This window comes from Actinophytocola sp. NPDC049390, assembly GCF_044466355.1.
Lineage (GTDB): Bacteria > Actinomycetota > Actinomycetes > Mycobacteriales > Pseudonocardiaceae > Actinophytocola.
The window spans coordinates 446,189-557,397 of the sequence record NZ_JBITMQ010000001.1; the positions used below are offsets into that span (position 1 = coordinate 446,189).

Below are 111,209 nucleotides of genomic sequence, written 5' to 3' on the forward strand. Positions count from 1 at the left end.
CCGGTGAGGAGCTGCCCGGTGAGGAGCTGCCCGGTGAGGAGCTGCCCGGTGAGGAGCTGCCCGGTGAGGAGCTGCCCGGTGAGGAGCTGCCCGGTGAGGAGCTGCCCGGTGCAGACCCACCGGGCGAGGAGCTGCCCGGCGAGGAACCGCCCGGGGAGGAACCGCCTGGCGAGCTGGAGCCCGGGCTGGAGAAGCTACTCGCGGAACTCGGCGCGGGCCCACCCGGTCGAGGGGCGCCACCCCCTGGCGACTGGGACGGCGAACCACCCGGCTGACCACCCGGTGCGCTGTACCCGCTCGGCGTGTTCTGCGACCCGCCGTCACCCGGCCCGCCCGTCGGAAGCCGCGGCGGCGCGCCGGTGCCCGGCGAGTTGGACGTCGACGGCCCGTCCGGTGACGGCGAGAACCCACTGGCCGACGTCGTGCTGTCCGGGGTCGGCGTGGACGGGGTCGGCGTGGACGGCCCGTCCGGCGTGTTGGCACCGGGCGACGAAGGCGACGGCGAGGAAGGCGACGGCGTCGGCGGCCCGTCCGGCGAGCCGGGAGTGCCCGGCGAGTTGGGCGAACCCGGAGTGCCCGGGACGTTCGGGCTGCCCGGCGTGCCCACGTCCGGGGTGTCGAAGTGGGTCTTGGCGCCGCCGATCCCACCGCCGACACCACCGGACACACCGGCCCGCAGCAGGTCGCCCGCGGTGATGTCCTGGCCGGTGATCGCGGCCGTGGCGACCGTCGACGCCACGCCCTCGACGCCGCCGCGGACGGCGCCCTCGGCGATGTTGCCGCCGAGGCCGGTGGCCCGGGTGGGGACGAAGTCGAGCCCGCCGCCGATGGCGCCGGAGATCGCGCCCGACAGGGCGGCGTTGCCGGTCTTGCTCCAGTCCCAGCTGGTGCGGTCGCCCTTGGCCATCTGCAGGCCCTGGATGGCGACGTCGATGCCGACCTCGATCAGGACCTCCTTGAGGATGGCCATGATCAGCTGGCGGAAGATCATCTGAACGGTGATGCGGGTGGCGGCCTGCGCGATCGGGATGCCCGCGGTGGACGCGCCGAACGTGCCGAAGGCCGCCGCGATCATGGCGGCGATCTCGATCGCGAGCAGGATCAGCGCGGCGATGATCGAGTACTTGGCGTACTCCACCTCGAGCGCGCAGTTGTCGCACGAGTCGCCGAGGCCCTCGCAGGCCTCCTGCAGCTGGGTGAGGTAGGCCTCCGAGCCCTCGACGAACTGGTTCCAGTACTGCTCGAACGCGTCCGCCGCCTTGCCGTCCATCCCGGCCATGGCCTGGTCGGCCGCGGTCTTCGCCTGGGCGATGACCTCGCCGATGTCGACGCCCCCGGCGCGCCAGGCGTCACCCAGCGCGCGGAGCTTGTCCTCGTCGCCCTCCGGCCAGCTCTCGCCGACGACGATCGGGAACAGCCAGGTGATCTCTGGTGGGATGGTGATCGACAACTGCTCAGCCTTCCATCGCCCGGTAGCCGTCGCGGCTCTTGTCGTCGACGTTCTCGTACGAGTTCGCCGACTCCACGAGCGCGGTCTTGATCGCGTGCAGCGCCTCGGCCAGCGAGCCGATCGCGTCGCGGACGCTCTGGGAGTTGGGCACGTAGTCCTTGGCGAACGTCTGCCCGGACTCGTCGTTGCCCCAGCACTCGCCCTGCGCGTCGAGCGCGCTGCCGAGCGTCGTGCCCGCCTGGGTCAGCGCGTCGCCGGAGCTGCCGAAGCCGTCGGCTCCCCGCCGGAGCCGGTCGGTCTGGACGTTGAATCCGTCAGGCATGGGCGCCTAGTCCCTCCCGTAGATGCTGCTGCCGCTGTCGTCGTCGTCCTCGTCGTGGCGTGACCTCGGCCGCGACGGGCGGTCGTCCTCCGCCGCGGTCGCGTCCTCGGGGGCCGGCGGGCGCAGCAGGTCGCCGAACGACGGCGCGCCCTCGAAGAGGTTCGACAGGTCCGGGGTGTCCTCCGTGAGCGGCGCGAGCGCGCCTTCGACCTGCTCGCGCGCGGTACGAGCCGCGGCCTGCGCGGTCTGCACCACTGCCTTGGCGAGGCTCTCCGGCGTGTGCCGGTCGAACGCGGCCCAGGAGAACTCGATGTTGGTGAGCACACCGGCCGGGTTCACCTCGGCGCGGACGAGGCCGTCCTCGGAGGTGGCCTTGCCGGTGACCGCGTTCGCCCTGGCCTGCGCGTCCGCCAGGTCGGCTGTGCGGCGCCGCAGGTCGCTCATCAGCGCGGCGACGTTCTCGCGCATGGCGGCGTTGCGCGCCTCCAGCTGCGCCCTGCGGTCGTCTCGTTCGGACATCGTTCTGCTTCCCCCTCGCGGGACTGTCACGGGCTCCGACGCACGGACGCGTGGTTCGGATTCATCGGATTCCGACTTTTTTCCACGACGACGTGTGCGACGCCGCTACAGCTTCACACACACCACCGACAGCGGTGGGCACAACCCGCAAGATCGACAATGATCGCGGCCGGCGACCCGATCCGCCGCGGCGAGCCCGGCGCCCGGAGGGCACCTCGCCGCGGGTCGGTGATCTCGTCTCGACCCGATGCGGCCCGAGGTCCGTATCGGTGCCCCGGCAGGTTCGGGCCGGACGACCCGCCGGACGCGGTCGCTCTGTCTCATTCAGACAGTCGTGTGCCCGCGCGCTCCCCGGTCGCCGACTGAGCGGCAGTTTTCCTGTCACGTCTTCCCGGGCGTCGGCCCCGTCCGTACCGTCGCGAACTGGCGAATTCGCCGGTATTCGAGGAGAAGGGAAAGTCGTTGAGAAGAGCGATGGTCGCGCTGCTCGGCGTGGCGCTGGTGTTGGGCGGCACTCTCCTGGTCACCCCGTTGGCGCAGGCCGCGACGGCACGGAACGGCGTCTGCGAGGACGGCGAGTTCTGCCTCTACTACAACAGCAATCAGCAGGGTTCGGTCAGCGACTTCAACGGGTCGGTCCGGGACTACGGCACGGGCGCCGACTGCTACCACTTCCTCGGTGACGGCGCGGGGAGGGGCCAGTGCGTGCGGAACAACGCGGCCTCGGTGTGGAACCGGCGGGACGCGGTGGTCACCGAGTTCGCCAAGGGTGGCTGGACCGGCCCGATCGACTCGTACACGCACGGGGTCAAGGGCAATCTGTCCTCGACGTACAACAACAACGTCGGGCACATGCTCGGCCTGGTGACCAACGACTGGCTCGAGACCGGCCTCTACCACACCGACGCCGGCCGCATCACCTCCTATTTCGACGGTTACGTGAACACGTCCGGCAGGCACGAGGGGATCGACTTCGCGCGCGGCTTCGGCGTCCCGGTGTACTCGTTGACCCAGGGCTTCGTGATCAGGAAGACCGAGGGCAGCAACGGCAGCGGCGGCCTGTCCCAGTTGGCGATCTACAACCGGGATCACGACTTCACCATCATCTACCTGCATCTCAACCCGTCGAACGGGCTCGCGGTCGGTGAGTTCGTCAGCCGCGGCCAGCAGGTCGGCACCGAGGAGTACCGCGGCGCCACCGCCACGCACACGCATGTCGAGTACCGCCCTGGCAGGCACGAGAGCGCGTCGGACAGCACCGGCGACCCCGTTCTCGACAACCCGAGCCCGTCGTTGTTCTGGCGGAACCACGGCTACAACATCTGCTGCGGTTGAGGTCGGGTGAACAGTAGTCTCGGCAACCGCCGCGCGTAGACGTCGTCAGGCCCGCTCCGCTCGCCCCGGCGGAGCGGGCCTGCGTGGTGGATCTGGCTTTCCGTGGGGCCGGTCGACAGATGGGGACCCGTGATCTGGGGTGACGACTCAACAGAGCCGGTGACGAGCGCGGTGGTGGTCGCCGGGATCGGGGTCGAGCATGTCTGGCTGAGCTACGACTATCTCGATCGCGGTGACGTCGACGGCTACGGGTCGCTGCTGGCGCCGGACGCCGTCCTGGTGCGGCCCGACGGCCGTGACGTGCGTGGCCGGGCGGCCATCGAGGGGTGGCTCGCGGCACGTGCGTCCGGCACGTCGGGCACGAACACCGTGACCTCGGTGTTCGCCGCCGCGGGCAACGTGATCGCCATCGGGCACTACGCGGGCATCGACGCCGAAGGCCACCCGCGTGACGTGGACTTCACCGACATCTTCACGATCGCGCCCAGCGGCCTGCTGCGGTCGATGAAACGGTACTTCTTCGTCCACCTTTCTGGTTGACCCCGCCCCGCCAACGCGGACGCCTTATCACGGGGTTATCGCGGGCACCCGCTGTGCGTGATGTCTCCGCGATAACGCCGTCCGCATGCTTGTCAGGCATGCAGGTGCAGCGGGTTCAGTCCCGTTTCAGCGAGTTGATGCGGAGTCACCGGCGCGATCTTGGCGCGACCCAGCGGCAGCTGGCCGCCCGGTCCACGGTCAGTGTCCGGGCGATCAGGGACCTCGAGCGGGGCCGGGTCAGTCGGCCACGTCGGGACACCGTCCGGCTCATCGCCGCCGGGCTCGGTTTGTCCGGCCAGGCGCGTACCGAGTTCGAACGGGCGGCGGCAGGCGAGTAACCCAAACACCGCGAGTCGCGCTCTCACACACACCGAGTTGTACGTTTCGTGCACTCGAGGACCTACACGAAAGACACAACTCGGTATGTCTGGGAGCGCGACTCGCGGTGGTTGTTTGTTAGGTCGCTGTGAGGAACTGGGTGGGGCGCAGTGCGTGGGCGACGATTCGGGTGTCGCCGATCCAACCGTAGAAGCCCTGGCCGTACTTCTCCGCGAACTGGGTGCCGCCGATCGCGAACGGCTTGCCGAGCGTCGAGATGCCGGTCGACGTCTCGGACGCGTTCCGCGCGATCCGGGAACCGTCGACGTACATGGTCGTGTGCCTGCCGTCGTTGACCACGGCGACGTGCATCCACCGGCCGACCGGCACGGCGTGGCTCCACGACGTCGGGTCGGCGTCCCCGGGCACCGGGTACACGACGAACTGCAGGAACCGCTCGCCGGACAGGTTCAGGCTGCACGTCGGCTCGTCGTCGGACCAGCCGCTGTGCTTGCCGGCGTCACCGGCGCGGCCCTCCCAGCTGAGGATGCCCATCCACGCGTGGTCGCCGGCGAACGGCGACGGCAGCTTGATGAACGTCTCGATCGTGTAGCCGGACTCGAACGTCATGGCGTTCAGCGGCGCGCCCGGCCCGGTGCGGAGCACGGCGCCGCGGTCGGGCTGCTTCCCGCCGTCGAAGCGCAGGCTCGCGTGCGCGGGCGCTGACGTGTGGTGCTCGGGCGACCACGTCAGTGCCTCCGCCGCGCTCGCGTGCAGCAGCTGCGCGGTGAGGTCGTTGCCGTTGCCGCTCAGGTCGGGGGCGACCGTGCCGGGCGCGACCGGTGCGCCGTCGGTGCCCGCCCCCGCGAGCCCGGTGCGGTCGAAGCGCCAGTACGCGACCGTGCCGCGCGGCATCACCGCACGCGGCGGCCGTGGCGCGGGCCGCGCGGGCGGCGCGAACCCGGCGAACCGGGCGTCGAAGTCGATCGGGACGCTGAACCGGTCGACGTCGCCGGTCAGCTCGACGGTTTCCTCCTCCAGCAACGTCGGGTCGTCGGTGACCCGCCCGCGCAGCCACGGGGAGAACGTCTCGACGTCGATCACGTCGCGGACGAGGTCGAAGTGGTAGAGCCGCACCATCCCGGCGCCGCCGTAGTAGCGGTCCTGGTAGTTGGTGATGTGCAGGTGCACGGGGTTGCCGTGGTCGTTGGTCATGGTGGTGCGGCCCGGCGGCCAGTAGTGCCCGCCGAGCGCGAGGAAGATCTGGTCGTTGCGCCGGATGAGCCGGTCCCAGAGGCGGCGGCCGTTGTCGGAGAGGTGCGCGACGCCCTCGTCGTCGGCCCACACCAGGTCGTGGGTGGTGAGGATCGCGGGCAGCGTGGGGTGCGTGTCGATGATCCGCTGCGCCCACGTGATGCCCGCGTCGGAGGCTCGCCAGTCGAGTGCGAGCACGAGCCACTGACGGCCACCGGCCTTGAGGACGTGGAAGCTGTGGTAGCCGTCGGGGGAGGCGCCGCCGAAGGTCCTGTCGTGGCGGAAACGGTGGGGGCCGAAGGTGCGCAGGTATGGCGTGTCGCCGCGCTGGTCGTCGCCGGAGACGTCGTGGTTGCCGGCGAGGACGCTGTAGGGGAGCTTGCCGTCGACGGTCCGGAAGACGCGGTCGGCGAGGCGCATCTCGGTTTCCGTGCCGTGCTCGGTGACGTCGCCCAGCTGGGTCATGAAGGCGATGTTGCCCTCCTTGCTCGACCGGACCAGCCAGTCGAGCGCCGCGCGGACGGGTTCGGGGTCGGACCCGCCTTCGTCGAGGAGGTACTGCGTGTCCGGGAGGACGGCCAGCGCGAAGCGCGGCGCGTCCGGGTCCGGGCGGTGGCCGGGGGTGGCGGCGGCTGCCGTGCCTCCGGTTGCCGCGACGCCCGCGGCTACTACCGGAGCGCTGGCGGCCGCCCAGAGGAGGCTGCGGCGTGAGACGTCGTTCGATCTTGGCGCGGTGTTCACGCCGGACAGCTTCTGCGGAGGTTCTGGCTGCCGGGTGACGTGCGGTCGAACGGCGGGAAACGGTTTGGCGTTGTGGACAACCGGGTCGCGGCGGAGCCGACGTGTCGGTGGCCGGCGCCCGGTGGCCAACGAGTCCGTCAGCGCATTGCTTGTGGTGTCAGGCTTTCGCGCGCGTCTGACGACGGTTGGCCTTCTGGACCGCGGTCACGAGTCCCCGCTTCGACACCGTCGAGCGGCCGCGGATGTCCAGCCGGCACGGTGAATCCTCTCCGGTCGCGGTTTGTCCCGCGAACCCCTGGGTAGCCGCAGCGAATCCGATCGAGGGGATCGAGTGTCATGTCCTGGATCAACGTCGCGTTCACGCGCCTGCTCGTGGGGGAGATCGTCCACCTGGTCCTGAAGGTGTTCGTCCCCGGCATGCGCGTGGACCACCTGCTCGTCGTCATCAGCGTCTTCGTCGTCACCACCGCCTTCGGCGTCGTGCCGAGTTCCAAGGCGACTAGCGGTGAGCCCCGCTGAGAACGCGGGTCACGTCCGCGTCCGTCAGCTGGCGGAAGTCCGCGTAGGCCTGCCCCACCGCGTAGAAGTACGGCGGCACGTGCAGGCACACGATCTCGTCCGCGTACTCGGCCAGGTCCCGTTCCGCCTGCGCGGAACACGTCGGCGCGGCCAGTACCACGCGGCGCGGCCGCTGTTCTCGCAACCACATCAGCGCCGCGCGAGCGGTCACGCCCGTCGCCAGGCCGTCGTCGACCAGGATCACCTCGCGGTCGGTCGCGGCCGGGGCAGGCTTCCCGCCCCGGTAGCGGTCTCTGCGGCGGGCGATCTCGGCGCGCTCGTCGCGGATCGTGGCCGCCAGTTCGTCGTCCGTGACGCCGAGATCCGCGAGGGTGCCGCGGTCCAGCACCGGTGGGCCGTCCTCGGCCAGCGCGCCGACGCCGAACTCCGGCTGCCCGGGCGCACCGATCTTGCGTGCGACGACGATGTCCAGATCACCGCCCGTGGCCGCGGCGATCTCCGCGGCGACCGGTACACCGCCACGGGGTAACGCCAGCACCAGTGGCCGGTCCGTGCGGACGTGACCGGCAAGCCTGCCCGCCAGTTCCCTGCCCGCGTGTTCCCGGTCGATGAACCTCGTGGTCATCACCGTCGACCTGCCGGATGTCGGGCGCATGGCTGTCGGATAACCACCCGCGCCCACCCATAACCACCGCGGCGCCCCGAATCTCACCCGATGGCGTGATCACAGGCACAGAAGTATCCAGCCCGCGGCGGATGTCGCGGCGGGTTCGTCGACCGCTGGACCGTTTCAGACGGTCCGGTTCACTGCCTCAGCGGCCCTCGCGTGCCTGGTCGTCGTTCTTCTCGGGCTGGGCCGCCGCGTTGTCACGCTGCGGCGGCTTGCCCAGTTCGTTGACCAGTTCGTCGAAAATCGGCGTGGTCATCACGCTCTGCTCGGACATGGATCCTCCCCGGTTCCCCTGACAAGCGCGGCGCTCCCACACGCCCCGCTCGAACTGGACACTACTGCGCCCCGCTCCCGAGGTGTCAAGTGGACTGCACACCGCGTGTCCGCGCGAGGACTGGGTGACGTGGCGCGACCGTGATGAGTTGCTTTCGACTACTGGCGCACCGCCGCGTGCACCTGGACAGTCCACTTCGGACCAACCGGCTCTGAACAGGGCAAACGGCAGGGTCAGCGGGCGAACAGCACGGCGCCCGGCAGGCGCCCGGTCGGGTCGAGGCTGATGCCGGCTTCCACCGTGAAGCCCGCCTGGTGCAGCCATGCCGCGACACGGGCCTGGGGACGGCGATGGATGTACACGTCCATCGGGTGACCGCCGTAGCCGTTCGTCTTGTGGGTGGTGCCGTTGCCCTCGTGGAAGCCGAGCATCACCACGCCGCCCGGCCGGACGACGCGCCGGAAATGTGCCAGCGCGACGGGCACCTCGTCGTCTGGGACGTGGATGAGTGACCACCACGCGAGCAGGCCCGCGACCGACGCGTCGGCGAGCGGGAGGTCGGTCATCGAGCCCACCTCGAACCGGATGCCGGGGTGGTCGTGGCGGGCCACCTCGATCATGCCGGGGGACAGGTCGATGCCGAACGCGTCCAGCCCCAGTTCGTGCAGGAACGCCGTCACGTGGCCCGGACCGCAGCCCACGTCCGCCACCGGGCCGTCGCCCGCCCCGCGCACCAGGTCGGCGAACAACGTCATCATGCCGCGCAGGTACGGCCTGTCGGTCAGGCTGTCGCGCATCTGCGCGGCGTATCCCTTCGCCACCGCGTCGTAGGACGTTCTGGTGTTCGTCAGCCAGTGCATGCCGTCAGTGAAGCAGTGCGGCCGTGGCGCCGTACGCGAGGAACGCGGCACCGAGCCCGGCGACGAGCGTCACGACCACGTTCGCCGCGGCGTGGACGTACGCCCGCTGCTCCGCCAGCCGCAGCGTCTCGTAGCTGAACGTGCTGTACGTGGTCAGCGCGCCGCAGAACCCGACCCCCACCAGCGCGAGCACGCCGTGCGGGACCGCGGCGCCCGCCCCGGCGAGCACCCCGAGCACGAGGCTGCCCACCACGTTCACGGTCAGCGTGCCCCACGGGAACAGGCTGTCGTGGCGGGACTGGACGAGCCGGTCGGTGAGATACCGCAGCGGCGCCCCGACCGCGGCGCCAAGGAACACGAGCACGGCGGTCATCGGCGCACCACCTCGACCTCGTCGACGACGGCCATGCCCTCGGTGACGAGGTCGTCGAGCCGCGGCAGGAAGCCACGGATCCGCTCCTCCGCGTCGACGATGAGCACGACCACCGGCAGGCTCTCCGTGAGGCTGAGGATCCGGTCCGTGTGGAGCACGGACGACGCGCCGTAGCCCTCGCACCCGCGCATGACCGTCGCACCCGCCAGTCCCGCGTCGTGGGCCCGCAGCACGATCTCGTGGTAGACGGGCTTGTGGTGCCAGGTGTCGTCCGCACCCACGAGGACCGTCAGCCGCAGCGCGCGCATCACGCCCCCTTGCCGCGAAGGGCCAGGCGCGTGAGCCACACGGCGCCGAGCACCGCGAGCATCGCGCAGACGAGCGTCCCCGCCAGGTAGGCGAAGGCGACGCCGACGGTTCCCGGTCGCAGGAGGCCGTGGATCTCGACCGCGTACGTGGAGAACGTCGTGAACCCGCCGAGGAACCCGACACCGAGGAACGGCCGCACCAGCCGGTGCGCAACCCAGACCTCGGTGACGAGGACCATGAGCACACCGATGAGGAAGCAGCCGACGACGTTGGCGCCGAACGTGGCCCACGGGAACTGCCGCGGCCCGGCGGGCAGCGCGGTGGCGAGGCCGTAGCGGGCGAGCGCGCCGAGGCCGCCGCCGAGCGCGATCACGCCGAGCACCGGCAGGTGCCCGCGGACCCGCTCACGGCGCCGCGCGGGAGCGCGCAGGTCGACGTGCGGGTCGGTCGGCTCGGTTCTGGTCATGCTCGGTTCGGGACGGTACCTGTTCACGGCGCCACGTAGCGGACGACGTCCACCTCGTCGAGCAGCACGAGGCCGTCCACTTCCAGTTCGTCCAGTTGCGGCAGGAATGCCCGGATCTTCTCCTCCGCGTCGACGATCACGACCACCATCGACCGGTCCTCGCTGCGCCGGAACAGGTGCGTGGTGTGGATCCGCGAGTTGGCGCCGTACCCCTCGATGCCCTGCACGACGGTGGCGCCGGCCAGGCCCGCCTTGTGCGCCCGCCGCACCACCTCGGCGTACACGGGCCGGTGCTGCCACTGGTCGCTCAGGCCGACGATGACGGTCAGCCGCAGCGCGCGCCCGGACAACTTCATGCCCCGAGTACACGCCGCGGCCGGGGTCCGGTCAACCGGAGTGGGACGCGAAGTCCGCGACCGCGGCGCAGAACTCGTCGCACTCCCGGTCGGTGACCGGCAGGCTCAGCGCGATCATGCCGCGGCGCGCCAGGTGGAAACCGCGGGCCAGCATCTCCAGGTGGAACAGCTCCCGGTACTCCGGTGCGGGCCGCAGGTCGCGCGGCGTCGTGATCTCGCCGGTGCCGAAGTGGACGGTGAGCATGCTGCCCATGCCGGTCCACGTCATCGGGGTGCCCTCGGCGATCGCGTTCAGCCTGGCACGCAGGCGTTCCCCGCGCTCGAACAGCTCGCGGGCGGCCGGGGGCGGGAACAGCTCGGTGAGCCCCGCGTACCCGGCGGCCATGCTGAGCACGTTGTTGTTGAACGTCCCCGCGTGCGCCACGTACCCGGGGCGCCGCGGGTCGTACATCGCCATCATGTCCGCGCGGCCGCCGAACGCGCCGAACGTCATGCCACCGCCCGTGTACTTGCCGAGCGTGGTCAGGTCCGGGGTGACGCCGAGCAGCTCCTGCAACCCGCCACCCGACATGCGCGACGTCATGACCTCGTCGAAGACCAGCAGCGCACCGGTCTCGTCTGCCCGGCGGCGCAGGTACGCGAGGAACGCCGGGTCGGCGGGGAGGCAGCCGCCGCTGCCCAGCATCGGCTCGACCAGGATCGCGGCCAGGTCGTCGGCGTGCCGGTCGAGCACCGCCGCCGTGTCGGCGAGGTCGTTGTACTCGGCGACGACGAACCGGTGCGGCACGTTGAGGGGGAAGTCCTTGTCGCCGAAGGACAACACGGAACCGTGGTAGGCGCCGGTGAACACGAGGACCGTGTCGCGGCCCGTGAACGTGGTCGCGGTGGCGAGCGCCAGCAGGTTGGCCTCCGTGCCGGAGTTGGTGAACCGCACCAGCTCCAGGCTCGGGAACCGCTCGCACAACACGGCTGCGAACAGCGCCTCGTCCCTGCCGTGCGCGCCGTAGTTCCACCCCCGGTCGAGCGCGGCCTCGACGACCTTGCGGATCACCGGGTTGTCGTGCCCGTACAGGCCCGCCGTGTAGTCGCCGAGCAGGTCGACGTAGGTGTGCCCGTCCAGGTCGGTCAGGCGGCAGCCCTCGGCGTGTGCCATGGTCAGCGGGAACGGCGGGTAGAACAGGGTGGTCCGCGTGTTGCCGCCCGGCAGGTGCGCGGCCGCCTGCTCGTGCGCGGCCCGGCTCGCCGGGTTGTCCGCGACGAACCGGGCCCGCGCCTTCGCCAGCGCCTCGTCGAGCGCGACCATCTCAGGCGGCCTCGGGCAGGGCCGGGAAGAACCGGTCGCGGATCCTGGCGATCGTGCGGAAGTCCTCACTGGACACGTCGTCCATGGAGATCTCGGTGTCCAGTTCGGACTCGATCAGGTACAGCAGCTCCACGAAGTGCATCGAGTTGAGCACGCCGGTGAGCACCAGGTCCTCGTGCTCGCCGACGGGCCCGGCGTCGGGGCACTTGGCGTGCAGGAAGTCGGTGATGAACTGTGGCACGTTCACGGTCACTCCTTGACGGGTTTGATCCGGACGGTGACGGGTGCGTCGCAATCGTGGCGCGCCACCCTCGCACCGACCTCGAACCCGGTCGGCACGAGCCGGTTCGTGCGCAGCGCGACCGCCGGGTCGGTCAGCAGCGGGTTCGCGCCCGGCACGCCCGCGGCGAACCCGGCGAAGATCAGGTCGACGACCTTGGTCTCGCCGTCGTCGTCGGTCACCTCGACCCACGCGTGCACCAGGTCGAGCATGCCGACGACCCACCCGATCCTGGTCCTCGCCGCGTACCCCGCCTCGCGGCAGCGGCGCGCCAGCCACCGGCTCGCGGACTCACACGTCGCCACCCGGTGCGTGGTGACCAGCGACTCGTCCTCCCGCAACGCGTCCGGCAGCTTCACCCACCGCACACCCAGCGCGGCGAACTCCTCGACGAGCCCGCGCAGCACCGGTGACCGCAGCGGCACCGCCCTGCCCTCGGTGCGGATGGTCGCCGACACGGTGGTCCCCGCGACCACGTCCGCCTCGGGTGCCGGGATGACGGCACCGCCGTACCGGTCGGGCCTCGGCAGCGCCAGCACCACGTCCGCGCACCTACACGCCGCCGTGAGGGTGAACGACAGCGTGCGCGGGGCGAGCAGCGACTCGGCCGTCCCGCGCATCCACCGCAGCGAGAACGCGAACGCCTGCTCCGGCACCGTCCGGCCGGTGCCGGAGTGCAGTGCGAGGTTGAACAGGTCGCGGCCGTCGAACCGGTCGTCCCGCACGGTCAGGCCACGCCGCACCAGCGTGTCGAGCGTCCGGTCGTCGCAGCCGAGCAGCTGCGTCGCCGCGGCCCGGTCTGTGTCGGGCACGTGGTGCTCCGGCGGGACGAGGAACACCCCGTCCAGCGACAGCGCGCTGGTCACGACGCCACCTTCACCGGGCAGTCCCGCCACATCGTGCGAACCACCGCGCCGGTGCGCAGCACGTACTCGTCGCGCAGCTCCCAGCCCAGCATCTCGTTGATCCGCACCTGCTCCTCGCCCGCGGACGTCTCGAGGTACCCGGGCAGGCCGAGCGCGTCCGCCCGTGCCTGGCCCGCGCGCAGCAGCGCGTACCCGACGCCGGGCGCGTCGTCCCGCCTGCCCAGCACCGCGTACCAGACGTGCGGCTCCTCGGGCTTCAGCCGTTCCAGGTCGTTCGAGACCCGCACGAGGCGTGTCACGGCGACCGGCCCGGCGAACACGCACGCGAACGACCGCAGCAGCCAGCCCCACCACGGGGTGGGCCGTTCACCGTGGGTGTAGGAGATCATCACCCCGTCGAGCCGCTCGCCGCGGACCGCGACGAGCGTGAAGCCCTTCTCCCACCGGCAGATCACCAGCTCGGCCAGGTACAGCAGCGTCAGCCCGGCCTGCTTGCGCCACCGCGCCACGTCACCCGCCGCCGCCCAGATCGTGCCGTCCCGGTAGGCGTGCGCCAGCAGCCGCGCCGCCCGCCACGTCTCACGTCCTCGCAGTTCCCGCGTCTCCAGCCGCATGGCGCACCTCTTCTCAGGCTGTGTTTCAGGCGGCGGCCTTGTAGACCGACTGCATCTTGTGCGAGAACCACTCGCCGACCGTCACCCGTTCCAGCTCGGACTCCGCGCTCGCCTCGGCCAGCGGCCGCATCGGCTCGATCGTGGCGTCGTGGTTGGGCAGGTAGAAGAACGGGATCGAGATCCGCGACCGCACCGCCGCGTCCGGCGGCGTGACCACACGGTGCACGGTCGACGCCCAGCGGCCCCCCGTCCAGAACGCCATCAGGTCACCGATGTTGACCACGAAGCTGCCGGGGATCGACGGCACGTCCAGCCACTCGTCGCCGCGCCGCACCTGCAGGCCGCCCAGCTCGTCCTCGATGTACAGGACGGTCAGGCTGCCCCAGTCGGTGTGCTTCTCCCGCCGCAGCGCCTCGGGGTCGGGCCCCGCGTAGTAGTAGTTCGCGAGGATCAGCGACACGTGGTTGTCGAACTTGTCGTCGAAGAACCGTTCCGGCAGGCCCAGTGCCAGCGCGAACAGCCGCATGACGTCCGCCGACAGGTCGGTCATCGCCGCGATGTAGTCGTACCAGGTCGCCCTGAAGTCCTCGTCCGGCCAGATGTTCGCGGCCTTCCACGTCGCGGGGTGCGGCCCGAGCGCGGCCCGCTCCTCGTCGGAGCGGTCCCCGGTCACGTGCGCGGCGAACGCCTCGTACGGGCCGCCGACCCGACGCAGCCCGGACACGCCGGACCCCTGGTTGAGGCTGCGGTCCTTCTCCTCCTCGGGGCTGGTGAAGAAGCCCTTCGTGGTCGCGTACATGCGGTTGACCAGCTCGGGCGCCAGCCCGTGGCCGACGATGGTGAAGAACCCCGACGTCTCGCACGCCCTGCCGATGGTGGCGGCGATGGCCGCCCTGCCCTCCTCGGTGTCCCGGGTGGACAGATCGATGACCGGCACGAACTCGTCGATCTCTCGTGTGCTCATCTCGCGCCCCGTCCGTGGTGTCTCAGGCAGCGGCCCGCGGTGCGGCCACCTGGTCCTCGGTCGCGCGGACCGGCAGGTCCTTCGCGATCTTGCGGATGTTCCTGGCGTTCGCCTCGAGCACGTCGATGGCCGGGATGCCCGCGTTCAGCGGCACCGCCGGGGCCTGCACGGCCTTGTCGATGTCGGTCAGCAGCGTCGGCAGGCAGCGGGGGAACAGCGAGCGCACGAAGCTCGCGCGCTGCCACTCGCGGCGCGTGCTGGAGATCGGGTTGCGCCACTTGACCTCGCCGACGCGGAACCGGTTGGCCCGCACGAGCCCACGACGGAACTCCTTGTACGGCACCAGGTCCAGCCCGAACCGCTCGGCGAGCAGCTCGTTCGTCACCGGCGTCACCGGGTAGCTGATCGGCCGCGGCGCGGGCGACAGCGCGTTGTTCAGCACGGCCCGCGCGAGCACGTCACCGGCCACCATCGGGTTGGTGCCGCCGAACTGGTAGGTCCTGCCCTGCTGCACCATGTGCCAGACCATGTTCCAGAACGAGTACTCCATGCCCGGGTCCTTGAACCGGGTCCCCGGCCCGCCGAGCGCGAACGGCGCCTGGTACACGTTGATCGGCACGCCCGCGCGGTTCATCGTCAGCGACAGGTGCTTCACGACGTACTTCATCTTGCTGTAGCCGCAGAAGAAGAAGCTGGGCCGGTAGAAGTCGCGCAGCTTCGTGTAGACCTCGCTGCCGACCGAGCCGATCACGTGCAGCGTCTTGTACCTGCGGGTGAGGCAGAACTCGGCGAGCGTGATCGTCGGCAGGACCTTCTCGCGGCGGTACCGCGCGTACGGGTACTCGTGGGTCGTGCCGCCCGCGGCGTCGATCACGACGTCCACCTGGGACAGCAACTCCTCGTACGTGGCCTCGTCCTGGCCGAACGACGGGTCGAGGTAGCTGCCCTCCAGCACCACCAGCTTGTCCGACTCGGGCAGGGCCATCTTGTACTTGCGTGCCTGCCGCGCGATGCGGGCCACGCCCGAGTTCGTCCCCTTCGGACGGACGAGTGCGTACACCTTCTCGACCCGCTCGTCGTCGAGCAGGTCGTGCAGGAAGTGAATGCCGACGAACCCGTTGCCGCCCAGCAGGAGCACGGTCTTGCGCTCGTCGTCGGCACGACGGGGCAGCGCACGGGAGACGATGGCCGGGTCGGCCGAGTAGCGGAGGGACAACAGTCGGGGCCGTCCGGTGAGTAACGCGAGCCGGTCGCTGTTGTGCCGCAGGGTGATTCGCATGAGGTACCGCCTGTTTCGTGAGGGTGGTCGGTGGGTGCCGCTATGCCACGCGGCGGTCGAGGTGCTGCCAGAACCGTTCCCGCAGCTCGCGCCGCAGGATCTTGCCGCTGGGGTTGCGTGGCAACGAGTCGGTCAGCTCGAAGCCGGACGGGATCTTGAAGTCGGCGATGCGGCCGCGGAGGAACGCGACGAGCTGGCGGGTGGTCACGGTCTCGCCCTGCTTCGGCACCACGAAGCAGTGCACGACCTCGCCCCAGTGCTCGTGCGGCACACCGACCGCGGCGGCCTCCAGCACGGCGGGGTGCGCGGACACGGCGTTCTCGATCTCCGCGGGGTAGACGTTCTCGCCCGCGACGATGATGGTGTCCTTGATGCGGTCGCGGATGAACAGGAACCCGTCGTCGTCGAGGCGGCCCGCGTCGCCGGTGTGCAGCCAGCCGTCGGCCAGCGTCGCGGCGGTCGCGTCCGGCAGGCCCCAGTACCCGAGCATCGCGGCCGGGGTGCGCAGCCACACCTCGCCGACCTGCCCGGCGGGCACCGGATCGCCGTCGGCGTCGACGATCCTGACGTCCACACCCGGGTAGGGCCGCCCGGCCGCCTGCATGCGCGGCCCGCCGGGCACGTGCTCGGACGGCGGCAGGCACACGGCCGTGTTCCCGCTCTCGGTCAGGCCGTAGATCTGGGCGAAGTCGCAGTCGAACGTCTCGATGCACCGTTCGAGCAGCGCTTCGGAGATGGGTGAGCCGCCGTAGACGATCTTGCGCAGCGACGCGAAGTCCGTGCGGCGCGGCCGGGGCGGGGCGAGCATCATCTGCATCTGCGCGGGCACCATGCACGCGGTGGTGACGCCGAGCTCCCGGATCCGCCGCACGGCCTGGTGCCCGGCGAACACCGGCACCGACACCATCGTGACACCCGCGCTGAACCCCTGGATCGACCACCACAGGCCGCCGATGTGGAAGCCGGGGATGCCGATGAGGCTCACGTCGCCGGCCCGCCAGTCGATCCAGTCCAGCCCGGCCGACACCAGCGCGTCCTTCACGGCGAAGAAGCTGCGGTGCGCCAGCACCACGCCCTTCGGGTTGCCGGTCGTGCCGCTCGTGTAGACCTGCGCGATCGGCGCCTCCTCACCGAACGCGGGGGCGAGATCGGTGTCGTCGGTGCCGCGCCAGTCCGCGAGCGCGGGGATCGGCACGATGCGCCGCAGCCGGGGCAGGTCGGCCTTGAGCTTCGCGGTGACGTCCAGAAAGTCGTCGTCGGCGAACAGGAGGGTGGCGCCGGAGTCGAGGAGGATGTGGTGGATCTCGGCGGGGGTGAGCCGCCAGTTGATCGGCACCAGCACCGCGCCCGCCTTCGCGGCGGCGACGAGGATGTCGTAGTACTGCTCGGACTCCTTGCCGAGGTACGCGATCCGGTCCCCGGCCTCCACACCGGACCGGTGCATGGCGTTGGCGGTCCTGGTGCTGGAGCGGTGCAGGCCGCCGTAGGTGACCATGCGGTCCTCGCAGATCACGGCGACGTGGCCGGGCCGCTCCCGCGCGCGGTAGGCGATCACGTCGTGCACCGTGCGCAGGTGCGGCACGTGCGTGCCGGTCACGCGGCCACCTCCCGCACGTAGTCCAGGATCGCCGCCTCGGACACCAGGTCCGGGATGACGTTCGGGTCGACCTCGACGCCGAACTCCTGCTCGAGCGCCAGCGCGAGCTGCACCTGGCACAGCGAGCTCCAGCCCGGCACCGTCTCGGGCGACAGCCGGGCAGGCAGCTCACCAGGCGACATCGACAACACCGACGCGATCACGTCGCGTACACGCCCCTCTAACATGTGCATTCCATTCACTGGCGCGAATTCGAACAACACCGTTGTCCGTGGAGTAAACATGGCCGAAACCACTGCCCGGTAACTGCGCCGGGCGCGGTTGCGCCGCGCTCGCACCGAGGTTGGAACGCCTTGTGACGCACCGAAAACCGACCGTATAACTCGGATATGGCGACGCTCGAGTCGACGCAGGTCATCGCACTTCCGCCCGGCTCACGGATGCCGGCGCCGCTCCAGACCGCGTTGTTCATGACGGTCCGGCCGCATCTGCTGCGCCGTTTCCGGCGTCGTCACGGGGACGTGTTCACGCTGCGGCTGCTCGGCGGGAAGACGGTGGTCACCGTGTGCCGTCCCGAGCACATCCGCGAGGTGTTCGCCGGCACGCCCGCGGTCTTCCACGCCGGTGAGGGCAACGAGATCCTCCGGCCGGTGATGGGCCCGCACTCGGTGATGATCACCGACGAGGACGAGCACCTGCGGGTCCGCAAGCTGCTGATGCCCGCGTTCAACGGCGCCGCGTTGCGCGGCTACGGCGCCATGATGACCGAACTGGCCGTCCGCAACGTCGACTCCTGGCCGCTCGGGCGTCCGTTCGGCGTGCACGAGGCCATGAACGACGTGACGCTGGAGATCATCCTGCGGGTGGTGTTCGGCATGTCCGACGGGCCTCGGCTCACGGCGTTGCGGCCGCGGATCCGGACGTTGACGAACATCGGGCCGATCACGGCGCTCGGGTGGAGCTACCCGGCGCTCGCGACCCTGCCGCCGTGGCGGAGCGGCGCCGGCAACCTGCGCGAGGTGGACCGGCTGCTGTACGCGGAGATCGCCGAGCGGCGGGCCGCTCCGGACGTGGCGTCCCGGGGTGACGTGCTGTCCCGGCTGCTGAGCGTGCCGGGCACGGACCTGACCGACGCGGAGCTGCGCGACCAGATGATCACGCTGCTGCTGGCCGGTCACGAGACGACGGCCACCGCCCTCGCCTGGTCGTTCCACGACCTGTCCCGCGACCCGGACGTGCTGCGCAGGGCCCAGGCCGCGGCGGACGCCGACGACGGGGACTACCTCGAGGCGGTCGCGAAGGAGGCGCTGCGGCGCCACCCGATCATCCAGAACGTGCCACGTGTCCTCACCGAACCGACGCACATCGCGGGCTACCGGCTCCCGGCGGGCACGATCGTCGCGGCCAACACCACACTCGCCCACGAGGACCCGGCCTTCCACGACGCACCGGGGGAGTTCCGGCCGGAACGCTTCCTGGGCAAGCCGTTGCCGTTGGGCACGTGGATCCCGTTCGGCGGCGGCGTCCGGCGCTGTCTCGGAGCCGGGTTCTCCCTGAAGGAGATGGCGGCCACGCTGCGCGCGGCCCTGAGCCGCTACGACATCCGCCCGGCCCGCGAGGCCCCGGAGTTCGCCAAGCCACGCAACATCACGCTGATCCCGAGCCGCGGCGCCCGCATCGTCGCCACCCCTCGCTGACGCGCCTCTCGTGGCCGAGCTTGATCATCGGTGGATTCGTGACGTTCGGTGTCCCGACAGCGTCTTTCAGGGCATGGGCCGGTGGTCGGGTTGCCAGCCTGCCGGTGGGTCCTCGCCGGTCCGGCCGTCCACGGCCTCCCGGATCAGGTCCGCGTGGCCGGTGTGCCGCCCGTACTCCTCGATCAGGTCGCACACCAGCCGCCGCAGGCTGGCGTGGTTGCCGTCGTCGTCGTGGGTGTGCACCTGCTGGTCCAGCCCACCGGCGGCCAGGGCGGTGGCGAGCTTCGCGCGGGACCGTTCGACCGCCTCGTCCCAGTACGCGTACAGCTGCTCCGGTGAGTCCTCGGCCGCCGACGTGAACGGCCAGTCCTGGTCCTGCCACTCCTCCCACGGTGCCCACGGGCCCGCGTGCGGCCCACCCGACATCTTCCAGGTGAACATGTAGTCCTCGACCACGGCCAGGTGCTTCAGCAACCCGCCGAGGGTGAGGCTGGAGGCGCCGACGCGCGCGGCGAGACCGGCCGCGTCCAGGCCATCGGCCTTCCAGCGGAACGTCGCGCGCAGGCGGTCCAGCGCGCCGAGCAGGTGCTCGGCCTCGGTGCCGGCGAGCGGCGGCTCCCACGGTGTGTCGTTCATGGCGGACACAGTAGGCCTTCGAGGTGCGACGACGCCGACCGAGGACGGGACGGACCGCCCGCGCCCGAGGGCGCGGGCGGCAGGGTCACGTGACCGTGCACGGGTTCCCGTTGAGGGTGAACGACGTCGGCTCGCCGGTGTTGCCGGTGTGCGTGGCCTGCAGGCCGATGCCCACCGACGCCGACGGGGCGATCGTCGAGTTGTAGCTCATCGGCCGCGCCGTGACCTGGCCGCTCGCCGGGCTGAACGTCGCGTTCCAGCCGGACGTGATGGTCTGCCCGCCAGGCAGCGTGAACGCCAGCGACCAGTTGTCGACCGGCGCGGTGCCGGTGTTCGTGACGGTGATCGCCGCGGTCAGGCCGGTGTTCCACGCGTTCACCGCGTAGTCCACGCGGCACGGCCCGGGCGGCGGTGGCGGTTCGGTGCTGCCACCGGTGATGCCGAAGAACGCGAGCGCCATCGCGGCCATCCCGTTCATCGGCAGGTTGTGCCCGGCGCCCTGCAGGCTGATCGCCTCGACCGGCGCCGTCGTGCCCGTGCCGCCGTACCGGGTGCGGGTCCAGCCTGCCTGCGGGCTGTCGGTGTACGCCGGGGTCTGGCTCACGCCGAGCACGTTGGTCCACTGTTTGACCTGTTCGCCGAAGTTCGGGTAGCGCAGTGTCGAGTCCTCGGTGCCGTGCCAGATCTGCATGCGTGGCCGCGTGCCGGCGTAGCCGGGGTGGGCGCCGCGGACCAGGTCGCCCCACTGCTGCGCGGTCCTGGTGATCCGGCCGTTGGCGCACTCGCTGTTCCACGTGTTCGGCGGTGTGGTGGCGAAGCACCCGAACGGCACACCCATGAACGCCGCGCCCGCACTGAACACGTCGGGGTAGTCGCCGAGCAGGACGTTCGTCATCATCGCCCCGGACGACGCGCCGGTCACGAAGACGCGCGCCGGGTCGCTGCCGTACCGCTGCTGGACGTGGGTCACCATCGACACGATGCCGACCGGGTCGCTGCCGCCGCCTCTGCGCAGCGCTTCCTGGCTCCACACGTCGAAGCACTGACCGCTGCGGGTCGCCGACGGGTAGATCACGATGAACTTGTGCTGGTCCGCGAGCCGCGCGAACTCGGTGCCACTGTGAAAAGCGGGACCGGAGCCGGTGCAGTAGTGGACCGCGACCACGACGGCGGGCCGGGTGCCGATGTCGTCGGGCACGTAGAGGTGCATCCGCAGGTTGCTCGGGTTGGTGCCGAAGTTCGTGACTTCGACCAGGCTCGCCGCCGACGCGTGCGCCGGTGCGCCCAGCAGCGCCACCGCCAGCAGCAGGGCGACTCCGAGCCTGCTCAGGATCCTTCTCACGGGAACTCCTCGGAGAACGAAAGGATTGTCTCAATTTCCGGAAATTTTCGGAGATTGTGTGCCCGTGTTCGGAAGGTACACCATTTTTGCCGCGTCGTGCTGTTGCGAAATTTTCGCTTCCGCGAGCGCGCGCCGAATTCCGTAGTTCGCGGTCGCCGTGGCGAGCGCGAATGCCCAGAGCGGCCACAGGAAGCCGGGCAGCGCGACGAGCGGCCACTCGGTGATCACGGACAGGTCGTCGTCGCCCAGTGCCATGAAGAGGTCCTTCGACGCGGTCGCCACCATCACCGCCACCAGCAGCCCCGGCACGACGGCCAGCCGGATCGGCACCCGCCTGCCTCGCAGCCACGGCAGCCAGCGCGGGAACACCTCACCCCACGGCCGGACGAGGCCGCACGTCAGCCACGCGCCGAGGCTCGCCGACACCGCGAGCCCGAGGCCCGCCCAGAGAATCGCGGAACCGAACGGGAACATGTCGAAGCCGGGGACGCACAGGAACATCAGCACGCGGGTGAGTGCGTACACGAGCGGTGCCTCGATGGCGATCCGCGTCCACCGCCGGGTCCTGGCCGTCGCGCGCTCGAGATCGTCGGCCACGGTCACCCGCCGGGCGAGGAGCGCGCCGAACGCGGCCACCGTAGCGAGCAGCAGCACCTGGACCAGCAGGCCGGCCGACAAAAGGAGCGACAGCTTCGCCTCGCCCAGCCCGAGGAGCGAGCCGACGAGCACCGCGGGCAGGTAGCCGACCGCCATCAGGGTCGACGCGTCCATGAGGCAGAGCAGGGCGACGATCGCGGTCGCCGCCGCCCACGCGGGGACACGCCGCGGCCACAGCGCGGCGGCCAGCGCGACGAGCGCGCAGCCGAGGAAGATCCCGTTCGCGGAGCCGTCCGGGTAGGCGGCCAGCGCGGAGCTGAACGGGCGTCCGGGGTGGTCGAGCGGGTTGCCCGCGCCGGTCGCGAGCCACGTGACGCCGAGCGCGGCGGTGGTGAGGGTCGCGGCGACCGCCGCGGTCCGTACGAGGTCCATAGCCGTGACTGTTCCGGCCGCGGCGGGCCGCGCACTTCCCTCCGGAGTAGCGGTCTGCTCCACCTCCGGAGTGATTCCTGGCAGTCGCCCCGCCACCTCGGAAATATCAGCGCGAAATGCATTCCGCCGGCATTTGTCGCCGTTCGTGAAGTTCCGCGGACATGTCTACTTGGTCACATCACATTCTCTTCCCAAGACTGGACAGGAGCTCCAAGCTCTGCTCACCGGGGCGCCCCCCGACGGAGAGGAATGCCCATGATGACGAAGCCTCCCACCGCCATCCCCTTCGAGTCGATCGACCCGGTGCTCACCCCGCAGGGACACCGGATCCGGCCGTTGGTCGACGGTCGTGAGAACGGCAACGCACCAGGTATCGAGGTGTGCGCCGGTGGTCTCGACGTACCGGGCGGGTTCATCGCGAACCCACACCGGCACGTGGAGACGGACGTGATCGTGCTCGTCTACGAATGCGGTGACGAGGGCGCGCTGACGTTGTTCGGCGAGAACCTGGAGTTCGAGGCACTGCAACACCGCGGTGACGTGCTCCCCATCCAGAGGGGCTGGCCGCACACGGTGGTGAACCTCAGCCTCACCACTCCCATCCGTGCCTACGAGTTCCGTTCGAACCGCACGGTCGTGGTCGACAACCCCCTGCTCCCGGACCTGCGTGCCATCGCGGAGGACCGGGGCCGGGAGTTCCTCACGGCCACCCACGGCCGCGACGTCATCGAACGCCACGGCGTCGGGCGGTGCGCGCCGGTGCCCGTGGGAGCCAGGTGACACGGTTCTCGACCCGGATGCCCTGAAAGGCGCCCCGCAGCGTCTTTCAGGGCTCCGACCGAGCCAGCCTCCTGTCGACCCACCGTTCGACCGGGGCCGCCACCACGGCGGCCGCGAGCACCAGGTGCACCGCCAGGAACACGATCGCGACCGGCACGCTCGGCGGCCCGCCCGTGAACACGATGATGTGCGACGCCCAGTCCAAGGTGGACGGAGCGCCTTCGGCGCCCCAGTCGTTCAGCACCCAGAACCCGAGGTCGTTCAACCCCGAGATCACGACCAGCACCGCGGCGACGCCGACCTTGACCACGGTCGCCGTGCGCGCGCCGCCGAGCCGGTACGCGAGCAGTCCGAACAGGACGATGTAGGTGACCACGAACAGCTGGAACTGGTACACCACCGCGAACTCGCCCTCGGCGCGGTACTCCAGGATCCGCAGGATCAGCGCGGTGTCCAGGTATCCCATGTAGGCGAGCACGCCGACGACCACCAGCGCGGGCCCGAACCGCCCGCGCGGGAACACCGCGACCGCGGCCACCGCGAACAGGAACGGGCTCAGCTTGAACAGCCACTCCGCCAGGTTGTCGAGCGTCTGGTCCGGCGGCAGCACCACCATGATCAGCCCGGCGAGCACGGCCGCCGGCACCGCGGCCGCGAGCCACAGCCAGCGGCGTGCCGAGTAGAGCGCGGCCGTCACTTCTCCACCCAGAACGGGCCGAGCGCGAGACCGTCGACGTCGGTCTTGCGGAAGCACGCGATCGCGTCCTCCGGCGTGCACACGATCGGCTCGTTGTTGTCGTTGAACGACGTGTTCAGCACCATCGGCACGCCGGTGAGCTTCTCGAAGTGCGAGATCATGTCCCAGTAGAGGGGGTTGTCGTCGCGGCTCACGGTCTGCACCCGTGCCGTGCCGTCCACGTGGGTGATCGCGGGCACCACGTCGCGCTTGTCCTCGAGCACGTCGAACACCAGCAGCATCACCGCCGACGGGTAGCCGCTCGCGAAGTACTCGCCCGCCTTCTCCGCCAGGCACGACGGGGCGAACGGCCGGAACGCCTCACGGTGCTTGACCTTCTCGTTCATCCGCGTCTTCGACTCGGGGTCGCGCGGGTCGGCGAGCAGCGTCCGGTTGCCGAGCGCACGCGGCCCGCACTCCATGCGGCCCTGGAACCACCCGACGATGAGCCCGTCGGCGACGCGGGTCGCGGTCCACGCCGCGATGTCGTCCACCCGCCGGTACTCCACGCCCGCGTCCCTGAGCGCCTGCTCCATCCGCTCCTCGGTGAATTCCGGGCCGGTGTAGATGAAGCCCTCGGTCGGCCGCGGCCTGCCGTACTTGCCGACCGTCACCGCGAGCGCGGCACCCAGCGACGAGCCGTCGTCGGCGGCCGCGGGCTGGGCGAAGAAGTCCTCGAACGGCGTCTCCATGAAGATCCGCCCGTTCATCACCGAGTTGAGCGCCACGCCACCGGCGACGCACAGCTTGGTGAGCCCGGTCTTCTCGTGCAGCCACCGCGCGAGGTGCAGGCCGACCTCCTCGAGCCGGACCTGCAGCGCGTACGCGATGTCCATGTAGTGCTGGGAGATCGGGTTGTCCGCGGTGACGCGGGTCCGCTCGCGCGGCGGGCCGAACAGGTCGATGAACGTGTTCGACATCAGGTGGCGGCCGGACGTGTGGTGGCGGAACCAGTCGAGGTTCAGCTCGTACCGGCCGTCGGGGAGCAGGTGCACGAGGTCCTTGAACCGCTCGACGTAGGTGTCCCTGCCGAACGGGGCGAGGCCCATCACCTTGCCCTCGTCCATGGTGGGGTAGAAGCCGAGGTAGTTGGTGACGCCCGCGTACATGGCGCCCAGCGAGTGCGGGAACTTGAACCGCCGCAGGCCGGTGATCTTCTCGCCCTTGCCGACGGCGAGGTACGTGCTGGTGCCGTCGCTGCCGATGCCGTCGAGCGTCAGGATCGCCGCCTCGTCCCACGGCGAGATGTAGAACGTGCTCGCGGCGTGCGCGCGGTGGTGGTCGATCAAGTGGACCTTGTACTTGGTCGGCCCGGTGAAGCCCAGCGCCTCCCGCACGTCGCGGCCCAGCGTGTAGCCGCGCTTGACGTGCCCGAGCACCGCGCCGCCGACGTGGAAGTTGTCGACGCCCTTGCCGCCGTGGCGGAACGTCTCGACCAGTCCGGACGCCTTCGCGCCCTGGTCACCCTCGTTGCGGAACACCTCGAGCGTGGCCGGGAAGTAGCGGGCGAACACCTTCGCCGCGTGCCACGGCTCGCGCCACCGCTGCCAGAAGTACGCCACGTGGTCCACGTCGGACAGCGTGATGCCGCCCTGCTCCAGGCAGAACCGGATGGCGTCGGTGGGGAAGCCGCCGTCGTGCTTGACCCTGCTGAACCGCTCCTGCTCGGCGAAGGCGACGATCTCGCCGTCGCGCACCAGCGCCGCGGCGGCGTCGTGGTGGCGGCTGATACCGAGTACGTACATGGTGGCTCCGCTGTTCTTCTCGTGTTACGGGTGGAGTTCGGGGTGCCTGCGCAGCAGCAGCCCGCGCAGGGCGCTCGCCTTGACGGCGGCGGCGATGACGAGCGCGGCGAGGCCGCCCGCCGCGCCGAGCCACGGCACGACGGCGAGCGCGATCAGCGCGGTGGCGGCCAGCCCGACCCCGGCCGCGACCGACGTGATCGTGAGCACGCTGCTGTTCGTGTTCTCCAGCAGGAAGTTCGCGTACATGACCAGCGAGGACACCGCGACCTCGACGGCGAGGATCGCGCCGAGCACCAGGTAGGACTCGGTGGTCAGCAGGTCCCGGCCGGACGGGAACGCGACGAGCACGGCCATGACCGCCGCGAACGCGAGCCCGCCGCGTTCGGCGGCGCGCAGCAGCCGGAACGTGCGGGCCCGTCCCGCCGCGCCGCCCGCGCCGCGCAGCCGTGCCGACGTGGCCGGCTGGTACAGCTTCAGCTGGTACAGCACCAGCGCGCCCGCCATGCTCGCCACCAGCACCGCGAGGTAGAGCGGGCCGCTGTCGGTGGTGCGGCCCGTGACCGCCAGCACCAGGTACACAGTGGACAGCGCGGCGACGTCGAGCAGCTCGGACAGGCCGAGCAGCCAGGTGCTGCGGCCGAGCGCGGGCAGCAGCTTTCTGCCGCTCCCGGTGCCGAGCACCCAGTCGCGGGGCAGCGCGTACAGGGAGTGGGCGATGACCGCGAGCAGACCGCCCAGCAGCAGCGTGAGGTGCGCGGTCGGCGACCAGCCCACGAACCACGTGACCAGCGTGCCCGCGACCACCACGCCGGTCATCGCGCCGAACGCGGCCGCGTCCCGCATGGGCCGGTCGCGCAGGCGGTGCAGGCCGGACATGGTCATCAGCAGCCCCGTCGCCGTCCACCAGACCGCGGTGCCGAGGTACAGCGTGACCGTCCCCTGTGGACCCATCAGCAGCGCGACCGTGAACGCCGCGAGGAGCGCCAGCACCGGCGCCGTCGCGAGCCACACCACCAGCCGCGCCACGTCCGCCGTGAGGAAACGCATGCGTGGCAGTGCTTTCAGCGCCGCCTTCTCCGCAGCGGTCGGCACGAACAGCAGCCACGCGCACAGCCCCAGCGCGTTCGCGAACACACCGAACGTCTCGGCGCCCCACACCACGGCGAGCGCCACCGCCATCACCTGGCTCGCCAGCCGGAACACCCCGCGGCCCGCCGCGAGGCGCACCATCACCGACAGGCGGGGCGGTGCCGTGGACGCGACGGTCATGGTGCGGCCAACTCCAGCCGCAGCGTCCGGTCCACGAACGCGGCGGCCGTGCGCAGCTGCCCCGCGGTCGCCGCGGACAGCAGGACGTAGCCGACCTTGTGCGCGGCCTGCGTGAACGGCTGCACGTGGTCGCCGGGCTGCGCGAACAGCCGCAGGTCGACGACCTCGGGCAACGCCGTGACCTCGGAGAGCCCGTGGATCGCCGCCAGGCGGCCGGGCCGGTCGGCCGCGACGACCCGCAGCATCACCGGTCGCGGTGTCCTCGGTGCCAGCTCGACCGGTTCGCCGACGGCGAGCGCGATCGTCGCCGAGAGCAGGTCGACGCCGCACATGGTCTCGATCAGCTCGGCGAGCCCGTTGCCGCCGGTCCTGGCGCCCATCTCGATGAAGTACAGCTGCCCGTCCGGCGCGAGCACCACGTCCAGGTTCAGCGGCCCGCTCACGTAGCCCAGCTCGGCGCACAGCTTGTCGAGCATGGTGACGAGCCTGCGGTCGGTCTCCGGCGGCAGGTCCGCGGGCAGCTGCTGGGCGGCGGTGATGAAGTAGGGCGGCGCGGTCAACGTCCGCGCGCTCACCGCGTGGAAGGCCACCCGGCCCGAGGACACGACCGCCTCGACGGTCAGGTGCTCGCCGGTCACGTGCTCCTCGACGACCACCCGCCCCGACGGCGAGTGCTCGATCGCGGCCCGGATCGCGGCCGTCAGCCCACCCGGTTCGCCGCACGGCACGACCCCGCGACTGCCCGTGCTGTCGACGGGTTTCACCAGCGTGGGGAACCGCAGCCGCAGCGCGGCCTCCCGCAGGTCGGCCCCGACGGACCCGGCGACCGCGCCGTAGGCGGGGAAGCCGAGCCGCTCGCACACCTCCCGGAACACGGACTTGTCCGCCGACGCGAGCACGGCCTGCTCGGAGATCGGGTCGGGCAGGCCCCAGTGCCGGGCGAGCCAGCGCTGCGACGGCAACGCGATGTCGCTCGCGGGTGCGAGGACACCGACGATGTCGCGCCGGTCCGCCAGCGCGGCCGCGACCTGTTCGGGCGCGCGGGTGCTGATGTGCAGGTACTCGTCGGCGAACGGGACGCCGGGGGCGCCGGACCGCATGTCCACGCAGATCGTGCGGTAGCCGAGCTTCGCGGCCCGCTGGTAGGTCGGTACCGCGCCGTCGGCCGCGCCGAGTACCACCAGTGACGTCACGTCCGGACCTCCTCGACTGCGCGTTCGGTCAGCAACCGGTCCGCCTCGTCGACCGGCATGGTCGACTCCCGCACGTAGAACAGCGCGGGTCTCGCCTGCCCGGCGCCGACGGCGACGAGGTAGCGGACCGCCACGGCGAGCACGGTGAGCACCGCGAACAGCGCGCCGAGCACGGCGGTCGCGAACACGTCCGTCCACAACAGACCCGCGGCGGCGCCGACCGCGCCTGCCCCGGCGACCACGGCGGCGAACAGCGCCAGCAGCGACGCGGCGCTCGCCATCCGGTTGGAGAACCCGACGAACAACCCCACCGCGTGACCGACGAGCCAGCGGAGGTTCAGCTTGGACCCGCCGCGTTCCCGTGCCCGGTGCGCGACCGGCACCGTGGCGTACCGGTTGGTCAGCCGGGGCACGGTCGCGAGGAAGTACGGCGTGCCGAGGCGCAGGTCCACGATCGCACGGGCCAGTTCGGTCCGGACGAGCCGGAACGTCGTGGCGCCCGGCGGGATCTCGATGCCGAGGACACGCCGCGCCACGAAGTGGTAGAACCGCGCGCCGACCCGTCTGACCAGCGGGTCGTGCCTGGTCTCCCGGACGCCGAACACCGCGTCCTGACCGCTTTCCGCGGCGGCGACCAGCTTGTGGGCCTCGGTGACCGGGAACTGCACGTCCGCGTCGATGTGCAGGATCCACGGCTTGCTCGCGTACCGGTAGCCGGCCGAGAACGCAGCCTCGAAGCCGAAGTTGCGGGTGAACGACAGGTACTGCACGCGCGAGTCGGTCCGCGCGAGCGCGCGGATCCTCGCCAGCGTGTCGTCGGAGCTGCCGTCGTCGACGAAGAGCACCTCGAGGTCGACGTCGCCGAGCTCGGTGACGATCTCGGAGTACGCGTGCTCGACGTTGTCGGCCTCGTTGAAACAGGGCACCACCGCGGTCATGCCCGCGCTGACCGGACCGGACATGCGTGCCGCCCTAGTTGGCCGTGTGGACGAGCTGCTCGCTTTCCGGGACCGACCAGTGGATGCCCTCGTGCTCGATGAACCAGTCCACCGTGCGCGCCATCCCCTCGCGGAGGGACACCAGCGTGGCCGGGTCGATACCCACCCCGCGCAGGGTTTCCGGGTCGGCCGTGACGATCGCGCCCACCTGCTCGCCCGGCCGCATCGGCAGGTCCTCGATGGGCACGGGGGAGTAGCCGCGTTCGACGCACAGCTCGATGATCAGCTCGGCCACCGACCGGATGCTCGTCGACTCGACCGGGCCGACCTCGACCGGCTCGTCGAGCACGTCGCCGCGGGCCGCGGTCTCCAGCGCGGACACGAGCGCGCGGGCGACGTCGCCGACCCAGACCATGTCGGAGATCTGCACGCCGCCGCCGTAGAGTTCCACCGGCTGGCCGGCGAGCGCGCGGCAGATGACAGCGGGCGTGATCTTGCGTACCTTACCGGAGCCGAAGGGCGCGGCGGCCAGCTGTCTGGGGCCGTACGCGTTCACCACGCGAACATTGTTGACGCGCGTTCCCCGATCGGCGTTGAACATCCGCACAAAACGTTCCACGGCCGACTTGGAGATCGAATAGCTGTTGTTCATCCAGTGATTGCCCACGGCGATGTTCACGCCGGGAAGATCGTATTGGGCGACCGCTTCGAGAAAGTTCAGGCCACCGCTCAGATTCGTTTCCGCGGCGGGCCGGGGATTGCGGATCGTCTCCTGGGTGCCGAGCACCGCCGCGAGGTGGATGATGCCGTCGCAGTGCGCGGCGAGCTCCACCATGGCTGTCGCGTCGCGGATGTCACCAAGCATCACCGCATGCTCCTGACCTGCGGCTTTCGCATGGTGGTCGAAGACGAGCGGCTCGTGCCCCCTGCTGACGAGCTCCTCGCACACGTAACGGCCGATGAAACCGTTACCCCCCGTGACGCCTACCTTCATCGATGGATCTCCGATCCCGTCCCGCTGTGGATGTGCCGAGGGTGATGGCACGCGGCACAGTTCCTAGCAGGCGAAACGGAGCAAAGGGACCAAGCGTTAGGTAATTCGTCCGTTCAGATCAGCGGGAGGTGTTCGGGGTTAGGGCGTTCGGCCGTAGAGTCGCCCGGCAGCGACATTCAGGTGGCACACTCCCGGGTCGTGAACGTCGATCCGTGGTGGCGCATCGCTTACCGGCAAAAGGTTGCGTCGGTGTTTCGGTCCGTGCCGCTCTACCGCGAGCGGTGGGCGCTGTCCGGCCGGACGGATCCCGTCGTGGTGCCCGGACGGCCCGGAATCCACAGTGGAGCGATCAAGAAGGAGGACGTGCTACGCCGCTTGGTCGACCTGGTTCCTCTGGCCGGAGGAACGGAGTCGGTCGATCCGCAGCGCGGTCTCGGTGCCGCGTTGTCGGTCCGCTTCCCGTTGCGTCGTGGCGCGTTCGTGACAGTTCTGGACAAAACGGACGTGTTGCCGCCGAGTGACCTGCCACGCGGAGTCACCGGCTGCGTGCTCGACCTGCCGTCCGGTCCGGCCGAGAGCGCCTGGCTGGCGCTGACCGCGGCGTTGCGCCGTGGCGTGCCGGTGATCGCCGTCGGCGTCGACAAGCGACTGGCGGAACTCGCCGCGGAACTACCGGAGGAACTCGCGGTGCGCCTCGACGCGGTGCCGGTACGGACAATGCGCGAACTCGACGCGGGCCCGTACGGACTGCTCCACGATCCTTTGCTGGGTTATCTCGGTTCGTTGCGTCAGTGTGGACGGTGGCATCTGGACTGGCGGCGGGTGTACGCGCGGGAGACGGACGCCGGTATCGCGATGACCGTGTTGTCGCAGCGGTCGCCTGCCCTGGTCGACATCCTGGTGGGCCCCGGCTCGCTCGATCGCTGCCCGCGCCACGGCACGCCGGTGGTGCTGCCGTGACGGTCACCGTCCACGACCCGCGGCACGACCCGGCGCCGTCCGGCTGGTCCGACTTCGTCGCGCGCCACCACCTCTACCCGCCGTGGGAATACGACCTGCTCGGCGTCGAGGCGTGGCTGTCCCGCAACCCGCCACTGCTCGCCGTCGCGCGGTCGGGTGACGAGATCGTCGGCGCGCTGGCGGCCATGGTGTGCGTACCGGGCAGGGGGAGCGAGTACGCGCCCACACGCATCCGCGGGGTGGCCCCGAAGATCGCGCAGGTCTACCAACCATGGCTCGGCGGAGAGGGTTTCTTCGTGCCCTCCGGTGACGCGGATGTGCTCCGTGCGCTGGAGAGGGGACTGCGGAAGCGGCTCGGTCCCGTGCTCGCCGGGCTGATCTACCGGAACGTCCCGGCGGCGCTCGCCCCGCTGATGTCCGGCCGGGGTCGCGTCACGCGGACGGTGACGCCCGCGGCGTCGATGCTCGAGAACCGGTTCGGGGACGAGGAGGCGTGGCTCGCGAGCCTGTCCCGCAACCGCCGCAAGAACGTCCGGCGCGTGGACCGGCTGGTGGCCGCGGACACGTCGCTGGTCGTCCGCTTCGGACCGGCGCGGTCCGATGTGGACGGCGCCGTGCTCGCCGGGCTGCTGCGCACGCACCGCGCGAAGTTCGGCAGGCAGCCGCTCGACCCGCGCACCCCGGTGGCGGGGGAGTACCTGGCGCGGATGGTGCGACGACCGGACGTCCACACGCTCACCTACGCCGATGTGGACGGTCAGGTGCAGGCGTTCAGCACCTACCTCGACCACCCGGTGACCCCGATCCTGCAGTTCTGGGCGAGCAGGGAGGACCGGGGGCACCTCTACTTCGACTGCCACGCCCGCGCCATCCGGCACGCGATCGCCACCGGCCGCGAGCAGTTGTTCGCCGGTCGGGCGAAGGCGGCGGAGAAGGAGTCGCTGGGTTTCGCCGCCCGCCCGATGTGCGTCGTGGGCGTCCCGGGGCCGTTGGTGGGTCGTTGAGCGGAGCTTGCGCAGCGAAGGAGAAGGCGTGACCTGGGAGTTGTTCGATCCGCGCTTCGACCCGGAACCCTCGTACTGGCGAGAGCTGCGGTCGCGGGCCGCGCTGCGTGCGGACTGGGCGTGGGACGTGATGGCGGCCCAGGCGTGGACGTCACGGACCCCGGTCTACGTCTCGGTGCTCCGCGACGGGGCGTCCCCCTCGGGGGTGGTGTTCGCGAACTGGGCGGGTCTGCCGGTGCGCCGCAACAGGTTCGTCGGCACCCGCCGAGCGCGCTTCGTCGGTGGCCTGCACGTCCGCAACCCGGGCACCGGCTCCGTCCCCGGCTGGTGGTCCGACGGCCTGCCCACCGCGGAGTTCCTCCGCGACTACGTCTCCGCCACGCGCCGCGAGCTGGGAATCGGCTGCGGCGGGGCGCTGCTGCGCCAGCTCGCGGCCGACGAGCTGACGGCCATCGGCCGCTGCGTGTCCCGTCCGACCGAAGACCTCGCGGTGCTGCGCACGTCCGCGTGGCCGTCGGTGACGGAGTGGCTGCGGGGGATGAAGCGCAAGCGCAGGCACAACATGCGCCAGATCGCCCGCGCGGTCGCCGAGTCCCCGAAGCTGGCCGCCGACGTGGTCCCCGGTGCGGATCTGGACCCGCGGGAGGTCGCCAGGGTGCTGCGTCACAACGAGAAGAAGTACGCGGGCAGGCTGGCCCCGCTCCCGCAGTCCACCGGCTACCTCGCCGCGCTGCTGCGCCAGCCGGACGTCGTCGTCGGTACGTACCGCGCGGCGGACACCGGCGAACTGGAGGCGTTCGTCTCGGTGCTCGACCACCCGCGCTGGCCGGTGACCCGGCACTGGTCGGCACGCCCGGCCACCGACCCGGACCGCCCGAACCTGTACCTGGACCACTACCGGCTCATGGTCGAGTTCGCCCAGCGGACCGGCAAGGAAGGCGTGATCGTCGGCCGGGGGAAGCCGGAGCTGAAGCGCTCGCTCTGCGCGGAGCTGGTGCCGCAGTTCGCCGCCGCGATTCGTTAGGGCGGGGTGACCTGCCATGATGCGGATGTGGATCAGCGAAGTCTGCGTACCGTGGCGGCCACCCGCTACGTGACGCCGTTCCGGGAGGGCGGGTCGCTCCCCGGGCTCGTCGAGGCGGACGACCTCGGCATGTACGTGCTCAAGTTCCGCGGCGCCGGTCAGGGGCTCAAGGCGCTGACCGCGGAGATCGTCGTCGGCGAGCTGGCGCGCAGGCTCGGGTTCCTGGTGCCCGAGCTGGTGCTGGTGGACCTCGACCCGGAGCTGTCCCGCGCGGAGCCGGACGAGGAGATCCAGGACCTGCTCCGTGCGAGCCCGGGCCAGAACCTGGGGGTCGACTACCTGCCCGGCTCCTTCGACTTCAACCCACGCGTCCGCGATCCGGGCAGCGACCTCGCGGCACGGCTGCTGTGGCTGGACACGCTGGTCCTCAATGTCGACCGCAGCTGGCGCAACCCCAACATGTTGTTGTGGCACCGCCAGATCTGGCTGATCGACCACGGCGCGTCGCTGATCTTCCACCACCGCTGGCTGCCCGGCTGGCAGCCGGCGTCGACGTACCGCTACGACGCCGCCGACCACGTGATGATGCCGGTGGCGGGCTCGATCGCCGAGGCCGACGCCGAGCTGCGCCCACAGGTCACGCGCGAGTTGGTGCGCGAGGTGCTGGCGCTGGTACCGGACGAGTGGCTGGACCCGGAGCTCGGCTCGCCGTCGGACGTCCGCGACGCCTATGCGGCATACTTCGCGGCGCGCCTCGCCGACGCACCCAACTGGGTCGCCGCACTGGAGGAGACCCGTGCCGCACGTGTTTGAGTACGTCCTCGTACGCGCCGTGCCCCGCCCGGACCGCGGCGAGTTCATGAACGTCGGCGCGATCGTGTACTGCGCGCCGCTCCGTTTCCTGCGCTGCGGGGTCGCGGTCGACCGCGATCGCCTGCGTGCCCTGGACCCGGCCCTCGACCTGGAGACCCTGGACGCCGCCCTCCTGTCCATGTGCCAGGCCTGCGAGGGCACCGGGCCGATGGCGGGCAGCAGCGTCGGTCAACGTTTCCGCTGGCTGGCCGCACCCCGCAGCACGATCCTGCAGACGTCGCCCGCCCACACCGGCCTGACGGAGGACCCGGCCGCGGAACTGGACCGGCTGCTGGCCACGCAGGTGCACGTGCACCGGAACGCCTGATCGATCGCGCGGGCCCCAAGTGGTCAGAATCGGAAGTCCTTCGAGACCCCGAAGGACTTCCGATTCTGACCACTAAGCTCGCGTGGGTGGCGAAGTACTTCGACGTGCATCCGGACAACCCGCAGCGGCGATCGGTGGGGCAGATCGTCGACCTCGTTCGGTCCGGTGGGCTGATCGCGTACCCGACCGACTCCTGCTACGCACTGGGCTGCCAGTTCGGCAACAAGGAAGGGCTGGAGCGGATCCGGGCGATCCGCCAGCTCGACGACCGGCACCACTTCACGCTCGTGTGCCACGACTTCGCGCAGCTGGGGCAGTTCGTCTACCTCAGCAACACGGTGTTCCGCGCGGTCAAGGCGTCCACGCCCGGGCCGTACACGTTCATCCTGCCCGCGACGAAGGAAGTGCCGCGACGGCTGATGCACGCCAAGAAGAAGACGGTCGGCGTGCGGATCCCGGACCACGTGGCCGCCCAGGCCATCCTCGCCGAGCTGGGGGAGCCGCTGCTCTCCAGCACGCTGCTGATGCCCGGCGAGGAGGAGCCCATGACCCAGGGCTGGGAGATCAAGGAGGCGCTCGACCACGTCGTCGACGCCGTGATCGACTCGGGCGACTGCGGCACCGAGCCGACCACGGTGATCGACTACTCCGACGACGAGGCCGAGGTCATCCGCGAAGGCGCGGGCGACCTGGCGCGGTTCGGCCTGGCGTGACGGGGGCTCAGTCAGGGATGACGCGGACGATCACCCGCTGCTCGCCCTCCTTGCGCCACGGGTAGCTGTCGGCGCCGAGGTACTTCTTCGCGAGCTTGTCGATGTGCTCGTCGGCGCCGTGCTCGACGATCTCGGCGGTGCCGCGCACGGATACGAGACGGTAGAAGTCGTTCTTGTCGACGACCGTCACGGCGACCTTCGGGTTCCGCAGCAGGTTGCGGTGCTTCACGCGCCCCTTGGCCGTGTTGAACAGGATCGCCTCGCCGTCGGTGTCGATCCAGACCGGCGTCAGCTGGGGCGAGCCGTCGGCCATCACGGTCGCGACGGTCGCGATCTGCGCCTCGCCCAACAGCTCAAGTTCTTGAGAGTTCAACTTCTTGGTCATACAGCGAGCAACCTGCCACGTTGTGCGGCTATTCCCGGCTCGGAGACGAAGCGGAGAAATAACCCGCTGGTATCCGCCGTTAGGCTCGGAGACGAGATGAGTACGCCCACCCGCACCCATGACCTGCGCGCGCGCCTGTCCGCCCTGATGCTCCGGGACGAGCGGCGCCTGCGCCGCCGCATCGACGGCCTCGGGAAGATCAAGCAACCCCACGTCAGGGACGCCCGGGTCGCGGAGATCGAGGAGGAGATCGACAAGGCCGCGCGACGCGTGGCGGCCCGCGCCGCGTCCGTGCCGAAGATCACCTACCCGAACGAGCTGCCCATCAGCCAGCGGCGGGACGAGATCCGCAAGGCCATCGAGGAAAACCAGGTCGTGATCGTGGCCGGCGAGACCGGCTCGGGCAAGACCACACAGCTGCCGAAGATCTGCCTCGAGCTGGGCCGCGGCGTCCGCGGCCTGATCGGCCACACCCAGCCGCGCCGCATCGCCGCGCGGACGGTCGCCGAACGGATCTCCGACGAACTCGACGTGCCGCTGGGCGACGCGGTCGGCTGGAAGGTCCGGTTCACCGACCAGGTCAGCGACAGGACCCACGTCAAGCTCATGACCGACGGCATCCTGCTCGCCGAGCTGCAGTCCGACCGGATGCTGCGCCAGTACGACACGCTGATCATCGACGAGGCGCACGAACGCAGCCTCAACATCGACTTCATCCTCGGCTACCTCAAGCGCCTCCTGCCGCGACGGCCCGACCTCAAGGTGATCATCACCTCGGCCACCATCGACCCGGAGCGGTTCGCCAGGCACTTCGACACCGGCGACGGGCCCGCCCCGATCGTCGAGGTCTCCGGCCGGACGTACCCGGTCGAGGTGCGTTATCGCCCGATCGTCGACCCCGACGACCCGGACGCCGATCCGGAGCGGGACCAGACGCAGGCGATCCTCGACGCGGTCGACGAGCTGTCCGCCGAGGGACCGGGCGACGTCCTCGTGTTCCTGTCCGGCGAGCGGGAGATCCGCGACACCACGGACGCGCTGGTCGCGCTGGACAAACCCGGGCTGGAGATCCTGCCGCTGTACGCCCGGCTGTCCGCGGGCGAGCAACGCAGGGTGTTCCAGCGACATCGCGGGCGCCGCGTCGTGCTGGCCACGAACGTCGCCGAAACGTCACTGACCGTGCCCGGCATCAAGTACGTCATCGACCCCGGCTTCGCGCGGATCTCCCGGTACAGCAACCGGTTGAAGGTCCAGCGGCTGCCGATCGAGAAGATCTCCCAGGCCTCCGCGAACCAGCGCAAGGGCCGCTGCGGCCGGACCTCGGACGGCATCTGCATCCGCCTCTACGCCGAGGACGACTTCGACGCGCGGCCCGAGTTCACCGACCCGGAGATCCTGCGGACCAACCTCGCGTCGGTCATCCTGCAGATGGCGGCCGCCGACCTCGGTGACATCGCGGAGTTCCCGTTCGTCGAGCCACCCGACCGCCGCCACATCACCGACGGCATGAACCTGCTGCACGAGCTCGGTGCGCTGGAGACGTCCACGAAGGACACCACGCCGCGCCTGACCCCGTTGGGGCGCAACCTGTCCCGCCTGCCGGTCGACCCGCGCCTGGCCCGCATGGTCATCGAGGCCGACAGGAACGGGTGCGTCACCGAGGTCACGGTCATCGCCGCCGCGCTGTCCATCCAGGACCCCCGCGAACGGCCGGCCGACAAACAGTCCCAGGCCGACCAGATGCACGCCCGGTTCCGGGACCCGGAGTCGGACTTCATGTCCTACCTCAAACTCTGGGACTACCTGACCGAGCAGAAACGCGACATGTCGGGCAACCGGTTCCGCAGGCTGTGCCGCGCCGAGTACCTGAACTACCTGCGCGTCCGTGAGTGGCAGGACGTCGCTGGGCAGCTCAAGCAGATGGCGAAGAGCCTGGACGTCACCCCCAACGACGCGCCCGCCCCCGCCAAACAGGTGCACATGTCGCTGTTGTCCGGGCTGCTGTCGCACATCGGCCTGAAGGACGTCAAGGAGTCCAAGCACGACTACCTGGGGGCTCGCAACGCGCGGTTCGGCATCTTCCCCGGCTCGGCCCTGTTCAAGAAGCAGCCGCGCTGGATCATGGCCGCGGAGCTGGTCGAGACGACCAGGCTGTGGGGTCGGATCGTCGCGAAGATCGAACCCGAGTGGATCGAGCCGCTCGCGGGGCACCTGGTGCGCCGCACCTACAGCGAACCGCGCTGGGAGAAGAAGCGCGGCGCGGTGATGGCGTCCGAGCGGGTCACGTTGTTCGGCGTGCCGATCGTGGTCGACCGCGCGGTGAACTTCGGCCGGATCGACCCGCCGGTGGCGCGCGAGCTGTTCATCCGGCACGCGCTGGTGCAGGGGGAGTGGGACAGCAGGCACCGGTTCCTCAAACAGAACGCCGCACTGCTGGACGAGGTCGAGGAGCTGGAGCACAAGGCGCGGCGCCGCGACATCGTGGTCGACGAGGAGACGTTGTTCGCGTTCTACGACGAGCGCGTCGGCCAGGACGTCGTCTCCGGCCGGCACTTCGACACCTGGTGGAAGAAGACCAGGGAGTCGAAGCCGGACCTGCTGACGTTCACCCGCGACCTGCTGGTGAACCCGGACGTCGGCGTCAGCCCGGAGGACTACCCCGACGCCGTTCGCTCGGGCGGTGTCAAGCTGCCCCTGACCTACCGGTTCGAGCCGGGCGAGGCGACCGACGGCGTGACGGTGCGGGTGCCACTGCCACTGCTGAACCGGGTGAGCGCCGACGGACTGCCGTGGCAGGTGCCCGGCATGCGCAACGAACTGGTGACCGCGCTGATCCGGTCACTGCCCAAACCGCTGCGCCGCAACTTCGTGCCGGTGCCGGACTACGTGGCCGCCGTGCTGGACCGGCTGGGCCCGGAACCCACCGTGGACGACGTCGGTGCCGTGCTGCGTGAGCTCACCGGCGTCGTCGTGCCACCGGACGCGTGGCAGCTCGACCAGGTGCCGCAGCACCTGAAGACGACGTTCCAGGTGGTCGAGGAGTCCGACGGCAAGCCCATCGTGCAGGGCAAGGACCTCGGCGCGCTGAAGCGGGAGCTGGCCGACCGCGTGCGTGAGTCGCTGGCGACCGGCGCGGAGGGCATCACCAGATCGGGCCTGACGTCGTGGGACTTCGGTGACGACGCAGGGGAACTGCCGAAGTCGGTGTCACTGCGTCGTGCCGGACAGCAGGTGACGGCGTACCCGGCGCTGGTCGACGAGGGCGCCTCGGTGGCCATACGCCTGTTCGACAACCAGCGTGAGCAGGCGGCCGCGATGTGGCGCGGCACCCGCAAGCTCGTGCTGCTGACCGTGCCGAACCCGGTGAAGCAGGTCGTGCGCCGGCTGGACAACGCGACGAAGCTGGCCCTGTCGGCGAACCCGCACGGCAGTGTGCCCGGGCTGCTGGAGGACTGCCTCAACTGCGCGGCCGACCACCTGGTCGAGCGGGCGGGCGGTCCGGCATGGACAGCGGACGCGTTCCGGTCGCTGTGCGACAAGGTGCGTGCCGACCTGCACGACGTGCTGTACGACGTGCTGGGCAGGACCCGCGGCGCGCTGGCGGTCAACGCGACGCTGGATGCCGCCCTGTCCAGGATGACGGGCAAGGTGTTCGCCGAGTCGGTGGCGGACATGCACGCGCAGCGCGACGCGCTCGTGTTCAACGGTTTCGTGACCGCGACCGGGTACCCCCACCTGTCCGATGTGGAGCGTTACCTGAACGGCATCCTGCGCCGCATCGACAAGCTCCCGGAACGCCCGGCCCGTGACGCCGACTGGGCGTACGCGGTGCAGGGCGTGTGGGAGGCCTACGAGGAGGCCAGGGAGCAACTCGGCCCCGACGACCCCACGCTGCGCGAGGTGCGCTGGATGATCGAGGAACTGCGGATCAGCTACTTCGCGCAGACCCTCAGGACCGCGTACCCGGTCTCGGAGAAACGCATCTACCGCGCCATCGACGACGCCCTCGGCTACTAGCTGAAGGGTGTCTCCGGACGTTCCTGCGGTTCGCCGTCGATGACGAGGTCAACCTTCTCGTTGTAGAAGCACGCCATCCCGGCGATCTTCTGGCTCTCCGGCACCGGCGTGCGGTAGATCCACACGACGTCGGAGTGCTCGCCGACGCTCCAGTACGACGCCGTCCCCTTGTACGGGCAGGACGTCGTGGTCGTCGACGGGCGCAGCAGGTCCATCCGGACGTCGGACAGGGGCAGGTAGTACCGCGGTGGCAGGGAGGTCTCGAACAGGATCCTCGGCTGCCGCGACGACGCGACCGTCTCCCCGTCGATCCGCACCTCCACGTGCCGTGAGCTGGCGAGGATGTCGACCCGCTTGTACGGGTCGCGCGGGTGCACGTAGATCGGCTCGTCCTCCTCCAGCCACTCGTCCATGGCGGAGAACTCGAGCCGCACCAGGTCGCCGTCGCGGCGGGCGGCGCCCGGGATCGTGACGTCACCGGCCACGACGTCACCGGACGGCGTGACGGTCGCGAGCACGTCCGCCGACGGCAGGTAGTACGTCGGGTAGTACGGGACCTCCCACACCAGTACAGGTGACTTGCTGTCCGCGACCAGCTGCCCACCCGCGTACACCCGGACCCGTTTCGGACTCACCTCTGTGCGCATGCCGCCTCCAACGTTCGCTCCGCATGCTCCGTTCCGCAGAAATTACTCTGGACCTGGAGCGCGCTCCACGTACCACGATGAGCAGACATGAACACACGACGACTGGGAGATCGCCAGGTCAGCGCGCTGGGCTTCGGGTGCTGGGCCATCGGTGGCCCGTTCTCCGACACGGCAGGCAAACCACTCGGCTGGGGTGAGGTCGACGACGACGAGTCGATTGCCGCCGTGCACACGGCGCTGGACCTCGGCGTCACGTTCTTCGACACCGCCGACGTCTACGGCGCGGGCCGCAGCGAGCGGGTGCTCGGACGGGCACTCGGGAAGCACCGCGACGAGGTGGTCGTCGCCAGCAAGTGGGGGAACGTGTTCGACGAGGACACGAAGGTGCTCACCGGCACCGACAACTCCGTCGAATACATGCGTACCGCCATCCGGGCCACCCTCACCCGTCTCGGCACCGACCACCTCGACCTCTACCAGCTCCACACGTCACCGTCCGTCGCCGACGCCGAGGCGCTCGCCGACGCGGCGGAGGAGCTGGTGAAGGACGGGCTCATCCGCGGGTTCGCGTGGAGCACCGACGACCTCGAACGGGCCGCGGCCTGGGCGGGCAGGCCCGGCTACGTCGCCGTCCAGCACGAGTGCAGCGTGTTGCACGACGCGCCGGAGCTCCTCGACCTGTGCGCGCGGCACGACCTCGCGAGCGTCAACCGCACCCCGCTCGCCATGGGCCTGCTCGGCAGAAGGGACAGCAGCAGGCCCGCGACCGCCGCGGACATCCGCTCGGCCGCACCCGAGTGGCTGCGGTTCTTCTCCGACGGAGTGCCGACCGCCGAGTGGGCGGCCACCGTGGACAGCGTGCGCGACATCCTCACCAGCGACGGCCGCACGTTGGCGCAGGGCGCGTTGGCCTGGCTGTGGGCACGCAGCGAGCGGACCATCCCGATCCCCGGGTTCCGCGACGTCACCCAGGCGGCGGACAACGCGGGCGCGCTCGCCCACGGCCCGCTGCGGCCGGACCAGATGACCGAGATCGACCGGCTACTGCACGGGTGAGTCGGGCGGCGGGACCTCGTACACCCGCGATCGCTCCACGTCGGCGACGCCCGGCACGGTCGACAGGGAGGCCAGCGCCTCCCCGTCGACCGTGCCGGTCACGACGCCGGCACTCTCGAGCACCTCGCTCACCCGCAGGCCCGCGGCCCGCAGGGCGTCCACCACCGTGGACATGTCGTCGACCTGGTCGTCGGCCACCGAGATGACCACCTGCTCGTCCGCCACCAGGCCTCCTCGATGTGCTAGGGCGCTTGGACCAATCCTGCCCCAACGTCGGTGCCCGGCAAAGGAAGTCGTCGCGACAGCTGCGACAGCCGCGCCCACAGCTCCAGCCCACGTGCGCCGGTGGCCTGCGCGATGAGCGCCGCGACACCGGCCGCGTGCGGGGTCGCCATGCTGGTGCCGGAGATCCGCTTGTACCGCAGCGGCACCGGCCAGCTGGAGTAGACGTCGACGCCGGGCCCGGTCAGGTCGACGGCGCCGATCGTGTCCACCGTCCCGCACGAGAACCACGCCATCTTCCGCGCCACGTCGATCGCGCTGACCGCCATGATCGACGGGCAGTTCGCCGGGTGCCCGACGGGGTTGATCCGGCCGACCCGCCGGTCGCTCTCGTTGCCCGCCGCGGCGATGATCAGCGTGCCCTTCTGCAGCGCCCGCGTCGCGACCCGCTCGTACGTGCGGGAGAACGCCTGGCCCTTCTCGGTCGGCGCGCCGAGCGACATCGACACGACCGCGCACCCGTTGGTGATGGCCCAGTCGATGCCGGACAGGATGCCGCCGTCAGCGCCGGAGCCCTCGTTGCTCAGCACCTTGCCCACGTAGATGTCCGATTTGTACGCCACCCCGTAGCCGGGACCGCTGTCGAGCTCGCGCGGCCCGCACGACGTGCCGATGCAGTGTGTGCCGTGCCCGTGGCCGTCCTGCACCTCCTCGCCCTGGACGAACGACGCCGACACCACGGTCCGGTCGGCGAAGTCCGGGTGCTTCAGGTCGAACCCGGTGTCCAGGACCGCCAGCTTGATGCCCTCGCCGGTGGCGGTGCTGTTCGGCGCGCCCGTGGCCTGCAGGCCCCAGGTGAACAGCGTCTCGTCGACCGTGGGTGCCTCCGCGTCCGTCGAAGGCGCGGTGGGTTCGATGGCCTGCACGTAGCGCTCCGGTTCGATCAACGCGATCGGGCCCGGTTCGTCCACCGCCCTCGCCAGCGCGGTGACCTGCTCCTCGTCGGCGTTGACCAGCGCCACGCCCAGTTCGCTCATCAGAAGACCGTCCGCCTCCCAGAGCGCGGACGGCTCGCCGTCGGCCGTGTCCGCGGTGCGGATGCCGGCCACCCGGTTGAGCTCGCTCGTCGCGTCGGTCCAGTCGTCCTCCAGCAGGACAAGGTACCGTCCCGTCGTCCCGTCTGCAGCCGTTGTCATGGCCGCCACCTTCTTCTCGTTCGCTCGGCTCGCGTACTAGGTACGTCGCACGCCGATGACGGGGTGTAACGGGCGTCACATGATCCGTCCGTCCGGTCCGGTTCCACGGGAGACGTTTATCGTCGAAAGCATGCAGAGCTGGCCATCCACCCAGGTGCCCCGCGTTCCCGGCACCCCCCGTCCGCTGCGGCTGTACGACACCGCGGCCGGCGAGATCCGCCCGACGGCGCCCGGTCCGACCGCGACCATGTACGTCTGCGGCATCACCCCGTACGACGCCACCCACCTCGGGCACGCGGCGACCTACCTGGCGTTCGACCTGGTGCACCGGCAGTGGCTCGACAACGGCCACGAGGTGCACTACGTGCAGAACGTCACCGACGTGGACGACCCGCTGCTGGAGCGCGCCGAGCGCGACAAGGACGACTGGGTCGTGCTGGCGATGCGCGAGACGGCGCTGTTCCGTGAGGACATGACGGCGCTGCGGGTGCTGCCGCCGAAGGACTACATCGGCGCGGTGGAGTCGATCCCGGAGATCGTGGAGACGGTCGGCAAGCTGCTCGCCGCGGGCGTCGCCTACCGGGTCGACGACGCGGAGTACCCCGACATCTACTACTCGCACCTGGCCTCCGGCCGGTTCGGCACGGTGTCGAACTACTCGCCCGAACAGATGGCCACCTACTTCGCCGAGCGGGGCGGCGACCCCGACCGGCCCGGCAAGCGGCACCCGCTCGACGCGCTGCTCTGGCGTGCCGCGCGGCCGGGCGAGCCGAGCTGGGAGAGCGAGCTGGGGCCCGGCAGGCCCGGTTGGCACGTCGAGTGCAGCGTCATCGCGCTGAACCGGCTCGGCATGGGCTTCGACGTGCAGGGCGGCGGGTCGGACCTGATCTTCCCGCACCACGAGTTCAGCGCCGCGCACGCGGAGGCGCTGACCGGCGAGCACCCGTTCGCCCGGCACTACTCGCACGCCGGGATGATCGGGCTGCACGGCGAGAAGATGTCCAAGTCGCGCGGAAACCTCGTGTTCGTGTCCCGCCTGCGTGCCGACCAGGTCGACCCGATGGCGATCCGGCTCGGACTGCTGTCCGGCCACTACCGCGCCGACCGGCCGTGGACCGACGAGGTGCTGTCGACCGCGCAGGACCGGCTGGCGCGCTGGCGTGCCGCGGTGTCGCTGGCCGCCGCGCCGCCCGCCGGGGACCTGGTGGACCGGCTGCGGACGCACCTGGCGAACGACCTGGACACCCCGGCCGCCCTGGCCGCGGTCGACGCGTGGGCCGACGAGGCGCTGTCGACCGGCGGGGCGGACGAGAACAGCGGCGCGCTGGTGCGCACCGCGGTGGACGCGCTGCTCGGCGTCCTGCTCTGACCGTGGTGGGGGGGGGGGGGGGGCCGGCGCGCGCCGGGGGGGCGTGCGTGTAGATCGAGGGAGCGAAGGTCGCCGACGCCGAAAATCCCCAACCGGGCCCCGCTCCGGCCGGGGCCGGCGCGCCCCCGGGCCGGCCCGGGGGGGGGGGGGGGGCCGCCGGGGGGGGGGGGGGCCCCCCCCCCCCGCCGGCCCCCCCACCACTCAGACCGCGACGACCGTCACCATCTCGTCGAGCCCGGCGAAGTCGTCGACGTTGCGGGTGTACAGGGGCAGCCCACGCGACGAAGCGATGGCGGCGATCATCAGGTCGAGCCGACGTGGTTTGGGGTCCCGCTTGGCTTCAAGTGTCAGGGCAACGAGTGAGCCGTAGCGGGTCGCGGCCTCGGCGTCGAACGGCAGCGGATCGAAATCGACTATCGCGACGCCCAGCTTTTCGGCACGAGCTGCCCGAACGGCCGCGTTCTTCGCCATCGCAACACCCTGGTGCAATTCGGCCATCGTGATCGCGGTGATGTCCGGGATCGACGGCAGCGTGGCGGCGTCGAGTTCACCGAGATCGATGTAGGTGCAGGTGTCGAGGACACCCCACTCGTGACGGTCAGCCACGAGGACGCTCCCAGGGATCATCAACGTCCACGCGATCCTCGGCGCCGAAGAACTCGTCGGCGTCCCGTCGCATCCGGGCGTAGTCCACCCTGGGCAGCTTCCGGTGGCGCTCTGTCAGCTCTTCAGCGCTCAATCGACGCCTACGGGAAACAGGACGCAGCTCGGCGACCGTCACCCCGTTCCGGGTGACGTGATAGGTCTCCCCGGCCTCTACCGCGTCCATGATCGCCGCGGAGTTGTTCCGGAACTCTCGTTGGCTGATGACCTTCATGACAGGAGTGTAGCCAGGTGTAGCACATGGGGCTACATCACCGTCGTACCGCGGCGTAGCCCCTGCTCAGCAGGGCCACCGGTGCGGTCGCAGCCAGCAGCACGGCCGGGACCAGGAAGCCGAGCACCGTGGAGTGGTGGTAGATCGGCGTGAACGCGAGCGGGGCCGCCGCCGCGCCGATGAACCGGAACGCCTGGACGACCGACACGGCGCCCGCCGGGTTGTGGTCGCTGGTCAATACGAGCGTATTGAGACCGACCTGGACGAACTGGGCGCAGAAGCCACCGAGCGCCCACAGCACCCCGACCGCGCCAACCCACGGCACCACGCCGATCAACGCCACCGGCACCGCGCCCGCGACGGCGCCGACCAGCGCGCCCCTGCGGCCGCCGACGCGTTCGACGATCCGGCCCACCAGCCCCGCCGTGAGCATGCCGACCACACCGAACGCGGTGAGCAGCAGCCCGCGCTGGCCCGAGGTCAGGCCGAAGCCGTCGTCGGTGCGGTACGCCACCAGGAACGTCAGACCGCCGAGGCACCCCCAGCCCACGAACGCCACCGCGGCCGCCCGCATCACCTCCGGGCGCCACGCCGACCGCAGGCGCACCCGCTCCGGCTCGGCACCCTCACGCACCTCGTGCGGCACGCCGATCAGCGCCAGCACCACCGCCGCCACGCCGACCCCGACGAACGCCAGCCGCCACGTCGCCTCCGCGGCGAGCCCGCCGACCAGCGGGCCGCTCGTCTGCCCGGCCGCCTGCAGCGACGCGAACAACCCGAGCGACCGGGACAGCCGGTCACGTGGCGTGGTGGCGGCGAGTGTCGCCAGCAGCAGGGGAGTGGTGAACGCGTTCGCGATGCCCTGGACGGCGCGGCCCGCGAGCAGCACCGGGAACGCGGTGGCCACCACACACAGCGCCGACCCCGCGAACGACACCACGTAGGCGCCCAGCACGCTGCGCCGCCTGCCCCAGCGGGCGCCGAGCGTGCCGGAGAACAGCATGAACGCGGCGAACGGCACCAGGTAGGCGGTGATGGTGGCCGAGGCGACCGACGTCGACACGTCGAAGTCGGCACCCAGTTCGGGCAGCATCGACGCGGTGACGCCGCCGCCGAACGGTCCCAGGAACCCGCCGGCGTGCAGCCCGGCACGGGCGATCCGGTCGCGATCGAGCAAGCCCACCAGGTCAGACGCCGGATTGGCCCCGGCCGGGGCCCGGCCTGCGTCGCCGCAGGTAGCGCTCGAACTCGGCGGCGATCGCGTCGCCGCTGGTCTCGTTCAGCGCGAGATCGGCGTCGCCGCGTTCCTCGAGGGCGCGGACGTAGTTGCGGACGTCCTCGTCCTCCTCGGCCATCTCGCTGACCGTGCGCTGCCACTCCTCGGCCTGGTCGGGCAGGTCGCCGAGCGGGACCTCCAGGTCGAGGACCTCCTCGACGCGGTGCAGGAGCGCGAGCGTGGCCTTCGGCGACGGCGGCTGCGACACGTAGTGCGGCACCGCGGCCCAGATCGAGATCGCGGGCACCCCGGCCTGCACGCACGCGTCCTGCAGCACGCCGACGATGCCGGTCGGGCCCTCGTACCGGGAACGTTCCAGACCGAAGCGGGCCGCCGACGCCGCGTCGTACGCGGTGCCGGTCACGGGCACCGGCCGGGTGTGGGGCGTGTCGGCGAGCAGCGCACCGAGCGTGATCACCGTGCTGATGCCCAGGCCGTCGATCTGCTCGAGCAGCTCCCCGCAGAACTTGCGCCACCGCATGTTCGGCTCGATGCCGTGCATGAGGACGACGTCTCTGCTCGCACCGGGAGGCCGGCACACCGACAGCCGCGTGGTCGGCCACTCGACCCGGCGCGTCACCCCGTCGACCATGCGGACGGTGGGGCGCGTGACCTGGAAGTCGTAGTAGTCGTCCGGGTCGACCTCGGAGAGCGCGGTGGCCTCCCAGGTCAGCTGCAGGTGTTCGATGGCCGCCGTCGCGGCGTCGCCCGCGTCGTTCCACCCTTCGAAGGCACAGATCATCACTGGCTCGACGAGCGGTTCGCCGGCTGGGACGTCGGGTGCGGTCGGCTGCTGGTCCGGATCGGTCACCGGGCAAGCCTACGGCCCGAGGGCCGCTCCCGGAGATCGTAGGCTGGTTGACATGCCAGCCGAGACCGAACCGAGGTCCGCCGACCGCCCGGCCGCCGTCCTGTGGGACCTGGACGGCACCATTCTCGATTCAGAGAAGCTCTGGGACATCCCGCTGTACGAGCTGACCGAGAAGCTCGGTGGCCGGCTGTCCACGGCGACCAGGCAGGCGATGGTCGGCACCAACGTCATGGTGACCCTGCGGCTGCTGTATGCCGAGGTCGGCATCCCCGACCCGGCGCCGGAGCAGGTCGCGGACAGCGCCGCCTGGATCGACCGCCGCATGGCCGAGGTGTTCCACGGCGACCTCCCGTGGCGCCCCGGCGCGGCCGAGGCGCTGGCGGCGGTGCGGGCGGCCGGGTTGCGGACCGCGCTCGTCACGTCCACCGAACGTGACCTCGTCGAGATCGCGCTGGACACGATCGGGCGAGACAACTTCGACGTCACCGTCTGTGGCGACGAGGTCGACGGCAAGAACAAACCGCTGCCCGAGCCGTACCTGAAGGCGTGCCGCCTGCTCGACGTCGACCCGGCGGACTGCGTCGCGGTCGAGGACTCACCGACCGGCGTGTCGTCGGCGGTGGCGGCCGGTACGACCGTGCTGGTCGTGCCGTGCGAGGTGGACGTCGACCCGGGGGAGCGGCGGGTGTTCCGCACGTCGCTCGAGGGCCTCACGGTGGCCGACCTCACGGCCCTGATGGGCTGACCCGAAAGTGGGTTGGGCGGTGATGGCAGGATCAACGTCGTGAAGACGTTCGACGAGCTGTTCGCCGAACTCCGCGACCGGGCGGTCAACCGCCCCGAGGGCTCCGGCACTGTCGCCGCGCTCGACGCGGGGGTCCATGCGCAGGGCAAGAAGGTGCTCGAAGAGGCCGGCGAGGTGTGGATCGCCGCCGAACACGAGTCCGACGACCGCCTTGCCGAAGAGGTGTCCCAGCTGCTGTACCGCGTGCAGGTGCTGATGCTGGGCCGCGGCCTCACCCTCGACGACGTCTACCGGCACCTCTGAGCAAGGCTTGCCGGAGCGACCACCACTGCTGAGGAGTTCGCCCATGTTGCGGGTTGCCGTGCCGAACAAGGGTGCGCTTGCCGCACCCGCCGCCGAGATGCTGGCCGAGGCGGGCTACCGGAAACGCCATGACCAGCGCGACCTGACCGTGCTCGACCCGGCGAACGACGTCGAGTTCTTCTTCCTCCGGCCCAAGGACATCCCGATCTACGTGGGCTCCGGCGAGCTGGACCTGGGCATCACCGGCCGCGACCAGGCGCTGGAGTCCGCGGCCCCGGTCGCCGAGCGGCTGCCGCTGGGCTTCGGCGGCTCGACGTTCCGCTACGCCGCGCCCGCGGGCACCGACTGGAAGATCGACGACCTTGCGGGCAAGCGCCTCGCCACGTCGTACCCGAACCTGGTCAGGCAGGACCTGGCGAACCGCGGCATCGACGCGACGGTCATCCGCCTCGACGGCGCGGTGGAGATCTCGGTGCAGCTGGGCGTCGCCGACGCGGTCGCCGACGTCGTCGACTCCGGTCGCACCCTCCGCCAGCACAACCTGGTCGTGTTCGGCGACCCGATCTGCAAGTCGGAGGCGGTCCTCGTGCACGGCACGAACGCGCCGGACTCGGCGGCGAAGGAGCAGCTCGCGGGGCGGTTGCAGGGTGTGGTCTTCGCGCAGCAGTACATGATGCTGGACTACGACTGCCCGAAGTCCCTGCTCGACGAGGCCATCACGGTCACGCCGGGGCTGGAGTCGCCGACCGTGGCGCCGCTCGCGTCGCCGGAATGGGTGGCCGTGCGCGCGATGGTGCCGCGCAAGGAAGCGAACGCGGTGATGGACAAGCTGGCCGCGTTGGGCGCGCGGGCCGTCCTGGCGTCGGACATCCGCTCCTGCCGCCTCTGACGGGTTCTCGGACCGTCGGGCCTACTGGGGCCGGATCAGCAGCGCCTGCGCACCACGCCCCACCGCCCCGCTCCGGTCGTGCAGCACGGACACCGCCGTCCCGAAGCCGTCCGGGCCGATGGCCGTCCCGGCGTCCAACGCGATCCACTCGCCGACCGGTTCGCGGTACAGGTGCACCGTCAACTCCGAGTTGATGAACAGCCACTTCCGCGGGTCGAGCAGGCTCGACACCCCGTTCCCGGAGTCGGCCACCGTCAGCACGCGCTGCAGACCCGACGGTTCCTCGTCGCCGACCAGCGGCACCCGCTGCCGCGCCCACACCGTCGCCGGGCCCGGTTCACCGAGGGAGCCCGCGAGGCTCCGCCACTCCATGACGTCCAGGTAGCCGGGGTGCCAGCCCTCCGGGCGGGTCATCACGCGGCCCTCCGAGGGCGGCGCGAGCGGCTCGTCGATCGTCGACGCGACCGCGCTCGTGTCCGACCGCACGATGCGCCAGGCCCTGGCCCGGACCGCCACCCGGCCGTCGGCGGACAGCTCCGCGCTCAGCAGCTCCACCGAGCGGCCGGGACGGTCGACGGCCGCGGTGACCGACAGCTCGGCCACCGGGACCGGGCCCAGGATCTCGACGGTCACGCGCGCGATCGTCATCGGCACGGCGGACGGCAGCCGCTCCATCGCGCGCACCAGCAACGCCGACGGCGGGCCGAGGTGCTGGGTGTGCGACGACCACGGGCCCGTGGTGTGCACAGTGGACTGGTAGCGGTCGTCGCCCAGTGGTTCGTAGAACATTCAGTCCGCCCTGTCCACAACGGACTCGTCGCCCGCGTCGGGTTCCGGCCAGCCCGGGTACTCGGGCGGTGTGCCGCCGAACTCCGGGCACAGCGCCTGGTGCGAGCACCAGTCGCACAGCCTGCTCTTGTTCGGTCGGAAGTCACCTGACCTGCCCGCGCGCAGGATCGCCTGCCACACCGCGTCCAGGGTCCGTTCGAAGCGCAGCAGCTCCGCCTCGTCCGGGGTGTAGCGCAGGGACTGCCGGTCCGCCAGGTACATCAGCCACAGCTGCTTGGGCACCACGCCACGCAGCCGCCACAGCACGAGCGCGTAGAACTTCATCTGGAACAGCGCCTTCGCCTCGCCGATCTCGCGCGGCGCCGTGCCGGTCTTGTAGTCGACGACGCGGATCTCACCGGTCGGGGCGACGTCGAGCCGGTCGATGTAGCCGCGCAGCAGCACCCCGGACGGCAGCTCCGTCTCCACGAGCAGCTCGCGTGCCTCCGGATCCAGGCGGCGCGGGTCCTCCAGCGTGAAGTACCCGTCGATCAACTGTGCCGCCGACTCCAGCCAGTGGTCCTGGCTGTCGTCGGTGGGGAACAGGTCGGCCAGCTCCTGCCGTTCGTCCCGCAGCCGCGCCCACACCGGGCCGAGCAGCGCGTGCGCCCGGTCGGGCACCCGCTCGGCCGCCGGCAACGCGAACAGCTCCTCCAGCACGGCGTGCACGACGATCCCGCGCACCTGCGCGACCGTCGGCGTCTCCGGCAGCCGGTCCACCGCACGGAACCGGTAGAGCAGGGGACACTGCTTGAAGTCACCGGCCCGCGACGGCGACAGCGCGGGCCGCCGCGGCAGCGGCACGTCCTCCTCGACGATCGCGGCAGGGGTTTCCGTCATGACCATGACCCTAGGCCGTACCACCGACAATTCCGGGCAGGGTCGGCTCCCGGTGTCCCTCACACGGCTTTCCCACACGTTTCCCCTTAGTCTGCTTCGCATGACCTACGGACCGGACTGGGCCGAACGTGACGGTGGCCTGCTGCTGTTCCGGTTCCGCGGGGTGCCCGTGCTCCTGTCCCCGTCGTGGTGGATCGGGTCGGTCGCGATCGTCGTGCTCTACGCGCCCCTGGTCGAACGCTTCCTGCCGAACGCGGACGCGGTCGTCTCCATCTCGCTCGCCGCGGCGTTCGCGGTGCTGCTCGGCGTCTCGGTGCTCGCGCACGAGCTGGGCCACTGCGTGGTCGCGCTGCAACTGGGCATCCCGGTGCGCAGGCTGCGGTTGTTCCTGCTCGGCGGGCTCGCCGAGATCAGCAGAACGCCGCGCAAACCGGCGCAGGAAGGCCTGATCGCCGCCGCCGGACCCGCCGTGTCCGCGGTACTGGCCGGGCTGTGCGGCGTCCTGTTGGTGTTCATGCCGTCCGAGGGCCCGATCTGGCTGCTCGTGCTCGAGTGCGCGGTCGCCAACGTGGCCGTCGCCGTCTTCAACATCCTCCCCGGCCTGCCGCTGGACGGTGGCCGCCTGCTGCGGGCCGGTGTCTGGGCGGTGTCGGGAGAGCGGGGGATCGGCACCCGCGCCGCGGTCGTCGGCGGCTGGCTGGTCGCCGGGCTGCTGATGCTGTGGGCGCTGTGGGGGCTCGCCAACGAGAGCCCAGACCGCTGGCTGCGGCTCGGCGTGTGCGCGCTCACCGCCTGGTTCGTCGTGTCCGGCGCGCGGGGTGAACTCGCCGCCGACCAGCGCAGGAACTGGCCGGACGGGCTCGCGCTCGCCGACCTGGTGCGCCCGATCCTGCAGCTGCCCGCCGAGAGCCCGGTGGCCGACGCGCTCAGCGCCGCCGCCGGGCGGGGAGTGGTGCTGGTGCGTGCGGACGGGGTCGCGGCCGGTCTGCTGGACCCGGTCGCCGCCGAACGCCTGGCCGAGCGGTCACCGATGGCACCGGCCGAGCAGGCCGCCGAACCGATCCGGCCCGAGTCGGTGCTCCTGGACTCCGAGTCCGGGGAGGACATCGCGGAACGGGTCGCGGAGACCGCGGCCTGGCAGTTCCTGGTGGTCAACGAGGAGGGCAGGCCCGCGGGCGTGCTCCACCGGGACGACCTACGGGCCAGTCTCACGCCGCGTCATCGTTATTAGGCGCCGTTCCTGTGGTGGTGTCCTGAAAGACGCCTTCGGGACGTTGAGTGTCCCGAAAGCGTCTTTCAGGCATGTGGCGATCGGTTAGTTGCTGCTCTTCGGGATCGGGTTCGGGATGGTGCCGTCGTTGGCCGAGGTCGGGGCGTCGCCGCTGGTCTCCTCGCCGCCGGAGCTGCCCGACTGGTTGGTGAGGCCGCAGACGACCCAGTTGCCGTCCTCCTTCTGGACCTCCAGCTGCAACGGGTCGCGCTCCTCGCCGCCGCGCTTCTGCGTCATCTCGAAGGTGGCGCCTTCGCCCTCCTCCTTGAAGTTGCTGACGGCGAACGTCACCGCGGGCGGCTTCTCGGACGCGTCGTCGTCCTTCTTCGCCTCCTGCAGCTCCTTGTCCAGCTCCGTGAAGTCGGTCGCGCACATCAGCGGCTTGACCTTGTCCAGCGAGACGTCGGCGGGCGCCTTGCTGACCGCGGCACCCAGTTCCTTGACGAACGCGTCGGCGGTCGCGCGCGGGCTGTCCTCGCCACCGCCGCCGCCGGTGCCGCCGTCGTCCCTGATCAGGAAGTACCACGCGGCGAAGCCGCCGCCGGCCACGAGCAGCGCCACGATCACGAGCGTGACGACCAGTCCGGTCTTCTTCTTCGGCGGCGGAGCGGCCGGGTAGCCGGGCTGCTGACCCCACTGCGGAGCGCCGTACTGCGGTTGCTGCCCGTACTGCGGCTGTTGCTGACCGTACGGGTTCTGCTGGCCGTAGGGGTCCTGTGGACCGTATGGGCCGGGCTGCTGCGGTGGGTAGGTCATGATCTCCCCTGATGATCACGGGTGGGCTGGCGGTGGTCAGGGTAATGCCGGTCCCCGACGAACCGACCGCGCGGGTCTGCGACTATCTCGCGGTCGGGTATCGGCACGGACGAGATGGAGCGGGATTCGGGTGACGGAGGTCAGGGCGAGCGGGCCGTTTCGAGTGGGCGACCGGGTACAGCTCACCGATCCGAAAGGACGGCACTACACGCTCGTGCTCGCGGAGGGCGAGCAGTACCACACCCACCGTGGCGCGGTGGCCCACGACGACCTCATCGGACAGCCGGAGGGCTCGGTCGTCACGTCCGTCGGTGGCACCGGCTACCTCGCGCTGCGGCCCCGCCTGGCCGACTACGTGCTGTCCATGCCGCGCGGTGCGCAGGTGATCTACCCGAAGGACGCCGGGCAGATCGTGATGTGGGGCGACATCTTCCCGGGCGCCCGGGTGCTCGAGGCCGGTGCCGGGTCCGGGGCGCTCACCTGCTCGCTGCTGCGCGCGGTGGGCCCGGAGGGGCAGGTGGTCTCGTACGAGGTGCGCGACGACCACGCCGTGCACGCGGTCCGCAACGTGACCTCGTTCTTCGGGGAGGAACCCAAGAACTGGGACCTGCGGGTCCGTGACCTCGCCACCCACGAGGGCGAGGTCGACCGCGTCATCCTGGACATGCTCTCGCCCGAGGAGGTGCTGCCGACGGTGGCCGCGAACCTCATCCCGGGCGGGGTGCTCGTGGTGTACGTGGCGACGACGACACAGCTGTCGCGGGTCACCGAGGCACTGCGCGAACAGCAGTGCTGGACCGAACCGGAGGCATGGGAGACGCTCATGCGGCCGTGGCACGTGGTCGGCCTCGCCGTGCGGCCGGAGCACCGCATGCAGGCGCACACGGCGTTCCTGCTGACCGCCCGCAGGCTCGCCGACGGAGTGGTGACGCCGAAACCGCAGCGCCGCGGCCGCCAGCCCTGACCGGCGCCGGTCAGGGCAGGCGGCACGTCACGGGACGCACCAGCGGCCGTCCTTCTTCGTCAGCGGCATGGGGACCGTGGTGGGCTCGTTCTGCCCGATGGTGATCTTGAGGTCGACGGTCGCCGTGTCGCCGGTGATCTTCGGCTCGCCGACCACCTCGGCCTTGGCGTCGGCGGGGAACGACTCCTCGGTGCCCGCGCTGCCGGGCTCGCAGGACAGTTCGTTCAGCGTGGTGACGTCGGCGCCGGAGATCGCCGTGGCGACCTGGTCGGCGACCGACCCGGCGTCCCGCACGTCGGCGGGTGCCCGAGGCGCGCTCGTCGCGCCGGTGGCGCCGGTCGCGGTCGCGGGCGGGGCCACGGAGGCGCCGGGTGACGTGGTCTCCGCGGTCGTCGGGGCCGCGGACCCGGTGATCGTCGGGACGTCCCGGGGCTGCGCCTGGTCCTGCGAGTCGTCACCGCTGACCAGCAGGTAGGCCACGATGCCGGCGACGACGAGCACGACCACCGCGACGACCGAGACGACCAGGACCCTGTTCCGGCCCGCTCCGGGCTCGGTCTCCTCGGCCGGCGCCTCGGCCGGCTCGCGGGTCGCGACGTCCTCGTCAGATCGTGACACACCAGGCTCCGTCCCTGAGCTCCAACGGCAGCGGGATCGCCTGGCCGGAGGCGCCCTGGACGGTGATGTCCACGGTGGCGAGCGTGTCGCTGACCATGGTCACCTCGCCGACCTCGGCCTTCGCCTCGCCCGCGAGCGCGTCGTACATGGTGCCGCCGCCGGTCTTGTCGCAGGTCAGCTCGGTCGCCGCGGCCTCGTCGGAGTTGTTGACGGCGTCGGTGTAGTCCTGCGCCGCGGTGGCGACCTCCTCCGGGTCACCCCCGCCACCGCCGCCACCGCCGGGGTCCTCCTCGGTGGTGGTCTCCTCCGTCGTCGGCTCGTCCTCGGAGGTCGGCTCGGACGACTGGCTGGTCTCCTGCGACGCGTTGTTCGACCCGCTGTCGTCCTTGTTGAGCAGCAGGAACGTGGTGATGCCGCCACCGACGAGCAGCACCGCGATCACGACGATCGCGATGATCATGCCGCGCTTGCTCCTGGGCGGTTCGCCGCCCGGATAACCGGGCTGGCCACCGTACTGCTGCTGGCCGTAGGGGCCGGCGCCGAACTGGCTGGTCTGCCCGTACTGCCCGTACTGACCGCCCTGCTGCGGCTGCTGCCCGTACTGCCCGTACTGGCCCGGCTGGCCGGACTGACCCGGCTGCTGGCCGTAGGGGTTCTGCTGGCCGTACGGACCGGGCTGGCCGGGCTGCTGCGGCGGGTACGTCATGACTGGGGCTCCGTTGGTCGGGGACGGGTGGTCAGGCGGTGCCTTCGCCGCAGAACCGCCACTGGCCGGTCTCTTGCACGATCTTGATGAGGATCTTGGGCTCCTGCGTCTGGCCGTCCCCGACGAGGGTCAGGTCGATCTTCGCGGTCGCGCTGTCCGGGTGCTGGTCGTCGATCTCGACCTCTCCGTCCGGCGACGCGGAGATGTCGTAGTCGGCGAGCTTGGTCTCCAGCTCGGAGGTGTCGGTGCCGAACTTGGTCTTGTAGGCCCGGCAGGCGTTGTCGACCACGTCGGCGAAGTCCTTGTTCTCGTACGCGGCCATGTAGTCGTCGCGCACGTCGTCTGGAGTGTTGCTCGCACCCGAGTCGTCGGAGTCGTCGTCCGGGTCACGATCCGATGACGTGTCGTCGGCCGTGGTCTCGTCGCTCCCCGTGTCCTTCGAGTCGTCGCGGTTGGTCTGTTCGGAGGACGCGTCGTTCTTCGGCTCGTCCCCGCCCCTGGTGAGGAAGTAGGTGGCGACCCCGCCGCCGCCCAGCACCAGCAACGCGATGATCACGATCGCGACGATCTTGCCGGTGTTGTTGTTCCCCGGTCCACCCTGCTGACCACCGGAGTAGCTGCCCAGACCCTGGTACGAAGACTGGTTGAACTGGCCAGGCTGCTGGGGTGGATATGTCATGTCGGGCCCCGAACTCCTCACGCGATGTCTGTAACGAAGACGGAGCAGGAGCGCGGTACGTTCCAGCGAGTTCCCGTCGACGGTGCCCATCGTAGGCAAGACGGACGACAGCGGCCGCCGCCGGGACACGCCCGGGCGACGGCCGCTTGATCAATTCGTTACGTGATCAACTGGCAGGCGAGAACCCGCTGATGCACCAGTCCCCGCCGTCCTTCTTCATGTTCAGGACGCCGTTGACGCTCTCGGGCATCGCGTCCGCGTACTCCTCGGGGACGTTGCCGAGCTTCATCGACACGTCGGCGGTCGCGGTGTCCCCTTCTTCCTTCACCTCGCCGACCGAGTACTCGACCGTGACGTCCTTGAACGCCGGGTCGACCGAACCGAGGTCGACCTTCTCCTTGACGTCTTCCTTGTCCCCTTCGCAGGTCAGCTCGGCGACGGCCTCGAAGTCCTTGTCGTTCATCGCGCTCGCGGCAGAGTCGGCGAGGTCTTGAGGACTGCTGGTGCCGCCACCCCCGGACAGCGCGATGATGAGGACCACGACGACGGCCACGACGACCACGCCACCACCGGCGAGGATCCACGGCATCGGGCTCTTCTTCTGCGGTGGGTAACCGTAGCCACCGCTCTGGCCGTAGGGCTGCTGTCCGAATTGCGGCTGTTGCCCGTACGGGTTCGGCTGTTGGGGCTGCGGGCCGCTCTGCGGATAGCCCCCCTGCTGCTGGTATCCGCCCTGCTGGGGGTAGCCCCCCTGCTGTGGATATCCGCCAGGCTGCTGACCTGGGCCGGGCTGCTGGCCCCACCCGGGCTGGCCGCCCCACTGCCCCGGCTGCTGCGGCGGTTGCGACATCGGTTGTCTCTCCCTTTTCCGTGGCGACCCCATCGCCAGGTCTCCGAGTTGCCGCCGACGGCTCCATCGTCGGTCGACTACCTGACGCACCGTAGCGGGTGGGTGGTTCCGACACGCGCTTAGATGGCCTAATCCACTTCCGACGGTCACGGTTTCCACGGCGTCACGCGACGGTTCCGAGATGTGGATGGTCTTACTTTGTCGGTCTACACCGGTACCGTGGGGGGAAGGAAGAGTTTCGGGAGGAGGTGCCGACATGCAGCACGATCGTCCCGGTGGTCGGCCAGAGGAGGCCGACGAGCACGGCGCTGGACCGGAGGCGGCTTCTGGGCACGAGCCGTCGGAAGCTGCCCAGATCCGGTTCCTCGAAGAGGAAGTAGCGCTGCTGCGCCGGAAACTGACGGACTCGCCTCGGCATGCCCGCCTGCTCGAGCAGCGGCTGGCCGAGGCGTCGGAGCGGGTCAGCCAGTTGACTGAGCGTAACGCCAAGCTGGTCGAGACCCTGCGGGAGGCGAGGAGCCAGCTCCTCGCGCTCCGGGAGGAGGTCGACCGGCTGGCGCAGCCGCCGAGCGGCTACGGCGTGTTCCTCGCCGGACACGAGGACGGCACGGTGGACGTGTTCACGGCGGGCCGCAAGATGCGGGTCGCGTGTTCTCCAGCCGTCGAGGTCGACGAGTTGCGCCGCGGTCAGTCGGTGCGGTTGAACGAGGCGCTGACCATCGTCGAGGCAGGCACCTTCGAGCGCATCGGAGAGGTGTCCACACTGCGGGAACTGCTCGCGGAGGCGGACGACTCGCCGCCGATGCGCGCACTGGTCGTCGGGCACGCCGACGAGGAGCGCGTGGTCTGGCTCGCCGACCCGCTGCGGGAGGCCACCCTCAAGCCGGGTGACTCGCTGCTGGTCGACTCCAAGTCGGGCTACGCCTACGAGCGGGTGCCGAAGGCCGAGGTCGAGGACCTGGTGCTGGAGGAGGTGCCGGACGTCCGCTACGAGGACATCGGTGGCCTGTTCCGGCAGATCGAGCAGATCCGCGACGCGGTGGAGCTGCCGTTCCTGCACGCGGAGCTGTTCCGCGAGTACGAGCTGCGGCCGCCGAAGGGCGTCCTGCTGTACGGCCCGCCCGGCTGCGGCAAGACGCTCATCGCGAAGGCGGTGGCGAACTCGCTGGCCAAGCAGGTGGCGGCGGCGCGGGGCGACGGCAAGGCACACGAGGCCAAGTCGTACTTCCTCAACATCAAGGGCCCCGAGCTGCTCAACAAGTTCGTCGGTGAGACGGAGCGGCACATCCGCCTGATCTTCCAGCGGGCACGGGAGAAGGCGTCGGAGGGCACACCGGTCATCGTGTTCTTCGACGAGATGGACTCGATCTTCCGCACGCGAGGCAGCGGTGTCTCGTCGGACGTCGAGACCACGATCGTGCCTCAGCTGCTGAGCGAGATCGACGGTGTCGAGGGGCTCGAGAACGTCATCGTGATCGGTGCGTCCAACCGCGAGGACATGATCGACCCGGCGATCCTGCGGCCGGGGCGTCTCGACGTCAAGATCAAGATCGAGCGGCCCGACGCGGAGGCGGCGCGGGACATCTTCTCGAAGTACCTGACGTCGAACCTGCCGATCCACGCCGAGGACCTCGCCGAGTTCGGCGGGGACGCCAAGGCGACGATCGACGCGATGATCCAGCACACCGTCGAGCGGATGTACGAGGAGACGGAGGACAACCGCTTCCTCGAGGTCACCTACGCCAACGGTGACAAGGAGGTCCTGTACTTCCGTGACTTCAACTCGGGCGCGATGATCCAGAACATCGTGGACCGGGCGAAGAAGGCGGCGATCAAGTCGGTGCTGGAGACCAAGCAGCCCGGCCTGCGCGTGCAGCACCTGCTGGACGCGATCGTCGACGAGTTCGCGGAGAACGAGGACCTGCCGAACACCACGAACCCGGACGACTGGGCTCGCATCTCCGGCAAGAAGGGGGAGCGGATCGTCTACATCCGCACCCTCGTCACCGGGAAGAACCAGGAGTCGGGCCGGGCGATCGACACGGCGACCAACACCGGGCAGTACCTGTAGTTGGGAGCGCTGCTCGGACTCGGATTGGCGGCACTCGGCCGGCCGGCGTACATCAACGTCGGCCGGTCCGAGTTGCCGCCTTCTCGTTCTGTCGACGCCATGCGGGACGCGTCGTGGGCGGTGCTGGACGCCGCCTACGCGGCGGGGCTCCGCTGGGTGGACGTGGCCCGCTCGTACGGGCGGGCGGAGGAGTTCCTCGCGGGCTGGCTCGACACGCGGGCGCCCGCCGACGTCACGGTGTCCAGCAAGTGGGGCTACACGTACGTGGGCGGCTGGCGGCTCGACGCGGCCATGCATGAGGAGAAATCCCATACGTTCGACCGGTTTCGCGCCCAGTGGGCGGAGAGCAGGGCCCTGCTCGGCGACCGGATGGCGCTGTACCAGGTGCATTCGCTGACCCCGGACAGCCCGCTGTTCGACGATCTGGCGACCCAGGACGCGCTGGCGTCGCTGCCGGTCCGGGTCGGGTTCTCCACCTCGGGTCCCGACCAGGCGTCGGTCGTGCGCAGGGCGCTCGCGCTCGAACGCCACGGGCGGCCCGTCTTCACGGCCGTGCAGTCGACGTGGAACCTCCTGGAGCCCTCGGCGGGCCCCGCGCTGGCGGAGGCGCACGCGGCGGGCGCGCACGTGCTCGTCAAGGAGGCGCTGGCCAACGGCAGGCTCGCGGTCGAGCCGCCGGAACCGGTGGCCGCGCTCGCGAAGTCCCTGGCGGTCGGGCCGGACGCGGTCGCGCTGGCCGCCGCGCTGGCACAGCCGTGGGCGGACACGGTGCTGTCCGGTGCCGCGGGCACCCACCAGCTGGCGAGCAACCTCGCCGCGGTGTCCCTGCCGCAGGTGGAGCTGCCCGATCTCGCCGAGACGCCGGCGGCGTACTGGAAACACCGTTCGACGCTGGCCTGGGCGTGATTGGATTCCCCGGTGCGCAGGGGGAAATCACTGGTCATGGGGTTGCTCGCGGTCACGGTGCTCGCGGGCCGGTGGCGACGAGCGGCCGCACCGAACGCGTGGCTGTCGACCCGGAGTGAGCGCGTCCCCGTAGGCTGGTGACATGCGCAGGATCATGGGTACCGAGGTGGAGTACGGCATCGCCGTGCCTGGGGACGCCACCGCCAACCCGGTACTGACCTCAACCCAGGTCGTACTCGCCTACGCGGCCGCCGCGGACATCCCCCGAGCGCGGCGTGCGCGTTGGGACTACGAGGTCGAGTCGCCGTTGCGGGACGCCAGGGGCTTCGACCTCGGCGCCCCCGGGATGCCGCCGTCGGACCCCGAGGTCGAGGACCTGGGGGCCGCGAACGTCATCCTCACCAACGGCGCCCGCCTCTACGTCGACCACGCGCACCCCGAGTACTCCGCGCCCGAGGTCACGAACGCGCGCGACGCCGTGATCTGGGACAAGGCGGGCGAACGGGTCATGGAGGAGGCGGCCATGCGCGCCGCCACCGTGCCCGGCCAGCCCAGGCTGCAGCTGTACAAGAACAACGTGGACGGCAAGGGCGCGAGCTACGGCACCCACGAGAACTACCTGATGGCCCGCAACACCCCGTTCACGGCGGTCATCGCGGGCCTCACGCCGTTCTTCGTCTCCCGGCAGGTCGTGGTCGGCTCCGGCCGGGTCGGCGTCGGCGCGTCGGGGGAGGAGGCCGGGTTCCAGCTGTCCCAGCGCGCCGACTACATCGAGGTCGAGGTCGGCCTGGAGACCACGCTCAAGCGCGGCATCATCAACACCCGCGACGAGCCGCACGCCGACGCGGACAAGTACCGCCGGCTGCACGTCATCATCGGCGACGCGAACCTGGCCGAGACGTCCACGTACTTGAAGGTCGGTACAACGGCGCTGGTGCTCGACTTGATCGAGGCCGGAGTCCGGTTCGACGCGCTGAAGCTCGCCGACCCGGTCCGCGCGGTGCACACGCTCAGTCACGACCCCTCGTTGAAGGCGACCGTCGAGCTGTCCAACGGGCGCAAGTTCACCGGCCTGGACCTCCAGTTCGCCTACCACGAGATGATCTCCGAGAACATCGAGCGCACCGAGCAGGACGAGGTCTCGATGCACGTCCTGCAGACGTGGGGCGACATCCTCGACGCGCTCGCCCGCGACCCGATGGAGTGCGCCGACCGGCTCGACTGGCCGGCCAAGCTGCGGCTGCTCGAGGGCTTCCGCGCCCGGGACGGTCTCGGCTGGAACTCGCCGCGCCTGCACCTCGTCGACCTGCAGTACTCCGACGTGCGGCTCGCGAAGGGCCTGTACAACCGGCTGGTCACCAGGGGGTCGATGAAGCGCCTGGTCACCGAGGAGGAGGTCCAGGCGGCCATCACCACGCCGCCGCAGGACACGAGGGCGTTCTTCCGCGGCCGCTGCCTCGAGCGCTACCCGAACGCGATCGCCGCGGCCTCGTGGGACTCGGTCATCTTCGACCTGGGCCGGGAGTCGCTCGTCCGCATCCCGACGCTGGAGCCGCTGCGGGGCACCAAGTCGCACGTCGGCGAGCTGCTGGAGGCGTCCGCGACGGCCGAGGAACTGGTCGACGCGCTCACCGGTACGACCAGAAAGTGACCGTTTCGCGCTCAGCGAATACTGATCATCCTCCGGATGGTCCGCGAAAATGTCAGTGCCGGTCGGTAATCTTGACGGCAACCAGTCCCGATACCGGGAGGCGAGATGGCCCAGGAACAGACGCACCGGCAAGGCGGCGGTGACGGCGACGAAGACGTCGACGGCGCGGCCCCTGCCGGCCAGGAACGCAGGGAGAAGCTCGGCGAGGACGTCGACACGATCCTCGACGAGATCGACGACGTGCTCGAGGAGAACGCCGAGGACTTCGTCCGCGCGTACGTGCAAAAGGGCGGCGAGTAGGCGAGGGTAGGTTCCTCGCTCCCCGTTCCTCCCGCCGACAGGACAGAAAGAGGCATGGACAACACCCATTCCCGCGCCGGAATGCCGGGCGCCGCGCTCCCTGCTGCCTACATGACCGCCGAGACGTCGTCGTTCATCGACTTCCTGCGTGTGCAGGCGCCGCACCTGCTGCCGGGTGCGCGCGGGCTCGGCATGGAGGAGCCGGTGCGCATGCGGCACGCGGCGGACCTCGACCAGCAGCCGCCGCACGGCACCACCATCGTCGCGATCACGTTCAACGGTGGTGTGCTCATCGCCGGTGACCGGCGCGCGACCTCGGGCAACCTCATCTCCCACCGCAACATGGAGAAGGTCCTCGTGACCGACGCCTACTCCGCGGTGGGTATCGCGGGTGTGGCGGGCCTCGCGCTGGAGATGGTCCGCATCTACCAGGTCGAGCTGTCGCACTACGAGAAGATCGAGGGCGTCCCGCTGTCCCTGGACGGCAAGACGAACAAGCTCGCCGCGCTGGTCCGCGGCAACCTCGACAGCGCGATGGCCGGGCTCGCCGCGCTGCCGCTGTTCGTCGGTTTCGACGTCGACGCGGCCGACCCGGCGACCGCCGGGCGGATCGTGTCGTTCGACGTGGTCGGCGGCCGGTACGAGGAGCAGGCGGGCTTCCACGGCGTCGGTTCCGGCTCGCTGTTCGCGCGGTCGGCGCTCAAGAAGCTGTGGGACCCGGCCAGCGACAAGGCCACCGCCATCCGCAACGCCGTGGAGGCGCTGTACGACGCCGCCGACGACGACTCGGCGACCGGCGGCCCGGACCTGGCCCGCAAGATCTACCCGAACATCGTGACCATCACGGCCGAGGAGGGCGCGGTCCACGTGCCCGAGGAGGAGGCGGCCGCGGTCGCCGAGGCCGTGGTGGCCGACCGGACCAGCCAGCCGCGCGGCTGACGAGCACAGCCGACCGAGACGAACAGAGACGAGGAGCCCCACCGTGACGATGCCGCTGTACGCCTCACCCGAGCAGTTGATGCGGGACCGCTCGGAGTATGCCCGCAAGGGCATCGCCCGGGGCCGCAGTGTGGTGGCGCTCAAGTACTCGGGCGGCGTGCTGTTCGTCGCCGAGAACCCCTCGGCGACGCTGCACAAGGTCTCGGAGATCTACGACCGGATCGGGTTCGCCGCGACCGGCCGCTACAGCGAGTACGACGGCCTGCGCCGCGGCGGCATCCGCCACGTCGACCTGTGGGGGCTCGCGAACGACCCGCGTGACGTGTCGGCCCGCCAGCTCGCCAACGTGTACGCCCAGACCCTGGCCTCGGTGTTCTCCGACCAGCTCAAGCCCTTCGAGGTGGAGTTGTGCGTCGCCGAGGTCGGGGCCACGGCGGCGACCGACCAGCTGTACCGCCTGACCTACGACGGCTCGATCGTGGACGAGCCGTCGTACCTGGTCATGGGCGGTCAGACGGAGCCGATCTCGAACAAGATGAAGGAGACCTACGAGGAGGGCATGTCGCTGGAGGCCGCGCTCGCGTTCGCGGTCGCCGCGCTCTCCGCCGGGGTCACCGGCAACAACGGCGACAACGGGATCGGCAAGCTCGAGGTCGCGGTGCTGGAGCGGTCGCGGCCCAAGCGGGCGTTCCGCCGCATCGAGGGCGCCGCGCTCACCGCGCTGCTGCCGTCCGATTCGTCCGAGTCGGCGGAGCCGTCCAACGAAACCACCGAGTCGGGCGAGACCGGAACCGACGAGGCCTGATGAGGAGGTTTTCGATGACTTGTTCATCTCACCTCGGAGCGGCCAGGAGATCTCCGGCCGGGAAGCGCCTAGGCTGAAGGGATGCAGCGGCGGATCTTCGGCATCGAAACCGAGTTCGGCGTGACCTGTACCTTCCACGGACAGCGCAGGCTGAGCCCGGACGAGGTCGCGCGGTACCTGTTTCGGCGAGTGGTGTCCTGGGGACGTTCCTCGAACGTGTTCCTGCGCAACGGCTCGCGTCTCTACCTCGATGTCGGCTCACACCCCGAGTACGCCACGGCGGAGTGCGACGACCTGGTGCAACTCGTCACGCACGACAAGGCGGGGGAGCGGATCCTCGAGGACCTGCTCGTCGACGCCGAGCGGCGGCTGGCCGACGAGGGCATCGGTGGGGACATCTTCCTGTTCAAGAACAACACCGACTCGGCGGGCAACTCGTACGGCTGCCACGAGAACTACCTGGTCACCAGGGCGGGCGAGTTCTCGCGGATCGCGGACGTGCTGCTGCCGTTCCTCGTCACGCGCCAGCTGATCTGCGGCGCGGGCAAGGTCCTGCAGACCCCGCGCGGCGCCGTGTACTGCCTGTCGCAGCGCGCGGAGCACATCTGGGAGGGCGTGTCGTCGGCGACCACGCGTTCCCGCCCGATCATCAACACCCGCGACGAGCCGCACGCCGACGCCGAGCGCTACCGCAGGCTCCACGTCATCGTCGGTGACTCGAACATGGCCGAGGCCACCACGCTGCTGAAGGTCGGCAGCGCGAACCTCGTGCTCGAGATGATCGAGGACGGCGTCCAGTTCCGGGACTTCAGCCTGGACAACCCGATCCGCGCCATCCGCGAGATCAGCCACGACCTGACGGGGCGTCGGCTGGTGCGCCTGGCCGGCGGCCGGGAGGCCTCGGCGCTGGACATCCAGCGCGAGTACTTCTCGCGTGCCAAGGAGCACGTGGAGAAGCGCGGTCCGGACCCGGTGGCCGACCGTGTCATCGAGCTGTGGGGCCGCACGCTCGACGCGGTCGAGGCGCAGGACCTGACGCGGATCGACCGCGAGATCGACTGGGCCATCAAGCACCGGCTGGTGGAGCGGTACCAGGCCAAGCACGGTCTCGAGCTGTCCTCGCCCCGCATCGCGCAGCTCGACCTCGCGTACCACGACATCCGGCGTGGCCGCGGGATCTTCGACCTGTTGCAGCGCAAGGACCTCGTCGCCAGGGTGACCGAGGACGGCGAGATCGAGGCCGCCAAGGACACCCCACCGCAGACCACGCGGGCGAAGCTGCGCGGCGACTTCATCGCCGCCGCACAGCAGGCCGGCCGCGACTTCACGGTGGACTGGGTGCACCTGAAGCTGAACGACCAGGCGCAGCGGACCGTGCTGTGCAAGGACCCGTTCCGCGCGGTGGACGAGCGGGTGGAGCGGCTGATCGCGTCGCTGTGACGCGCAACGGACGCTTCGGCGCCCGCCGAAGCGTCCGTTGCCTAGCATCGGAGGCATGTCCGTTGCTTCGGTAGCCGCTGTTCTCGCCGATGAGAGCCGTGCCGCCATGTGCATGGCCCTCATCGACGGCAGGGCGTGGACGGTCAGCGAACTGGCCCACGCCGCGCGTGTCGCGACCTCCACAGCCAGCGAGCACGTCCGGGTCCTGACCGACGCCGGTTTCGTGCGGACGTTGAAGCAGGGGCGGCACCGGTACGTCCGCCTGTCGGGCCCGCAGGTCGCCGAGGTCGTCGAACGGCTCGCGAACCTGGCCGGGCCGGAACGCCCGCGCGGTCTGCGCCAGAGCGTGCGGGCGCGTCGCCTGGCCGACGCCCGCACCTGTTACGACCACCTGGCCGGGCGGCTCGGGGTGGCGTTGCGCGACGGGCTGATCGGCGCGGGCCTCGTCGACGACCGGAACGGGCTCGTGGTCACCGACCGCGGGTGGCGCACCTTCGCCGCGCTCGGCATCGAGGTCGGGACACCGCGGCGGGCGCTGCTGCGGGACTGCCTCGACTGGACCGAGCGCCGTGAGCACCTCGCGGGCGCCCTTCCCGCGGCGATCCTGCGTCGTGGGCTCGCGGCCGGGTGGCTCAGCCGCGACCCGCACCGTGCGGTCACCGTGCACGACGGCGCCTGGCTCGCAGTACTCGGCGCCCAGGAACCAGAGTCCCTGGGCGCCGCACTCGCTCCCTAGACGAGGTCTTTCTCCCGCAGGCCGATCCGGTCGTGCAGCCTGCGCATGGCAGGCGGTGACCACCACGCCGCCCGGCCGAGCACCCGCATGCCGACGGGGACCAGCACACCGCGGATGAGGGTGGCGTCGATGAGGATCGCGAGGCCGCTGCCGATGCCGAACATCTGGACGAAGCTGACGCCGCTCGTACCGAACGCGAGGAGGCTCACCGCGAGCAGCACGGCCGCCATCGTCACCAGCCTGCCCGTGCGTGAGAGGCCGTGCTTCACCGACTCGCCCAGGTCAGCGCCCTGGTCGTGCATCTCCTTGATGCGGCTCAGCACGAACACCTCGTAGTCCATCGACAGGCCGAACACCACGCAGAACAGCAGCACGAGCATGCTCGTGTCGAGCGGCAGCGGGGTGAAGCCCAGCCACGAGGCCAGCCAGCCCTCCTGGAAGATCATCACCATCAGGCCGATCGTCGCCGACAGGCCCAGGACGTTGAACAGCAGCGCCCGCAGCGGCTGCAGCACGCTGCCGGAGAACAGGAACAGCAGCAGGAACGTGCTCACCGCGATCAGGCCCGCGGCCAGCGGCAGCTTGCTCGAGATCGCGTCCTTGCTGTCCACCAGCCGTGCCGCGGGCCCGCCGACCAGCACCTCCATGCCGTCCGCCGGTGTCTCCCGCACCGTCGTGACCAGCTCCTGGCCCTCCGTGGAGTGCGCGTCGTAGGCGGTCAGCACGGTCAGCCGCTGCTGCATGTCCTCCGCCGCGTACGCTGCCACCCCCGGGCCGACCGCGCGGCCGTCGGCGTAGGTGCCGACGCTGGCGGTCACCGACTCGACGCCGGGCAGGCGCGACAGGTCCTGGGCGTAGTCGCCGACGGCGGTCGTGCCCACCGGGTGCCGTGTCACCAGCTGGAGCGCCTTGGCGTCGTCGCCCGGGAAGTCGGCCCGCAGCACGTCACCGACCACGCGGGTCTCCGCCGCGTCGGTCAGCACCCGGTCGTCGGGCGTGCCGAACTCCACCTTCAGCAGCGGGACCGCCGCGACCACCAGCAGGAGCACCACCGGCGCGCCCAGCAGGAACGGCCGCCGCAGCGCCGCGCCCGCGATCTTCGCCCACAACGCCGACACCGAGGTCGGGGTTCGCTTCACCCACGGCAGCCGCGCCGAGTTCACGCGGTGGCCGAGCACGGCGAGCAGCGCGGGGAGCACGAAGATCGCGCTGAGCATCGCGATGAGCACGACGCCGATGCCCGCGTAGGCGAACGAACGCAGGAAGTACAGCGGGAAGAGGATGAGCGCACCGAGCGCCACCGCGACCGTCAGCGCGCTGAACACGATCGTCCGGCCCGCGGTCTCCACTGTGCGGGTGACCGACTCGATGGTGTCGTGGCCGCGATCGAGTTCCTCCCGGAACCGCGACACCATCAGCAGCGCGTAGTCGATGGCGAGGCCGAGACCGAGCGCAGTGGTCAGGTTGATGGCGAAGACCGACACGTCGGTGATCGAGCCGAGGACGGACAGCAGCGCGAACGTGCCGAACACGGCGATCGTGCCGATGGCGAGCGGCAGCAGCGCCGCGATCACGCTGCCGAACACGATGACCAGCAGCACCAGGATGATCGGCACCGCGATGGCCTCCGCGACCGCGAGGTCGCTCGCGACCTGGTTGCTGATGTCCACGCCGATCGCGTCCGGCCCGCCGATCTGGACTCTGAGTGGACCGTCGCCCTCGGCGTAGTCCGCCCGCAGCTCCTTGACGTGGCCCTCGTCGGTGAGCTGCGCGACGCCGATCGCGTACTGCCCGTCCACCGACCGCATCGGTGGCGCCTTGGTCGTGAAGTACGAGGTGAAGCCGGTGATGCCCGGGTCGGTGGCGAGCCGGTCGGTCAGGTCGGCCGCCGCGCGCGTGGCGGCCGGGTCGTCGACGGAGCCGCGCTCGGCCGAGAACAGGAACACGACGTCGTTCTCGCCGCCGAACTGGCTGTCGATCAGCGCCATGGCCTGGCTCGAGTCCGCGTTCGGGTCGTCGAAGCCCTCGGTCTGGAGCTTGCCGAACGCGGTGATCCCGAGCGCCGCCGCGCCGACCATGAGCAGGACGGTGATCGTGAGCACCGCCCGTGCGTGGGACGCGGTGAACCGTCCGATTCGTCCGAACATGGTGTTCCCTCTCAGCGTCGCTCAATGTGTACAGCCGTAAACTTGATGGGTGTAAACTTGCCATGGATGTTTACCGGTGTCAACATTGCTTCATGGACGACTCAGCGCCGGGCAAACGCGGCTACCACCACGGCGATCTGCGCAACGCGCTGGTCACGGCGGCCGCCGACCTTGCCGCGAGGGGTGGCCCCGCTTCGGTCACGATCAGGGCTGCGGCCAGGGAGGTCGGCGTGACACCGACGGCCGCGTACCGCCACTTCGCCAACCACGACGAGTTGCTGACGGCGGCGAAGGAACGCGCGATCGAGGAACTGACCACGGCCATGATCAAGGCGTTCGCGGACCGCCCGCCGACCGGCGGCGACCCCGTCCGGCACGCGCTGGCCAGGTTCGGCGCCTTCGGCCGCGGCTACCTGGCGTTCGCACGGCAGGAGCCGGGCCTGTTCCACACCGTGTTCGCGCCGGCCGGCCAGGCGCCGCCGCCGATCGAACGGACGGAGACGAGCCCGTACCAGCTGCTGGTCAGCGCGCTGGACGACCTGGTCGCGGTCGGCTACCTCAGCCCGGATCGCAGGCCGGTCACCGAGATCACCGCGTGGGCGATGGTGCACGGCCTCGCCACGTTGCTCGACGGGCCGCTGGCCGACCTGTCGGAGAACCTGCGCGACGAGGTGATCGTGCGGAGCATGCTCGTGCTCGGCCACGGCCTGAAGGGCAACGGCCTCGACAAGGAGCAGGAGTCGTTGCTGGCCGACGAGCTGGCGGAACTGCCGGACTAACGTGCGCCTTCTCGGGCGTGCAGGTCGCGGACGGTCGGGGAGGTCGCCACTGTCGCCGGGTCGGGGTAGGTGCCGAGGACTCGGTCGGCCGTGCCCGAGCTGGTCACGGTGAACCAGTAGTGCTCGTTCTTGTAGTGGTGCAGGCGGTGGTTTCGCCAGATGGCGCGGTAGACGCGGGACCGCGGCCGGTAGTCGCTGTGGATCAGGTAGTGCGTCCACTCGTACCCGAGCCCGAGCAGGCCGACGACGCTCAGGAACGTGAGGCCGAGCGCGGGCCGCGGGAACGCGAGCAGGCCGATCGCCACGGCCAGCGGTACCAGCCACAGGTGCACCTGCCACGGGATGAACACGAGCGGTATGTCGCGCGGGTCGGCGTGGTGGGCGCGGTGCTTGCGGGACAGCAGGGGGTCGACGGTGACGCGGCCGACGTGCCGCGGCCGCCAGTGCAGGACGCAGACGTGCACGGCCCACTCGAAGAACGGGAACACGGCGAGCATCACCAGCGGCGTCCACGCGTCGGACAGCCGCCAGTCGCCGACCAGCACGCGCGCGGTCACCGCGGCGGTGAGGAGCACCCCGATCAGCCAGGGGGACGGGTGGCGCCAGAACGCCCTCGCCGCGTCACCGAGACCGACCGACCGTCGTTTCGGGCCGGCGAACGCGGCCTCGTCGTCGGCGACGCGCTGTTTCGCGAGCCGTTCCACGTCGGTCATGGCAGCTCCTCGAGTTGTCGGATGGCGTCGAGCAGTGCGCTGGTGGCGGGTGCGAGCAGGGCCTGCGCGGCGTCGCGGGCCCCGTCGGCGTCGCCGAGGACGATGCGGTCGGTGAGCGCGCGGTACACGTCGACCTGGTCGACCTCGGCGGCCATGAGCGTGGCCAGCGCGCCGAGCGCGGGTTCGTAGGCGGCGCGGAGGCTGTTGAACATCAGCCGGAACGCGATCGAGTCGGCGCCGTCGACGACGTGGTCCCAGAACACGAGCGCCTGCCGCTGCCGTGCCACCGGGTCGGGGTCGCCGTCGAGCGCGGACACGGCGGCGCGCAGCGGCGCCTCGATCCGCGCGCCCGCTCGCGCGGCGGCGAGTTCGGCCACCTTGGGGCCGATCAGCAACCGCGCCTCGAGCACGCTGCGCGCGACGGCCGGGTCGAGTTCGCCGCGGGGGAGGAGCAGTCGGGGGAGCAGGTCGAGGCCCGCGTGCCTGCGGTAGTCCCGCACGGTCGTCGCGTCGCCCTGGCGCACCTCGACGAGCCCGGCCTGGGCGACGCGCTGCAGCGCCTCCCGGACCGCGGGCCGGGACACACCGAGCACCTCGGCGAGCTTCCGTTCGCTCGGCAGTGCCTCGCCCGGGGCGAACTCGCCGCTGACCACGTCGTCGAGGATCTGGTCGAAGACTTCGTCCGGGACCGACCGCCGGGACACAGGTTGCAGGGCCATGGTCAAGAAGTACCTGGTCACGGGACACAGGTCAAGTGGTCATACCAGCGTCGGGTCATCTTGACCGAGTCAATGGACCGTTCGTTCGAACACCCTGGCGCGCCAACGGGACTCGCCTCGGCCAGTCGGGCTAGAGTTCGAAACGTGTCCGTCGTCCGCGCTGAAAGACTCGTGAACCTGGTGCTGTGCCTGCTGTCCACGCGCCAGTACCTGCCCGCCGAGAGCATTCGCAAGATTGTGTCCGGCTACGGTGACGCGCCCAATGACGACGCGTTCTTCCGCATGTTCGAGCGCGACAAGACCGAGTTACGAGAGCTGGGGATCCCGCTCGAGGTCGGGCGCAACTGGTCGTTCGACAAGGTCGACGGCTACCGCATCGCGCGCCGCGACTACGAGCTCGGCGACATCGAGCTGGAGCCCGACGAGGCGGCCGCGGTCGCGCTGGCCGTCCGCCTGTGGGACTCCCCGGAGCTGACCGGCGCCGCGCACGGGGCGTTGCTGAAGCTGCGTGCGGCGGGCGTCGACGTCGACCAGGGCGCGCCCGCGGTCGTCGAGCCGAAGGTGCGCACGACCGAGCCCGCGTTCGGTCCGCTGCTCGCCGCGGTGCAGACCGGTCAGGCGGTCAGCTTCGACTACCGCAGACCGTCGCCGGCCGAGCTGCGCGGCCGCACACTCGAGCCGTGGGGCGTGGTGTCGTGGCGCGGCCGCTGGTACGTGGTGGGGCACGACCGCGACCGGGACGCACCCCGCTGCTTCCGGCTGTCCCGCATCGTCGGCGACGTCCGGCTGGTCGGGAAGGCGGGCACGGTGCGCCGCCCGGCGGACGTCGACCTGCTGAAGTTCGTGGCCAGCACCAGCAACGAGCCACCGGAGACATCGACCGTGCGGCTGTGGCTGGCCAAGCACCGCGCGGCGGGCCTGCGCAGGCGTGCGACCGTGGTGGGCGAGCGCGTGCTGGACGGTGAGCCGGGCGACCTCGTCGAGCTGGAGGTGCTCCACACCGACTCGGCGGCGAGCTGGATCGCGGGCTACGGCCAGGACGCCGTGGTGCTGGAACCGGACGTGCTGCGCAAGGCCGTGCACGAGCGGCTGCTCGCGGTGGCGGAGGCGACGTGAACACGACTTCATCGACCGACCGCCTGCCGAGGCTGCTCGCGCTGGTGCCGTACCTCATCGCCCGGCCGGGCATCGCGGTCGACGAGGCGGCCGCCGACTTCGGCGTCACCGCCAAGCAGCTGCGCAAGGACCTCGAGCTGCTGTGGATGTGCGGACTGCCGGGTTACGGCCCCGGTGACCTCATCGACCTGTCCTTCGAGGGCGACACGATCTCGGTCAACTTCGACGCGGGCATGAGCCGTCCGCTCCGGCTGACCGGCTCGGAGGCGACCGCCCTGCTGGTCGCGCTGCGCACCCTGCTGGACGCGCCGGGCGTGGCCGACGCGGACGCCGTCCGCAGGGCCGTCGCCAAGATCGAGGCGGCCGCGGGCCAGGCGCAGCCCGCGGGGGTGGCGGTGGGCCTGGGCGTCCGCGAAGGCGCGACGACCGCGAAGGCACGTGAGGTCGTCCAGAAGGCGCTGCGCGGCAACAAGGCGCTCCGGATGACGTACTACACGGCGTCCAAGGACGAGATCACCGAACGCACGGTCGACCCGATGCGCATGCTGATCGTCGAGGGCCGCGGGTACCTGGAGGCGTGGTGCCGCAGAGCGGAAGGCGTGCGCCTGTTCCGCATGGACCGCATCGACGACGTCGCCGAGCTGGACGAGCAGGCCGCCCCGCCGCCGTACGCGGAACACACCGACACGACGGCAGGTCTCTTCCACGCGCAACCGGACCAGCCGGTGGCCCAGTTCGTGCTGTCCCCGGACGGCCGCTGGGTCTCGGAGTACTACCCGGTGGAGGACGTGGCGGAGCTGGAGGGCGGCCATCTCCGCGTGTGGATGCGCTACGCCGACCTGTCGTGGATGGTCCGCCTCATGCTGGGGCTGGGCGGCGACGCCGTCGTCGAGGGGCCTGTCGAGCTGGTGTCCGCGCTGCGGAGCCGGGCGTTGGGGGCCTTGGCGCGTTACCGGTGACCTGCCGGTTTCCCGTTGTGGGTGGTGTCTCGCCGGACGGGCAAGTCTCGGGAGGGCAGGCAGGCCGTCTTTGTGGGCTGCGCCCGGCTCGTGCACGGGGCTGGGGCCGCTTCGCGGCGGTGCGGTGCCCTGAAAGACGCTTTCAGGGCACTCAACGTCCCCATAGCGGCGTTCGCGGCATCGGTGCACCGTCCGTCAGGGGGAGGGTGGCCTCACCAGCTGTTGTGTGATTTGTGTTAAGTGGGGATGTGGGCATCGTACTTCGACCACACGCCCACTACGGTAGAAATCGTGATGTCCTACCTGCCGACCTGGATCGTGGTCGTCGTGGGGTTGTTGTTGCTCGGTTGGGTGTTGGTGCGGGTGCGCCGCCACGTGCGGCGGTTCAACCGGGCCGCGGCCGTCACCGGGGGCCACTTCAGCCACGAGACCGGCACCTTGAGAGCACGGTCCGCCGGGTTGCGGGTGGCGATGAGAGAGACCCGGGCACGGGTGAAGCGCGCTCCGGCTGACGTACCATCGAACGGCCGGGGGAGACAGGAGGAAGACCGTGGGTAACCTGGGTGTGCCCGAGCTGCTGATCATCGCGGGTGTGATCATTCTGCTCTTCGGGGCGCGGAAGCTGCCCGAGATGGCCCGTTCGCTCGGCAAGTCAGCCAAGGCCTTCAAGGAAGAGACCAAGGGCATGCGCGGCGAGGACGACGAGAAGCCCGCCGCCGCCGAGCCGCAGCAGCCGGTCCAGCAGCAGCTGCCTCCCACGCAGCCGCAGCAGACGAACGGCGTGACGCCGCAGTCGGTCGAGCAGCAGAACAAGAACGCCAGCTGAGAGAACAGGTCCTAGACGGTGGCGCGCAAATCGCACCGCCGGGACGACGGCCGTCGCGAGGCGAAGAAGCTTCGTAGTCGACGACACAATCCCGACGGCACCATGACCCTTCGGGATCACCTGTACGAGCTGCGGCACCGGCTCGGGCTTGCCCTGCTGGCCCTGCTCGCGGGCTGCATCCTCGGCTTCCTCTGGTTCCAGTGGCGGGTGGGTCCGATCCCCTCTCTCGGTCACCTGCTGACCGGGCCCTACTGCGAACTGCCCGCGAGCGTCCGGTTCGAGCCCGTGCCGGGCAAGTGCCAGTTGCTGCAGACGCAGCCGTTCGAGGCGTTCCTCATCCAGTTCAAGGTGGGTCTCGCCGCGGGAGCGGTCCTGACCAGCCCGTTCTGGCTCTACCAGATCTGGGCGTTCATCACGCCCGGGCTCTACGACAACGAACGCAAGTTCACCCGCATCTTCGTGGTGCTCGCGTCGTTCCTGTTCGCGTGCGGCGCCGCGCTCGCCTACTTCGTGGTCCCCAAGGGCCTCTCGGTGCTGGTGAGCTTCGGTGGCGACACGTTCATCGCGGCACTCGCGGCCAACGACTACATCTCGTTCGTGCTGGTGATGCTGCTGATCTTCGGTGTCAGCTTCGAGCTGCCGCTGCTGATCACGATGCTGAACCGGATCGGTGTCCTGCCCTACCGCAACCTCAGGAAGTGGCGCCGCGGGATCATCTTCATGCTGTTCGTGTTCGCGGCGATCGCGACGCCCGGCACCGACCCGATCGGCATGCTCGCCCTCTCCGGCGCCATGACGATCCTGTTCGAGCTGGCCGTGCAGATCGCCCGCGTCCACGACCGCAAGAAGGACCGCCAGGCGGTCGAGGAGGGCTGGGGTGACCCCGAGGACTACGACCTCGACGAGCCCAAGAAGGCAGACCGCGTCGGCACGGACGACGTGACCTGACATGCGCGCCGCCATGGTCGTGCACCCAGCGTCCGGGCTCGGCCGGGCGGGGCGCATCGCGAACACCGTCGCCGAGAAGCTGCGGACCGTCGTCGACGACCTCGTGACCGTCGAGGCGAACACGGTCGCCGACTCGCACCGGCTCATGCACAAGGCCCGGGACGCCGGCCTCGACCTGCTGGTCGTGGTCGGCGGCGACGGCTCGGCCCACCAGGGCGTCCAGTTCTGCGCCGACACCGGGGTCACCCTGGCGGTGATCCCGGCAGGCACCGGCAACGACCTCGCCCGCACCCTCGCGGGCGGGCCCGAGGACCCGCTGAAGGCCGCCGACAAGCTGGTCAGGGCACTCGGGGACGGCGCGACGACCACCATCGACCTCGGCCGCGTGGAGGGCGGGCCCTGGTTCGCCGGGGTCCTGTGCGCCGGGTTCGACTCCGCGGTCAACGAACGCGCCAACCGGATGCGCTGGCCGTCCGGCCCGCGCCGCTACGACCTGGCGATCCTCGCCGAGCTGGCGAGACTACGGGCCGGCCGCCTCACCGTCGAGGCCGACGGTGAGCGCACCGAGCTGGACGCCACCCAGGTCGCGGTCGGCAACATCCCGTTCTACGGCGGCGGCATCCCCATCTGCCCGGCCGCCGATCCCGCCGACGGGCGGTTCGACGTCACGCTCGTGCGCAAGGGCAGCCGCTTCGACCTGGTGAGGATGCTGCCCGGCCTGCGGTCCGGCAACCACGTCCACCACCCGATGGTGAGCACCTCCCGCGCCACCACGGTGCGCCTCGGCGAGGCCAACGGGTGGGTCGCCTACGCCGACGGTGAACGCATCGGGCCGTTGCCGGTCGAGGTGACCTGTGTCCCGAACGCGTTGAAGGTGGTCGGCCCGGCCACGTGACCCACCACCCATGTGACAACCTTGGGAACGTGGCTGTCAGCCCTTCTCCAGCATCCGGGCCAGTGCCCGAGCGTTCGCCCGCGGAGTCCTACACGGCCGCCCGCAGGCGCTCGAGCTACCCGAAGCTGACCGAGTTCGCCTCGGTGCTGTCGTTCACGCTGGACCCCTTCCAGGAGCAGGCGTGCGCCGCGCTCGAGGACGGGCACGGGGTGCTCGTGTGCGCGCCGACCGGCGCGGGCAAGACCGTGGTCGGCGAGTTCGCCGTGCACCTCGCGCTCGCCGACGGCCAGAAGTGCTTCTACACGACACCCATCAAGGCGCTGTCGAACCAGAAGTACGCCGACCTGGTCGAACGCTATGGCACGAAGTCGGTCGGGCTGCTCACCGGCGACACCTCGGTCAACGGCAACGCGCCGATCGTCGTGATGACCACCGAGGTGCTCCGCAACATGCTCTACGCGGGCTCCTCGACGCTCGACGGGCTCGGCTACGTGGTCATGGACGAGGTGCACTACCTCGCCGACCGGTTCCGCGGCGCGGTGTGGGAGGAGGTCATCCTGCACCTGCCCGAGTCGGTGCGGCTGATCAGCCTCTCCGCGACGGTCAGCAACGCCGAGGAGTTCGGCGACTGGCTCGTCGAGGTCCGCGGCGACACCACGGTCGTCGTCGACGAGCACCGGCCCGTGCCGCTGTGGCAGCACATGATGGTCAACAACCGGATGCTCGACCTGTTCACGGGCGAGGGCCCCGACGGCGAGCCCCGCATCAACCCGGAGCTGCTGCGCCGCACCGAGAACGAGAGCCGCACCCAGGTCACCTGGGGTCCGCGTGGCGGCCGCAACGGGCGGCGTTCCGGCGCGCCCCGCGGCCCCCGCTTCCGGCCGCCGTCGCGCGTCGACGTGATCACCCGGCTCGACGCGGCCGGGTTGCTGCCCGCGATCGTGTTCGTGTTCAGCCGGGTCGGCTGCGACGCCGCCGTCGCCCAGTGCGCCCGGTCCGGCATCCGCATGAACACCGAGGCCGAGGTCGCCGAGATCCGCCGGGTCATCGACGCCCGCACCAAGGACCTCAACGACGCCGACCTCCGCGTGCTCGGCTTCTGGGAGTGGCGGGAGGCCCTCGAACGCGGCTTCGCGAGCCACCACGCCGGCCTGCTGCCCGCGTTCAAGGAGACCGTCGAGGAGCTGTTCGTCCGCGGTCTCGTGAAGGTGGTGTTCGCGACCGAGACCCTCGCGCTCGGCATCAACATGCCGGCCCGCACGGTCGTGCTGGAACGGCTCGTCAAGTACAACGGCGAGGCGCACGTCGACCTGACGCCGGGGGAGTACACGCAGCTCACCGGTCGTGCGGGCCGCCGGGGCATCGACGTGGAGGGGCACGCGGTCGTCGTGTGGCAGCCGGGTGTCGACCCGCGCCAGGTCGGCGGGCTCGCGTCCACCCGCACCTACCCGCTGCGCTCGTCGTTCCGGCCCGCCTTCAACATGGCGGTCAACCTCGTCGACCGGCTCGGCGCCACGGCGGCACGCGAGATGCTGGAGCAGTCGTTCGCGCAGTTCCAGGCCGACCGCGGTGTTGTCGGGCTCGCGCGGCGGATCGAGCGCAACCGTGAGGCGCTCGCGGGCTACGCCGAGTCCATGACCTGCCACCTCGGCGACTTCAGCGAGTACGCGCGGCTGCGCGCCAAGCTGAACGAGCGCGAGAAGGCGTTGTCCCGCAAGAACTCCGCGGCCCGGCGTGCCGAGGCGGCCCGGTCGCTGGAGGCCCTGCGCAAGGGCGACGTGATCGCGGTGCCGTCCGGTCGCCGCGCCGGGTTGGCGATCGTCGTCGACCCCGGGCTCGACCCGACCGGCGACGCCCGCCCGCTCGTCCTCACCGAGGACCGCTGGGCAGGCCGGCTGTCGGTGGCCGACTTCCCGACACCGGTCGAGTCGCTCGGCCGGATCAAGCTGCCCAAGCAGGTCGACCTGCGGTCGCCGCGGTCGCGCCGGGACCTCGCGTCCACGTTGCGCAACACCGGCATCGAGGCCCCCGGCCGAGGCAAGCGGCACAGCCGAGGCGCTGGTGACGACGCCGAGGTCGCGGCGTTGCGCAGGGCACTGCGCAACCACCCGTGCCACGGCTGCAGCGACCGCGAGGCGCACGCGCGGTGGGCGGACCGGCACCGCAAGCTCGCCGCGGAAACGCAGTCGCTGGAACAGAAAGTCGCCGCGCAGACCCACTCGCTGGCCCGCGCGTTCGACCGCATCCGCACGCTGCTGACCGAACGCGGCTACCTGGAGGGCGAGAACACCGTCACCGACGACGGCAGGCGGCTCGCACGGCTCTACAGCGAGTCGGACCTGCTGGCGGCGGAGTGCCTGCGGCACGGCGTGTGGGACCGGTTGCCCCCGCCCGAGCTGGCGGCGGTCGTGTCGGCGCTGGTGTACGAGGCCCGCCGGGACGGGCCGAGCGAGGCCCGCGTGCCGGTCGGTCTGGTGTCGGACGCGCTGGCCGAGACCGCGCGGTTGTGGGCGGGGCTGGAGGCGGACGAACGGCGGCACAAGCTGGAACGCACCCGCCAGCCCGACGCGGGCTTCGCGTGGACGGTGTTCCGGTGGGCGCGTGGCGAGTCGCTGGAGCGGGTGATGACCGCCGCGGAGTCGGCGGGCAGCGAGTTCTCCGCGGGTGACTTCGTGCGGTGGTGCCGCCAGGTCATCGATCTGCTGGAGCAGTTGCGGGACGTGATGGGCGCGGACGCGCCGGTCGGCGCCGCCGCGAAGGAGGCGGTGAAGGCGATGCGGCGTGGTGTGGTGGCGCTCGGGACCGCGTGAGTGCGCCCGGCACTGGTCCACGAGGGTTCGATTAGCGTGGCGGACCACACGCCCTACCCACGTCCCGCTATGGTTTGATCGCGCCCTGGCACGACCTCGATTTCGCGGAGGCGAACAATGACCAGCCCTTACGGGCCGCCCGGTGGGAACGACCCGCAGCAGCAGTGGGGACAGCAGCCCTACGGCGGTGCTCCCACCCCCGGCACCCCGTCCGGCGGGATGCCTGCGCAGGGTGGTTACCCCCAGCAGCCTGGTCAGCAGCAGCCCTATGGGGGTTACGGCCAGCAGCCCCAGCCGACGCAGCAGTACGGGCAGCCGCAGTACGGCCAGCAGCCCCAGTACGGGCAGCAGCCGTCGGGTGAGTACCCGAACCCCTACCAGCACCCATACCAGCAGCAGCCGGCCAAGAAGGGCGGCGGCGCCTGGATCTGGATCACGATGGTGGTCGTGGTGCTGGCGGCGGCCGCGTTCCTGGTGCTCGGGCTGGTGACGCCGGGCTTCCTGAACACGAAGGTGCTGGACCAGGCCGCGCTCGAGGGCGACGACGGCGTCAAGAAGATCCTCGTCGACGAGTACAAGGTCAAGGACGTCGAGTCGGTCAGCTGCCCCGCGGACCAGGAGGTCAAGCAGGGCAACAAGTTCGAGTGCACCGTGAAGATCGGTGGCGACGAGCCGAAGGACGTCAAGGTCACCATCACGATCACCAACGAGGAGAACGCCGAGTACCAGGTGTCCCTCCCCGAGGAAGCCAAGTAGGTCTCGCGAAGCCCCGGACCGGTGGCAGGTTGCTGCCACCGGTCCGGGGCTTCTCCGTACACTCAAGGGGACAAAACGGACGTCCCCCGACAGATGAGGAACTTCGTGCGCTTTCGCCCGGTACTCGCCCTGATCCCCGCGCTGGCCCTGGTCGCCTGCTCCGAAGTGCCCGACGTGCCTGACGTGCCCGACGTACCTGACGTGCCTGACGTGCCGTCGCTGGAGAACCTCAGCGAGAGCGCGCTCGAAGGCGCGGACGGCATCAAGAAGGTGCTCGCGGAGCAGTACCAGCTCACCGACGTCGGCAGCGTCGACTGCCCGCCCACGCCGTCGCTGAGCTTCGAGAAGGGCGCCACCTTCGAGTGCACCGTCGTGGTCGCGGGGGAGGAGCGCACCGTCGAGGTGAGCGTCCTCAACGAGGAAGGCGGCATCCAGGTCAGCGAGCCGAAGTAATCGGTCGCGTTCCGGGCCTTCGGTGTGCATCATCGGGCGGTGACCCAGACTCTCCTGCCCACCGGGCTGGCGTTCCGTGCCGTGGCACAGGACGCGCTGCGCGATGCCCACGACCTGTTCCTCGCCGCGCTGCACGCCAAGCCCGCGTCGGACGAGCAGTGGGACGTGATGCGGCACGCCTACGTCGCCGACCGGACGTTCGGCGCCTTCGACGGCGAGCGCCAGGTCGGTACGGCGGTGTCGTTCCCGGGGAGTCTCACCGTGCCCGGCGGCGCGGTCCTGCCGATGGCGGGCGTCACCTATGTCGGCGTGCGCAGCGACCACCGGCGCCGGGGCGCGCTCACCGGCATGATGCGCGCGCAGCTCGAGGACCTCGCGGCGCGTGGGGAGGTGTTCGCCGCGCTGCACGCGTCGGAACCGGTGATCTACGGCCGTTTCGGCTACGGCATCGCCACGGTCGCACGTGATCTCAAGGTGAACCCGAAGCGTGCGCGGCTGCGCCCGGAGGTGCCGGGTGGGGGCACCGTCCGCCTCCTCGACAAGGACGAGGTGGTCCCCGCGCTCAGTGCCGCCTACCCGGCGCTGCTGCCGACCCGCGCCGGTCTGATGGGCCGCTCGCCGCAGTGGTGGAGCCTCAGCTACGACCGCAGGCTCAGGACCGACCACTTCCTGGTCGCCGCGCACTTCTCGGACGCGGGGGACATCGACGGCTGGGTCGGCTACAAGCCGGCGGAGTCGTCGTCGGCCGACCCGCGGGCGGGCGCCACCCTGTACGTGCTCGACTTCCAGGCCGCCGACCAGACCGTCGCCAACGACCTGTGGCGCTACCTCGTCGGCGTGGACCTGGTCGACGAGGTCGTCGCCTACCTCCGGCCCGCCGACGACCCGATCGAGGCGATGCTCGTCGACGCGTACGCCGTGCGCGGGGAGACCGAGGGCGAGCTGTGGCTGCGGGTGGTCGACGTGCCCGCCGCGCTCGCCGCCCGCGCCTACGGCGCCGCGGAACCGGTGGTCGTCGAGGTCGCCGATCCGTTCCTGCCCGCCAACTCCGGCCGGTACCGGATCAGCACGCACGGGGCGGAACGGGTCACGGACGAGCCCGCGCTCACCATGAACGCCGAGGTGCTCGCGATGGTGTACCTCGGCGCGTGGCGGCCCAGCGTGCTCGCCGGGATCGGGCGGATCACCGTCGCCGACCCGGCCGCGCTGCCGGCCGCCGACCGGCTGTTCGCGGTGGACCAGCCCGCCTGGAACGGCTCACTCTTCTAGCAGACCGAGGTCGGTGAACATGGTGTGGCACCAGTCCAGGGCCGTGTCCAGGTTCGTCCACTGTGGATCCTCGGGCTTGAGGTACGGGAACACGTACGGGTCGGTGACCTCCTCGGGCAGGTCCTCCGGCAGGCAGTGCGACGGGAGCCCGTAGGCTTCGTCGCACATCCAGTCCGCCAGGTCGGGCTCCTGCGCGTCCCACACGGCGAACCACAACCGCCGCAGCATCAACGGGTGGGCGACCGCGAAGATCAGCCTGCCGAGGTCGAGCGGTTCGCCCGCCGACACCACCCGCGCCACCGCGTTGGCGCGGTGGTCGTCGATCAGACCGACGAAACCGGACCAGATCTCCACGCTGTGCCCGGCGGCGATGATCGCCGAGCACAGCGTGGCGAGCGCGATGCCGCGGTTGCGGATCAACGAGTGCGGCGTCCTGTTCGAGTAGCACGCGGGCACGAGGAACGCGACGATCCGCCCGCGCCGCGACGTCTGCCGCGGTACCGCGTCGACCATGCACTCGGGCACACCCGCGACGTAGGCGCCGATGTCGACCTCGCTGCCGGTCACGTCCCACGCCGGTTCCAGCGTGGTGACCGAGGCGCCGAGACCCGCCCGTTCCCGCAGCGCGCCGACCGTGACCTCGGTGTCGCGTAACGGCACCGACCACCCGTCCACCGCGAGCCGGAGCGCCTCCTCCCACGATCCGCCCGCCCACACGTCGTGCGCGTGCCTGCCCTCGCCGGGGATCGTCTCGGGCCGCTGTACCGCTTCGAGGAACTCGTGCCACGAGTACAGCGGCGGCAGCGCGATCTCGGTCACGACGTCAGCCCCAGGGCCGAGCGGTGCGCGTCGGACAGACCGCGGATCACCCGCCAGCTCACCACCTGGTCGTAGGTCGCGCCCGCGGCGAGCAGCCGGGCGCCGTCGTAGCTCACCCGTGGCGAGAACATCACCGGCAGCTGCTTGTCCGTCGCGACCTCCCGCAGCCTGCGCACCTCGGTGAGCAGTTGGCGTACGAGCCGCTTCTTCGCGGGCGCGAGCCCCAACGCGACGCGCTCCTCGAGCTGTTCGTCGACCGGCACCTCCATCGTCACGAACCGGTCCAGCGTGGCGGCGTCGAGTGCCTGGCGCCCGACGTACCGGCGGTCGCCACCGCTGCCGTACGTGTTGCCCGTCGCCACGAGGCGGAAGTCGGGGTGCGCGGACACCATGCCGTCGGCGAACGCGCAGACCCCGAGCGCGAGGGCCTGGTTGAGCTCGGCGAGCAGGCCAGGGTGACCGTTGTCCAGCTCGTCGAGCAGCATGACGCCACCGTGCTCGAAGGCACGGCGGAACGGCGTGTCGTGGTAGTTGCCGTGCGCGTCGTAGTAGCCGAACACCTTGCTCATCGGCGTGGTCGGGCCCAGCGAGATGGCCTGCAGCGGCAGGCCGAGCGCCTCGGCGGCATGCGTGGCGAGCATCGACTTGCCGGTGCCCGCCGGGCCGACGAGCAGCACGTGGCAGCGCGCGCCGAGGGCGAGCAGCAGTTCGGGCAGGACCTCGTGCGTGTACCCGGTGACCCGGTTGTGCTCCCCGTTGGGCAGGCGGACCTCGACGGGCCGCGGGACGTACTCGGCGGCCGCCTTCTCGGCGGCCTCGCGGGCGAGCTCGACCACCTCGGTCCTGGCCGCGTCGAGCGCCGCGTTCGCCTTCTCCGTCGCCGCCGCGACGAAGGCACGCACCTCCTGCCGGGCCTCGTCGACCGCGCGCTGTGCGGTCCCGGTCGCCGTCGTGGCGAGTTCGGCGACCTCCTGTCGTGCCGTGTTGACCGTCTTCTCGGACGCCGCGGCGAGGTCGGTCACCCGGCCGCGGGCCTGTGCGAGCGCCACCTCGGCCTTCTCGCCCGCGTCCCGCGCGAGTGCTTCGACCTCGGCGCGGGCCTGTGCGAGCGCGGCGTCGGCACGTGCCGTGGCGTCGTGGGCGAGCCGGACCACGTCGGCACGTGCCAGCTCGATGTCCTCCCGCACCACGTCGACCATCGCGCCCGCGGTGTCCGTCGCGGCGTCCGCGGCCGTGCTGCTCGCCACCTGCCTGATCTCGGGCAGCAGTGGTTCGAGCGCGGAGGCCGCCACGACCGGGTCGGCGAAGCGCGCGCCGACGGCCCGCCGCGTGGCGTGCTCCACCATCTGGCCCAGGTTGCGCTCGTGCAGCACCGCACGCGCGGCGTCGATTGAGATCTGGTGCAGCTCGAGCTTGGTCGCTTCCCGCACGAGTCCTCCGCGTCCGGTTCGGGTTGGCTCTCCAACAAGTACCGGAGGCGGGCCGGGAGGGGTCCCCCGATGTCACGTTCAGGCCGCGTAGCGGTCGGCGCGCTCCTGCCCGGACAGCGCGCCGATCGCACGCATGACCTCGTCGGTGACCGCGCGGCGGGCGGCGGCCGACGTCGGGTCGCCCGCGAAGGTCAGCGGACGCCCGAACCGGACGGTCACCCGGTGCGGGCGGGGCAGCCGCGTGCCGACCGGCTGCAGCCGCTCGGTGCCGTCGAGCGCCACCGGCACGACCGGCGCGCCCGTGGTGAGCGCGAGCCAGCCGACCCCCGTGCGTCCGCGGTACAGCCTGCCGTCGAGCGACCGCGTGCCTTCCGGGTAGATGCCGAACACGTTGCCGCGGGCGAGCACCTCGCGTGCGGTCTCGAGCGAGGCCTGCGCGGCGCGATGGCTGCCGCGGCGCACCGGCACCGACCCGGCCGCGGTGAAGAACCAGCGCACGAACCTGCCGCGCAGCCCCCGGCCGGTGAAGTACTCGGCCTTGGCGAGGAAGGTGACCCGCCGCGGCGCGGCGAGCCGGATGACGACGCTGTCGATGAAGGACAGGTGGTTGCTGGCGAGGATGACCGCGCCAGACGCGGGCAGGTGGTCCCGGCCCTCGGTCCGGATCAGGAACACGTGACGACCTGCCCCGCCCACGACAGACCGCCGCCGAACCCGAACAGCAGGGCCTTCGCGCCCGGCCGGATCTCGTTGCGTGCCAACAGTTTCGACAGCGCGATGGGGATGGAGGCGGCGGAGGTGTTGCCGGACTCGACGACGTCGGTCGCCACCACCACGTCCGGCACGTCCAGCCGAGCCGCGATGGCCTCGATGATCCGCAGGTTGGCCTGGTGGGTGACGATCGCGCCGAGATCGCGTGGTGCGATCCCCGCCCGCTCACACGTCTGCCGCGCGAGCGGCGCCAGGGTCGTGGTGGCCCAGCGGAACACGGTCTGCCCGTCCTGCGCGAACATGGGGTGCCAGTCGCCGAGGATGCGGACGGCGTTGCCCAGCGTGGGGTCGGACCCCCAGACGACCGGCCCCACGTGCTCTTCCGGGCTGGCCGAGAGCACCGCCGCTCCGGCGCCGTCGCCGAGCAGCACGCACGTCGACCGGTCGGTCCAGTCGGTGATGTCGCTCATCTTCTCGGCGCCGATCACGAGCGCGTGCCGGGCGGCGCCCGCGCGGATGGCGTGGTCGGCGGTGGCGAGGACCGTGCAGAACCCCGCGCAGGCGTTGTTGACGTCGAACGCGGCGGCGGCCGGGATCCCGAGCCGCCCGGCGACCTGCGCGGCGATGCTCGGAGAGCGGTCGATCGCCGTACAGGTGGCGACCTGCACCAGGCCGATGTCGGCGGGCGCGATCCCCGCCGTGGCCAGTGCCTTGTCCGCGGCGGCCGCCGCGAGGTCGGTGACGGTCTCGTCGCGTGCGATGTGGCGGGTCGCGATGCCGGTGCGCCTGCGGATCCACTCGTCGCTGGTGTCGACCGTGTGGGCGAGGTCGTCGTTGGTGAGGACGTGGCTGGGCTGGTGGTGGCCCATGGCGGCGATGCGCGATCCCGGCACTGGTGCTCCTTTAGCGTCCGAACGTTCGGTCGCCAAATGCTACAGTGCCTCCCATGAGTCCGCGACGGTCAGTTGCCGAGGCCCGCCAGACGAGGGCCGACATCCTGGCGGCCGGGGTGCGCCTGGCGTCCGCGGACGGACTGGAGGGCCTGACGATCGGCAGGCTGGCGACCGAGCTGCGGATGAGCAAGTCAGGCGTATTGGGACACTTCGGGTCCAAGGAGGAGCTCCAGCTGGCGGTGGTCGACGCGGCGGCGGAGATCTTCGCCCGCGAGGTCCCGGACCGGGTCCGAGACGTCAGGCCGGGTCTGCAGAAGCTGACCGCGATGTGCGCGGCGTGGGTGTCGTACCTCGAACGCCGGGTCTTCCCGGGCGGCTGCTTCTTCATGGCGGCCGCGACGGAGTTCGACGACCGGCCGGGGCGCGTCCACGACACGATCGTCGGCCTGACGTCGGTGTGGGACCGGGACCTGTACCGCCAGATCCGCACCGCGACGGCCGATGGCGACCTGCCCGCGGACACCGACGCCGACCAAATGGTGTTCGAGGTGTCGGGTGTGATGCTCGGGTTGAACACCGCGCTGCAACTGCGGCGGGACGCGAGCGCACCCGCCCGCGCGCGAAGGGCGCTGGGGAGACTGCTGGGCCAGCCGATCGCCGCGGTGACGCTGCTGATGGTGCTGGCCTCCGGCCCCCGGTTCCAGCCTCCCACGAGGCACCGACGGTTCCGGTTCCCCAGACGCCGGTTGTCCACGGCCTGACCGAGCCCGCCCGGTTGTCCACACGCTCGCCCGGCGGGTCCCACCGCTGTCGGTGCCCGCCGGTAGCGTGGCAACCGGGGGCCGGAGGCCGGACCCCACCGCCGAGGTAGCGTGACCGCGTGGTCAAGCGTGTGCTCGTCGCCCTCTTCACGGTCGCGCTCGTCGGCGCGTGCGGGCCCGACGACGGCTCCGATGGCCCCGACCTCTCCCGGTTCGCCGTCGTCAGCCCGGCAACGCCGCCAGCAGCCGGTCGATAGACGCGCCCAGGTCCCACTTCTCCTGCAGTTCGCGGACCCGGGCCAGATCCCGCGGTGACGACGGCACCCGATCGTCGCGGTCCTGCACGACCTCCGCGTCCAACGCCACCCGCACCACGACCGGCGCGGCCGCGACGTACTCCGCCGCGTCCGCCAACGCCGTCCGCACCCGCAGGGGCACGTCGCTCGGCGTGGCCGCCGCCGCGGTGAGCAGGCCCGCCAGCGAACCGTACTTGGTCATCAGGCGGGCGGCGGTCTTCTCGCCGATGCCCGCGACACCCGGCAGGCCGTCCGACGGATCTCCGCGCAGCAGAGCCATGTCCGCGTACGCGATGCCCGTGTTCTCCGCGGGCAGCGCGTACTTCTCCGCCAGCTCACGAGGCCCGAGGACCTCCGCCTTCGCCCAGCCCCGGCCGACGTACACGACGCTGGCCGGCGTCGGCTCGTGGCGGATCACCTGGAACAGGTCGCGGTCACCGGTCACGACCTCGACCGGGTCGGCGGACTCGCGGTGCACGAGCGTGCCGATCACGTCGTCTGCCTCGTAGCCGTCCGCCTCGGCCACCGCGAAACCGAACGCGTCCAGCACGTCCAGGATGATCGGGACCTGGGGCGTCAGCGTGTCCGGCACCTCCTCGACGTTGTTCACCGGGTCGGCGACGCGATGCGTCTTGTACGTCGGCAGCGCGTCGACCCGGAACGCCGGGCGCCAGTCCGCGTCCATGCACGCCACCAGCCGGGACGGGCGGCGGTCGGTGAGGATCCGCGCGATCGTGTCCGTGAACCCGCGCACGGCGTTCACCACCGTGCCGTCCGGCGCGGTCATCGAGTCGGGCAGCGCGTAGTAGGACCGGAAGTACAGGCTCGCCGAGTCCAGCAGTACGAGTGGGCCAGTCACGGGGTCAGCCTGCCATGCCCGCGCCGAGGGGCAGAATCACCCGCGTGCGTGTCGCGATGCTCGGCCCCCTCACCGTGCTGGCCGGAGACGGATCACCGGTGCCGGTCACCGGTGCCCGCCTGCGCACGCTCCTGATCCTCCTCGCACTCGACGCGGGCCGGGTCGTGTCCACCAGCAGGCTGGTCGACGGTGTCTGGGGCGACGAGCCACCCGCCGAGGCCGCGAACGCCTTGCAGGCACTCGTGTCCCGGCTGCGCCGCACCGGCCTCACCGTCGAGTCCCGGCCCACCGGCTACGTCCTCGCGCTCGACCCCGACGAGGTCGACGTCCACCGCTTCGAACGACTCGCGAGCCAGGGCGGGACCACCGACGCACTCGCACTGTGGCGCGGTCCGGCGCTCGCCGACGCCGCCACCGCCGCGTTCGCGCAAGCGCCGATCGCGCGCCTGACCGAACTGCGGCTCGCCGCGCTCGGCGACCGGATCGAGGCCGACCTCGCGGACGGCGGCGCCGACCTCGTGCCGGAGCTCGAGTCGCTCGTCGCCGAACACCCGCTGCGGGAACGGTTCGCCGGGCTGCTCATGCGCGCGCTCGCGAACGCGGGCCGCACCGCGGCCGCGCTCGCCGTGTTCGCCCGCGTCCGGGACACGCTCGCCGACCAGCTCGGCGCCGACCCGTCCGCCGAGCTGACCGCGCTGCACGGCGAACTCCTCCGCACGCCCGTCACGCACGACGACCGGAGGAGGACCAACCTCCGCGCCGGGCTCACCAGCTTCGTCGGCCGTGACGACGAACTCGCGACCGTGACCGCCATGGTCGGCGAGTCGCGGCTCGTCACGCTCACCGGGCCGGGCGGCTCCGGCAAGACCCGGCTCGCCACCGAGGTCGGCCACGGGCTGGTCGGCGGACAACCCGACGGCGTGTGGTTCGTCGAGCTGGCGCCCGTCGGCGATGGCGGGGACGTGCCGCAGACCGTGCTCACCGCCCTCGGCCTCCGCGGGTTGCCCGCGGTCGTCGGCGCGGCGAGCCGCGGCAGGCCAGAGCCGGCCGACAGCCCCATCGAACGGCTCGCCGCCGCACTGTCCACCCGGTCGTCGCTGCTGGTCCTGGACAACTGCGAGCACCTCGTCGCCGCCGTCGCCGCGGTCGTGGACCGGCTGCTCGGCGACTGCCCGCGACTGCACGTCCTCGCCACCAGCCGCGAACCGCTCGGCATCACCGGCGAGACGCTCTGGCCGGTCGCGCCGCTCGCGCTGCCGCCCGCCGACACCGACCCGGCCGACGCGCTCGGCTACCCGGCCGTGCGGCTGCTCGCCGAACGCGCTCGCGCGGTCCGGCCCGGGTTCACCGTCGACGCACCGCTGATGGTGCGGGTCTGCCGCGCGCTCGACGGCATGCCGCTCGCCATCGAGCTGGCCGCGGCACGGCTGCGCACGATGTCCCTCGACCAGCTGGCCACCCGCCTCGACGACCGCTTCCGCCTCCTCACCGGCGGCAGCAGGATGGCCCTGCCCCGGCACCAGACACTGCGCGCGGTCGTCGACTGGAGCTGGGACCTGCTGGACGACGACGAGCGCACGCTGCTGCGCAGGCTGTCGATCTTCTCCGGCGGAGCCACCCTCGAGGCCGCCGAGCAGGTGTGCGCCGGTCCCGACCTGCCCGCCGACCGCGTGCTCGACCTGCTCACCGCCCTCGTGGACAAGTCACTCGTATCGCTTGCCGGTGACCGGTACCGGCTCCTGGAGACGATCAAGGCGTACGGCCGGGAGCGGCTGGCCGAGGCGGGGGAGTCCGACCGGGTGCGGGACGCGTTCGTCGCGTGGTTCACCCGGCTCGCCGAGGTCGCGGAGCCGCACCTGCGCCGCGCCGAGCAGCTCGAGTGGATGCGCAGGCTCGAAGGTGACCACGACAACCTGCACGCCGCCGTGCGCGCCGCGATCGCGGCGGACTCGGCCGCCATGGCGGCACGCCTGGTCAACAGCGTCGGCTGGTACTGGTGGCTGTCCGGGAACAAGACCGAGGGCGCCGAGCTGTCCGCGGACGTGGTGGCCATGTCGGGCGAGGTGCCGCCCAGGGAGCGCGCGCTCTCGCTCGGCCTGGCCGCGCTGCTCGCGATCGACGGCTCGTTCGACCACGAGAGCGCGGCCGCGTGGTTCCGTCAGGCGGTCGAGCTGGCGGCCGAGAACACCGACGACCACCCGCTGCTGCGACTGATCGTGGTGCTCGACGAGATGATGATCTCCTATGGTGCGCCCAGTGTGGCGGTGAACCGGCACCTGGCCGACGTCATCGAGAACGGGGGCGACCCGTGGGCCGCCGGGTGCGCGCTGGCGATCCGCGCGCACACCTACCTCAACGCCGGGCTGCGGCACGAGGACTCCGAGGCGGACTTCCGTGCGGCGCTGGCCGCGTTCCGCTCGGTCGGTGAACGGTGGGGGATGTCGTTCACCCTGTGCTCGCTCGCCGACCTGGTCGCGTGGCGAGGAGACTTCGCGACCGCGATCTCCTACTACGAGGAGGCGAACGGGCTGTTCGCCGAACTGGTCACCAACGAGGACCTGGTCCGCTACCGGCTGAGCCTCGCGTCGCTGTACGTCAACCTCGGCGAGGACGACCGCGCGGCGGCGGCGCTCGTGGCGGCCGAACGCGACGCCGAGCGCGGCGGCCTGCCGGAGGGGTTCGCCGGGGTCGCGCACGCCCGCGCCGACTTCGCCCGTCTCGCGGGCGACCTCACCGAGGCCCGCGGACAGCTCGACCGCGTGCGGGAGCTTGCGCGGCAGGCCCGGTCGCGGGTCGGGGTGGCGCCGCAGTTCTACTCGCTCATCGAGACGTCGTTCGGCTACTACGCCACTGCCGTCGGCGACCTGGACACCGCCGCGGCCCACCACGCGCGGGCGCTGGAGCTGGCCATCGGCAGCAACGACGCGCCGGTCATCGCGACCGTGCTGGTCGGCGCCGCGGACCTGACCCTGCGCCGGGGCGAGCCGCGCCGGGCCGCGGTGCTGCTCGGCGCGAGCGAGGGAGTGCGCGGCACCAAGGACCTCTCCCAGCTGGACTACGTGCGGGTCGACGCCGCGGTCCGCGCGGCACTCGACGACGACGACTTCGTCGCGTGCTACGCCGAGGGCCGTGCGACGACCAGGGAGACCGTGCGCGACCTCGTCGGGCACCCGAACGGCGTGAACGGGTGACAGGTCAGCTGACCCGTCACCCGTTCACCCCGTCAGACCCGCTTGCGGAAGGCACGCACCGCGAGCGGCGCGAACACCACCAGGACGCCCGCCGCCCACAGCAGCGCCCCGCTCACCGGTCCGGCGACCGGGCCGCTGACCAGCAGGCCGCGCATCCCGTCGGCCAGGACCGTCACCGGGTTCACGTCCACCCAGCCCTGCAGCCAGCCGGGCATCGTGCCGGTGGGCACGAACGCGTTGGACACGAACGTCAGCGGGAACATCACGGCGAACCCGAAGACCATCACCCGGTCCGGCTCGCTCACGAGCACGCCGACCAGCACCGAGATCCACGAGAACGCGACCGCGAAGGCGAGCAGCAGGCCGAACGCGCCGAGCACGCCGAGGAACCCGTTGTCGCCGACCCGGAAACCCATGAGCGCGCCGAGTCCGAGCAGCAGCGCCATCGCCCACGCCTGCTTCACGGTGTCCGCCACGATCCGCCCGGTGAGCGGCGCCCACCGGGCGATCGGCAGCGAACGCAGCCGGTCGAACACGCCCTTCGTCAGGTCGTTGTTCAGGCCGAGCCCGGTGTTCATGGTGCCGAACAACGCGTTCTGCACGATGATCCCGGGCAGCGCGAAGGTCAGGTAGTCGCCGGTCGAGCCGGCGATCGCGCCGCCGAACACGTACGTGAACAGCAGCAGGAACATGATCGGCTGGATGCTGAAGTCGATCAGCTCCATGGGGTTGTGCTTGATCTGCACCAGCGTGCGCCACGACAGCGACACGCTCTGGCGGAGACCTTCCGCCGGCCGCACCCTCGGCGGCAGAGCGACGACGGCGGCGGTCATGCCGGGGTCCTTTCCAGGTCAGGTGTATCGGTGCTCTCCTCCGCGCGGTGCCCGGTGAGGCTCAGGAACACCTCGTCCAGGCTCGCGTCCCGCAGCGCCAGCTCGGCCACGGTCACCCGGGCGTCGTCGAGCCTGCGGACCACGGCGGGCAGCAGCGCCGGATCGGTGACGGTGGCCGTCACGGTCGTGTCCTCGACCGCCGGCACCACCCCGGTCAGCTCCCGCACGATCGCGGTCACGACCGGCAGGTGGGCGGGCTCCGACGGGCGCACCACGAGCGGCTGCGCGCCGGTGCGCGCCTTCAGCTCGGCGGGCGTGCCGGTGGCGATGACCCGGCCGTGGTCGATGACCGCGATCTCGTCCGCCAGCTGGTCGGCCTCGTCCAGGTACTGCGTGGTCAGCAGCACGGTGACGCCGTCGGCGACGAGGTCGCGCACCATCCGCCACAGACCGAGGCGGCTGCGCGGGTCCAGCCCGGTCGTCGGCTCGTCCAGGAACAGCACGCGCGGCCTGCCGATCAGGCTCGCCGCCAGGTCCAGCCGCCGCCGCATGCCACCGGAGTACGTCTTCACCGCGCGGCCCGCGGCGTCGCTGAGGTCGAACCGCGTGAGCAGGTCCCCGGCGTTCGCCTTCGCCTCGGCCCGCGACTGGCCCAGCAGCCTGCCGATGAGCAGGAGGTTCTCGAAACCGGTGAGCATCTCGTCGACCGAGGCGTACTGCCCGGTCAGCCCGACGAGCTGCCGCACGCGGTGCGCGTCGCGGACGACGTCGTGCCCGCACACGGCCGCGTGCCCGGAGTCTGGGGCGAGCAGGGTGGCGAGAACGCGCACGGCGGTCGTCTTGCCCGCGCCGTTCGGGCCCAGGATGCCGAGCACGCTGCCGGTGCGCGCCGCGAGGTCGACGCCCGCGAGCGCCGTCGTCTCACCGAACCGCCTGGCCAGCCCTTCGGCCAGCACCGCGTTGTCCATCGTGGTTCCCCCTCGGGATGAAATGGCCGGGACGTGGTCCGTCCCGCGGTCGTCGCCGACGATGCGCCGGTGCGCTGATATGCGGCTGAGACCGGCCTGACACGGCGCGCACACCGTGCTGAGGCCCGTTTCGCGGGTCGAGGGCTAGGCTTTCCGACATGTCGACCACCGTCTCCGCGATCAACCCCGCGGCACTGTCGAAGCGGCTCGACCGCGCGGCCGCCGCTGCCGCGAGCGCCGGGGTGGCCGCCCTGCTCATGGCGCCCGGTTCGGACCTGCGGTACCTCCTCGGCGCGAGTGGCAGCTCGTTCGAGCGCCTGACGTGCCTCGTCGTGCCGGCCGACGGCGCGCCGACACTGGTGGTGCCGAAGCTGGAGGCGCCCGGCTACGACCCCGTGCCGCTTCGCGACCTCGGGATCCAGGTCGCGACGTGGGTCGACGGGGAGGACCCGTACGGGCTGGTCGCGTCGCTGGTCGGCAACCCCGGGAAGGTGGCGGTCGGCGACGTGATGGTGGCGATGCACGTGCTCGGCCTGCGGTCCGCGCTGCCGGACGCCGAGCAGGTGCTGGCCGGGTCGATCGTGCGTGAGCTGCGGATGCGCAAGGACGCCGAGGAGATCGCCGAGCTGCGGGCGGCGGGTGCCGCGATCGACCGCGTGCACGCCCGCATGGCGGAGTTCCTGCGAGTCGGTCGTACCGAATCCGAGGTCGGCGCGGACATCGCGGCCGCCATCGTCGAGGAGGGCCACACGGTCGCCGAGTTCGTGATCGTCGGCTCCGGCCCGAACGGCGCGAGCCCGCACCACGGGGTGTCCGACCGGGTGATCGAGGCGGGCGACGTCGTGGTGATCGACATCGGCGGCCCGGTCCCGTCCGGCTACTGCTCGGACAGCACCCGCACGTACGTCATGGGCGAGCCACGCGATACCGACGTACTGAAGACCTACGCGGTGCTGCAGGAGGCGCAGCAGGCGGCGGTCGACGCGGTCCGCCCGGGCATCCCGGCGCAGGACGTCGACGCGGCCGCCCGCGACGTGATCGCCGCCGCCGGGTTCGGCGAGTACTTCATCCACCGCACCGGCCACGGCATCGGGCTCGACGTGCACGAGCACCCGTACATCGTGGGCGGCAACGACCTGCTCCTCGAACCGGGCATGGCGTTCTCGGTCGAGCCGGGCATCTACCAGGCGGGCCGGTGGGGCGCGCGGATCGAGGACATCGTGGTGGTCACCGAGGACGGCGTCGAGCCGCTCAACACCCGCCCGCACGACCTCGTGTCGCTGCCCGTCCGATGACCGCGTCCGAGCTGGAGCCGATCGACCAGGCGATCGCGCGCGAGCTGGCCGAGGACGGCCGGTGCAGCTTCACGGACCTGGCGGAGCGGGTCGGGCTGTCCGTCTCCGCCGTGCACCAGCGGGTGCGGCGGCTCGAGCAGCGCGGCGTGATCCGCGGCTACCACGCCCAGCTCGACGCCGAGGTGATCGGGCTGCCGCTCACCGCGTTCATCTCGCTGACCCCGATCGACCCGGCCGCCCCGGACGACTACCCGACGCGGCTGGAGCACATCCGCGAGATCGAGGCGTGCTACTCGGTGGCGGGCGACGAGTCGTACATCCTGCTGGTCCGGGTGGCCTCCCCGGCCGCGCTCGAGGACCTGCTGCGGCAGATCCGCGAGGCCGCGAAGGTCTCCACCCGGACCACGGTCGTGCTCTCGACCCCCTACGAGGGCCGTTCGCCCGCGCTGTAGGCAGTGACCCGCGCTAGCGGACCGCCACCAGGACATGGTCGTCGCCGAACTGCCACACCGGGCCCGCCTCGGCGAACCCGGCCTGCCGCAGCAGCTCCGCGTGCTGCCACACGGTGAGCCCGTTCTCGCCGCTGTGCGCGATGGCCGCGTTCGAGCGGGCGTCGATCAGCGGCGCCAGCTCGTCGTCGGCGCGCAGCGCCTGCCACCACGCGGACCACTCCTCGTTGTCCTGCGTGCCGACGCGGCGTGTGCGGGCACGGCGGACGGCGTCGGCGATGCCGTCCAGGGCGGGCTGGCCGAGCCCCATGTTGTCGGCGTTGACGAATACCCCGCCGGGCCGCAGGTTCCGCGCCAGGACGCGGTACAGCTGACCCAGATCGTCCGGCGACAGCCAGTGCAGCGCCGTGCTCGACACCGCCGCGTCCCACGGCCCGGGCAGGCCGGTCGCGTCGGTCCAGCCGGGGTCGGCGAGGTTCGCCTCGATCAGCCGCACGCGCGGGTTGGTGTTCGCGCGGCCGAGCCCCAGCAGCAGCGGGTCGGCGTCCACGCCGACCACCTGGACCTCCGGCAGCGCGTCGGCCAGCCGCTGGGACAGCGAGCCGGGGCCGCACCCGAGGTCCACCACCGTGGCGGGCCCGTCCCCGGCCGCCGCGGTGACCACGTCGATGACCACGCGGAACCGCTCCTCGCGGTCGGGCACGTAGCGTTCCTGCTGTGCGTCCCACCGCTCGAGCCACCGGGTCGCCACCGCGCTCTGCACCGTTTGCCGCATGATTCCTCCGTAACTGGCGTTAAGCTTGACGACAGTGACGCTAACCCGAACAGGAGTAACTGGTCAAGTGGAGTTCGACAGTCACACAAGCGACGTGGTCGGGTATGCGGTGAAGTTGATCAACGACGTCACGCCCGGCGAACGGCACGGCCGCCCGTTCCACGCACCGGAGGGCGACGCGCTGACGGCCGCGGTCCGCGACGCGGTCCCGGCTTCCCGTACACCTGACTCGCCAACGCCCGCGGACGCGGTGGAGCTGGCCGCATGGGCGGGGCGGCTGCGCTTCGTGGTGGAGCTCGTCGACAGCGGCGACGTGGACGCGGCGTGCGTCGAGCTGAACACGATCATGCGCGAGGTGAACGCGGTGCCCACGCTGTCGCGGCACGACGACGAGCCGTGGCACCTGCACTTCCACAGCGCCGACGCGTCGTGGCCGGTCAGCTGGGCGGCGCCCATGGCCACCGGGCTCGCGATCGTGCTGGGCAACCCGGCCATCGACCGGCTCGGGCTCTGCAACGCGCCCGCGTGCGACCGGGTGTACGTCGACGTCTCGCGGAACGGCACGCGGCGCTTCTGCTCCACCGCGTGCCAGAACCGCGTGAAGGCGGCGGCCTTCCGGGCGCGGAAGGCCGCCGAGAGCTGACTACTTGCCCAGGAAGTCCGCGAGGCCCTTCAGGTCATCCGTGTTGATGTGGTCCACGTCCGCCGCGACCAGCTCACGCCAGATCGCGTCGCGCTCCGCGCCGGGCGCGTCCGGGGTGGCCCAGAACCGGACCCGCTGACCCGCTCGGTGCGCGGTCCGCACGATGTCCCGCAGCTTCGCCTGCTCGGCGGCGGGCATCGCACCGACACCCCGCCACGAGAACAGGTTCGTCCAGTTGTCCGACACCAGCGGCGTCAGGCGCGCGTCCGAGCCGGGGCCCAGGTCCGACTGGTTGGCAATACGACCGTCATAGAACGCGACCCGGGTGGGCTGTGCCGCCATCGTCGCGCGCGGCCGGTTGCCGGACACCACCGCGGTGACCGCGCGGGTGCGGACGTGGCCGTACCGGTAGCTGGTCCACAGGAACGCGTAGCGCGGCTCCCGCAGCAGCGCGTCGAGCGCGGCGTAGGTCGACTCGCCCTCGGTCTTGATGTCGATCAGCAGCTGGAAGTCGCGGTAGCCGCGGAAGACACCGCCATGGTTGGCGATCACCCGCTCCCGCAACGGTTCCAGGTACAGCGCGGTCAGCGTGCGGGCCGGGTCGAGGTCCTCCGGGTCGTGCGCGACGAGCAGCTCGCCGCCGACCAGGTAGATGTCGGCCTCCACGCTCGTGAAGCCCTCGTCGAGCGCGTCGAACAGGGGACGTGCGTGCTCGTAGTCGTTGTGCGCGTGGGCCTGCGCCAGCGGGCGGACCCGGTCGTGCGTGGGTGTCGCGGTCGCGGGCACGGCGCCGGCGACGAGGCCGAGGACGGCCAGCAGGAGAATCAGGGGACGCCGCAAGGGACAACCTCCATGGTCTCGGGGTGCCGACACGGTAGGCCACAGCGGCGAATCCCGGGTGAACCGCCGATGAGCGGAGCTTGCGGAGCGAATCATCGAACACAGGGCGACCGCGAGCGGCACCCCGGAGCCTGCGAGGGGGAGTCATGAGCGTCCGGCATGATCTCCGACCATGGTCGATGCGGGACTCGCGGGACGGACCGTGCTGGTGACCGGGGGAGCGGGCGGTATCGGCGCGGCGATCAGCCGCGCGTTCGCGCGCGAGGGCGCCCGCGTCGTCGTCCACTACCTCGCCGAACAGCCCAGCGCGCCCGACGGGGTCAGCTGGGAGCACGCGGTGCCCGGTGGCGCGACCGCGCTGGCGGCGGAGCTGGGCGGCGTCGCGGTCAGCGCCGACCTCGCGGCACCGGACGCCGCCGCGACGTTGTTCGACGCGGCGGGACCGGTCGACGTCCTGGTCAACAACGCGGCGCACTGCGAGAGCCCGGACACCGTCGACGCGCTCACCGCGGGTGGCCTCGAACGCCACTACCGCGTCAACGCGATCGCGCCCGCGCTCCTCACCGCGGAGCTGGCGCGGCGGGCGGGCGACCCACCACCGTGCGTCGTCAACATCTCCACCGACGCGGCCCGCGCGTTCTCCGGCCAGCTCGGCTACGGCACGTCCAAGGCCGCGCTCGAGGCGTTCACCCGCGCCGCCGCGCTGGACCTCGGCCCGCGCGGCATCCGCGTCAACGCGGTGGCGCCGGGCCCGGTGCAGACCGGGTGGATGACCGACGAGCTGGTCGAACAGGTCCGGGCGATCGTCCCGCTCGGCCGTCCGGGTGACCCCGAGGACATCGCGGACGCCGTCGTCTTCCTCGCGTCGCGCCAGGCCAGGTGGATCACCGGTCAGGTGCTGCAGGTCGCGGGCGGGCACGCGCTGTGACCTTCGACGCCGTTCTCTGCGACCTCGACGGGGTGCTGCGCCAATGGCCCGATACGGCTGACTTGGAACGGGAGCACGGCGTGCGGCCCGGCACCCTCGCGGCGGCGGCGTTCGCCCCGCACCGGCTCCTGCCCGCGATCACCGGCCAGTGCACCGACGAGGCGTGGCGCGCCGCGATCGCCGACGACCTCCGCACGCACACCGCGACGGCGGCGGAACTCGTGGCCGCGTGGTCGCGCGGCACCGGCAGCGTCGACGAGGAGGTCGCGGCCGTGCTCGCCCTGGCGGGCGCCCCGGTCGTGCTGGTCACCAACGCGACCACCCGCCTGGAGTCCGATGTGGACGTATTGGGACTCGGGCGGCACGTGGACGGGATCGTGAACAGCGCCCGGATCGGTGTGGCCAAACCGGACCCGGGAATCTACCTGGCGGCCGCGAAGGAGGCGGGCGCCCCGCCGCAACGCTGCCTGTTCGTCGACGACGACGCCGCGAACGTCGCCGCGGCCGAGGCGCTGGGCATGACCGGACACCACTTCACCGGCGTGGTGGGCCTTCGCGCGGTGCTGACCCGTAACCCCCCGAGGACCGGTCCGAGTCAGTGATCGGCCGCGGTCTGCCCGAACATGTCGGCGGAGTCGGCGTCGGCGGTGGTGTACATGCCGATCGACCGGCGTTATTCGGGGCTGGCGGCCGCGTGCAGGTTCCCCTCCCGGCCCGGCAGGCACGCCGCCGCCCGGTCGACGGACGTGAGGAACTCGGACAGGCACTGCCCGAACTGCTCGTGCCCGTTCGCGTTGGGGTGGAAGGACTCCTGCAGTGCGTGGGTGGCGCGGTCGTCGTGTTGCAGGTCGTTCCACTCGACCGCGAGGCGCCGGAACCACTCGCTGTCCGGGTCGCGTTCCGACGTGCACGCCTCCCGGCCGATCCCGGCGCGTGACAGGTCGAGGAACCGCGCGTCCACGTTCCGCGCCGCCGTCCGCACCCCGGCGGTGAGGACCGGCACCGCCTCCTCCTCCACCCACCGCAGGTCCTCGGACAGGAACGGGCACCCGGACAGGTCCTGCAGACCGCGGGCGACGTCCGTGCCGACCGGCGCCGCGTACGACTGCACGACCAGCGAGTAGTCGCCGCGCTGGTAGCCGGCGTTGTGCATCACGGTTCTGATGTCCCGCAACGCGTTCGTCAGCTTCGGGATCATCTTGTCCACGCGCCGCTCCCACCGCGGCCCGACCGACTGGCTGCACGGCAGCTCGCGTCCGGCCCACGCCTGGACACACGAGTCGAGCACGTGGGAGAAGGCGGGGTCGTCGTTGGCGCCCGATGCCACGACGACCGCCGTCACCCGGTTGCGTGCCGCGATCCGCGCGAGCTGCTTGGCCTGGGAGATCTCCGTGTACTGCTCGACGTCACCGAGCCCGACCTGCGCGGACGGTGCGCCGGAACAGGCCAGGTTGTACGCCTTCTCCACGCCGGGCACGCGCACCTGGAAGATCGACGCGTTGGCGGAGCGGTGGCACCAGTTGCCCTTCTCCCCGTTGGTGCCGGTTTCGTAGTCGCCCGCGCCCTCGCCGGAGATCGTGCTGTCGCCCATCGCGACGATCACCCTGGGCGCGTCCTCCGGCGGACCAGGCAGGGGACGCGGCGCGGGGAACCGGTGGTCACCGGTCAGCCCGAACGTGACCACGACGAGAACGAGGAAGAGGACAAGCCATCCCGAGGGTCGCATCGCCACCCAGTCTAGGGAGGGAGGCCGCCCCCTGATCAACGACAGGGGGCGGCCAGGACATCTCGCTAGAGGGGCCTGCGCTCCAGGTCCGGGTTGCGGGAGTCCAGCACCGAGGTCGCGGCCGACCGCTGTTGTGCGGTCCGCGCCGACACCCCGGCCCACCGCAGCACGGTCGCCCGCGCAGCGGCCGCGTCCGCCGGGGCCAGACGGGCGATGTTCGCGCCGTGGTTCGCCCCGGGAGCGGTGTAGGTGTAGGAATCCTTGTCACTGGGGTGGAACGGTTCCGCGCCCCACGGGTCGTTTGACCCGTAAACGAACAACATCTGGCTCGCCGTCTTGGTGACCCAGTGGTCGACGTCGATCATCGGCCACGCGTCGTGCCGCGAGTGCAGCTCGGCGGGCAGGCTGGAGTTCGCCTGGTACAGCGCCGGGTAGTGCAGCCCGTCCCGCAGGTACCGGAACTTCGGCTGCGGCCAGCCGAGCTGCGTCGCCGCCTGGTAGAAGTAGGGCGCGTAGCCCAGGATCTGCTCGTCCGAGTAGAACGCGAAGCCCGCGATCCGGTCGATGAACGCGAAGATCTCGTCGCTGCTCGCGTCCCGGCCGGGCACCTGGCAGTTCGCCTCGCTGTTGTACTGCCAGAACGCCCACTCGGTGTCGAGCACCGCCATCTCGAACGCCTTGTCCGTCGACCCGAAGACCGCGTCGAAGTGCAGGTCCTGCTCGGCGGCGAGCGCGTCGTACCGGTTCACCATGTCGGTGCGCCGCGAGAGCGCCTCGTCCTGCAGGGTCTTCAGGGCGGTCCGGCACGCCGGGGTGCTGCCGACCGAGTCGAGGAACTCGTCGTACGCGCTGTCCTCGCGGTTGTTCGTGTCGTTGGGCGCGACGTACGCGACCACGCCGTCGACGTCCCCCGGGTAGAAGCGGCGGTGGTAGACCGAGGTCATGCCGCCCTTGCTGGCGCCGGTGGACAGCCACTTCGCCGAGTAGATCGTCTTCAGCGCCTGCGTGATGCGGTGGTGGTCGGTCGCCGCCTGCCGGATGGTCAGCTTGCTCCAGTCGGCCGGGTTGGGCCGCGACGGGGAGAAGAACCGCTGCTCGACGGAGATCTGGTTGCCGTCGACGAGCTGCGCGGGTTCGCTGCGGAACGCGAACTCCGGCATGTTGTAGCCGGTCGTGTGGAGGATCATCGGGCGGCTCACGTCGCGGTGCAGCAGCTGGAGCCGCTGGTCGAACGTGGGGCCGCCCGGCTTCGTGTGGTCGACCGGCTGCCGGTAGGTGAGGAAGAAGAACCGGTAGCCAGCGGCGGGCGGCGGCTGTTCGGAGACGGTCATGCCGGGGATGGCGGCGAGCTGGTCGGCGAGGTCGGCGGTGGCCGCCTGGGCCGGCGCGACCGTGCCGACGCCGATCGCGGTCGTGGCGAGCAGCGTCGTCGCCAACGCCGCGAACGTCCTTCTTCGGTTCACGCGGGGACTCCTCGGGGGATGCGCAGGGTCAACCTCGCGGGGATTGTTCCCGAGCACCGGCGCCGCGCGCAGCCGCCAAAAGGACCGTAGTTCCCGCGCGGTCAGTCCACGGCCAACGCCCGTGCCAACGCGGCCCGGCCCGCCGGTTCCCACGTCGGTTTGCCGCCGGGGAGACCGAGCCTGCCGTTGCGCCCGATGCTGATCAGGTGCAGGGCGCGCAGGACGGCCCAGCCCCGCGCCCGTGCGATGGTGGCCTCGTCCACGTCCGTGCAGGTCTCGAAGAACCGGCGCGCCGTCCCGGCGGGCAGCAGGATCCAGGCCGCGGACAGGTCGGTGGCGGGATCACCTGCGCACATGTCGCCGAAGTCGATCACCCCGGCGAGGGCACCGCCCCGCGTGACCACGTTCGCGGGGTGCAGATCGCCGTGCAGCCAGGTCGGCGGTCCGTGCCACGCGGGCGCCGCGACGGCCTTCTCCCAGGTCTCTCGCGCGGCATCGGCGCTCGCGTCGTCGGCCACGACGTGCAACGCGCTGCTGAAACCGTCGCGCAACCCGGCCAGCGGGATGCCGCGTGTGGGGCTCGTCGGCGCGTCCGCCGGTGCCCGCCGGTGCAGTGCCGTGAGGAAACCCGCGAGGGTGTCGGCGGCGTCGGCGCGGGTGATCGGTGCGCGGTCGGCGGGCTCGCCCTCGACCCAGCGTGTGATCGTCCAGGTGTGCTCGAACAGGGCCGACGGTTCGCCGACGCGCACCGGGGTGGGCGTCGGCAACGGCAGGCGTTCGGCCAGGGCGGGTAGCCACTTCTGCTCGGTGCGCAGCAGGGCCGGGGCCCGCTCGGTGCGCGGCATGCGGACGGCCAGCTCCGTCCCGAGGCGCCACTGCTGGTTGTCCCAACCACCCGCGACGTCCCTGAGCTCGAGGTCCGCGAGGTCCGGGTGCTGTTCGATCAGCAGCGCCCGTACCAGCTCCTGCTCGAACCCGAACTCGACCGCCACGCGGTGATCATCTCAAAGCCGCGGTGGCACACGACGCCGCGTCACGGTCAACCAGCGACGCCGAGGCGGTCCAGCGCCCGCACGAGCGGCGCCAGTTCCGGCACCTGCCCGGCGTCGTCGAGCGCCGCCGACACCGTCGCGTCGTGGGTCGGCCGGGCCGCGGCCAGCAGGTCGTGCCCGGCGGGCGTCACCTCGGTGTAGATGCCGCGGCGGTCGGTCGGGCACAGGTACCGCTGCAGCAGGCCGCGGTCCTCGAGCCTCGTGACGAGCCGGGTCGTCGCGGACTGACTCAATACGACCGCATTGGAAAGCTGGGTCATGCGCATGTGCCAGCCGTCCTGCCTGGCCAGCACGTCCAGCACGCCGTACTCGCTCACCGACAGGTCGTGCCCGCGGCGCAGCGCGCGCTCGAGCGCGTCCTCGATGCGGGCGTGCAGGGCCGCGAGCGTGCGCCAACCCTGCGCGCGCGCTTCGGCGGCGTCATCATCGAGTGACAAACGACTCACGCTCCTCGTCCTGCAATAACCCGCGTGTGCAACTATTGTCGACGCTGGTAGTTGCAAGTGTACTGGAGGAACATGAACATCGACCTCACCGGGAAGCGGGCCCTGGTCACGGGCTCCACCTCGGGCATCGGACAGGCCACCGCGGCGACCCTCGCGCGTGCCGGCGCGGCGGTGGTGGTCAACGGCCGGGGCAAGGACCGCGTCGACGCGACGGTCGAGGCACTGCGCGCGGAGACCGGATCGGACCGGATCACCGGCGTCGCCGCGGACGTCGGCACGGCCGAGGGTGCGAACGCCCTGATCGCCGAGGTGCCCGACGTCGACGTCCTGGTCAACAACGCCGGCATCTTCTCCGCGACCCCGGTCTTCGAGATCCCGGACGCGGAGTGGCAGCGGTTCTTCGAGGTCAACGTCCTGTCCGGGGTCCGCCTCGCGCGGCACTACGCGCCCAGGATGGCCGGGCGCGGCTGGGGCCGGGTGGTTTTCGTGAGCTCCGAGTCGGCCGTGTTCATCCCGACCGAGATGGTGCACTACGGCATGACGAAGACCGCGCAGATCTCCGTCTCGCGCGGTATGGCGCAGGAACTGAAGGGCACCGGCGTCACCGTGAACACGGTCATGCCCGGCCCGACGCTCACGCCAGGCGTCGAGGAGTTCGTCCGCGACCGCATCGGCGCCGACGTGCCGTTCGAGGAGGCCGAGCGCCGGTTCATGGCGCGGGAGCGGCCGACGTCGCTGCTCGGGCGCCTCATCCGGCCGCAGGAGATCGCCAACATGATCACCTACGTGGCCTCCGACCTGGCGTCGTCGACCACCGGCGCCGCACTGCGGGCCGATGGCGGCGTCGCGCCCACGATCATCCCTTGACGAGGAGAGACATGACAGTCCCGAACATCACGCTGAACAACGGCGTCGAGATGCCCCAGCTGGGCTTCGGCGTGTTCCAGGTCCCGAACGACGAGACCGAGGCGGCCGTGACCGCAGCGCTCGGGGCCGGGTACCGCAGCATCGACACCGCGACGATCTACGGCAACGAGGAGGGCGTCGCCGCTGCCCTCGCCAAGTCCGGCGTCGCGCGCGACGAACTGTTCGTCACCACCAAGCTGTGGAACAGCGACCAGGGCTACGACTCGGCGCTGCGCGCGTTCGACGCGTCCCTGTCCCGGCTCGGCCTGGAGTACCTGGACCTGTACCTGATCCACTGGCCGACGCCGAAGCGCGACAGGTACGTCGACACGTGGCGCGCGTTCGAGAAGCTGCTGGCCGACGGCCGCGTGCGCGCCATCGGCGTCTCGAACTTCCAGCCGGAACACCTGCGGCGACTGGTCGACGAGACCGGCACCGTACCCGCGGTGAACCAGGTCGAGCTGCACCCGTACCTCACCAACGAGGCGGTCCATGCCGCCGACGCCGAGCACGGCATCGTGACCGAGGCGTGGAGCCCGCTCGCCAAGGGCGGCGACCTCCTCGCCGACGACGTGGTCACGTCGCTCGCGAAGAAATACGACCGTACCGCCGCGCAGGTCGTGCTCCGCTGGCACCTGCAGCTCGGGAACGTCGTGATCCCGAAGTCGGTCACCCCGTCCCGGATCGCGGAGAACCTCGACGTCTTCGGCTTCGAACTGGCCGACGACGACGTCGCGGCGCTGTCCGGTCTGGAGCGCGGCCTGCGCACCGGCCCGGACCCCGACCAGTTCAACTGACCACGGACGATGCGCCCGGCGTCGCCCCTGCGCACGCCGGGCGCATCACCGTTCAGGCCTCCGAGCCGGCCGAGCTGTTCTGAACTGATCCGTAGTCGCGCCACCACTTCTGCCCCGACTCCGGCAGCGTGGCGATCGGGTCGTAGTACGGGTAGCGGCGCGACAGGGCGTCGGCGTCCTGCCGTTCGATGCCCGTGCGGTAGTTCTTGGTCCAGTACGAGACGCCACGCTCGCGGTCGTACTCCGCCAGCTGGTGCACCCAGCGCTTCCCGACGTAGGGCACGTCGCAGATGATGCGCGGCGTCGCGTAGCCGGGAAGGTACCCCATGATCGCGTGCTGCAGTGCCTGCGCCTCCCACACGGCGACGCGCCAGTGCTCGGCGTTCGGGATCATGTCGCACATGTAGAAGTAGTAGGGCAGGATGTTCGCCTCGCCCTGCAGCGCGAAGCACAGGTCGAGCAGGTCGTCCGGGGTCGCGTTGACGCCCCGCATCAGCACGCCCTGGTTGCGGACGTCGCGCACACCCACGTCGAGCGCCGTGCGGGCGGCCTCCGCGACGAGCGGGGTCACCGACTGCACGTGGTTGACGTGCGTGTGTATCGCCAGGTTGACGCCGCGCCGGTGCGCGGTGCGCCCGACCCGCTCCAGACCCTCGACGACCTTCGGCTGCAGCCAGTGCTGCGGCATCCCGGCCAGCGCCTTGGTGGCGAGTCGGATGTCCCGCACCGTCTCGATGTCCAGCAGCCGCATGAGGAACGACTCGAGCTGGTGCCACGGCACGTTCGCCACGTCGCCACCCGAGACCACCACGTCGCGCACGCCCGGGGTCTTCTTCAGGTAGTCGATCATCTGGTCCTGGCGGTCGACCGGCTTGAGGGCCAGCTTGTGCTTGTCCACCGACGGGGTCGAGTTGCCGACCAGGTCCATCCGCGTGCAGTGCCCGCAGTACTGCGGGCACGTCGACAGCAGCTCGGCCAGCACCTTGGTCGGATAGCGGTGGGTCAACCCCTCGACGACCCACATCTCCGCCTCGTGCAGCGAGTCGCGTGACGAGTGCGGGTGGTTCGGCCACACCGGGTCACGGTCGCCGGCCACCGGCATCATGTACCGGCGGATCGGATCCGCGAGGAACTCCTTGGTGATGTCGCCGGCGGTCGCTGTCGGCGCCATCGTGTTCAGCATCTGCGGGGGCAGCAGCATCGACATCGTGGCGAGCCGCTCCTGGTCCCCTGCCAGGTCCTCGTAGAAGGCCTCGGACAGTAGATCGCCCATCACGGCGCGTAGCTGCTTGATGTTCTTCACGCAGTGCACGCGCTGCCACTGCGCGTCGCGCCACTGCGCCTCGGTGACGTGTTTCCAGCCCGGGAACCGGCGCCAGTCAGGCTCGACCAGCTCTCGTCGGACGTACTCGTACGGTTGCCGCCCGGTCTCCTCCACTGCGTCGGAGACCGTCGTGGCGGCGGTGACCGCGTCATGCACTGCCGTCATCCGTCCTCCTGGTCGCTAGGTTGACGTAAAGATATGCTGCCAGAACGTAGTACAGACGCAAATCCTACGGAAGGAGGTCGTGCGTGTCGTCTCCGTACGGACTGCACCGCGTGGTCGAGCCCGCCGGTGTCCTGCCGCAGCAAGCGTGGCGACTGTCGACCGAGCCTGGCTCGTGGCCGGATGAAGTTCTGGTGGATGTCGAGCGCCTGAACCTGGACGCGGCCTCCTACCGTCAGTTACGGGAGGAGCACGGATCGCCGGAGGCGGTGCGCGGCGCGGTGGCGGGGATCATCGAGCAGCGCGGGAAGATGCACAACCCGGTGACCGGTTCCGGCGGGATGCTGCTCGGCACGGTCCGCGAGGTCGGTCCGGAGTCGCCGCTCGGCCTGAAGGTCGGCGACCGGATCGCGACGCTCGTGTCGCTGACGCTCACGCCGCTGCGGATCACCGACGGGCTCGCCGACTGGTCGGGGGACAGCGAGCAGGTGCCGTGCCGGGGCACAGCGGTCCTGTTCGGGCGGTCGATCGCCGCGGTGCTGCCGCCGGACCTGCCGGACGAGCTGTCGCTGTCCGTGCTGGACGTGTGCGGCGCACCCGCGCTGACCGACCGCGTGGTGCGTGAAGCCGGTTCCGGGTCATCTGTACTGGTTCTCGGTGGTGGCGGGAAGTCCGGCAGCCTGTCGCTGGCGGCGGCCCGCGGGGCAGGCGCGGGCAGGCTCGTCGCGCTCGTGCCGACCGAAGGCGAGGCCGACGCGGTACGTGCGGCCGGGCTCGCCGACGAGATCGTGGTCGCCGACGCACGGAACCCGGTGGCCGTGGCCGAGGCGGTCGGCGAACGGGTCGACACGACGATCGTGTGCGTCGACGTGCCGGGCTGCGAGCACGGCGCCGTGCTGGCGACCGCGGACGGCGGCACGATCGTGTTCTTCTCGATGGCCACGTCGTTCTCGGCGGCCGCGCTCGGCGCCGAGGGGCTCGCGGCGGACGTCCGCATGCTGATCGGCAACGGCTACGTGCCGGGGCACGCGCGGTTCGCCCTCGACCTGTTCCGCGAAACGCCAGGCGTGCGCGAGCTGTTCGAGGCACGGGAACGGCACACTGCTTCGACATGACGACCCTGTACTCGAACGGGCGCCTCGACGGCGGTGCCACCGCGCTGGCCGTCGACGCAGGTCAGGTGACCTGGCTCGGCACGGACTACCCGGGACAGGCCGCCGACACGGTTGACCTGGCGGGCGCCTCCGTCACGCCCGCGTTCGTGGACGCCCACGTCCACGCCACGTCGGCGGGCCTGCTTCGCACCGGCCTGGTCCTGACCGGCACCGAGTCGCTGTCCGACCTGCTCGACGCGGTCCGGGACCGTGCCGATACCGGTGTGTTGCTGTGGGGACACGGCTGGGACGAGACCCGCTGGCCGGAGAACCGCCCACCCACCCGTGCCGAGCTGGACGCGGTGGCGGGTGGTGCGGCCGTGTACCTGTCGCGGATCGACGTGCACTCGGCGCTGGCGTCGTCCGCACTCGTCGACCTCGCACCCGGTGCGCGGGGTGCGGCGGGCTGGTCGGTCGACGGCCCGCTCGCCCAGGACGCCCACCACCACGTGCGCCGCGCGGCCCTCGGGTCGATCACCCCGGCGCAGCGAGAGGACGCGCAGCTGGCGTTCCTGCGGCACGCCGCGTCGATGGGCATCGCGTGCGTGCACGAGTGCGCGGGCCCCGACATCTCGGGTGCCGACGACCTGGCCGATCTCCTTGCCAGGTCAGGTGACCTGCCACAGGTCATCGGCTACTGGGGTGCGCTCGGCGAGCCAGTACCCGGTGTCCTGGGACAGGCCGGGGACCTGTTCGTCGACGGCGCGTTCGGGTCCCGCACGGCGGCACTCCACGCCCCGTACACCGACGCCCCGGACACGACCGGCGCCCGCTACCTGAGCGCACGGCAGATCGCCGACCACGTGGTCGCCTGCACGGAAGCCGGTCGCCAGGCCGGTTTCCACGTGATCGGCGACGCCGCGGTGACCGAGGTGGTGGCCGGGTTCCGGCTCGCGGAGAAAGTGGTGGGGGAGGAGGTGCTCGCCGCGGCCGGGCACCGGCTCGAGCACCTGGAGATGGTCACCGACGAGCAGGTCGACGAGCTGGCCAGGCTGGGGGTGATCGCGTCGGTGCAGCCGCTGTTCGACGCGTACTGGGGCGGCCAGGACGGCATGTACGCGCAACGGCTCGGCGACCGCGCGGCGGCGTTGAACCCGTTCGCGACGCTCGCCGCCCGCGGCGTGACACTCGCGTTCGGCTCCGACGCGCCGGTCACCGCGGTCGACCCGTGGGCCACCGTCCGCGCGGCCGTCGAGCACAAGACCCGGGGCTCGGCCCTGACCTGGGAGCAGGCGTTCGCCGCCCACACCGAGGGCGGCTGGCGCGCGGCGCGCACGACCGGCGGCCGCCTGGCAGTCGGTGCCCCGGCCACGTTCGCGGTGTGGGACGGCGCACCGCGCACGTCACCGCGATGCCTGCGTACTGTCCTCAATGGAACGACCATCTACGGAGCGCGCTGATGCCTCTGCTGGACCTGGACCCCGACGTCGTCGCGACCGCGCGGCGGCTGGCCGCGCGCGCCGCGGAACCAGTCGTGCGTATCGCCAAAGCACACACGACGGTCGCCGTCGAGCGGGCGACCCTGCGCCTCGCGGGCATCACCGGCGCGGACTCCACCCACAGAGCGGGCGACGTGCCGTGGGTGAACCGCGTCGTCGACACCGTCCGCGAACACTGCGGCCTCGAGCACGGCGTCGTCCTGCCCGCCTTCCACGCGCTCCGCGAGCACGACCTGGGCTCGCTCACCGAGCTGGCGGAGGCCACCGCGGCCGGGCAGATCAAGTACACGATCCCCGAAGGCCGCGACGCCGAACGCGCCGCGAAGGCAGGCCGGGTCGCGATCGCCAAGGGAATCCGTACGGTTGACCGGAATCGCGCCCAGCGTGACCGGCTCGTCGCCAGGTACGGCAACCCGCCGCAGCGGCCGTGGATCTACCTCATCGTCGCGACCGGCGACATCGACGAGGACGTCGTGCAGGCCGCCAACGCCGCCCGCGCGGGCGCGGACATCATCGCCGTCATCCGCTCGACCGGGCAGTCACTCCTGGACTACGTGCCGGAAGGCGCCACACACCACGGCTTCGCGGGCACCTACGCCACGCAGGAGAACTTCCGGATCATGCGTGCCGCCATGGACGACGTGTCCAGGGAGGTCGGCCGCTACATCCGCGTCACGAACTACGCCTCAGGCCTGTGCATGCCGGAGATCGCCGTGCTCGGCGGCCTGCAGCGCCTCGACATGATGCTCAACGACTCGATGTACGGCATCCTGTTCCGCGACATCAACCCGATCCGCACGTTCGTCGACCAGCGCTTCTCCCGCCAGGTCCACGCCCGCGCCGGGATCATCATCAACACCGGCGAGGACAACTACCTCACCACCGCCGACGCGGTCGACGCCGCGCACACGGTCACCGTGTCGCAGCTGCTCAACGAGCACTTCGCGCACGAGGCGGGCCTGCCGGACGAGCTGCTCGGCCTCGGCCACGCCTTCGAGATCAACCCGGCGGTGCCGGACTCGTTCCGCCTGGAGCTGGCCCACGCGTTGCTGGCCCGCGAGCTGTTCCCGGACGCGCCGCTGAAGTGGATGCCGCCCACCAAGCACATGACCGGCGACGTGTTCAACGGCTACCTCCTGGACGGGTTCTTCAACCTCGCGGGCGTGCTGACCGGACAGTCGATCCTGCTGGTGGGCATGATGACCGAGGCCGTGGTGACGCCGTTCCTGTCCGACCGCGACCTCGCGCTGCGGAACGTCCGGTACGTGCTCAACGCGGCCGCGGGCCTGAGCGAGGACTTCCACCCCGCACCCGGCGGCTTCATCGTCAAGCGCGCGCACCAGGTGCTCGGAGAGGCGGTCGACCTGCTGGGGCGGATCGTCGACGACGGGCTGCTCAACGCGATCGCCGACGGCACGTTCGGGCTGATGAAACGCCCGCCGGACAAGGGGAAGGGCACCGACGGGGTGGTCGAGAAGGCCGACGGCTACCGCAACCCCGCGTCGGACCTGCTGGAGTCGGGGGAGACCAAATGAGTTCGATACGACCGTATGGTGACACCACCGGCGACGGCATGGTGCAGACGTCGTTCACCCTGCCGATGCCACCCGGCCCGAAGGCTGAGGGCGCGGCCATGCAGCTCGCGAAGAAGATGGGCATCGACCCGGCGATGGTCGTGCACTCGCACGGCATCGGGGACGCGTTCACCTTCTTCGTGGTCTACGGCTCCGTGTGCCACCTGGTCGACCTCGACGCGATCACCGTCGTCGAGCGCGAGTACCCGCTGCTGTCGCCGTCGGAGGTCAACGGCGAGGTGCGGAAGTTGTTGCGGCGCAAGCTGGTCGTGGTCGGCGGCTGCATCGGCACCGACGCGCACACGGTCGGCATCGACGCGATCCTCAACATCAAGGGCTTCGCGGGGGAGAAGGGGCTCGAGTACTACCGCGAGCTGAAGGTGGTCAACCTCGGTGCCCAGGTCACCGTCCCGGAGCTGGTGAAACGTGCTCGCGCGGAGAAGGCCGACGCGGTGCTGGTGTCCCAGGTCGTCACCCAGCGCGACGCGCACATCCTCAACACACAGGAGATGTCGGCGGCGTTCCGCGAGGCGATGGGCGACCGGCGCCCGGTGCTGATCGCGGGTGGCCCCCGCTTCGACCCCATGATGTCCGGACAACTCGGGGTGGACCGGGTCTTCGGCCGCGGCACCACGCCCGGCGAGGTGGCGAGCTACCTCGTGCACGCGATGAAGGAGAACAGGAAGGTGGCTGCGTGAGCCTCGAAGTGGGTTTCTCGGTGACACACCGGCGTTATGTCCCGTACGCGCACGCGCACTACGGCGGCAACCTGGTGGACGGCGCCTACGGGCTGGCCATGTTCGGCGACGTGGCGACCGACCTCGCCATTCACACCGACGGCGACGAGAGCCTGCTCGCCGGGTACACAGGCGTCGAGTTCCTCGCACCCATCCAGGCCGGTGACGTGGTCGAGGTGACCGCGACGGTCACCCGTGTCGGCAACCGCTCCCGCGACCTCGAGTTCGAGGCCCGGGTTCTCTGCCGGGCGGCACCAGACCGCGGTCCGTCCGCCGCCGACGTCCTCGACCCGCCCGTGGTGGCGACGAAGGCGACCGCGACGATCGTGGTGCCACCAAAAAACGAAGGCGGTTCGCCGGTCGCCTGACTTACCGTTCGGCCATGGAGACCATACGGCTGACCGGCGACGACTGGCGGCTGCTGCGTGACGTCCGCCTGGCCGCGCTCGCCGACGCCCCCTACGCGTACGGGTCCTCGCTCGCGATCGAGGAGGCGTTCGGCGAGGCGGACTGGCGTCGCCGCCTCCACGGTGGCGCGTTGTGGACGATCGTGCGCCACCAGGACGAGACCGTGGGCCTCGTCGGCGCCTTCGTCCCGGACGACACACCCATGCTCGTCGCGATGTGGGTGCGGCCGGGCGCGCGGGGCCTCGGGGTCAGCGACTCGTTGATCACGGACGTGTTGCGGTGGGCGACCGAAAACCGCTGGTCCCGGGTCGTGCTGCGGGTCGCGGACGGCAACGACGCGGCCCGGAAGTTGTTCCTCCGCCACGGATTCGAGCCGACGGGGCGGCGAGAACCGCTCGAGAGCGACCCCGGGGTCAGCACGGAACTGCTCTCCCGTGTTGTATAACGTCCACATCACGGAACCGGGTCTTGCTCCGAATGGAGCACGCTGCTAGTAACACTAGCTCTGGGCGTTCGCCCCGCGGACGGAGGAGCATGGCGACCGATCTCGTCGAGGTGACGGAAGTCCTCGACCACCCGCTCGACAAAGTCTGGACCTTGTTGACGGACCTCGAGAGGTATCCCAGGTTCGTCGCCGAGGTGGCATGGTGCGAACACCTCGACGAGGCCGGCACGGGCCGGTACGAGGTGCGGTTCAGCGTCGACCAGGGACCGGTCGTGCGGAACCGGGTGGAGATCCTCGTCAACCGGCCCCACGAGCACCTGGTCATCGTCAGCGACCGATGGCCGGGCGGCCACGTGTCGCTCAAGTTCGCGCCGCTGTCGCCGTCGAGCACCGAGGTGCAGCTGAACGTCTCGATGCCCAACGTCGACACCTGGATCACCGCGGGCTGGCTGCGCAAACGCGTCCGCCGCGCGTTCATGTTCATCCACCACCACCTGGCCGGCATCCCGATCACGACGTCCCGCAAGGGCATCGACCAGGCCGCGAAGAGCCAGTCGCAGCTGACCGCCGCGCGCATACTGACCAAGGCGGGGGTGTTGACGCCGGGACGGCCGGACCGGTTGCTGCGGCAGCTGAACGTGCTGGCCAAGTGGGGTGCGACCGTCGCGGGCGGCTACCGCGCGGCGTGCGTGCGGTTCCCGGACGAGCACGCGATCGCCGACGAGCTCGGCACGCTCACGTTCACCGAGGTCGACCAGCGCACCACGCGCCTGGCGAACGCGTTGAGCACGCACGGCGTCCGGCAGGGACGGCGGGTCGCGGTGATGGCCCGCAACCACGCGGGCATGGTCGAGTCGATCGTCGCGTGCGGGAAGCTCGGCGCGAGCGTGCTGCTGCTGAACACGGGCCTGTCGGCGAACCAGGTGCGGGACACGGTGATGACGCACCGGCCCGCGGCCGTCCTCGTCGACGAGGAGTTCATCTCGCTGATGCACTACCTGCCCGCGTCGCTGCCGCGGATCCTCACGTGGGGCAGCGGCCATCCCGGCGACCTCACGATCGACGGGCTCATCGAGGACGCGTCGCCGGAACGGATCAAGGCGCCGTCGTCGCCCGGCAAGATCATCGTGTTGACGTCCGGCACCACCAGCAACCCGAAGGGCGCGCGGCGGCGCAACCCGCACGGCATCCGCACCGCGGCCGCCGTGCTGTCCCGGATCCCGTTCCACGCGGGTGAACGGATGATGGTCGCCGCGCCGCTGTTCCACACGTGGGGCCTCGCGGCGATGCAGCTCGGCATGCCGCTGCACGCGAAGCTGGTGCTGCACCGCAGGTTCGACCCCGAGGCGACGCTGGCCGCCATCGAGGAGCACCGCTGCACCACCCTGATCGCGGTGCCGATCATGCTGCAGCGCATCCTCGACCTGCCGAAGCAGGTGATCCGCAACTACGACACGTCGTCGCTGCGGATCGTGGCGTCGAGCGGGTCGGCCATGCCCGCGTCGCTGGTCACGGGGTTCACGGCCGAGTTCGGGGACATCCTCTACAACCTGTACGGGTCCACCGAGGTGTCGTGGGCGAGCATCGCCGACCCGCAGGACCTGAAGGCGGCGCCGACGACCGCGGGCCGCTGCCCCGTCGGCACCCGCGTCGGCATCCTCGACGACGCGGGCGCCCCGGTGCCGCCCGGCGTCGTCGGCCAGATCTGCGTCGGCAACGACATGCTGTTCGAGGGCTACACCGGCGGCGGCAGCAACACGGTCTACGACGACATGATGGTCACCGGCGACCGCGGTTACCTCGACGCGGACGGCAGGCTGTTCGTGTCCGGCCGCGACGACGACATGATCGTCTCCGGCGGCGAGAACGTCTTCCCCCGGCCGGTCGAGGAGCTGCTGATGACGTTGCCGCAGGTCATGGACGCGGCCGTGATCGGGGTGCCGGACCGGGAGTTCGGCCAGCGGTTCGCCGCCTACGTGGTGCCGATGCCGGGCGCGGCGATCAGCCCGACGGCGGTGCGCGAGTACGTGCACGCGCACCTGCCGAGGTTCGCGGTGCCGCGGGACGTGATCTTCGTGAACGCGCTGCCGAGGAACGCGACGGGGAAGGTGGTCCGGCGGCAGCTGCTCATGGAGAGCTGACGTCGGGCTTGTCGATCACGCAGAACCGGTTGCCCTCGGTGTCGGCGAGGACGGTGAAGTCGGCGTCCGGCGGGTAGTCCGCCCAGTCCACGCGGGTCGCGCCGAGGCCGAGCAGCCGCTCGATCTCGTCGTCGGGGGTGTCGCTGTAGAGGTCGAGGTGCACGCGCGGCCTCTCCTGGACGGGTGTGTCGCTGAGCATCAGCGAGATGTTCTGCCCGACGCCGCCCGGCGGCGTCAGCACGGCCCAGGTCTCCTCGATCTCGTCGCGTGGCACGTAGCCGAGCGCGTGTGCCCAGAACTCGGCGGCGCGCCGCACGTCCGACGCACCGAGGACAGTCGATCCGATACGCAACATGCGGCGATTCTCGTAGTACTCCAGTATTACCCGCAGGTTGGCGCTCCAGTGTGACGCCTTCCGCGGCTTCCCTCCATACCGTTGCTCCCATGAACCACCTCGCCTACTCGCTCTTTCCCAGCCCGCGCCTCGCCGACCGGCTGGGTCTGCCGCGCCGTTCGCCGGTCGCCGCGTTCCTCGCGTTCCCGCTCGCGGTGCTCGTGGTGTACCTGGTGTGGAGCGGCTGGCTCTACCCGCTGCGCCCCGACACGATCGGCGCGCTGGGTCACCCGTTCACGGCCGACCCGCTCTTATCGGGCGCGTGGGGCGGGCCGACGCTCGTCGGCGCCTGGGTCGTGCACGCGATGGCCGCGTTGGGGTTGCAGGTCGTCTGCATGGCCGTGATCCGCCGCCTACCG

118 protein-coding genes (1 of these 118 cut by a window edge) are annotated in these 111,209 nt (G+C 71.0%); 57 read left to right on the forward strand and 61 right to left on the reverse strand.

All coding sequences use genetic code 11. The annotated features are described in order from the left end of the window. From ACIBVP_RS01960 to ACIBVP_RS01970, 3 genes are all read right to left on the reverse strand, one after another. Positions 1-1,450 (reverse strand): WXG100 family type VII secretion target (locus ACIBVP_RS01960; protein WP_396104067.1); only part of this gene is annotated, 1,450 nt, incomplete at its 3' end. Between the two features lie 4 nt (positions 1,451-1,454). Then, the gene (locus ACIBVP_RS01965) at positions 1,455-1,772 is read right to left on the reverse strand and encodes a WXG100 family type VII secretion target (protein WP_396104068.1); all 318 of its coding nucleotides are present in this window, start codon (positions 1,770-1,772) and stop codon (positions 1,455-1,457) included. Positions 1,773-1,778: 6 nt separating this feature from the next. Next, a complete protein-coding gene (locus tag ACIBVP_RS01970; protein WP_396104069.1) occupies positions 1,779-2,291 on the reverse strand; it encodes a YbaB/EbfC family nucleoid-associated protein in 513 nt (170 codons plus the stop codon). Positions 2,292-2,753: 462 nt separating this feature from the next. Between ACIBVP_RS01970 and ACIBVP_RS01975 the strand changes: the two genes are divergently transcribed. The 3 genes from ACIBVP_RS01975 to ACIBVP_RS01985 all read left to right on the forward strand — a co-directional run bounded on the left by ACIBVP_RS01975 (position 2,754) and on the right by ACIBVP_RS01985 (position 4,504). After that, the gene (locus tag ACIBVP_RS01975; RefSeq protein ID WP_396104070.1) at positions 2,754-3,626 is read left to right on the forward strand and encodes a peptidoglycan DD-metalloendopeptidase family protein; all 873 of its coding nucleotides are present in this window, start codon (positions 2,754-2,756) and stop codon (positions 3,624-3,626) included. A 129-nt stretch (positions 3,627-3,755) separates the two neighbouring features. Then, complete coding sequence (locus ACIBVP_RS01980; RefSeq protein WP_396104071.1) at positions 3,756-4,166, forward strand: nuclear transport factor 2 family protein; 411 nt, start codon at positions 3,756-3,758, stop codon at positions 4,164-4,166. A gap of 98 nt (positions 4,167-4,264) precedes the next feature. Next, a complete protein-coding gene (locus ACIBVP_RS01985; protein WP_396104072.1) occupies positions 4,265-4,504 on the forward strand; it encodes a multiprotein-bridging factor 1 family protein in 240 nt (79 codons plus the stop codon). 118 nt (positions 4,505-4,622) lie between these two features. On the opposite strand, the gene ACIBVP_RS01990 is transcribed toward ACIBVP_RS01985, so the two are convergent. Next, positions 4,623-6,479 (reverse strand): LamG-like jellyroll fold domain-containing protein, encoded by a 1,857-nt coding sequence (locus ACIBVP_RS01990; protein WP_396104073.1) that lies wholly within the window; start codon positions 6,477-6,479, stop codon positions 4,623-4,625. Between the two features lie 336 nt (positions 6,480-6,815). On the opposite strand from ACIBVP_RS01990, the gene ACIBVP_RS01995 reads away from it, so the two are divergent. Then, complete coding sequence (locus tag ACIBVP_RS01995; protein ID WP_396104074.1) at positions 6,816-6,998, forward strand: hypothetical protein; 183 nt, start codon at positions 6,816-6,818, stop codon at positions 6,996-6,998. Here the strand turns inward: ACIBVP_RS01995 and ACIBVP_RS02000 are convergent. The 15 genes from ACIBVP_RS02000 to ACIBVP_RS02070 all read right to left on the reverse strand — a co-directional run bounded on the left by ACIBVP_RS02000 (position 6,979) and on the right by ACIBVP_RS02070 (position 17,436). Continuing rightward, entirely contained in the window at positions 6,979-7,623 is a 645-nt protein-coding gene (locus ACIBVP_RS02000; RefSeq protein WP_396104075.1) for a phosphoribosyltransferase, read from the reverse strand. The two genes, ACIBVP_RS01995 and ACIBVP_RS02000, sit on opposite strands and share 20 nt — an antisense overlap. A gap of 187 nt (positions 7,624-7,810) precedes the next feature. Continuing rightward, complete coding sequence (locus tag ACIBVP_RS02005; protein WP_396104076.1) at positions 7,811-7,942, reverse strand: hypothetical protein; 132 nt, start codon at positions 7,940-7,942, stop codon at positions 7,811-7,813. A gap of 233 nt (positions 7,943-8,175) precedes the next feature. Continuing rightward, entirely contained in the window at positions 8,176-8,802 is a 627-nt protein-coding gene (locus ACIBVP_RS02010; RefSeq protein WP_396104077.1) for a class I SAM-dependent methyltransferase, read from the reverse strand. A gap of 4 nt (positions 8,803-8,806) precedes the next feature. Next, complete coding sequence (gene crcB, locus ACIBVP_RS02015; protein WP_396104078.1) at positions 8,807-9,175, reverse strand: fluoride efflux transporter CrcB; 369 nt, start codon at positions 9,173-9,175, stop codon at positions 8,807-8,809. Further along, positions 9,172-9,483 carry a DUF190 domain-containing protein gene (locus tag ACIBVP_RS02020; RefSeq protein ID WP_396104079.1) on the reverse strand — a complete coding sequence of 104 codons (312 nt, stop codon included), beginning with the start codon at positions 9,481-9,483 and terminating at the stop codon, positions 9,172-9,174. Before ACIBVP_RS02020 ends, crcB (ACIBVP_RS02015) begins: the two co-directional genes overlap by 4 nt. Then, entirely contained in the window at positions 9,483-9,950 is a 468-nt protein-coding gene (crcB, locus tag ACIBVP_RS02025) for a fluoride efflux transporter CrcB (RefSeq protein ID WP_396104080.1), read from the reverse strand. The genes ACIBVP_RS02020 and crcB (ACIBVP_RS02025) overlap by 1 nt, the downstream gene beginning before the upstream one ends. A gap of 23 nt (positions 9,951-9,973) precedes the next feature. Further along, positions 9,974-10,306 (reverse strand): DUF190 domain-containing protein, encoded by a 333-nt coding sequence (locus ACIBVP_RS02030; RefSeq protein WP_396104081.1) that lies wholly within the window; start codon positions 10,304-10,306, stop codon positions 9,974-9,976. 31 nt (positions 10,307-10,337) lie between these two features. Then, positions 10,338-11,609: an aspartate aminotransferase family protein gene (locus tag ACIBVP_RS02035; RefSeq protein WP_396104082.1), complete on the reverse strand. Its 1,272-nt coding sequence runs from the start codon at positions 11,607-11,609 to the stop codon at positions 10,338-10,340. 1 nt (position 11,610) lies between these two features. Next, positions 11,611-11,856 (reverse strand): hypothetical protein, encoded by a 246-nt coding sequence (locus ACIBVP_RS02040; RefSeq protein WP_396104083.1) that lies wholly within the window; start codon positions 11,854-11,856, stop codon positions 11,611-11,613. Between the two features lie 2 nt (positions 11,857-11,858). Beyond that, a complete protein-coding gene (locus ACIBVP_RS02045; RefSeq protein ID WP_396104084.1) occupies positions 11,859-12,755 on the reverse strand; it encodes a transglutaminase domain-containing protein in 897 nt (298 codons plus the stop codon). Beyond that, the gene (locus tag ACIBVP_RS02050) at positions 12,752-13,369 is read right to left on the reverse strand and encodes a hypothetical protein (RefSeq protein ID WP_396104085.1); all 618 of its coding nucleotides are present in this window, start codon (positions 13,367-13,369) and stop codon (positions 12,752-12,754) included. The genes ACIBVP_RS02045 and ACIBVP_RS02050 overlap by 4 nt, the downstream gene beginning before the upstream one ends. Positions 13,370-13,394: 25 nt before the next feature. Then, the gene (locus ACIBVP_RS02055; protein WP_396104086.1) at positions 13,395-14,333 is read right to left on the reverse strand and encodes an isopenicillin N synthase family dioxygenase; all 939 of its coding nucleotides are present in this window, start codon (positions 14,331-14,333) and stop codon (positions 13,395-13,397) included. A 22-nt stretch (positions 14,334-14,355) separates the two neighbouring features. Next, on the reverse strand, positions 14,356-15,612 hold the full coding sequence (locus tag ACIBVP_RS02060; protein ID WP_396104087.1) for an SDR family oxidoreductase: 1,257 nt from the start codon (positions 15,610-15,612) through the stop codon (positions 14,356-14,358). Positions 15,613-15,652: 40 nt separating this feature from the next. Then, entirely contained in the window at positions 15,653-17,209 is a 1,557-nt protein-coding gene (locus tag ACIBVP_RS02065; RefSeq protein ID WP_396104088.1) for a long-chain-fatty-acid--CoA ligase, read from the reverse strand. Beyond that, positions 17,206-17,436, reverse strand: a complete 231-nt coding sequence (locus ACIBVP_RS02070) for an acyl carrier protein (protein WP_396104089.1) — start codon at positions 17,434-17,436, stop codon at positions 17,206-17,208. Before ACIBVP_RS02070 ends, ACIBVP_RS02065 begins: the two co-directional genes overlap by 4 nt. Positions 17,437-17,598: 162 nt before the next feature. Here ACIBVP_RS02070 and ACIBVP_RS02075 point away from each other — a divergent pair, with 162 nt between their 5' ends. Next, a complete protein-coding gene (locus ACIBVP_RS02075; protein ID WP_396104090.1) occupies positions 17,599-18,906 on the forward strand; it encodes a cytochrome P450 in 1,308 nt (435 codons plus the stop codon). Positions 18,907-18,972: 66 nt separating this feature from the next. Here the strand turns inward: ACIBVP_RS02075 and ACIBVP_RS02080 are convergent, their stop codons facing one another. From ACIBVP_RS02080 to ACIBVP_RS02090, 3 genes are all read right to left on the reverse strand, one after another. Further along, complete coding sequence (locus ACIBVP_RS02080) at positions 18,973-19,542, reverse strand: DUF664 domain-containing protein (protein WP_396104091.1); 570 nt, start codon at positions 19,540-19,542, stop codon at positions 18,973-18,975. Between the two features lie 85 nt (positions 19,543-19,627). Next, complete coding sequence (locus tag ACIBVP_RS02085) at positions 19,628-20,884, reverse strand: PHB depolymerase family esterase (protein ID WP_396104092.1); 1,257 nt, start codon at positions 20,882-20,884, stop codon at positions 19,628-19,630. Between the two features lie 30 nt (positions 20,885-20,914). Next, positions 20,915-21,913, reverse strand: coding sequence for a hypothetical protein (locus ACIBVP_RS02090; RefSeq protein WP_396104093.1), 999 nt, complete (start codon positions 21,911-21,913; stop codon positions 20,915-20,917). A 255-nt stretch (positions 21,914-22,168) separates the two neighbouring features. On the opposite strand from ACIBVP_RS02090, the gene ACIBVP_RS02095 reads away from it, so the two are divergent. Beyond that, on the forward strand, positions 22,169-22,693 hold the full coding sequence (locus ACIBVP_RS02095) for a hypothetical protein (RefSeq protein ID WP_396104094.1): 525 nt from the start codon (positions 22,169-22,171) through the stop codon (positions 22,691-22,693). A 46-nt stretch (positions 22,694-22,739) separates the two neighbouring features. Here ACIBVP_RS02095 and ACIBVP_RS02100 read toward each other — a convergent pair whose 3' ends face one another. Genes ACIBVP_RS02100 through ACIBVP_RS02125 form a run of 6 tightly spaced genes read right to left on the reverse strand, consistent with a single transcriptional unit; the run spans position 22,740 to position 29,568 of the window. After that, positions 22,740-23,390, reverse strand: a complete 651-nt coding sequence (locus tag ACIBVP_RS02100) for a hypothetical protein (RefSeq protein ID WP_396104095.1) — start codon at positions 23,388-23,390, stop codon at positions 22,740-22,742. Continuing rightward, positions 23,387-25,174 (reverse strand): carbamoyltransferase, encoded by a 1,788-nt coding sequence (locus ACIBVP_RS02105; RefSeq protein WP_396104096.1) that lies wholly within the window; start codon positions 25,172-25,174, stop codon positions 23,387-23,389. Before ACIBVP_RS02105 ends, ACIBVP_RS02100 begins: the two co-directional genes overlap by 4 nt. A gap of 24 nt (positions 25,175-25,198) precedes the next feature. Beyond that, a complete protein-coding gene (locus ACIBVP_RS02110) occupies positions 25,199-26,443 on the reverse strand; it encodes a hypothetical protein (protein ID WP_396104097.1) in 1,245 nt (414 codons plus the stop codon). Next, positions 26,440-27,636, reverse strand: coding sequence for an ATP-grasp domain-containing protein (locus ACIBVP_RS02115; RefSeq protein ID WP_396104098.1), 1,197 nt, complete (start codon positions 27,634-27,636; stop codon positions 26,440-26,442). The genes ACIBVP_RS02110 and ACIBVP_RS02115 overlap by 4 nt, the downstream gene beginning before the upstream one ends. Further along, positions 27,633-28,598: a glycosyltransferase family 2 protein gene (locus ACIBVP_RS02120; protein WP_396104099.1), complete on the reverse strand. Its 966-nt coding sequence runs from the start codon at positions 28,596-28,598 to the stop codon at positions 27,633-27,635. The genes ACIBVP_RS02115 and ACIBVP_RS02120 overlap by 4 nt, the downstream gene beginning before the upstream one ends. Positions 28,599-28,608: 10 nt before the next feature. Further along, positions 28,609-29,568 (reverse strand): NAD-dependent epimerase/dehydratase family protein, encoded by a 960-nt coding sequence (locus ACIBVP_RS02125; RefSeq protein WP_396104100.1) that lies wholly within the window; start codon positions 29,566-29,568, stop codon positions 28,609-28,611. Positions 29,569-29,817: 249 nt separating this feature from the next. On the opposite strand from ACIBVP_RS02125, the gene ACIBVP_RS02130 reads away from it, so the two are divergent. The 6 genes from ACIBVP_RS02130 (at position 29,818) to ACIBVP_RS02155 (ending at position 34,449) form a co-directional block, all read left to right on the forward strand. After that, entirely contained in the window at positions 29,818-30,528 is a 711-nt protein-coding gene (locus ACIBVP_RS02130) for a hypothetical protein (RefSeq protein WP_396104101.1), read from the forward strand. Next, on the forward strand, positions 30,525-31,532 hold the full coding sequence (locus tag ACIBVP_RS02135; protein ID WP_396104102.1) for a GNAT family N-acetyltransferase: 1,008 nt from the start codon (positions 30,525-30,527) through the stop codon (positions 31,530-31,532). The genes ACIBVP_RS02130 and ACIBVP_RS02135 overlap by 4 nt, the downstream gene beginning before the upstream one ends. 28 nt (positions 31,533-31,560) lie before the next feature. Further along, positions 31,561-32,556 (forward strand): GNAT family N-acetyltransferase, encoded by a 996-nt coding sequence (locus ACIBVP_RS02140; protein ID WP_396104103.1) that lies wholly within the window; start codon positions 31,561-31,563, stop codon positions 32,554-32,556. Positions 32,557-32,583: 27 nt separating this feature from the next. Then, on the forward strand, positions 32,584-33,369 hold the full coding sequence (locus ACIBVP_RS02145) for a HipA family kinase (RefSeq protein WP_396104104.1): 786 nt from the start codon (positions 32,584-32,586) through the stop codon (positions 33,367-33,369). Continuing rightward, the gene (locus tag ACIBVP_RS02150) at positions 33,353-33,736 is read left to right on the forward strand and encodes a DUF3037 domain-containing protein (protein WP_396104105.1); all 384 of its coding nucleotides are present in this window, start codon (positions 33,353-33,355) and stop codon (positions 33,734-33,736) included. Before ACIBVP_RS02145 ends, ACIBVP_RS02150 begins: the two co-directional genes overlap by 17 nt. A gap of 86 nt (positions 33,737-33,822) precedes the next feature. Then, a complete protein-coding gene (locus ACIBVP_RS02155) occupies positions 33,823-34,449 on the forward strand; it encodes an L-threonylcarbamoyladenylate synthase (RefSeq protein ID WP_396104106.1) in 627 nt (208 codons plus the stop codon). Between the two features lie 7 nt (positions 34,450-34,456). Here the strand turns inward: ACIBVP_RS02155 and ACIBVP_RS02160 are convergent, their stop codons facing one another. Continuing rightward, positions 34,457-34,834, reverse strand: a complete 378-nt coding sequence (locus tag ACIBVP_RS02160) for a PPOX class F420-dependent oxidoreductase (protein ID WP_396104107.1) — start codon at positions 34,832-34,834, stop codon at positions 34,457-34,459. 96 nt (positions 34,835-34,930) lie between these two features. Here ACIBVP_RS02160 and hrpA point away from each other — a divergent pair, with 96 nt between their 5' ends. Next, positions 34,931-38,851, forward strand: coding sequence for an ATP-dependent RNA helicase HrpA (gene hrpA, locus ACIBVP_RS02165; protein WP_396104108.1), 3,921 nt, complete (start codon positions 34,931-34,933; stop codon positions 38,849-38,851). Here the strand turns inward: hrpA and ACIBVP_RS02170 are convergent. Then, on the reverse strand, positions 38,848-39,498 hold the full coding sequence (locus ACIBVP_RS02170) for a DUF427 domain-containing protein (protein ID WP_396104109.1): 651 nt from the start codon (positions 39,496-39,498) through the stop codon (positions 38,848-38,850). The genes hrpA and ACIBVP_RS02170 overlap by 4 nt on opposite strands. 87 nt (positions 39,499-39,585) lie before the next feature. Between ACIBVP_RS02170 and ACIBVP_RS02175 the strand changes: the two genes are divergently transcribed. Continuing rightward, positions 39,586-40,554 (forward strand): aldo/keto reductase, encoded by a 969-nt coding sequence (locus tag ACIBVP_RS02175; RefSeq protein ID WP_396104110.1) that lies wholly within the window; start codon positions 39,586-39,588, stop codon positions 40,552-40,554. Here the strand turns inward: ACIBVP_RS02175 and ACIBVP_RS02180 are convergent. Both ACIBVP_RS02180 and ACIBVP_RS02185 read right to left on the reverse strand, forming a co-directional pair. Beyond that, on the reverse strand, positions 40,540-40,779 hold the full coding sequence (locus tag ACIBVP_RS02180; RefSeq protein WP_396104111.1) for a hypothetical protein: 240 nt from the start codon (positions 40,777-40,779) through the stop codon (positions 40,540-40,542). The genes ACIBVP_RS02175 and ACIBVP_RS02180 overlap by 15 nt on opposite strands. Before the next feature lie 17 nt (positions 40,780-40,796). Further along, positions 40,797-41,972 carry a S8 family peptidase gene (locus ACIBVP_RS02185; protein ID WP_396104112.1) on the reverse strand — a complete coding sequence of 392 codons (1,176 nt, stop codon included), beginning with the start codon at positions 41,970-41,972 and terminating at the stop codon, positions 40,797-40,799. 130 nt (positions 41,973-42,102) lie between these two features. On the opposite strand from ACIBVP_RS02185, the gene mshC reads away from it, so the two are divergent. Further along, positions 42,103-43,341, forward strand: a complete 1,239-nt coding sequence (gene mshC, locus ACIBVP_RS02190) for a cysteine--1-D-myo-inosityl 2-amino-2-deoxy-alpha-D-glucopyranoside ligase (protein ID WP_396104113.1) — start codon at positions 42,103-42,105, stop codon at positions 43,339-43,341. A 201-nt stretch (positions 43,342-43,542) separates the two neighbouring features. Here the strand turns inward: mshC and ACIBVP_RS02195 are convergent, their stop codons facing one another. The 4 genes from ACIBVP_RS02195 to ACIBVP_RS02210 are packed head-to-tail and all read right to left on the reverse strand — an operon-like array spanning position 43,543 to position 46,305. Next, the gene (locus ACIBVP_RS02195) at positions 43,543-43,947 is read right to left on the reverse strand and encodes a type II toxin-antitoxin system VapC family toxin (protein ID WP_396104114.1); all 405 of its coding nucleotides are present in this window, start codon (positions 43,945-43,947) and stop codon (positions 43,543-43,545) included. Further along, on the reverse strand, positions 43,940-44,218 hold the full coding sequence (locus tag ACIBVP_RS02200; RefSeq protein ID WP_396104115.1) for a type II toxin-antitoxin system Phd/YefM family antitoxin: 279 nt from the start codon (positions 44,216-44,218) through the stop codon (positions 43,940-43,942). Before ACIBVP_RS02200 ends, ACIBVP_RS02195 begins: the two co-directional genes overlap by 8 nt. A gap of 37 nt (positions 44,219-44,255) precedes the next feature. Beyond that, positions 44,256-45,395, reverse strand: coding sequence for an MFS transporter (locus tag ACIBVP_RS02205; RefSeq protein WP_396104116.1), 1,140 nt, complete (start codon positions 45,393-45,395; stop codon positions 44,256-44,258). Positions 45,396-45,405: 10 nt separating this feature from the next. Next, on the reverse strand, positions 45,406-46,305 hold the full coding sequence (locus ACIBVP_RS02210; protein ID WP_396104117.1) for a PAC2 family protein: 900 nt from the start codon (positions 46,303-46,305) through the stop codon (positions 45,406-45,408). Positions 46,306-46,357: 52 nt separating this feature from the next. Between ACIBVP_RS02210 and ACIBVP_RS02215 the strand changes: the two genes are divergently transcribed. Genes ACIBVP_RS02215 through hisG form a run of 3 tightly spaced genes read left to right on the forward strand, consistent with a single transcriptional unit; the run spans position 46,358 to position 48,242 of the window. Next, positions 46,358-47,050: an HAD family hydrolase gene (locus ACIBVP_RS02215; RefSeq protein WP_396104118.1), complete on the forward strand. Its 693-nt coding sequence runs from the start codon at positions 46,358-46,360 to the stop codon at positions 47,048-47,050. 39 nt (positions 47,051-47,089) lie between these two features. Then, on the forward strand, positions 47,090-47,353 hold the full coding sequence (locus ACIBVP_RS02220; RefSeq protein WP_396104119.1) for a phosphoribosyl-ATP diphosphatase: 264 nt from the start codon (positions 47,090-47,092) through the stop codon (positions 47,351-47,353). Positions 47,354-47,396: 43 nt separating this feature from the next. Further along, entirely contained in the window at positions 47,397-48,242 is an 846-nt protein-coding gene (gene hisG / locus ACIBVP_RS02225; RefSeq protein WP_396104120.1) for an ATP phosphoribosyltransferase, read from the forward strand. A gap of 21 nt (positions 48,243-48,263) precedes the next feature. On the opposite strand, the gene ACIBVP_RS02230 is transcribed toward hisG, so the two are convergent. Next, on the reverse strand, positions 48,264-49,031 hold the full coding sequence (locus tag ACIBVP_RS02230; RefSeq protein ID WP_396104121.1) for a thioesterase family protein: 768 nt from the start codon (positions 49,029-49,031) through the stop codon (positions 48,264-48,266). Then, complete coding sequence (locus tag ACIBVP_RS02235) at positions 49,032-49,916, reverse strand: RecB family exonuclease (RefSeq protein ID WP_396104122.1); 885 nt, start codon at positions 49,914-49,916, stop codon at positions 49,032-49,034. 94 nt (positions 49,917-50,010) lie between these two features. Between ACIBVP_RS02235 and ACIBVP_RS02240 the strand changes: the two genes are divergently transcribed. Beyond that, complete coding sequence (locus ACIBVP_RS02240) at positions 50,011-51,141, forward strand: M50 family metallopeptidase (protein ID WP_396104123.1); 1,131 nt, start codon at positions 50,011-50,013, stop codon at positions 51,139-51,141. A gap of 84 nt (positions 51,142-51,225) precedes the next feature. On the opposite strand, the gene ACIBVP_RS02245 is transcribed toward ACIBVP_RS02240, so the two are convergent. Continuing rightward, positions 51,226-51,936, reverse strand: a complete 711-nt coding sequence (locus ACIBVP_RS02245) for a hypothetical protein (RefSeq protein ID WP_396104124.1) — start codon at positions 51,934-51,936, stop codon at positions 51,226-51,228. A gap of 130 nt (positions 51,937-52,066) precedes the next feature. Between ACIBVP_RS02245 and ACIBVP_RS02250 the strand changes: the two genes are divergently transcribed. After that, the gene (locus ACIBVP_RS02250) at positions 52,067-52,900 is read left to right on the forward strand and encodes a tRNA (adenine-N1)-methyltransferase (protein ID WP_396104125.1); all 834 of its coding nucleotides are present in this window, start codon (positions 52,067-52,069) and stop codon (positions 52,898-52,900) included. 27 nt (positions 52,901-52,927) lie between these two features. Here the strand turns inward: ACIBVP_RS02250 and ACIBVP_RS02255 are convergent, their stop codons facing one another. The 4 genes from ACIBVP_RS02255 to ACIBVP_RS02270 form a co-directional block, all read right to left on the reverse strand. Then, positions 52,928-53,518: a hypothetical protein gene (locus ACIBVP_RS02255; RefSeq protein WP_396104126.1), complete on the reverse strand. Its 591-nt coding sequence runs from the start codon at positions 53,516-53,518 to the stop codon at positions 52,928-52,930. Continuing rightward, a complete protein-coding gene (locus ACIBVP_RS02260; protein WP_396104127.1) occupies positions 53,505-54,224 on the reverse strand; it encodes a hypothetical protein in 720 nt (239 codons plus the stop codon). Before ACIBVP_RS02260 ends, ACIBVP_RS02255 begins: the two co-directional genes overlap by 14 nt. A gap of 31 nt (positions 54,225-54,255) precedes the next feature. Beyond that, positions 54,256-54,903 carry a hypothetical protein gene (locus tag ACIBVP_RS02265; protein WP_396104128.1) on the reverse strand — a complete coding sequence of 216 codons (648 nt, stop codon included), beginning with the start codon at positions 54,901-54,903 and terminating at the stop codon, positions 54,256-54,258. Positions 54,904-55,069: 166 nt separating this feature from the next. Continuing rightward, the gene (locus ACIBVP_RS02270) at positions 55,070-55,753 is read right to left on the reverse strand and encodes a hypothetical protein (protein ID WP_396104129.1); all 684 of its coding nucleotides are present in this window, start codon (positions 55,751-55,753) and stop codon (positions 55,070-55,072) included. A 256-nt stretch (positions 55,754-56,009) separates the two neighbouring features. On the opposite strand from ACIBVP_RS02270, the gene arc reads away from it, so the two are divergent. From arc to ACIBVP_RS02310, 8 genes are all read left to right on the forward strand, one after another. Beyond that, positions 56,010-57,824, forward strand: coding sequence for a proteasome ATPase (gene arc, locus ACIBVP_RS02275; RefSeq protein ID WP_396104130.1), 1,815 nt, complete (start codon positions 56,010-56,012; stop codon positions 57,822-57,824). Positions 57,825-57,923: 99 nt separating this feature from the next. Continuing rightward, positions 57,924-58,730, forward strand: a complete 807-nt coding sequence (locus ACIBVP_RS02280) for an aldo/keto reductase (RefSeq protein ID WP_396104131.1) — start codon at positions 57,924-57,926, stop codon at positions 58,728-58,730. A 142-nt stretch (positions 58,731-58,872) separates the two neighbouring features. Then, positions 58,873-60,381, forward strand: coding sequence for a depupylase/deamidase Dop (gene dop, locus ACIBVP_RS02285; RefSeq protein WP_396104132.1), 1,509 nt, complete (start codon positions 58,873-58,875; stop codon positions 60,379-60,381). 105 nt (positions 60,382-60,486) lie between these two features. Beyond that, positions 60,487-60,681 carry a ubiquitin-like protein Pup gene (locus ACIBVP_RS02290; protein WP_324925039.1) on the forward strand — a complete coding sequence of 65 codons (195 nt, stop codon included), beginning with the start codon at positions 60,487-60,489 and terminating at the stop codon, positions 60,679-60,681. A gap of 54 nt (positions 60,682-60,735) precedes the next feature. After that, the gene (prcB, locus tag ACIBVP_RS02295) at positions 60,736-61,620 is read left to right on the forward strand and encodes a proteasome subunit beta (RefSeq protein ID WP_396104133.1); all 885 of its coding nucleotides are present in this window, start codon (positions 60,736-60,738) and stop codon (positions 61,618-61,620) included. A gap of 43 nt (positions 61,621-61,663) precedes the next feature. Beyond that, positions 61,664-62,425 (forward strand): proteasome subunit alpha, encoded by a 762-nt coding sequence (gene prcA, locus ACIBVP_RS02300; RefSeq protein ID WP_396104134.1) that lies wholly within the window; start codon positions 61,664-61,666, stop codon positions 62,423-62,425. Positions 62,426-62,506: 81 nt separating this feature from the next. Continuing rightward, positions 62,507-63,865 (forward strand): Pup--protein ligase, encoded by a 1,359-nt coding sequence (pafA, locus tag ACIBVP_RS02305; protein WP_396104135.1) that lies wholly within the window; start codon positions 62,507-62,509, stop codon positions 63,863-63,865. Positions 63,866-63,911: 46 nt separating this feature from the next. Further along, positions 63,912-64,601 carry an ArsR/SmtB family transcription factor gene (locus ACIBVP_RS02310; RefSeq protein WP_396104910.1) on the forward strand — a complete coding sequence of 230 codons (690 nt, stop codon included), beginning with the start codon at positions 63,912-63,914 and terminating at the stop codon, positions 64,599-64,601. Here ACIBVP_RS02310 and ACIBVP_RS02315 read toward each other — a convergent pair. Next, positions 64,598-66,748 (reverse strand): MMPL family transporter, encoded by a 2,151-nt coding sequence (locus ACIBVP_RS02315; RefSeq protein ID WP_396104136.1) that lies wholly within the window; start codon positions 66,746-66,748, stop codon positions 64,598-64,600. The two genes, ACIBVP_RS02310 and ACIBVP_RS02315, sit on opposite strands and share 4 nt — an antisense overlap. 92 nt (positions 66,749-66,840) lie before the next feature. Between ACIBVP_RS02315 and ACIBVP_RS02320 the strand changes: the two genes are divergently transcribed. After that, positions 66,841-67,527 (forward strand): TetR/AcrR family transcriptional regulator, encoded by a 687-nt coding sequence (locus ACIBVP_RS02320; RefSeq protein WP_396104137.1) that lies wholly within the window; start codon positions 66,841-66,843, stop codon positions 67,525-67,527. Here the strand turns inward: ACIBVP_RS02320 and ACIBVP_RS02325 are convergent. Further along, the gene (locus ACIBVP_RS02325; RefSeq protein WP_396104138.1) at positions 67,524-68,240 is read right to left on the reverse strand and encodes a sterol desaturase family protein; all 717 of its coding nucleotides are present in this window, start codon (positions 68,238-68,240) and stop codon (positions 67,524-67,526) included. The genes ACIBVP_RS02320 and ACIBVP_RS02325 overlap by 4 nt on opposite strands. After that, a complete protein-coding gene (locus tag ACIBVP_RS02330; RefSeq protein ID WP_396104139.1) occupies positions 68,237-68,980 on the reverse strand; it encodes a FadR/GntR family transcriptional regulator in 744 nt (247 codons plus the stop codon). The genes ACIBVP_RS02325 and ACIBVP_RS02330 overlap by 4 nt, the downstream gene beginning before the upstream one ends. A 123-nt stretch (positions 68,981-69,103) precedes the next feature. On the opposite strand from ACIBVP_RS02330, the gene ACIBVP_RS02335 reads away from it, so the two are divergent. The 10 genes from ACIBVP_RS02335 to ACIBVP_RS02380 all read left to right on the forward strand — a co-directional run bounded on the left by ACIBVP_RS02335 (position 69,104) and on the right by ACIBVP_RS02380 (position 78,991). Beyond that, complete coding sequence (locus ACIBVP_RS02335) at positions 69,104-70,075, forward strand: helix-turn-helix transcriptional regulator (protein ID WP_396104140.1); 972 nt, start codon at positions 69,104-69,106, stop codon at positions 70,073-70,075. Further along, positions 70,072-71,034 carry a helix-turn-helix transcriptional regulator gene (locus tag ACIBVP_RS02340; RefSeq protein WP_396104141.1) on the forward strand — a complete coding sequence of 321 codons (963 nt, stop codon included), beginning with the start codon at positions 70,072-70,074 and terminating at the stop codon, positions 71,032-71,034. The genes ACIBVP_RS02335 and ACIBVP_RS02340 overlap by 4 nt, the downstream gene beginning before the upstream one ends. Before the next feature lie 294 nt (positions 71,035-71,328). Beyond that, on the forward strand, positions 71,329-71,592 hold the full coding sequence (locus ACIBVP_RS02345; protein ID WP_396104911.1) for a bacteriophage holin: 264 nt from the start codon (positions 71,329-71,331) through the stop codon (positions 71,590-71,592). Between the two features lies 1 nt (position 71,593). Next, positions 71,594-71,860 (forward strand): Sec-independent protein translocase subunit TatA, encoded by a 267-nt coding sequence (gene tatA, locus ACIBVP_RS02350; RefSeq protein WP_396104912.1) that lies wholly within the window; start codon positions 71,594-71,596, stop codon positions 71,858-71,860. Positions 71,861-71,878: 18 nt separating this feature from the next. Further along, positions 71,879-72,808 carry a twin-arginine translocase subunit TatC gene (gene tatC / locus ACIBVP_RS02355; RefSeq protein WP_396104142.1) on the forward strand — a complete coding sequence of 310 codons (930 nt, stop codon included), beginning with the start codon at positions 71,879-71,881 and terminating at the stop codon, positions 72,806-72,808. A 1-nt stretch (position 72,809) separates the two neighbouring features. Beyond that, positions 72,810-73,703, forward strand: a complete 894-nt coding sequence (locus ACIBVP_RS02360) for a diacylglycerol/lipid kinase family protein (RefSeq protein WP_396104143.1) — start codon at positions 72,810-72,812, stop codon at positions 73,701-73,703. A 62-nt stretch (positions 73,704-73,765) separates the two neighbouring features. Continuing rightward, entirely contained in the window at positions 73,766-76,513 is a 2,748-nt protein-coding gene (locus ACIBVP_RS02365) for a DEAD/DEAH box helicase (protein ID WP_396104144.1), read from the forward strand. Between the two features lie 117 nt (positions 76,514-76,630). Continuing rightward, entirely contained in the window at positions 76,631-77,269 is a 639-nt protein-coding gene (locus ACIBVP_RS02370; RefSeq protein ID WP_396104145.1) for a DUF4333 domain-containing protein, read from the forward strand. 105 nt (positions 77,270-77,374) lie between these two features. Further along, positions 77,375-77,722, forward strand: coding sequence for a DUF4333 domain-containing protein (locus ACIBVP_RS02375; protein ID WP_396104146.1), 348 nt, complete (start codon positions 77,375-77,377; stop codon positions 77,720-77,722). Between the two features lie 39 nt (positions 77,723-77,761). Next, positions 77,762-78,991: a GNAT family N-acetyltransferase gene (locus ACIBVP_RS02380; RefSeq protein WP_396104147.1), complete on the forward strand. Its 1,230-nt coding sequence runs from the start codon at positions 77,762-77,764 to the stop codon at positions 78,989-78,991. On the opposite strand, the gene ACIBVP_RS02385 is transcribed toward ACIBVP_RS02380, so the two are convergent. The 4 genes from ACIBVP_RS02385 to ACIBVP_RS02400 all read right to left on the reverse strand — a co-directional run bounded on the left by ACIBVP_RS02385 (position 78,980) and on the right by ACIBVP_RS02400 (position 82,844). Next, positions 78,980-79,810 (reverse strand): hypothetical protein, encoded by an 831-nt coding sequence (locus tag ACIBVP_RS02385; protein WP_396104148.1) that lies wholly within the window; start codon positions 79,808-79,810, stop codon positions 78,980-78,982. The genes ACIBVP_RS02380 and ACIBVP_RS02385 overlap by 12 nt on opposite strands. After that, positions 79,807-81,240 (reverse strand): AAA family ATPase, encoded by a 1,434-nt coding sequence (locus ACIBVP_RS02390; RefSeq protein ID WP_396104149.1) that lies wholly within the window; start codon positions 81,238-81,240, stop codon positions 79,807-79,809. Before ACIBVP_RS02390 ends, ACIBVP_RS02385 begins: the two co-directional genes overlap by 4 nt. Positions 81,241-81,318: 78 nt before the next feature. Next, positions 81,319-81,915, reverse strand: coding sequence for a lysophospholipid acyltransferase family protein (locus tag ACIBVP_RS02395; RefSeq protein WP_396104150.1), 597 nt, complete (start codon positions 81,913-81,915; stop codon positions 81,319-81,321). Further along, positions 81,906-82,844, reverse strand: a complete 939-nt coding sequence (locus tag ACIBVP_RS02400; RefSeq protein ID WP_396104151.1) for a beta-ketoacyl-ACP synthase III — start codon at positions 82,842-82,844, stop codon at positions 81,906-81,908. The genes ACIBVP_RS02395 and ACIBVP_RS02400 overlap by 10 nt, the downstream gene beginning before the upstream one ends. 53 nt (positions 82,845-82,897) lie before the next feature. Here ACIBVP_RS02400 and ACIBVP_RS02405 point away from each other — a divergent pair, with 53 nt between their 5' ends. Continuing rightward, positions 82,898-83,605, forward strand: a complete 708-nt coding sequence (locus ACIBVP_RS02405; protein WP_396104152.1) for a TetR/AcrR family transcriptional regulator — start codon at positions 82,898-82,900, stop codon at positions 83,603-83,605. 119 nt (positions 83,606-83,724) lie between these two features. Next, positions 83,725-83,862, forward strand: a complete 138-nt coding sequence (locus ACIBVP_RS02410; RefSeq protein WP_396104153.1) for a hypothetical protein — start codon at positions 83,725-83,727, stop codon at positions 83,860-83,862. Here the strand turns inward: ACIBVP_RS02410 and ACIBVP_RS02415 are convergent. After that, positions 83,828-84,760: a 5'-3' exonuclease H3TH domain-containing protein gene (locus tag ACIBVP_RS02415; RefSeq protein WP_396104154.1), complete on the reverse strand. Its 933-nt coding sequence runs from the start codon at positions 84,758-84,760 to the stop codon at positions 83,828-83,830. The two genes, ACIBVP_RS02410 and ACIBVP_RS02415, sit on opposite strands and share 35 nt — an antisense overlap. Before the next feature lie 44 nt (positions 84,761-84,804). Here ACIBVP_RS02415 and ACIBVP_RS02420 point away from each other — a divergent pair, with 44 nt between their 5' ends. Beyond that, positions 84,805-87,951 carry a BTAD domain-containing putative transcriptional regulator gene (locus ACIBVP_RS02420; protein ID WP_396104155.1) on the forward strand — a complete coding sequence of 1,049 codons (3,147 nt, stop codon included), beginning with the start codon at positions 84,805-84,807 and terminating at the stop codon, positions 87,949-87,951. 32 nt (positions 87,952-87,983) lie between these two features. Here the strand turns inward: ACIBVP_RS02420 and ACIBVP_RS02425 are convergent, their stop codons facing one another. Both ACIBVP_RS02425 and ACIBVP_RS02430 read right to left on the reverse strand, forming a co-directional pair. Further along, positions 87,984-88,784, reverse strand: coding sequence for an ABC transporter permease (locus ACIBVP_RS02425; protein WP_396104156.1), 801 nt, complete (start codon positions 88,782-88,784; stop codon positions 87,984-87,986). Continuing rightward, positions 88,781-89,752, reverse strand: a complete 972-nt coding sequence (locus ACIBVP_RS02430; protein ID WP_396104157.1) for an ATP-binding cassette domain-containing protein — start codon at positions 89,750-89,752, stop codon at positions 88,781-88,783. Before ACIBVP_RS02430 ends, ACIBVP_RS02425 begins: the two co-directional genes overlap by 4 nt. A gap of 158 nt (positions 89,753-89,910) precedes the next feature. On the opposite strand from ACIBVP_RS02430, the gene ACIBVP_RS02435 reads away from it, so the two are divergent. Continuing rightward, positions 89,911-91,047, forward strand: coding sequence for a M24 family metallopeptidase (locus ACIBVP_RS02435; RefSeq protein ID WP_396104158.1), 1,137 nt, complete (start codon positions 89,911-89,913; stop codon positions 91,045-91,047). Then, positions 91,044-91,499 carry an Lrp/AsnC family transcriptional regulator gene (locus tag ACIBVP_RS02440; RefSeq protein WP_396104159.1) on the forward strand — a complete coding sequence of 152 codons (456 nt, stop codon included), beginning with the start codon at positions 91,044-91,046 and terminating at the stop codon, positions 91,497-91,499. The genes ACIBVP_RS02435 and ACIBVP_RS02440 overlap by 4 nt, the downstream gene beginning before the upstream one ends. Before the next feature lie 13 nt (positions 91,500-91,512). On the opposite strand, the gene ACIBVP_RS02445 is transcribed toward ACIBVP_RS02440, so the two are convergent. Continuing rightward, the gene (locus ACIBVP_RS02445) at positions 91,513-92,271 is read right to left on the reverse strand and encodes a methyltransferase domain-containing protein (RefSeq protein ID WP_396104160.1); all 759 of its coding nucleotides are present in this window, start codon (positions 92,269-92,271) and stop codon (positions 91,513-91,515) included. Positions 92,272-92,338: 67 nt separating this feature from the next. On the opposite strand from ACIBVP_RS02445, the gene ACIBVP_RS02450 reads away from it, so the two are divergent. Continuing rightward, entirely contained in the window at positions 92,339-92,914 is a 576-nt protein-coding gene (locus tag ACIBVP_RS02450) for a CGNR zinc finger domain-containing protein (RefSeq protein WP_396104161.1), read from the forward strand. On the opposite strand, the gene ACIBVP_RS02455 is transcribed toward ACIBVP_RS02450, so the two are convergent. Next, positions 92,915-93,754 carry a phosphatidylinositol-specific phospholipase C/glycerophosphodiester phosphodiesterase family protein gene (locus ACIBVP_RS02455; RefSeq protein WP_396104162.1) on the reverse strand — a complete coding sequence of 280 codons (840 nt, stop codon included), beginning with the start codon at positions 93,752-93,754 and terminating at the stop codon, positions 92,915-92,917. Positions 93,755-93,926: 172 nt separating this feature from the next. Between ACIBVP_RS02455 and ACIBVP_RS02460 the strand changes: the two genes are divergently transcribed. Both ACIBVP_RS02460 and ACIBVP_RS02465 read left to right on the forward strand, forming a co-directional pair. Beyond that, positions 93,927-94,682 carry an SDR family NAD(P)-dependent oxidoreductase gene (locus tag ACIBVP_RS02460; RefSeq protein ID WP_396104163.1) on the forward strand — a complete coding sequence of 252 codons (756 nt, stop codon included), beginning with the start codon at positions 93,927-93,929 and terminating at the stop codon, positions 94,680-94,682. Then, a complete protein-coding gene (locus tag ACIBVP_RS02465) occupies positions 94,679-95,284 on the forward strand; it encodes an HAD-IA family hydrolase (protein ID WP_396104164.1) in 606 nt (201 codons plus the stop codon). The genes ACIBVP_RS02460 and ACIBVP_RS02465 overlap by 4 nt, the downstream gene beginning before the upstream one ends. A 71-nt stretch (positions 95,285-95,355) precedes the next feature. On the opposite strand, the gene ACIBVP_RS02470 is transcribed toward ACIBVP_RS02465, so the two are convergent. The 4 genes from ACIBVP_RS02470 to ACIBVP_RS02485 form a co-directional block, all read right to left on the reverse strand. Then, positions 95,356-96,408: a GDSL-type esterase/lipase family protein gene (locus ACIBVP_RS02470; protein ID WP_396104165.1), complete on the reverse strand. Its 1,053-nt coding sequence runs from the start codon at positions 96,406-96,408 to the stop codon at positions 95,356-95,358. 65 nt (positions 96,409-96,473) lie between these two features. Next, a complete protein-coding gene (locus tag ACIBVP_RS02475) occupies positions 96,474-97,871 on the reverse strand; it encodes a S28 family serine protease (RefSeq protein WP_396104166.1) in 1,398 nt (465 codons plus the stop codon). Positions 97,872-97,972: 101 nt separating this feature from the next. Next, on the reverse strand, positions 97,973-98,863 hold the full coding sequence (locus ACIBVP_RS02480; RefSeq protein WP_396104167.1) for an aminoglycoside phosphotransferase family protein: 891 nt from the start codon (positions 98,861-98,863) through the stop codon (positions 97,973-97,975). Positions 98,864-98,910: 47 nt separating this feature from the next. Further along, entirely contained in the window at positions 98,911-99,360 is a 450-nt protein-coding gene (locus ACIBVP_RS02485) for a MarR family winged helix-turn-helix transcriptional regulator (RefSeq protein WP_396104168.1), read from the reverse strand. Between the two features lie 81 nt (positions 99,361-99,441). Here ACIBVP_RS02485 and ACIBVP_RS02490 point away from each other — a divergent pair, with 81 nt between their 5' ends. Together ACIBVP_RS02490 and ACIBVP_RS02495 are read left to right on the forward strand one after the other, a co-directional pair. Further along, the gene (locus ACIBVP_RS02490) at positions 99,442-100,236 is read left to right on the forward strand and encodes an SDR family NAD(P)-dependent oxidoreductase (protein ID WP_396104169.1); all 795 of its coding nucleotides are present in this window, start codon (positions 99,442-99,444) and stop codon (positions 100,234-100,236) included. An 11-nt stretch (positions 100,237-100,247) separates the two neighbouring features. Beyond that, entirely contained in the window at positions 100,248-101,072 is an 825-nt protein-coding gene (locus ACIBVP_RS02495; protein WP_396104170.1) for an aldo/keto reductase, read from the forward strand. A gap of 52 nt (positions 101,073-101,124) precedes the next feature. Here the strand turns inward: ACIBVP_RS02495 and ACIBVP_RS02500 are convergent, their stop codons facing one another. Next, positions 101,125-102,561 carry a KamA family radical SAM protein gene (locus tag ACIBVP_RS02500; protein ID WP_396104171.1) on the reverse strand — a complete coding sequence of 479 codons (1,437 nt, stop codon included), beginning with the start codon at positions 102,559-102,561 and terminating at the stop codon, positions 101,125-101,127. An 83-nt stretch (positions 102,562-102,644) separates the two neighbouring features. Between ACIBVP_RS02500 and ACIBVP_RS02505 the strand changes: the two genes are divergently transcribed. The 7 genes from ACIBVP_RS02505 (at position 102,645) to ACIBVP_RS02535 (ending at position 110,456) form a co-directional block, all read left to right on the forward strand. Continuing rightward, positions 102,645-103,673, forward strand: coding sequence for an L-erythro-3,5-diaminohexanoate dehydrogenase (locus ACIBVP_RS02505; protein ID WP_396104172.1), 1,029 nt, complete (start codon positions 102,645-102,647; stop codon positions 103,671-103,673). Then, positions 103,670-105,112, forward strand: coding sequence for an amidohydrolase (locus ACIBVP_RS02510; protein ID WP_396104173.1), 1,443 nt, complete (start codon positions 103,670-103,672; stop codon positions 105,110-105,112). Before ACIBVP_RS02505 ends, ACIBVP_RS02510 begins: the two co-directional genes overlap by 4 nt. Continuing rightward, positions 105,112-106,686 (forward strand): lysine 5,6-aminomutase subunit alpha, encoded by a 1,575-nt coding sequence (locus ACIBVP_RS02515; protein WP_396104174.1) that lies wholly within the window; start codon positions 105,112-105,114, stop codon positions 106,684-106,686. Before ACIBVP_RS02510 ends, ACIBVP_RS02515 begins: the two co-directional genes overlap by 1 nt. Then, the gene (locus tag ACIBVP_RS02520) at positions 106,683-107,423 is read left to right on the forward strand and encodes an OAM dimerization domain-containing protein (protein ID WP_396104175.1); all 741 of its coding nucleotides are present in this window, start codon (positions 106,683-106,685) and stop codon (positions 107,421-107,423) included. The genes ACIBVP_RS02515 and ACIBVP_RS02520 overlap by 4 nt, the downstream gene beginning before the upstream one ends. Next, the gene (locus tag ACIBVP_RS02525; RefSeq protein WP_396104176.1) at positions 107,420-107,830 is read left to right on the forward strand and encodes a hotdog domain-containing protein; all 411 of its coding nucleotides are present in this window, start codon (positions 107,420-107,422) and stop codon (positions 107,828-107,830) included. Before ACIBVP_RS02520 ends, ACIBVP_RS02525 begins: the two co-directional genes overlap by 4 nt. 14 nt (positions 107,831-107,844) lie before the next feature. Then, positions 107,845-108,315, forward strand: a complete 471-nt coding sequence (locus ACIBVP_RS02530) for a GNAT family N-acetyltransferase (protein WP_396104177.1) — start codon at positions 107,845-107,847, stop codon at positions 108,313-108,315. A gap of 89 nt (positions 108,316-108,404) precedes the next feature. Continuing rightward, positions 108,405-110,456, forward strand: a complete 2,052-nt coding sequence (locus ACIBVP_RS02535; protein ID WP_396104178.1) for an AMP-binding protein — start codon at positions 108,405-108,407, stop codon at positions 110,454-110,456. Here the strand turns inward: ACIBVP_RS02535 and ACIBVP_RS02540 are convergent. Continuing rightward, positions 110,443-110,811, reverse strand: coding sequence for a VOC family protein (locus ACIBVP_RS02540; RefSeq protein ID WP_396104179.1), 369 nt, complete (start codon positions 110,809-110,811; stop codon positions 110,443-110,445). The genes ACIBVP_RS02535 and ACIBVP_RS02540 overlap by 14 nt on opposite strands. A gap of 89 nt (positions 110,812-110,900) precedes the next feature. On the opposite strand from ACIBVP_RS02540, the gene ACIBVP_RS02545 reads away from it, so the two are divergent. Beyond that, positions 110,901-111,209: the 5' portion of a hypothetical protein gene (locus ACIBVP_RS02545; RefSeq protein WP_396104180.1), read on the forward strand. Its footprint extends 27 nt past the window's final position; only the first 309 of its 336 coding nucleotides appear in the window; its start codon is at positions 110,901-110,903; the stop codon falls past the right edge of the window.

Bases quoted from the DNA above. Each gene is read 5' to 3' on its own strand.
- ACIBVP_RS01965 (WP_396104068.1), bottom strand. From the start codon at position 1,772: ATGCCTGACGGATTCAACGTCCAGACCGACCGGCTCCGGCGGGGAGCC.
- ACIBVP_RS01970 (WP_396104069.1), bottom strand. From the start codon at position 2,291: ATGTCCGAACGAGACGACCGCAGGGCGCAGCTGGAGGCGCGCAACGCC.
- ACIBVP_RS01985 (WP_396104072.1), top strand. From the start codon at position 4,265: ATGCAGGTGCAGCGGGTTCAGTCCCGTTTCAGCGAGTTGATGCGGAGT.
- ACIBVP_RS01995 (WP_396104074.1), top strand. From the start codon at position 6,816: ATGTCCTGGATCAACGTCGCGTTCACGCGCCTGCTCGTGGGGGAGATC.
- ACIBVP_RS02000 (WP_396104075.1), bottom strand. From the start codon at position 7,623: ATGACCACGAGGTTCATCGACCGGGAACACGCGGGCAGGGAACTGGCG.
- ACIBVP_RS02005 (WP_396104076.1), bottom strand. From the start codon at position 7,942: ATGTCCGAGCAGAGCGTGATGACCACGCCGATTTTCGACGAACTGGTC.
- ACIBVP_RS02010 (WP_396104077.1), bottom strand. From the start codon at position 8,802: ATGCACTGGCTGACGAACACCAGAACGTCCTACGACGCGGTGGCGAAG.
- crcB (WP_396104078.1), bottom strand. From the start codon at position 9,175: ATGACCGCCGTGCTCGTGTTCCTTGGCGCCGCGGTCGGGGCGCCGCTG.
- ACIBVP_RS02020 (WP_396104079.1), bottom strand. From the start codon at position 9,483: ATGCGCGCGCTGCGGCTGACGGTCCTCGTGGGTGCGGACGACACCTGG.
- crcB (WP_396104080.1), bottom strand. From the start codon at position 9,950: ATGACCAGAACCGAGCCGACCGACCCGCACGTCGACCTGCGCGCTCCC.
- ACIBVP_RS02030 (WP_396104081.1), bottom strand. From the start codon at position 10,306: ATGAAGTTGTCCGGGCGCGCGCTGCGGCTGACCGTCATCGTCGGCCTG.
- ACIBVP_RS02035 (WP_396104082.1), bottom strand. From the start codon at position 11,609: ATGGTCGCGCTCGACGAGGCGCTGGCGAAGGCGCGGGCCCGGTTCGTC.
- ACIBVP_RS02050 (WP_396104085.1), bottom strand. From the start codon at position 13,369: ATGCGGCTGGAGACGCGGGAACTGCGAGGACGTGAGACGTGGCGGGCG.
- ACIBVP_RS02055 (WP_396104086.1), bottom strand. From the start codon at position 14,333: ATGAGCACACGAGAGATCGACGAGTTCGTGCCGGTCATCGATCTGTCC.
- ACIBVP_RS02060 (WP_396104087.1), bottom strand. From the start codon at position 15,612: ATGCGAATCACCCTGCGGCACAACAGCGACCGGCTCGCGTTACTCACC.
- ACIBVP_RS02070 (WP_396104089.1), bottom strand. From the start codon at position 17,436: ATGTTAGAGGGGCGTGTACGCGACGTGATCGCGTCGGTGTTGTCGATG.
- ACIBVP_RS02075 (WP_396104090.1), top strand. From the start codon at position 17,599: ATGGCGACGCTCGAGTCGACGCAGGTCATCGCACTTCCGCCCGGCTCA.
- ACIBVP_RS02080 (WP_396104091.1), bottom strand. From the start codon at position 19,542: ATGAACGACACACCGTGGGAGCCGCCGCTCGCCGGCACCGAGGCCGAG.
- ACIBVP_RS02090 (WP_396104093.1), bottom strand. From the start codon at position 21,913: ATGGACCTCGTACGGACCGCGGCGGTCGCCGCGACCCTCACCACCGCC.
- ACIBVP_RS02095 (WP_396104094.1), top strand. From the start codon at position 22,169: ATGATGACGAAGCCTCCCACCGCCATCCCCTTCGAGTCGATCGACCCG.
- ACIBVP_RS02105 (WP_396104096.1), bottom strand. From the start codon at position 25,174: ATGTACGTACTCGGTATCAGCCGCCACCACGACGCCGCCGCGGCGCTG.
- ACIBVP_RS02110 (WP_396104097.1), bottom strand. From the start codon at position 26,443: ATGACCGTCGCGTCCACGGCACCGCCCCGCCTGTCGGTGATGGTGCGC.
- ACIBVP_RS02120 (WP_396104099.1), bottom strand. From the start codon at position 28,598: ATGTCCGGTCCGGTCAGCGCGGGCATGACCGCGGTGGTGCCCTGTTTC.
- ACIBVP_RS02125 (WP_396104100.1), bottom strand. From the start codon at position 29,568: ATGAAGGTAGGCGTCACGGGGGGTAACGGTTTCATCGGCCGTTACGTG.
- ACIBVP_RS02160 (WP_396104107.1), bottom strand. From the start codon at position 34,834: ATGACCAAGAAGTTGAACTCTCAAGAACTTGAGCTGTTGGGCGAGGCG.
- hrpA (WP_396104108.1), top strand. From the start codon at position 34,931: ATGAGTACGCCCACCCGCACCCATGACCTGCGCGCGCGCCTGTCCGCC.
- ACIBVP_RS02170 (WP_396104109.1), bottom strand. From the start codon at position 39,498: ATGCGCACAGAGGTGAGTCCGAAACGGGTCCGGGTGTACGCGGGTGGG.
- ACIBVP_RS02175 (WP_396104110.1), top strand. From the start codon at position 39,586: ATGAACACACGACGACTGGGAGATCGCCAGGTCAGCGCGCTGGGCTTC.
- ACIBVP_RS02185 (WP_396104112.1), bottom strand. From the start codon at position 41,972: ATGACAACGGCTGCAGACGGGACGACGGGACGGTACCTTGTCCTGCTG.
- mshC (WP_396104113.1), top strand. From the start codon at position 42,103: ATGCAGAGCTGGCCATCCACCCAGGTGCCCCGCGTTCCCGGCACCCCC.
- ACIBVP_RS02200 (WP_396104115.1), bottom strand. From the start codon at position 44,218: ATGAAGGTCATCAGCCAACGAGAGTTCCGGAACAACTCCGCGGCGATC.
- ACIBVP_RS02215 (WP_396104118.1), top strand. From the start codon at position 46,358: ATGCCAGCCGAGACCGAACCGAGGTCCGCCGACCGCCCGGCCGCCGTC.
- hisG (WP_396104120.1), top strand. From the start codon at position 47,397: ATGTTGCGGGTTGCCGTGCCGAACAAGGGTGCGCTTGCCGCACCCGCC.
- ACIBVP_RS02230 (WP_396104121.1), bottom strand. From the start codon at position 49,031: ATGTTCTACGAACCACTGGGCGACGACCGCTACCAGTCCACTGTGCAC.
- ACIBVP_RS02235 (WP_396104122.1), bottom strand. From the start codon at position 49,916: ATGGTCATGACGGAAACCCCTGCCGCGATCGTCGAGGAGGACGTGCCG.
- ACIBVP_RS02240 (WP_396104123.1), top strand. From the start codon at position 50,011: ATGACCTACGGACCGGACTGGGCCGAACGTGACGGTGGCCTGCTGCTG.
- ACIBVP_RS02245 (WP_396104124.1), bottom strand. From the start codon at position 51,936: ATGACCTACCCACCGCAGCAGCCCGGCCCATACGGTCCACAGGACCCC.
- ACIBVP_RS02260 (WP_396104127.1), bottom strand. From the start codon at position 54,224: ATGACGTACCCGCCGCAGCAGCCCGGCCAGCCCGGTCCGTACGGCCAG.
- ACIBVP_RS02265 (WP_396104128.1), bottom strand. From the start codon at position 54,903: ATGACATATCCACCCCAGCAGCCTGGCCAGTTCAACCAGTCTTCGTAC.
- ACIBVP_RS02270 (WP_396104129.1), bottom strand. From the start codon at position 55,753: ATGTCGCAACCGCCGCAGCAGCCGGGGCAGTGGGGCGGCCAGCCCGGG.
- arc (WP_396104130.1), top strand. From the start codon at position 56,010: ATGCAGCACGATCGTCCCGGTGGTCGGCCAGAGGAGGCCGACGAGCAC.
- ACIBVP_RS02280 (WP_396104131.1), top strand. From the start codon at position 57,924: ATGCGGGACGCGTCGTGGGCGGTGCTGGACGCCGCCTACGCGGCGGGG.
- dop (WP_396104132.1), top strand. From the start codon at position 58,873: ATGCGCAGGATCATGGGTACCGAGGTGGAGTACGGCATCGCCGTGCCT.
- ACIBVP_RS02290 (WP_324925039.1), top strand. From the start codon at position 60,487: ATGGCCCAGGAACAGACGCACCGGCAAGGCGGCGGTGACGGCGACGAA.
- prcB (WP_396104133.1), top strand. From the start codon at position 60,736: ATGGACAACACCCATTCCCGCGCCGGAATGCCGGGCGCCGCGCTCCCT.
- pafA (WP_396104135.1), top strand. From the start codon at position 62,507: ATGCAGCGGCGGATCTTCGGCATCGAAACCGAGTTCGGCGTGACCTGT.
- ACIBVP_RS02315 (WP_396104136.1), bottom strand. From the start codon at position 66,748: ATGTTCGGACGAATCGGACGGTTCACCGCGTCCCACGCACGGGCGGTG.
- ACIBVP_RS02320 (WP_396104137.1), top strand. From the start codon at position 66,841: ATGGACGACTCAGCGCCGGGCAAACGCGGCTACCACCACGGCGATCTG.
- ACIBVP_RS02325 (WP_396104138.1), bottom strand. From the start codon at position 68,240: ATGACCGACGTGGAACGGCTCGCGAAACAGCGCGTCGCCGACGACGAG.
- ACIBVP_RS02345 (WP_396104911.1), top strand. From the start codon at position 71,329: ATGTCCTACCTGCCGACCTGGATCGTGGTCGTCGTGGGGTTGTTGTTG.
- ACIBVP_RS02360 (WP_396104143.1), top strand. From the start codon at position 72,810: ATGCGCGCCGCCATGGTCGTGCACCCAGCGTCCGGGCTCGGCCGGGCG.
- ACIBVP_RS02370 (WP_396104145.1), top strand. From the start codon at position 76,631: ATGACCAGCCCTTACGGGCCGCCCGGTGGGAACGACCCGCAGCAGCAG.
- ACIBVP_RS02405 (WP_396104152.1), top strand. From the start codon at position 82,898: ATGAGTCCGCGACGGTCAGTTGCCGAGGCCCGCCAGACGAGGGCCGAC.
- ACIBVP_RS02425 (WP_396104156.1), bottom strand. From the start codon at position 88,784: ATGACCGCCGCCGTCGTCGCTCTGCCGCCGAGGGTGCGGCCGGCGGAA.
- ACIBVP_RS02430 (WP_396104157.1), bottom strand. From the start codon at position 89,752: ATGGACAACGCGGTGCTGGCCGAAGGGCTGGCCAGGCGGTTCGGTGAG.
- ACIBVP_RS02435 (WP_396104158.1), top strand. From the start codon at position 89,911: ATGTCGACCACCGTCTCCGCGATCAACCCCGCGGCACTGTCGAAGCGG.
- ACIBVP_RS02440 (WP_396104159.1), top strand. From the start codon at position 91,044: ATGACCGCGTCCGAGCTGGAGCCGATCGACCAGGCGATCGCGCGCGAG.
- ACIBVP_RS02445 (WP_396104160.1), bottom strand. From the start codon at position 92,271: ATGCGGCAAACGGTGCAGAGCGCGGTGGCGACCCGGTGGCTCGAGCGG.
- ACIBVP_RS02460 (WP_396104163.1), top strand. From the start codon at position 93,927: ATGGTCGATGCGGGACTCGCGGGACGGACCGTGCTGGTGACCGGGGGA.
- ACIBVP_RS02470 (WP_396104165.1), bottom strand. From the start codon at position 96,408: ATGCGACCCTCGGGATGGCTTGTCCTCTTCCTCGTTCTCGTCGTGGTC.
- ACIBVP_RS02490 (WP_396104169.1), top strand. From the start codon at position 99,442: ATGAACATCGACCTCACCGGGAAGCGGGCCCTGGTCACGGGCTCCACC.
- ACIBVP_RS02495 (WP_396104170.1), top strand. From the start codon at position 100,248: ATGACAGTCCCGAACATCACGCTGAACAACGGCGTCGAGATGCCCCAG.
- ACIBVP_RS02500 (WP_396104171.1), bottom strand. From the start codon at position 102,561: ATGACGGCAGTGCATGACGCGGTCACCGCCGCCACGACGGTCTCCGAC.
- ACIBVP_RS02510 (WP_396104173.1), top strand. From the start codon at position 103,670: ATGACGACCCTGTACTCGAACGGGCGCCTCGACGGCGGTGCCACCGCG.
- ACIBVP_RS02515 (WP_396104174.1), top strand. From the start codon at position 105,112: ATGCCTCTGCTGGACCTGGACCCCGACGTCGTCGCGACCGCGCGGCGG.
- ACIBVP_RS02520 (WP_396104175.1), top strand. From the start codon at position 106,683: ATGAGTTCGATACGACCGTATGGTGACACCACCGGCGACGGCATGGTG.
- ACIBVP_RS02530 (WP_396104177.1), top strand. From the start codon at position 107,845: ATGGAGACCATACGGCTGACCGGCGACGACTGGCGGCTGCTGCGTGAC.
- ACIBVP_RS02535 (WP_396104178.1), top strand. From the start codon at position 108,405: ATGGCGACCGATCTCGTCGAGGTGACGGAAGTCCTCGACCACCCGCTC.
- ACIBVP_RS02540 (WP_396104179.1), bottom strand. From the start codon at position 110,811: ATGTTGCGTATCGGATCGACTGTCCTCGGTGCGTCGGACGTGCGGCGC.